Genomic DNA, 112,948 nt, shown 5'->3' on the forward strand with positions numbered 1-112,948 from the left:
CGCGGAAATCCTCGCCCGTGGCCGCATCCCGCGGGCGGACTTTCTCCAGTACTGCACTCATAACGCTTGCCTCCAGATCAGTGGGTGCGTCCCAACCGATAGGCTTCGAATTAAGTCGGAGGCTACATGAGGAAATTAAATCTTACGCTAATACACATACTAAATAAACGATTGATTATTGGCCCATTTTTGCACTCGGAAAATGCCGGATCCTGTACCTAGGCGAGCATTTCCTGCATTTTCTGCCGCGCCGGCAACCGGACGTGGTGGGCCTCGGTCGGCGAAAAGATCGCATCGAGCATAGCGGCGCTGACTTCCTCGATCCGCGCGGGCCGCCAGTTGGGTCGCTCGCCCCGTGCAATGAGGCGGGCGCGCACGCCGGCGTGGATGTCCGGGAGCTCCATCATGCGGCAGGCTACGGCGTGCTCGAGTTCCAGCACTTCGGAGAGTTGCATCGCGGACGCTTCACGGACCAGACGGTGCGTGACGGCGAGCGCCGTCGGCGAGCGCTCGAGAAGGCGCGCACGCGTCGCCTCGGCCCAGGCGGCGTAAGCCCCCCGCTCGCGCTCCAGGCGCGTGATGATTTCGGCAACGGTGCCCGCGCCGAACGTGCGCGTGATGACCTCGCCGAGGGCCAGGATGGGAGCAGGCCCCGGATCCCGGTGGCGCGTATCGAGGAGCGGATCGACGGGCTCGGCATCGACGAGCGCGGCCATGATCGTGTCGTGCTCGGAGGCCGGGATGCAGTGCGTCGCAATCCCGAGGTGATAGGCATCGGCGGCGCCGATGCTCTCCCCCGTCAGCGCCATGTACATGCCGATGTCTTTCGGCATGCGCGAGAATGTGTGGGCAAGGCCGTAGTTGGGAATGAAACCGATGCCGGTCTCGGGCGTGGCGCATTTGTAGTGCTCGCCGGCGACACGATGCGTCCCGAAGCGGCTGATGCCATTGCCGCCCCCCATGACTGGCCCGTTGATCAAGGACACCGTCGGCTTGGTGAAACATTCGGCCAGCCAGACCAGCGAGATCTCGTCGCCGAGTGCCTTCTCCACCGCCTCGATGTCCTGGTCGGCGAGTGTGGCCATCTCGATCACATCGCCGCCCGAACAGAAGATGCCCTCAACGGCCGAGCGGATCACCACGGCATAGACCAGCGGATCGCGCGCATACTTCGGCAGGTTCTCTGCAAGGCGGGCCCGCGCGGCGATGGTCAGCGCATTCCGCTTTTCGGGCCGCGCCAGCGTGATGAGTGCCAGCGCCCCGCGCCGCTCGCACAGGAGCCCATCCGCAACCTCTTCTGCCGCGGTCCCACCGCTCATTCAGGCGTTCCTCGTAGTGATGCTTTGGAACATCACCTTAGCGAACGACCGCGCCCTCCGCCATTGGATGGCCGGATAGGAGGGTCACGATGTAAGCGCAGATGTCCGATGATTCTCGTGCGGCAAAGGCAACCGCACAGGACTGTCGATCGTTGAACGGGACCGATGGCACTCAAAAGCTGCGACCGGATGGGCATTCGTACGATCGGCGGTCCCATGGCCCTGGCGCTTGCGCTACTGCTCGCCACAGGCGCAGCGGCAACCGTGCCCCTGCCCGAGCGCAATCCCGTGCGCGAGGCTGAACTGCCGCTCCCCGAGCGCAATCCGATGCGTGAAGCCGAAATGCCGCTGCCGGAGCGCAATCCAGTGCGGGAGGCCGAGTTGCCTCTACCCGAGCGCAATCCCCTGCGCGTCGCGCCGGAGGCCAGCGCAGAGGCAAGGCGAGACAAGCGCGGGACGTGGCCGAAGCTGCTCCCCGGCGCGCCCGAGATCCTCAAGACATGGAGCGAGGAAGAGATCAGCGCCGAGCGCGCGCGCTGCACCGAACTTCTCAAGGATGTGGATGCGGAAACTGAACCCGCTGATCCCGTCCGCGATGGCGGTTGCGGCTCGCCGGGCCCCGTCAAGCTGATCAGCATCGGCAAAGCCATGAAGGTCAGCGTTTCGCCGCCTGCGACCATGACCTGTGACCTGGCGGCCGCCTTGGCGCAGTGGATGGAGAAGGACGTGCAGCCGGCAGCGCGGCGCCTGCTCGGCAAGCCCGTCACTAAGATCAGCAACATCAGCGACTATTCGTGCCGCAATGCTCCGGGCCGCACGACCACCCGGCTCAGCGAGCACGCGCTCGCCAATGCCCTCGATATCCGGGACTTCATCACCGAGAGCGGCGAGGTCGTCGATCTCAAGCGCGACTGGGGTCCGACCACGCGCGACATCGCTGCCCAGATCGCCGCCGAGAAGGCAGCCGAAGCCGCGCGCAAGGCCGCCGCCGCAGCGGCGGAGGCTGCGGCCAAAGCTGCCAGGGAGGCCGCTGCCAAAGCGGCCGCCGAGAAAGCAGCAAAAGGCAAGGGTGAGACAAAGGCCGAGGCAAAGCCCGAAGTAAAGGCCGACCCTAAGGCGGCCGCCAAGGCAGAGCCCAAAACCGAGGAGAAGGAAGAAGCGGCACCCGAGGATACCGCACAGCTATCGCCGCGCGAGCGTCGTCGTCTCAAGCGTGCCGAGCGGCAGAAGGCTCGCCAAGAGGCCCGCGAAGCGGCAAGAGAGGCCGCCCGCATCGCCCGTGAAAAACCGCCGGCACTGATCCCGACGTCGTCATCTCTCGCGGCGGCCGCGGAGAAGCCCGGCCCGCGCGGACAGTTCTTGCGTGAGATCCACGAGGCGGCGTGTGGCACGTTCGGAACCGTGCTCGGTCCCGAGGCCAACGAGGCCCACCGCGATCACTTCCATCTCGACATGGCCAAGCGCCGCTACAAAAGCTTCTGCGAGTAGCTATCCCGCGGCGCGGCCAAGCGCCTCCATGTCGGCGAGCCACTGAGCGCGCTTCTCGCCGGAAACACCTTCGATGGAGCCGTGAATGGTGCTGCGGATCGGGCCCACGCCGAGAAAGCCGAGGATATTGCGCTTCAGCATCTTCAATGCGTGCGCGCCGAAGTACCAGCGGTAGATGAAGCCCGGCATCCCCATGGTCATGACGATCCGCGCCGACTTGCCTTTCCACGGCGTCGCGAATTTTCCCGTCTTCGCCGGCTCGAAAATATCCGGCTGGATGACGCGCTCGAGAAATCCCTTGAAGATCGCCGGCAGCGTACCGAGCCAAAGCGGAAAAATGATCACCATGTGATCCGCCGCCTGGATGGCGGTACGTGCCGCAGCAAGATCGGGCTCGAGGGCCTGCAACGAGCGGTAGCCGCCGCGCAGAATGGGATCGAATGTCATACTCGCCGTGTTGAAAAGCGATACTTGGTGTCCCGCGCTCTCGGCTCCCCGCATGTAGGCCTCGGCCAGGGCGCCGCAGTAGGTGCCGGGCAGCGCATGGCCGACGATGATGACGATCCGCGCCATGGCGGCAGCTCCTTTCGGCTGGTGCCAAACCTCTGTGCCTGCGCGGAACGCCGTTCGCCTTGATAATGCGCAAGGATCGCCCGCTGGGGTGCCCACAGCGCGCTGTCCTTCGCCGTATTCCTGTTCTAGATGCACCTTGGCCGAATCTCCGGCTACCGACGAGGACCGCCACTTGGGACGACCACCACGACCGCAAACAGCCGCAAGGGCAAAGGACGGCGACAGCGAAGCCGAAACCCGTATCGCACCCGATCCGCTGGCGGTCGTGCTCCCGGCGCTCTCGGCACTCGCCGCGATCGCCTCGATTGCAGCCGTGAACTGGGTCGGTCAGGAGCGCATACCGGACGGCACGCGCGGCCGGCGCAAGGTCGGCCTCGTGCTCCGCGATCTCGAGTCGTGCTGCCTTGGCCTGCAGGAAATCTTCAAGCGCCTGAACCGCAATCCGAGGCTCTTTGCCGGCGAGGGCGCGGCGTCGGCTTCACCGCTGAAATTCGGCGTGCACGGGCCGCGCATCGACGCAGGCCTCGCGCGCATCTATCACCAGCTCATGAACGACGTCGCATCCATGCTGGTGCTCGCCTCGCAGAATGCCTTCGACATCATGGCCGCGGTCGAGGATGGCGAGATCGTCGCGCCGGAGCCGATCTACTTCGGCTTCGGCGAGCAGCAGGACCGGCTCAACAAGCTCATCCAGGAGCGCGCGAGCCTCAAGACATTGGTCGAAACGGGTCTCGAGATCGCCAATGCCCTGCAGGCGCTCGTCACCGACTTCAAGAAGTACAAGGTCGAGGGGACCTAGGATACGCGCTCAAGGCCGGCGGTTGCGCTTCAGGTCCTCGGGATCATCCCACATGAGGAAATCAGGGCCGAGCGAGGCGATGTCGGGCGCACCCATCTGGCCCATGGTGAGATCGAGCTCGTTGCGGACGATCTCGAGCGCCCGCGAGGCCAGTCGCTCGCCGCCCGCTGCAACCGCGTAGAGCGTCATGCGGCCGACGAATACGAACTTGGCCCCGAGGCAGAGCGCCGTCGCGACATCCGAGCCACCGCGCACGCCACTGTCGAGCATGAGGGTCATCTTGTCGCCGACCGCATCGCGGATCGCCGGGAAGACTTCGACGGGCGAAGGTGCCGTATTGAGCTGACGCGCGCCGTGGTTCGAGACCATGATGCCGTCCACGCCCGCTTCCTTCGCCCGCTCCGCATCGCGCGGATGCATGATGCCCTTGAGCACGAAGTTGTGCGGCCACAGATCCCGGAAGCGCTTGACGTCATCCCAGGTCATGGGCGGCGTCGTTTGCGAGGCGACGAACGCGGCGACCTTATCGGCATCGTTCTGCGCGCCAGGCCCCGCATAAGGCGCCCAATTCGGGAACATGGGCGGGCCACCGCTGCGGTAATAGTCAAGCATCCAGCCCGGATGCATGAGCGCTTCGATCTTGGTCTTGAGCGGCATCTTGAGCGGCCGCGACATGCCGTTGCGCTTGTTGCGCAGGCGGTTCGAGTGCACAGGGACGTCGACGGTGAAGACGAGCGTCTTGAGCCCGGCATCCTTCGAGCGCCGGATCATGTCGTCGGAGATCGTCTTGTCCTTGGCGGCATAGAGCTGATACCAGCCGTGGTCGGGCGCTTCCCGTCCGAGATCCTCGATGGAGGCCGTACCCGTTCCCGACATGATGAAGGGCACGTTGGCGTCGCGGGCCGCGCGCGCGAGCATCAGATCGGCGCCGGGGCGGAAGAGCGCCGCAAGACCGGTCGGCGCAATGCCTACGGGGCTCGAGTACCGCCTGCCGAAGAGTTCGGTGCTCAGATCGCGCTTGGATACGTCGACGAGATAGCGCGGCACGAGGCTGTAGCGCGAGAAGCCCTGGAAATTGCGGTCGAGGCCCTCTTCGTCATCCGCGCCGCCCTCGATGAAATCATAGGCGATCTTCGGCAGACGACGCTTGGCCAGGCGGCGCAGTTCGTCATAGTTGTGCACCGAGCCGGGACGTGCGGCATTCATGGGCGGGCCCTTCCCTCGTGGATAGCGTTTGCGCTTGGATTGCAGTTCGAGCGTTTCCCGGCCGAAGAAACTGAAGCCACGCGGCTGCTGGATCAAGCGGAATTAGACCGCGCATGCCAGCCCTGCCGCGAGTCGCCAAAAGACATGCCCGCGCCGCGGGGAATGCCGGGGAAGACGCCATGGCCCTCGAGCCGATCAGCCACCCCGTCGCGGGCCCAGCAGCCTTCGTGCGCGATCTTTCGGCCGAGAACGCCGTCAACGCCCTCGTCGCCTTTGCCTTCGCGATCACGGGACCTGTCGCCATCGTGTTCGCGGTCGCCGCTCGCGGAGGCCTGAGCGAGGCCCAGATCGCGTCCTGGATTTTCGGGGCGTTCTTCATCAACGGCCTGCTCTCGATCGCCTTCTCGGCCGCCTACCGCCAGCCACTCGCCTTTTTCTGGACCATTCCGGGCACCGTCCTCGTCGGCCCCGCCCTCGCGCACGCGAGCTTCAACGAGGTGGTCGGGGCCTTTCTGGTCACGGGGCTGCTCATGCTGATGCTCGGCCTCACAGGCGTCGTGCGCCGCGTGATGGACGCGGTGCCCCTGCCGATCGTCATGGGCATGGTGGCGGGCGTGTTCCTGCCTTTCGGGCTCGACTGGGTGAAGGCCTTCGAGAGCGACCTCGCCATCGCGCTGCCGATGACCGCGACTTTCCTGGTGATTTCCGCGCTGCCGGGCCTGGCGAGGAGGCTACCACCGCTCATCGTCGCCATGGTGGTCGGCCTCGTGGCCATTGCGCTCACGCGGACGGGGGCGCTGCCGTCCATAAGCTCGGAGGCCGTCCTCGCCGCGCCGACACTGGTCGTGCCGCAGTTCAATCCGGCAACGCTGATCGAGCTCGTCGTGCCGCTCGCGATCACGGTGCTCGTTGTGCAGAACGGTCAGGGCATTGCGGTCCTGCGTACTGTTGGGCACGCCCCGCCGGTCAATGCCATCGCCACGGCCTGCGGCCTCTGGTCGATCCTTGCCGGCCTCGTCGGCGCGGTCTCGACCTGCCTCACGGGGCCGTCCAACGCCATTCTCGCGACCGGGCGGGACAAGCGCACGCACTACACCGCCGGCATCCTGCTCGGGCTTCTCGCACTCGTGTTCGGCCTGTTCTCGCCGTTCTTCACGACGCTCCTGCTGGCAACACCCAAGGCCTTCATTGCCACGCTCGCCGGGCTTGCCATGCTGCGCGTGCTGCAGAGTGCCTTCGCCACCGCCTTCCAGGGTCCATTCGGTATCGGCGCTCTGGTCGCCTTCCTGGTGACTGTCAGCGGCATGGCCATTGCCGGCATTGGCGCACCGTTCTGGGGGCTCGTGTTCGGCACGCTCGTCTCGCGCGTCCTCGAGCACGGCGACTTCGCAGCGCGTGCGGCCGAGAAGAATTGAACATCGGGCGCAGTACTCACATCCCGCACAATCCGTAACAAGAGTTATGACTCACGCCCCACAAATCGGAGGTAATCCGTGTGCTATCCGCTGAGCGGGTGCAGCATCAGCGGGGAACCCCCATGAACAAGGCCATCGCAGAATTCATCGGCACTTTCACTCTCGTCTTCCTCGGTTGCGGCGCAGCCGTCGTCGCCGGGAACCTCGTCGGCGTTCTTGGCATCGCCATAGCCTTCGGCCTCGCGCTCATCGGCATGGCGTACGGCATCGGCCCCGTCTCGGGCTGCCACATCAATCCGGCCGTCAGCCTCGGCGTGCTGCTCGCCGGTCGCATGAGCGCCGGTGATTTCGTGAAATACGTGATCGCGCAGTGCCTCGGCGCCATTGCCGCCGCTGCCGTGCTCTACATGGTCGTCTCCGGCAAGCTTGCCGGCTACGACCTCGCCAAGCAGGGTCTCGGCCAGAACGGCTGGGGTGCTGGCTATCAGGGCGAATACGGCCTCGGCGCGGCCTTCCTCTTCGAGGTCGTCGCGACCTTCCTGTTCGTGACCGTCATTCTCGGGTCGACGGGTGCGGGTGCGCCGACAGCCAATGCCGGCCTCGCGATCGGCCTTACGCTCGTCGTCATCCACATTGTCGGCATCCACATCACGGGCACGTCCGTCAATCCGGCGCGCAGCCTCGGCCCGGCCCTGCTCGTGGGCGGCAATGCCCTCTCACAGCTTTGGCTCTTCATCGTCGCGCCGCTGATCGGCGCCGCGGCGGCCGGTATCCTGTCTGCGACCGGCGCGCTCGACGCCAAATCGACGTGATCCTTCTCGACGTGATCCTTCGCTAAAGCGTCGGGCCTCAAATGCGACCCACCGTTTGGATCGGGTTCGAAGTCGCATTTGAGGTCCAAAGACGCTTTAGACTCAATGCGTTCTAAAGCAACTTTGGACTTGAAATTCGCTCCCTACCCGGCATCGAGGTGAGGCGAATTTCAAGTCCGTTGCTTTAACGCAAACGAGGCGGGCTTGCGGGCCCGCCTCGTCGGCTCAGATCATCGAAACTCTACTGACTGGCTCCCAGCGCAGACAGTGCTCACACACCGGCCGGCTTATCGGCTTCTGGTGCCTCGGGACGCGGCGGATTGTTGCGCCGCTCGTTCATGAACTCGTCGAACTCGGCCTTGTCCTTGGCCATGCGCAGGCGGCCGAGAAAGCCCTCGAAGTCCCGGGCCTCCTCCTCGAGACGGCGCAGCGTATCGGCGCGGTACTCGTCGAAGGCCCGGTTGCCGGTCGAATACTGCGGACCCATCGGCCCGGCCCACTTGCCGAATTTCTCGCGGAACTGCTGCCCGCGCCACTCACCTCGCCGCCATCCGCATCCCATCCGACCGCTCCATATGATGTAGGCCAGGATGGCGAGGCCGATCGGCCAGAACACGATGAAGCCGAGTACCATCAAGGCAATCCAGGCCGGCTTGCCAAAGTCATCGATCCTCATGGCCATCTGATGCATCGCGCCCTCCTGGCGTTAGTTGGCAACTTTATGAGGGTCTCCTGAGAGCCATCCCTCGATGTGAATGTAACGAACATTTACATCACTTCAAGGGGCGGCGGCAACTATTTCTTGGTGTCGCCTGCGGAGGCGACCGGGCGGGCTGGCACGGCGCCCCCTCGCCATGCCCTCTCCAGCGGAGAAGGCACGGAGGACCACCCCGCCCTCGGATATGGGAAGGCTGGCGAGGCGAAAGAAGGCCACTGGAGCCTCTCGGCGACGAGATCGGGGGGATGCTGCTCAGCCCTTCGACGCCCCGAGCCCGCGCAGATAGATCAGCACGGCGGCCTCGAGCAGATCCTCGGGGCTCATGGGGATTGGTCGGCGCGCCTGATCCGCGCGACCGAAGAGGCTCGCGATGCCATGCGCCTGCGACCAGATGTGAAGCGTCATCATCAGCACCGGCGGCCGCCCCTCCGCCGGCAATGTCGCCACGACCGCCTCGACGGCCTTGCGAACCGCGCTGAAGGCGGCTTCGGCCGCGACCCTGAGCGCCGGATCGGCACCGATGTTGACGCCGGACTCGAACATGGCCGCGTAGTAGGCGGGTTCCTCACGCGCAAAGCTGAGATATGCCTTGCCGACACGATGCAGCGCCTGCGTCGGCTCGGGACGCGCATCGTTCCACGCCTTGGTCAAGGCCTCCTCGAGCTCGCGAAATCCGCGCTGGGCGACCTCGGCCAGCAGCGCCTCGCGATCGCGGAAATGGCGGTACGGCGCCGCGGGGCTGACACCCGCTGCACGCGCCGCATCGGCGAACGTAAGACCCCCGGCCCCCTTCTCGGCAATGAGCGCGAGCGCGGCTTCGATGAGCGCTTCCTTGAGGTTGCCGTGGTGGTAGCCGCGTCGCAAGGCCGGATCCTGGGTCCCGAGTCGATTGGTGCGCAGGATACTGCAACTGCGCCGCCCCGGCATCGCCATCGATTCCCGCCCCGGCAGGCCGGCATCCGGATTTGAAGCCAGGAAACGGATCGCCCGCACGCGCCGGCCCTGATTTTTCTGCGCCTCCGACGTTCGAGGAGGCCCCCAATGCCCGCCACACCGTCCGACAGCCTGCCGCCCGCCTTTGCGCGGCTCGGCTGGTCCAATCTCTCAGCCCAGCTTTCCGAGCAGATCGCGCTCGCTGCCGCACCTCTTGTCGCGGTGTTGTTGCTCGGCGCCGGCGCAGCCGAGACCGGCCTCCTCCAAACTGTGCAGACCTTGCCCTTTCTCCTGCTGGCGCTCCCTGCAGGCGTGCTGGCCGATCGCATGGCGCGGCGCCGGCTCATGGCCGGCTCGGAGGCCTTGCGCGCAGTCTCGCTGCTGGCGGTGCTCGCCCTGCTCGCCGGCGGAATGCTCGACCTGCCGATGCTGGCTGCGCTCGGCTTCATCGGGGCCATCGGCACAGTCTGCTACAGCGTCGCGGCGCCGGCGCTCCTGCCGTCCATGGTGCCACGTCACCAGCTCGGCGAGGCGAACCGCTGGCTGGAACTCGCCCGCAGCACGGCCTATGCGGGCGGTCCCGCACTCGGTGGTGCCATTGTCGGCTGGGCCGGTGCGCCGACGGCCTACGTGATCGCGACCGTACTCTCGCTCCTCGCGGCCATGCTGCTCGCCAGCCTGCGCGAGGAGCTGCCGGCCTCCCGTCCGCCGCGCCGGCATCTGCTCCGGGAAGTGAGCGAAGGCGCGTACTTCGTCCTCGCGCATCCGCTCCTGCGGCCCATCCTCGTCACGGCCATCTTCTTCAATGCGGCGTGGTTCGTGCTGCAGGCCATCTATGTGGCCTATGCGATCCAGAACCTCGGTCTCACTGCCGCAGGCGTCGGCGTGACGCTCGGCATTTACGGTGCCGGCATGATCATCGGCGCGCTGCTCGCACCGCGCCTCATGCGCCGCTTGTCGCTCGGCACCATGATCGTGCTCGGCCCGCTCGCAGGCCTGCTCGCCGCGCTCATCATGCTCGCGACGCTCTGGCTGCCCTCGGGGATCGTCGCGGGCGCGAGCTTCTTCCTGTTCGGCGCCGGCCCCATTCTCTGGACCATCACGACCACGACGCTCCGCCAAGCCGTGACGCCGATCTCCATGCTCGGGCGCGTCTCCGCACTGGTCCTGACCGCCACCTTCGGCGCGCGCCCGATCGGCGCGGCATTGGGAGCGCTCGTCGCCGCGAGATCAGGCGTGGCAGCGTGCCTGGTTCTCGCGGCGCTCGGCTTTCTCGCGCAGTTCCTCGTGATCATGAGCTCGCAGGTGCCGCGCCTCGACACGCTGCCGGAAGCGGCATGACCTACGCGAAGGCCGACCAGTCCACGGGCCCCGTCACATAGCCATAGCGGAGGTTGGAGCGCGCGGGCCCGCTCTTCTCGTACTCTTCCTTCATGAGCGCAAAGCGGTCGCGGTTCGGCCCGATGTCGCCGCGCTGGCTCGGAATGTCGAAGTCGTAGAGCTTCGCGTTCGTGCCGGCGAAGATCATGTTCTTGATCGGGCCGTCCGCCGCGCCGAGCGGCTTGAAGCCGTACTTTTTCTGCATGTCCTCGCTGATCTCGAGCCGGCGCAGCGCCTCGATCTGCCACTGCGGCGAGCCCGTCCACACGGCATCCGTACCCCACACGACGCGCTCATAGCCCATGCCGCGTCCCATGATGCCCATCATGGCCGCCGCCAGTCGCGGCTCCGCGACGACGCTCTGCGCAAAGAGCTGGCCGACATCGGCGTAGACGTTCGTGACGCCGTACTTCTCCGGGATCTCGGCGAGATCGCTCACCCAGGACACGCGTCCCGTCTGCTCGAACTCGTTCCAGCCATCCCCCGCGCGTCCGCCGGCTGCCCAGCGATAACCCGCGTGGTAGATGACGAAATTAAGCTGCGGCCAGTCCTTGGCCGCCTTCCCGACATCGCCGACCTTGGCGTACTCGAGCAGATGCGGAAAGCGCTTCGCGGTGGACTCGGGGAAGAGCCCCTTGTGCACGCAAATGTTCTTGATGCCGTGCTTCACGGCGAGCTCGTAGGCCTTGTACGTGACCTTCTCGTCGTCCATGCGCCAGGGATGGCGCGCGAGATCCTTGTTCGTGTTGTCGCCGACGGTGTAGCCTTTGATGGACTCGGGTTTGCGCGCCAGCGAGCCTTCGAGATGCTCGAGCCAACCGTCCTGCCCCGGCGTGAAGATCGCGTGCGCGAACATGCGGCGGCTGCCGGCGTCCTTGTTGATCTTGTCGCGCGCCTCGATCATCTGCTCGTTCGTCAGGAACCAATCCTGTGGCTCCTCCGAGGGCGATGACGAGATGAGCGCCACCTTGGTGTCGCTGTCGAGATAGATCTCCTTGAAGAAGTTGTTGAACTTCAGGTCTTCGAGTGTCTGCGGCTTGTCGACGAGCTGCGGATTCCAGCCGGCCTTGCCCACGGCCTCGCGCGCCCGCACGAAATTGGTGAGCCGCGTGTCATCGCGCAGGAAATGCGTGTGCATGTCCATGATGAATTGGTCTTTGAGGCCCTTCGCGCGCTCGTCGGCCATGGCCGGCGTCGAAGCCTCGGCACGGCTCGCATCGAAGACGGCGGAGAAGGTTTCATTCAGCGCGACGAACGCCGCTGCCATGCCTGCGGCGGACTGGAAGAACTGGCGACGGCTCTGCCCCTGCCTGGCGCCGAACTCGTCGGCCATGGCGAGGAGGCGCGCCTCGACCTCCTTCTGCTTCTCGCTCTGAGGCGGCGGCGTGAACTCGTCGCTGGAGACGATCTGGGTCGGGATCGGGGTCGAATGCGGCAGCAGCTCGGAAGGGTTCAGCGCCGCGATCTCGTCCTCGGTCAGGAAGCCACTCATGCGTCAATTCTCCCTTGTCCAGCTCAGCCCATCGCAGCTCATGCTAGTGGCGTGACGCCAGCATGTCAGCAATGGGGAGGGAGAAAGGGGTGGCGCTCACGCGGGCTTGATGTTGCAAGCCCGCGCGATTTTGCGCCTAACGCTGGGGCCGCGATCAGCTCGTGAAGAAGCTCTGCGTGCCGTGCGCTTCGATGGCTTCTGCGAGGCGACCGAGTGCGTGCACATAAGCACCCGTGCGCATGGGAATGCCCCTCTGCCGGGAGAGCTCCCAGATCGTGCGCCCCTCACGCTCCATGATCGACTGAAGGCGCCCGTGAATTTCCTGTTCGGTCCAGTAGTAGCCCTGGCGGTTCTGGACCCACTCGAAGTACGAGACTGTCACGCCGCCGGCATTGGCAAGAATATCCGGCAGCACGACGACATCGGCCTTGGCGAGGATCTCGTCGGCCTCGGGCGTCACCGGCCCGTTCGCCAGCTCCAGAATGAGCTTGGCGCGAACGCTCTTTGCATTCTCGGCGTGGATCATGTTCTCGAGCGCCGCCGGCACCAGCAGCTCGCACTGCACACCGACGATCTTATCAGGATCGAGCGCCTCATGACCGTGCTGGCCGACCGTTGCCATCACTGACTTGCCCCGCGCCTTGGCCGCGAGCAGGGCCTCGACGTTCAGTCCATTGCCCGCATAGACCGCGCCCTGCGAGTCCGAGACCGCGACAATGCGATGACCGTCGCCCGCCAGCAGTTGCGCCACGTACTGTCCCGCATTGCCAAAGCCCTGCACGGCGACGCGCATGACCTTGCCGAGCTTCAGATCATCGGCGAGATGGCGCACGAGATAGTAGCCCCCGCGCGCCGTTGCATCTCCGCGCCCGAGCGAACCGCCAAGAGCAATGGGCTTGCCGGTGATCACCGCAGGCACAGCCTGCCCGACGATCTGGGCGTACTCGTCGGCCATCCAGCCCATGATCATGGAGTTCGTGTAGACGTCCGGCGCCGGAATATCCCGGTCAGGTCCGACCGTGCGGGCAAAGGCCTGCATGTAGGCGCGCGACAGACGCTCCAGCTCGGCCTTGGAGAGCTGGCGCGGATCGACGCGCACTGCCCCTTTGCCGCCGCCGTACGGCAGGTTCATCACGGCGCACTTGAAGGTCATCCAGAAAGCGAGCGTCTCGACTTCTTCGACGTGCGCATCGGGGTGATAGCGGATGCCGCCTTTGGTGGGCCCGCGCGTGTCGTCATAGCGGCAGCGCCAGGCCAGGAAGGACTTCCGCGAGCCGTCGTCCATGCGGATCATGAGGCGGACCTTGGTGGTCTCGCGCGCGTATTTCAGCTTCTCGACGACATCCGGGTCGACATTGAGGTGTCGGGCGGCCTCATCGAGGCGCACGAGGGCATCGTCGAGCAAGCTTCCGTCGGACATCGGGGCTCCTTCGGGGGATGTGAGGTGGCGAGGCTGGTGGGCTGATGCCCGAGTTTTAGGCGCTTACTGCATAATTGAAGGGCAATCGAGCCCTAATAGGCGCGACTCATGGCCTCGGCAGTGCCGGGAAAGGTGGCAGATATGCCGGAATGGGCGAGCCGGGACGAAGCGCGGGCTGAGAATTACGACTTTGGTCTAATGCGGATTTGAGCACTTCGTCCCACTGCCGCACTGTCAGACGTCTGTACAAGCGCGCTGACGTTAACTTAGATTAACCACATTGCTGGTGGGCGTTGGGGGCGTTTTATGGAGTTCTTTGATCTTTATGGTCAGTACATCGGACCATTGTTGCTTTCGCTGTCAAAAATCCAAATCAACGTCACCGCGATCCAGCTGATTCAGATTGGTCTGGCATCTATCGGCGCGTGCGTATCCATCTTCGGCGCCTACAAGGCATGGCGATATGCAGAGAAGAGGCTCGGGAGGCGCCTCGATGAATTCCTCGACCACGAGGAAGAGAAGCTCCTCCAGGCGCGTGAGGCTATCCGCGCCATCCGGGACAAGCGCAACACCCCAGTATCAGGCAGGCCCAAAATATTTACAAACGGCGAGCTTGTGACTGTTCTCAAGCTCATTGGCGGGCAGCGCTACGGAGCTGCCAAGGATGCATTACACGAAACACTAGCTCGTACGCATGAGCGGGCAGAATTGGCGCGACGGAAGGAGGACCTGCATTCACACCAGCGAGCGATGGCGCATCTTCTTTTGGGCGCGATTGCCGACGCCGAGAATGATCATCAGACTGCGCTCATCCATTTTCAGTCGGCACTGGACATTGACGAGGATGATGTCGAGGCGCTCGAGTATGTTGGACTTCAATTTCTAAAGCTCGGAAATGCTCGGCAGGCTCTCGTAGTGTTTTCACAACTAGAAGCCAAAGCACGAGCGCGTGGCACCCACTTGTTAGTTGCGCAGGCTCTCCGCAATTGCGGCTTGGCTTACGAAGCGTTGCCCAACCCGCAGTATCAGAATGCCAACAATTGCTACAAGGCCGCGATCGATGAATTCCCAAAGAGCGGGGCGGCGCTGGAACTCGCCCATCTCCACGAACTTCGCGGGTTCGTGAACGTCAAGCGTTCGAGACCTAGGCGGGCATACGATAGCTTGACCCACGCCCTAACCACGTACTCGGCCCTTGAACACCAGGGTGGTGAGCACTCAGTGAAGGCACGTGAAGGCGTGGCTCGTGTATTGCCTGCGGTGCAGGAACTTCAGTTGCTATTGAACGGAACTAACGACGGGGACGTCGACAACGATGATTTTACTGTCGACGCGAGTGCAGATCGGGCCGCAACCTCCCCTTTAACCGAACAACAGCACATTCCCAATCAGCCATCCAATGGCATAAGTCCCAACTGACGCGATCTGAGCAAATGCGAGACTTTCGCCGACCGAAACGGCCGCGGTCGTGCCGCCGACGGCATGCGCACGCCGCAGCGAAGGCGCGCGTTCGGAAAGCGCAATCAATGCTAGAAGAAGGCCGCAGGCAACAGCCAACCAAATAGTGCCGCCAAACACGCCAGCTACCGTGCTCAGTCCAATGACGGGAAGCGCCACCATGCCGGCTCCTCGCTTTATTCGCTCAATCGCTCGGCCGGACCTTGAGTGATTCCTCATTCAACGCGAAGTGGCGCTTGGGCATTTCCCGCAGGCAATGTACCCACCCCCACCCCCACCCCTTGCACTTGGCGCCCCTCGGGCTTAATGCCTCGGACAGCACGAAAAACCGCCCGAATAGCGCAGGACCGGACCGCCCCATGACCAAGACCCGCACCGAGACCGACACCTTCGGCCCGATCGAGGTGGACGCCACCCGCTACTGGGGCGCGCAGGCCCAGCGCTCGCTCGGCAATTTCAAGATCGGCTGGGAAAAGCAGCCCCTCCCCGTCGTCCGCGCCCTCGGCATCGTCAAGCGCGCCGCCGCCGAGACGAACATGGCCCTCGGCCGCCTCGACAAGAAGATCGGCGAGACCATCGTCGCCGCCGCGCAGGAGGTCATCGACGGCAAGCTCAATGAGCACTTCCCGCTCGTCGTCTGGCAGACGGGCTCGGGCACGCAGTCGAACATGAATGCGAACGAGGTCATCTCGAACCGCGCCATCGAGATGCTCGGCGGCGAGATGGGCTCGAAGAAGCCCGTGCATCCGAACGACCACGTCAACATGAGCCAGTCGTCGAACGACACCTACCCGACGGCCATGCACGTCGCTTGCGCCGAGCAGATCCACCACGACCTGCTGCCCGCGCTGCGCCACCTGCTGAAGGCACTCGACGACAAGGCCGCCGCCTGGACAAAGATCATCAAGATCGGCCGCACGCATACGCAGGACGCGACGCCGCTCACGCTCGGGCAGGAGTTCGGCGGCTACGCGACGCAGGTGCGCAATGGCATTGCGCGCATCGAGCAGACACTGCCGAGCCTCATGGAGCTCGCGCAGGGCGGCACCGCCGTCGGCACGGGCCTCAATGCACCCGTCGGCTTCGCCGAGAAGGTCGCCGAGCGCATTGCCGTCATCACCGGCCTCCCCTTCACGACCGCGCCCAACAAGTTCGAAGCGCTCGCCGCGCACGACGCCATGGTCATGAGCCACGGCGCGATCAACACGGTCGCGGCCTCGCTCTTCAAGATCGCGAACGACATCCGCTTCCTCGGCTCGGGTCCGCGCTCGGGCCTCGGCGAGCTGAGCCTCCCCGAGAACGAGCCGGGCTCGTCCATCATGCCGGGCAAGGTGAACCCGACGCAGTGCGAGGCCCTCACCATGGTCTGCACGCAGGTGTTCGGCAATCAGGCGACGATCACGTTCGCGGGCGCGTCGGGCCACTTCGAGCTCAACGTGTTCAACCCGGTCATGGCGTACAACTTCCTGCAGTCCGTGCGCCTGCTCGCGGATGCGGCCGTGTCCTTTACCGACAACTGCGTCGTCGGCATCGAGGCACGCGAGGACAACATCAAGGCCGGTCTCGACCGCAGCTTGATGCTGGTGACCGCGCTCGCGCCCAAGTACGGCTATGACAAGGCGGCCAAGATCGCCAAGACCGCGCACAAGAATGGCACCACGCTGCGCGAGGAAGCGCTGAAGGAAGGCATTTCCGAAGCCGACTTCGACGCCATCGTGCGCCCCGAGAACATGATCTCCCCGGGTTGAAGATCGCTTCGCGCCTGCGGCGCGAACAGTGCGACGGGAATCCCCTCTCCCCGTCCTTACGGGGAGAGGGTTAGGGTGAGGGGCAGCGTCATGCGAGGCGCCCGACCATGGCGCACTAACCGCGCTCGCGTTCTACGCGCCGACGACACCTCCGCTGAAGCTCGTCTATGGAACGAACTGAGAGATCGCCGGCTCGGTGGTCTCAAGTTTGTAAGGCAAGCCCCGATCGCAGATCACTACGTCGATTTCCTATGTCGTGAGCAGAAGGTCATAGTCGAGGTCGATGGTGGCACGCACAGCACGGATGCCGAGATCGCCAACGACGCGGCACGAGCCGACCAGCTCCGGCAGCTCGGATATCGGTTGTTCCGAGTCTCCAATGCCGACGTGTACGACGATCTCGACAGCGCGCTCGACGCGCTGCTTGCCTACGTGAAGGAGAAGGGGTGATCGGTGCTGCTGTCGCGCAAGCGGCTGCCCCTCACCCTAACCCTCTCCCCGCAAAAGCGGGGAGAGGGGATTCTGGTGCTCGCGCCGCAGCCGCAATCAGCCGGACAAGACTACCTCGCGCTCGAGGAAGGCTGCGACGTCCTCGGGCTCGACTTCGCGCGTGACGAAGGCATCGCCGATCGCGCGCATGAGGATAAAAGTGAGCCTGCCGGACTGCACTTTCTTGTCCTGCTGCATGAGCGCGAAGAGCGCCTTCGGATCGGGGCGATCGGGTCCCGGAATGTGCGCGACGCGTGTCGGCAGACCGACAGCGCGCAGATGCTTCTCCACACGCGCCGCCGTCCCGGCGGGGCACAAGCCGCGTTCTTCAGAGAAGCGCGCCGCCTGCGCCATGCCAATGGCGACCGCCTCGCCATGCAGAAGGCGGCTCGAATAGCCGGCCCAGGCTTCGAGTGCGTGGCCGAAGGTGTGGCCGAGGTTCAAGAGCATGCGATCGCCAGTCTCGGTCTCGTCGCGCTCGACGATGCGCGCCTTGGCGGCGATGGAAACCTCGATGGCTTCCGTGAGCGTCGCGGGATCATTGCCGAAGAGACGCTGCCAGTTCTGCTCGAGCCAGCCGAAGAAGCGGGCATCCCCCAGCAGGCCGTACTTCGCGACCTCGGCGTAGCCGGCGCGCATCTCGCGAACGGGCAGTGTCGAAAGCGCCTTGGTGTCGGCGAGGACGAGGCTCGGCTGGTGGAAGGCGCCGATGAGGTTCTTGCCCTGCGGCGTGTTGATACCGGTCTTGCCGCCGACGCTGCTGTCGACCTGCGCGAGGAGGCTCGTCGGGATCTGCACGAAGCGCACGCCGCGCCGCAGGATTGCTGCCGCGAAGCCGGCGAGGTCGCCGATGACGCCGCCACCCAGCGCCACAATAAGATCACCGCGTTCGAGCTTCAGGGCGAGCAGGCTCTCGCTGAGGCGTGCGAGCTCGGCGAAGCATTTGGTCCCTTCGCCCGGCGGCATGATGATCGTGCCGAGGTGGCGGTCGAACGTGCGAAGCGACGACTCGAGCGTCGCGAGATGGTGCTTCGCGACATTCTCGTCCGTGACGATGGCCGCGCGGGCCTTGCCGAAGCGGGACACCACCATATCGCCCGCCCGCGCGACGAGATCGGGGCCGACGAGCACGTCATAGGCGCGATCGCCGAGATCGACGTGGACCGTGCGGTCGGGAAGGGCCGCTGCCGGCATCTCAGGACTCGCCATGGACGACCCCAGGCAGGGCTTCGGCATCGGTATCAGCGTAGCCGCCGTACGCGATCAGCGCGGTGACGATCTCGTTGACGATCACGTCGTGCATGGTGTCGCGGCTGTCGATCGTGATGTCGGCCTCCGCGTAAACAGGGTAGCGCTGGTCCATCAGGTTCTTCATCACGGCGGTTGGATCATCGGCCCTGAGCAGAGGGCGGTTGTCGCGTTTGGCGACGCGGCGCATGAGGACATCGAGGTCGGCGCGCAGCCATACGCTGATTCCGGCGGCTTTGATGGCGGCGCGGGTCTCCTCGTTCATGAAGGCGCCACCGCCCGTTGCCAGCACCTGCGGCCCGTTGTCGAGCAGCCGCTTGATGACCCGGCGTTCGCCGTCGCGGAAATAGGCCTCGCCGTGATCGGCGAAGATCTCGGGGATGGTCTTGAGGGCGGCGCGCTCGATCTCGTCGTCGGCATCGACAAAAGGCAGGCCCAATGCCGCAGCAAGGCGGCGGCCGATCGAGGACTTGCCGCAGCCCATGAGGCCGATCATGACGATCGAGCGGGTGCCGATCATCTCCCGCACCTGCTGCGCGCGCGCGAGCATCTCGCCCCGATTCCGTTTCTTCCACCCGAATCGCATCATCGCCGGGCTCCGCATGTTTCCCTGGCGGCTGCCGCGGCCGCGTTGACCCGGGCCTGTGGCCGGGCACTCGGTTTGGTCCATCTCATGGTCTGCAATCCATTGAATTGCAACACGCAGGCGCCGTAAACCAAGCGAATAAGTCCGGGTACAGCGATCCGGGTGCCTTGGCAGGGGTGAGCGCGGCGCCATAATAGCGCCAACTCGCCGACCTATCGGCACAATGTACAGGACTTCCAATGCCCAGTCTTTTCAGGTTCCTGATGGTGGTTGCCGTCCTGTCGGCCGTGACGGCGGGGGGCCTCTACGTCCTGTCCGAGTTCTTCGAGCCGAATGCCCGGGAAGTTTCGCAGCCCGTGCCCGGCGTCAAGGTGCGGCGTCAGTAGGTGCACCCATCACAATGGCCAGATCGCCCTCGAGATCATCCGTCCGGGCGCCGGTCTTTTCAGCCCTCGTCATCCTTGCGCTCAGTGCCCTGATTTCCAGCGCCGGAACGGCGGCGGCCCAGGATACCTGGATGCTCTTCCAGAAGGATGAGCGCGCGCGTCGGGCTCCCCCGCCCTCCTCGGACGGCGGAGGCCTGAGGCAGGGCGACCGGCCGCTCGAACCCAAGGGCGGCGGGCGTGATGGCTTTTCGAGGCCGCCTGCAGGTCCGGAACGCGCGTACGAGGCGCCTGCGGATGGGCCGCGTGGTGCTGCCCCGGTCGCCGTCGAGCGTCAGGAGCTCGCGCCCATCGCGGAGCCGCCATCTGCGCCGCCGGCCGCAGCACCGCCGCCGCCCGCGCCGCGGTGGGAGACGCGCACGGCACCATCCGAACGCCAGCCTCTCCCACCGCCCGCTCGCGAGAGCGGGTTTATGCCACCACCGCGCGCGCCGATACAATCCGTCGAGCCGCAGAGAACCCCGGCCTTGCGGCCTCTGCCGCCGCGCGCCGCTTCGCGCCCCTCTCTGGATGGCCTCGCCTCGCTGGCACCGAAGGCGCTGGAAGACATCATCGAGGGCGTGGCGCTGCCATCGAAATCGGCAACCATCGCCGCCATCTGGCCGGAGCCCTGGCGCGCGGCGAGCGGCACTGTATCCCCGGCCTTCGAAGCCATCCGGATCGAGACCCTGCGCCGCGCGGGCGCCATCGATGCGCTCAAGAGCGTGCTCGAACGCGTGCCACCGCCGACGGAGCCCGTGCTCGCGATCGTGGTCCTGCGTGCCCACCTGCTGATTGGCAATCGGGAAGCCGGCTGTGCCCTGGCCGGAGAGGCCATCCGCAATCGCGCGAGCGTGCCAGCGAGCTTCCGGCGGGATGCCGTTCTCGCTGCGGGTTACTGCGCCCTTGCCGGAGGGAACACGGATGCCGGCAAGCTCACGGTCGACCTGATCCGCGGGGAGGGGCTCGATGCGCCGTTTGCGCTCGCCGTGCTCGAGGGCGCCGGCGCTGGCGGCAAGGCGCCGCCAGCGCTCCCTTCATCCATCGGCGTGCTCGATTACCGACTTGGCGAGGCCGCGGGCATCGTTTGGCCGAACGCGCTCGTCGATCGTGCGGAGCCGGCCGTGCTCGCGATTATCGCGACGGCACAGGCAATAGATCCTGGCCTCAGGATCGTCGCTGCCGAACGCGCCGCGCGGTTGCATCTCCTGTCACCCGATACACTCGCCGATCAGTATCGCGGCCTGCCGGTATCGCCCGAGGATCTCGCGAATCCGCTCGCCTCGAAGCACACAGGCGCCCTGCGCCGCGCCGCACTCTTTCAGGCGACCGAAGCAGAGCCCGCGCTGGACAAGAAAGCGCGCCTGATCGGCGCCCTTCTCGATGATGCAGGCAAGGCGGGACTCAGACCAGCGATCGCGCGGATGCTCGGGCCGACTCTCGAACGTATGCGTCCGGGGCCGGAACTCGCATGGTTTGCCGACAGTGCCGCAGGCATTCTCGTGTACGCCGGCCGGGGCCATGGCGTCGACGGCTGGGCCGATCTGGCCCGCGACCTCGATCACTGGCGCGTGCTCGGTGCCCTGGCCAGCGACAGCGCGGTTCCAGGCAGCAGCGGCCTTGCCAGCATCGAGCGGCTCGCGCGCGCCGGCCGCTTCGACGCGCCAAAGCTCCACCGCCTCGTCACCGTTCTCGATGCGCTCGACGTGCAGATGCCGATCCCGCTCTGGGAAGCGGCGAGCCGCACCCCGCAACCGACCGACGGACATCTGCCGGCGACCGGCGTGCTCGCCGAGCTCAAGAGTGCGAGCGACAAAGGAGACGGCGCGCGGGCCATCCTGCGCACGGGTCAAGCCATGGGGCCGGCAACCGCCGACGAGGCCAACCTGCTGACCCTCGGCGACGTCATCCGCGCGCTGAAGAACGTCGGGCTCACGCGCGAAGCGCGTGCCCTCGCCATCGAGGCGCTGATCGAGACCTGGCCGACGACAGCCGGCCGATAGGAAGGCTATTCAGCCGCGAGCAGGCTGCGGTCGGCCACCGCGCCGCCCGTCAGCGGGGCCATTGTGGCAATGCGGCCGAGGGCCTCGACAAAGCCCGCCCGGCCCCCTTCGGGAAGCGCTTCGAGCAGCATCCGATCGACCTCGGCGGCCCGGCTGCGGAAGCTTTCGAGGAGCACCCGACCCTCGTCCGTCAGACGAAGGACGTTCGAGCGAGCATCATGGCGCGCCCGGCGGCGGGCAAGCAGCCCCTTGCGCATGAGGCGACGCACGAGGTCAGCGGTCGTGGAGCGATCGATGCCCGTTGCCTCGACCAGCCCGACCTGATTCGTGCCCTCGCGCTCGCCCACGATGACGAGCACGGCCAACTGGCGCGGCGTGAGGCCAGTATCCGAGAATGCCGCCGCGAAGGCTTCGTCCGCCGCCTGTTGCGCTCGGTGCAGCAGGTGCAGTACGCAGCCATTCAAATCGAATCCGTTCGCCTTTGCCTGGTCCACGGCGCGCATTCCCCCATCAATTGCCAATCGCGACATTTTTACGATCCATAGGGCCTTGATAGCCCCTAATGCTCAATAAGCCGGATGCCGAGATAGCAAGTATCGAGATCATCCGGCGGGGGAGTTTGCCTGTTGATCAACGAACGACAATCCCCTAAAAATCCACTATGGCTGTTAAAAAACGCACAGCCTACCCAGACTGGGAGGATGTGCATTTCTTCCTAGAATTGGTGCGGGTGGGGAGCCTTTCCGCCGCCGCGAGAGCGCTTGGCGTCACGCATGCCACCGTCGGCCGGCGCATCACCTCCCTGGAGCAGGTGCTCCGCGTTCAGCTTTTCGACCGTCATGATGGCCGCTTCACTCTGACGCCCGCCGGCGAGCGTGCAGCCGCGGCTGCAGCGGCCATGTCCGACGGCGCCCAGTCAATCCGGCGGCTGGCGGCTGGTCCCGCGGACGCGGTCGTCGGAAAGGTTCGCATCACGGCGACGGAGGTCTTCGGCTCCTACTTCCTCATGTCGCGCATGCGCGAGCTCATGCAGCAGAACCCCGGCCTCGAGGTCGAGCTGGTGATCAGTAGCCGGAATTTGAGCCTCACCCGCCGCGACGTCGACCTCGCGATCCGGCACTCGCGCCCCGAGAGCGGCAACCTCATTGCGCGGAAGATCGCCGACTACGCGAGCTACTTCTATGCCGACCGGCGATACATTCAATCACGCGGGGATGGCCCCTTGGATTTCATCGGCTTTGCCGATGATGTCGCGCATCTGGAAGCGGCCAAGCACTCCGTGCGCATGGCCGGCAACACGCACCGGGTTGCGCTCAAAGTGAACACGCTGTTCGCGCGCCTCGCCGCCGCGCGCGCCGGTCTCGGCGTCGGGCTCATTCCCAAATTCGTCGCTCACCAGTATCCCGATCTCGTGGTCGTGGACGTCGGTGGCGAAACCCTGATCCGCGAGCTCTGGCTCGTCGCGCACCCTGACGTGCGCGGCGTGGAGCGCCTTCGCGTGGCCTTCGACTACATCGCCAATGCCGTGGTCGGCGCGCGCGAGATTCTCATGTAGGACGCCAGCCAGCCGCCCCATGCCGGCGCGAGCGGCATGGGGGTCCGGCGATTGACCTGCGCCCGATTACTTCGGCTCGAGCCAGACGTCCGAGAGATCCTGGCCGAGATAGTGGCTCGGCATGGCGTACCATCCCTTGAGGCGCGTCGGCTGCACGGTGATCCTCTGGAACCAGAGGAAGGGCACCGCGTAGGACATCGTCAGCACGTGACGATCGAGCTCGTTCACGATCCGCTTGCGCTCGACGGGATCGATGGCGCGCTGCTGGGCCTTGTAGAGATTGTCGACCTTGTCGTCCTGATGATCCGAGTAGCCGACCGGCGAGACGCGCTTCGAAAGCATCTTCGTAAACTGCAACGTCGGGTCGTCGGTGTAGTCCGAGATGAACTCGATCGCGACATCGAAGTTGCCGCCCGTCAGCGCCGCCTGATAAGGCGCCGTCTCGTACTGCTCGTGCTGCGCGGTCACGCCAATGCGGCGCCACTGATCGAGCAGGTAGACGCCCGCCGTGGTGTAGGGATCTGTCGCCGAGCGGTTCAGAAGCTTGAACGAGAGCTTGTCGACGCCAGCTTCCTTGAGCAGCTTCGTTGCCTCGGCGCGCGCGGCAGCCGCATCCTTGCCGAAACCCGGAATCTTGACGAGCTCGTCCTCCGGCAGTGCCATCTCGTAGCCCGGACGCGCGACACCGCCGACATAGCGGATCGCCGAGATCTTGCCGAGCGCCGCGCCGCCGCCCCAGCGATCAACCGCAAGCGAGAGCGCCTGGCGAACCTTCAGGTTGTCGAAGGGCGGACGCTTGGTGTTGAAGATGATGATCAGCGCCGATGTGAGCGGCTGCTCCTTCACCCAAACCTTGTCGCCGAGCTTGGCAACGAGCTGATCGCGCTCACCCGGCGAGCGGAAGCGGAACTCGGCATCGAACTGGCCGCCGAGGAGGCCCGTGAGCACCGTCGGCGACTTCACGAAGAAGGCCTTGTAGCCGTCGAGATAGGGGAGCCCCGGCTTGAAGTACTGATCGAAGCGCTTGCCCGCCCATGAGGCGCCGCGCACATGCTCCACGAACGTGAAGGCGCCCGAACCCATGATCTCGCGCTCGGGATAGCGCGGGTTCTCCTTGAGCTTGGCGGCGCTGTAAATGCAGTTGAAGGGAGAGGCGAGCAACTGCAGCACACCCGCGACCGGCGTCTTCATCTTGAAGATCACCGTCTGCTCGTCCGGCGTCTCGATGTCGCCGAAGTCGGAATAGTAGGAGCGGCGCGCCGAGACGATCCCCTCGGGCGGGCGGATGATGCGCTCGTAGCTGGCCTTCACGTCGGCGGACGTGAGCGGTGAGCCATCGTGGAACTTGATGCCTTTGTGCAGCTTGAAGGTGTAGCTCATGCCGTCCGGCGCGGCCGCCCAGGTCTCAGCCAGATCGCCCGTCACATCCGGATAAGTCTTGCCGTGGAACTTGAGAAGCGTCGAATAGTGCGGCGCGATCGGGTGCGTGTGCCCGAAGGTCGTGTTGGAGTGGCAGTCGTAGTTCGGCGGCTCGGCAACGACCGCGAAATTGAGAGTGCCGCCGCGGACCGGCGTTTCGGCCACAGCAATTCCCGACCACCCAAAGCCGGCAGCAGCGGCCAGCAACCAACGTGCAGTCTTCCTCATCGGACGCTCTCTCCCAGAATTTCTGTGCTGTTGGCGGCATAATGGCAGCCGCGCGCAAAAGAGCCAGCCATTCAGTGCGCTGCCTGCCGCGCGCTGGGAGTAGAGCTTGCGCGATCAGGTGTCGTGATCGGGGTGCTGCCGGCTCGCGAAACGCGGAAGGAGGTCGGCTGGAATGTCGTCCTCGGTGCGCACGCCCGGGAGGTCGAGAAGCTCGTGCACCCAGGGTATCCGGCCTTCCAAGCCGTACTGGCTACTGGGCACAACGCGCGAGGGATCGTCGAGCGAGCCGAGCGAGACGGAAATGCGGTCGTTCCCCAGCACGCGATACGTGAGCGGCGTACCGCAGTCGCGGCAGAAGCCGCGCTCCGCCGCCTGCGATGATCGAAATATGCTGAGGGTTCCCCGCGTCCACTCCAGATCCTCGGGCGGCACGCCCGCCAGCGGCGCGAAGTAGTTGCCGAAGGCTTTCTGGCACATGCGGCAGTGGCAAATCGAAGCTCCCGTCGGCTCCGAGTAGAGCGCGTATCGGACGGCACCGCACTGACAGCCGCCCGTATGGATAGGTGTCCGATCAGGCATGGGGACCTCGCATTTCTGCTGCAACGCTTTTGCGATCATAACGCATGAGCTCAGCAAAAAGAGCCCGGCCGCAAGATGGAGCTCCGCAGCCACCCGCTCCGTGAATGCTCAGACTTTGCCCGCGAACTTGTCCGTCGTCCTGATCAGGCGATCGAGAATGCCCGGCTCTGAATAGGCATGGCCGGCGCCTTCGATGATGTGAAACTCGACATCAGGCCACGCCTTCGCCAGATCCCAGGCCGTCCGCAGTGGACAAGGCATGTCGTAGCGGCCGTGCACGATCAGGCCAGGGATACCTCTGAGCTTGTGAGCATCGCGCAGGAGCTGGCCTTCCTCGAGCCAACCAGCGTGCGTGAAATAGTGGTTCTCGATGCGTGCGAAGGCGAGGGCAAAATCATCATTGCCGTGCTGGCTCGTGAGCGCGGGGTCCGGCAGAAGCGTGATGGTCTCGCCTTCCCAGAGACTCCAGGCTTTCGCGGCCTCGATCTGCGCAGCGCGGTCAGGTCCGGTGAGGCGCTTGCGATAGGCAGCCATCAGGTCGCCGCGCTCCGCCTCCGGAATGGGCGCGAGAAAGCGCTCCCATTTATCGGGAAACATCTCGGACACGCCGAACTGATAGTACCAGTCGAGTTCACTCTTCTGCAGCGTGTAGATGCCGCGCACGATGAGCTCGCTCACGCGCTCGGGATGCGTCTCGGCATAGGCGAGCGCCAGTGTCGAGCCCCACGAGCCACCGAACACTTGCCACTTCTCGACACCAACGAGACGGCGCAGACGCTCGATGTCTTCGACGAGATGCCAAGTCGTGTTCGCTTCAAGCTCTGCGTGCGGCGTCGATCGCCCGCAGCCGCGCTGATCGAAAAGCGTGACGTCGTAGAGCTTGGGATCGAAGAGCCGGCGCTGGTTCGGCGAGATGCCGCCGCCGGGACCTCCGTGCAGGAAGACAGCCGGCTTGGCGCCGCGCGTGCCGACGCGCTCCCAATGAATGACGTGGCCGTCGCCGACGTCGAGTTGGCCCGTCTCGAAGGGCTCGATCTCGAGGTAGTACGTGCGCAGCGCGCTCATCGAGGGCTCCTCCAAAATGCGACCGGCACCCGACAGGTATGCCGGGTGCCGGTAGGCTAGCTCAGATGATGTCGGCGCGAGCCTCAGGCCGGCTCGGTATTGCGGCAGCTTACACTGCCATGGCCTTCTTGAGGTTCTCGTCGATCTTGTCGAGGAAGCCCTGCGTCGACAGCCACTTCTGGTCGGCGCCGACGAGAAGAGCGAGGTCCTTCGTCATGAAGCCCGACTCGACCGTGTCGATGCAGACCTTCTCGAGCGTGGTCGAGAACTTGGCCAGCTCCGGGTTGTTGTCGAGCTTGGCGCGATGGGCGAGGCCACGCGTCCAGGCGAAGATGGAGGCCATGGAGTTCGTCGAGGTCTCGCGGCCCTTCTGGTGCTCGCGGTAGTGACGCGTCACCGTGCCGTGCGCCGCCTCGGCCTCGCAGGTCTTGCCATCGGGCGTCATGAGCACCGACGTCATGAGGCCGAGCGAGCCGAAGCCCTGCGCCGCCGTATCGGACTGCACGTCGCCGTCGTAGTTCTTGCAGGCCCAGACATAGCCGCCCGACCACTTGAGCGCGGCCGCCACCATGTCGTCGATGAGGCGATGCTCGTAGGTGAGCTTGCGCTTGTCGAACTCCGCCTTGAACTCCTTGTCGAACACCTCCTGGAAGATGTCCTTGAAGCGGCCGTCGTAGACCTTGAGGATCGTGTTCTTGGTCGAGAGATAGACGGGGTAGTTGCGCGCGAGGCCATAGTTGAACGAGGCACGCGCGAAGTCGCGAATGGACTCGTCGTAGTTGAACATGGCCATCGTCACGCCGGGGCCCGGCGTCTTGATCACCTCGCGCTCGATGACCTGACCGTCATCGCCGGTGAACTTGAGCGTGATGGTGCCCTTGCCCGGGAAGCGGAAGTCCGTCGCGCGGTACTGATCGCCGAACGCGTGGCGGCCGATCACGAAGGGCTGCGTCCAGCCCGGCACGAGGCGCGGCACGTTCTTGCAGATGATGGGCTCGCGGAAGATGGTGCCACCGAGGATGTTGCGGATGGTCCCGTTCGGGCTCTTCCACATGTCCTTCAGCTTGAACTCCTCGACGCGCGCCTCGTCCGGCGTGATCGTCGCGCACTTCACCGCGACGCCATGCTTCTTGGTCGCGTTCGCAGCGTCAATGGTAATCTGGTCGTTGGTCTTGTCGCGGGCTTCGATGCCGAGGTCGTAGTACTCGAGATTGAGGTCCAGGTAGGGGTGGATCAGCTTGTCTTTGATCAGCTGCCAGATGATGCGGGTCATCTCGTCGCCGTCCATCTCGACGACCGTGCCCGTGACCTTGATCTTCGCCATGACGCGTATCTTCTCCTCTCGGCGCTCACCGGTAAATTCGCGGCGCACCATAGTGCGATGGCGCCCACTAAAGCAACGGACTTGAAATTCACCTCAGTTCGCGACTGGGCGAGGCGTGAATTTCAAGTCCAAAGTTGCTTTAGAAAGGTGATTATTTCAAAGCGTCTCTGGACCTTGAATGCGATTCCGAAACCGGGCTCACGCACGGGTCGCATTCAAGGTCCGACGCTTTGATGGAAGCGCCATGCAACAGAAGTCTGAGCTGTGCGTGAGAGCTAGCTCTTCCCGGCGTCCTTGAGCGTGGCGCGGGCCTTCTCGACGAGCTCGTCCTGGGTCTTGAGCGTCTCCAGCGAGGGCATGGAAACGACGTTATAGCCGCAGTCGACGTAGTGGACCTCGCCCGTGACGCCGCCCGAGAGGTCCGAGAGCAGATAGAGGGCCGATCCGCCGACCTCGGAGAGCGTGGGCGTGCGCTTCAAGGGGGCGCTTTCGCCCTGGAAGTTGAAGATTACGCGGGCATCCGAGATGGCCGCACCCGCGAGCGTGCGCATGGGCCCCGCCGAAAGCGCGTTCACGCGAATACCCTGCGGGCCGAAGTCCGCTGCGAGATAGCGCACCGAGGCTTCCAGTGCCGCCTTGGCGACGCCCATGACATTGTAGGAGGGCACGACGCGCTGCGAGCCGCCATAGGTCAGCGTCAGCAGCGAGCCGCCATCCTTCATCAGCGGCGCCGCCCGCTTGGCGATCTCGGTGAAGGAGAAGCAGGAAATCACCATGGTATTGGTGAAGTTGTCCCGCGTCGTATCCGAGTAACGGCCCATAAGCTCGCGGCGATCGGAGAAGGCAAGCGCGTGCACGATGAAGTCGAGCCCGCCCCATTTCTTCTCAATCTCACTGAACACGTTGTCGACGCTGGCGAGATCGCCGACGTCGCAGGGCACGATGACCTCAGAGCGGACCGACTCCGCAAGCGGAACGGCGCGCCGGCCGAAGGCATCACCCTGGTAGGTGAAGGCGAGCTTGGCGCCGTGCTTGGCGAGCGCGGTGGCGATGCCCCAGGCGATCGAGCGGTCGTTGGCGACGCCCATCACGAGGCCGCGCTTGCCCGCCATCAGCGCACCCGGCGCAAGAATGTCTTTCTCACTCATATGAGCCCCTACGATGCCGAGGCCAGCACGGCGAGCTGCCGACAACCAGCAGCGCTGCGTGACCGTCGCCTTGTCTCGGCGAAAATGCTCCATTGGATCCTGGCACCCTCTGAGGCGCCATGAGCGCCTGACCGGGCCGCCAGCAAGGTGGAGACGGCGCCGACAGGCGCCCTGCCCTTAACCTGAATGGCGGCGGAACACCAGGGTGGCATTCGTTCCGCCGAAACCAAAGCTGTTCGAGAGCACACAGTTAAGGAGCTTTTCCTGCCGCTCCTGCACAATGGGCACGTCGGCGAAGGCCGGGTCCAGCTCATCGATGTTCGCGCTGGCGGCAATGAAACCATTGTTCAGCATGAGGAGCGAGAAGATCGCCTCCTGCACGCCGATGGCGCCAAGCGAGTGTCCTGTCAAGGATTTGGTCGAGGAAATCGCGGGCACGTCGGCCCCGAAGACCTCCCGAATGGCGGAGATTTCCCGTTCGTCGCCGACCGGGGTGCCCGTCCCGTGGGGATTGATGTAGTCGATCCTGGCGCCGACGCCCCGGCCATTGAAGCCTTCCAGCGCCTTGCGCATGCAACGGACCGCCCCCTCGCCCGAGGGCGCCACCATGTCGAAGCCGTCCGACGTGGCACCGTAGCCGACGAGCTCGCCGTAGATCTTGGCGCCGCGAGCAAGCGCGCGCTCGCGTTCCTCGAGGACCAGCATTCCCGCGCCGCCGGCAATGACGAAGCCGTCCCGGTTCACGTCGTAGGCGCGGGAGGCCTTGGCCGGGGTCTCATTGAACTTGGTCGACATGGCGCCCATGGCGTCGAAGAGGACGGAAAGTGTCCAGTCCAGCTCCTCACAGCCGCCCGCGAACATGACGTCCTGCTTGCCCCACTGGATCATCTCGGCGGCATTGCCGATGCAGTGCGCCGATGTCGCGCAGGCCGAGGAGATCGAGTAGTTCACACCCTTGATCTGGAAGCTCGTCGCGAGGACGGCGGACGGCCCCGAGCACATGGCCTTCGGCACCTCGAAGGGGCCGATTTTCTTCGGTCCCTTCTCGCGCGCCACATCGGCCGACTTCACGATCGCATAGGTCGAGGGCCCACCGGAGCCGACGATGATCCCCGTGCGCTCGTTGATGACATCCTTTTCCTCGAGCCCGGCATCGCGGATCGCCTGCTCCATGGCGATGTAGTTCCAGGCGACGCCTGCTTCCATGAAGCGCTTGGGCTTGCGCGGGACGGCCGACTCCCAGTCGATCCTCGGCTCGCCGTGGACCTGGCAGCGGAATCCCAGCTCGGCATACTTCTCGGCGCGCGTGATGCCCGACTTGCCCTCACGGAGCGAGGCGAGAACCTCCTGCGTGTTGTTGCCGATGGATGAGACGATCCCCATCCCGGTAACGACGACCCGCCTCATCCTCCGCCTTCCTTCCGCTGGCATGGCGACCGCTGCACGGCGCGGCCACCGCAACCGACACTCACCCCGATAATCCGGCCGCCCCCAGGGGGCCCGGGGGGGGCCGGGACGGCAACCCCGCCTCAGGCGATGGCGCCGCCCGCTTCCTGCCCACTCTCGAACAAACCCACCTTTAGCTCATTCGCTGTGTAGATAATTTGGCCGTCCGCCACCAGCGTGCCGTCACCGATGCCGAGTTTCAGCTTGCGCAGGATCACGCGCTTGATGTCGACAGTGTACTCCAGCATCCGCACCGACGGCAGGACCATGCCGGTGAATTTGACCTCGCCGACACCGAGCGCGCGGCCACGACCCGGCGCGCCGAGCCAGCCGAGGAAGAAGCCCGTGAGCTGCCAGAGCGCATCGAGACCGAGGCAGCCCGGCATGACGGGATCGTCCTTGAAATGGCAGGAGAAGAACCAGTCGCAATTGGGATTGCCCGCGACGGCAAGCGTGGCCTTGATCTGGCCCTTGCCGTGCGCGCCGCCGCTCTCCGAGACATGCGTGATGCGATCGAACATCAGCATGGGCGGCAACGGGAGCTGGGCGTTGCCGGCGCCGAAAAGCTCGGCCCGTCCGCACGCCAGCAGGTCGTCATAGTCGAAGCTCGTCCGCCGCTCAGCCATCGCGATGTTGCCCTTGCCCCCTCGTTCCCCTGCCCCCGTCGCCGAGCTGCTGACCATGCCGGTCGGCCCGGTGCTGCAAATGTTGCAGCGTTTACCTAACACATTCAATCCGCGGTTCAAACGCTGCAACATTCTGGGCGCTCAGCAAGCGCCGCATCGTCGCAGCCGTGGCCCCGAGGCGCGACACCCTATATAAGGGGCTCAAATCAGACGTGAATGGTTCCAAATCAATGGTCCTGGTCCTCGATTCGACGCCCGCGCCGGAAAATGCGGCCCAAACGGCCGCCCCGGCAGCGCCCCGGCCGACCCTGGCCGGGCTCGACCGCGCTGGCTTGAGCGCCGCGCTGGCGGCCATCGGCGTGCCCGAGCGCCAGCGGCGGATGCGCGTCGGCCAGCTCTGGACCTGGCTCTATGCACACGGCGTCACCTCGTTCGACGCCATGACCGACATCTCCAAGGATCTGCGCGGCCAGCTCGCTGCCGCCTACTCGCTCGACCGGCCGGAGATCGTCACCGAGCAGATCTCGACGGACGGAACGCGGAAATGGCTCCTGCGCCTGCCGCGGCGCGGGCATGAGGCACGCGCCCCGGAGATCGAGACCGTCTACATCCCCGAAAGCGACCGCGGCACGCTCTGCATTTCCTCGCAGGTCGGCTGCACGCTCAACTGCTCGTTCTGCCACACCGGCACCCAGCGCCTCGTGCGCAACCTCGAGGTTTCCGAGATCGTCGGCCAGATCCTGCTCGCGCGCGACCGCATCGGCGATTGGCCTGCCGGTGCGCCCGACGGCGTCGAGATCAAGGACACGCATCTTCTCCCTTCGAGCGAGCGCAAGATCACGAACATCGTGCTCATGGGCATGGGCGAGCCGCTCTACAATTTCGAGAACGTGCGCGATGCCATGCTCGTCGCCTCCGACAGCGGCGGGCTTGCCTTCTCCAAGCGGCGCATCACCCTCTCGACCTCCGGCGTCGTGCCGAACATCGCGCGCTGGGGCGAGGAGGCCGACACCATGCTCGCGATCTCGCTCCACGCGACGCGGGACGATCTGCGCGACGTGCTCGTGCCGATCAACAAGAAGTACCCCATTGCCGAGCTGCTCGACGCCTGCCGCGCCTATCCCGGCCTGTCGAACGCGCGCCGCATCACGTTCGAATACGTCATGCTCAAGGGCATCAACGACAGCCTTGCCGAGGCGCGTGCGCTCGTCCGCCTGCTCGCCGGCATTCCGGCGAAGATCAATCTCATTCCCTTCAATCCCTGGCCCGGCTCACCCTACGAATGCTCGGACTGGGAGCAGATCGAGCGCTTCGCCGAGGTCGTGAACCGCGCCGGCTACGCGAGCCCCGTGCGCACGCCGCGCGGCCGCGACATCCTCGCCGCCTGTGGCCAGCTCAAATCCGAGAGCGTCAAATTGCGGGCGAGCCAGCGGACGGCTGCAGCAGAAGGGCTCTGAACGTGGTCTGGCGCGCGATCGGTCGGATCATCCTGGTGCCGCTCGGCTTCGTTCTTGCGTCGCTCGCGGCGATGTTCATTCTCGTCACGCTCGGCATGGAGCGCGTCACGCACGCCATACACGGGCGCGACTCCGATCCCGACACGTGGTTCGCCATGTTCGATCTCGCGCAGCAGACGATCCTGCTGTTCTCGACCTTCACGGTCGTGCCGGCGATCCTGCTCGTCATCATCGGCGAGGTCGCGCGCATCCGCTCATCGCTCTATTACATCCTCGGCGGGGGTGCGGTGCTCGCGGCGTGGCCTTTCCTGAGCCGGCTCGGCAATATCGCGCAGGATCCATCGCAGCTCGGCATCATCTGGCAGGTGTTCGCGACCGCCGGATTTGCGGGTGGTTTCATCTACTGGCTGATTGCGGGACGGCGAGCGTAGTTTTTTCCGCGGACGCCAACGCCTTCGGCTATTGGCGCCGCGGCTGCAATTTACCCGGTTGGCGATTTTGCCTCGCGGCCTTCGGCCGCCACCTTACTTCCCCTTCTCCCGTGCTTACGGGGGAGAAGGTCGGGATGAGGGGCGGCACACACGCAGACGTTGGCGTTTGCCGCCGCCCCTCACCCTGGCCCTCTCGTCGCGCCAGAGGCGCGCTTCCAGCGCGACAAGAGCGGGGAGAGGGGATAAAAGCGGAAGCCCAGATGTCTCTCGTGCGTTCAAATCCGCCCGACGTGCCGCCACCCCCCGACGGCCCGGGTCCGCTGGTCGATAACCGGCAATCCGACAAAGCCGCCGAGATCTGCCGCGGCGTGATGCGCGTGCTGGCGCAGCATGGCCTCACGGGCTTGATCGAGGTCACGCTCGCTAATGGCCGGCGCGCCGACGTGATGGCGCTCTCCGACAAAGGCTCACTCTGGATCATCGAGATCAAGTCGAGCGTTGCGGATTTCCAGGTCGACCAGAAATGGCCGGAGTACCGCGACTACTGCGATGCGCTGTTCTTCGCGGTCGCGACCGACTTCCCACAGGAGATCCTGCCGGAGGATACCGGCCTCATCGTCGCCGATCGCTTCGGTGGTGAGATCCTGCGGCAGGCGCCCGAGCATCGCCTCGCGCCTGCGCGCCGCAAGGCCCTCACGCTCCACTATGCGCGGCTTGCAGCGGCACGGCTCAGCTCCGCGTTCGATCCGCACGCGCGCTTCGAGCCGCTGCCGCGGGAGTAGCGCCTACTTCGGCGCCCGCTTGGCGAGAATGCGCTGGAGTGTCCTGCGGTGCATGTTGAGCCGCCGCGCGGTCTCGGAAACATTGCGGTTGCACAGCTCATAGACGCGCTGGATGTGCTCCCAGCGCACGCGATCCGCCGACATCGGGTTCTCCGGCGGCGGCGCCCGCTCGCCCGAGGGAGCCAGAAGCGCGTCCGTGACGTCATCGGCGTCGGCGGGCTTGGCGAGATAGTCGACGGCGCCGAGCTTCACGGCGGAGACGGCCGTCGCGAAGTTCCCATAGCCCGTCAGCACGATCGTGCGCGCGTCCGGACGGATGCGCGCCAGCTCGGCGATCACGTCGAGGCCGTTGCCGTCGTCGAGGCGCATGTCGACGACGCAGAACGCCGGTGGCTTCTGGCGGATGAGATCCACCCCTTCAGCCACCGAATGGCCCATGCGGACATCGAACCCGCGCTGCTCCATGGCCCGGCCGAGCCGCTGCAGGAACGCCCTGTCGTCGTCGACGATGACGAGCGTTCGGTCGGCCGGCAGCTCATCTTGTTTGAACGAGAGGTCTTCGGACACGGCTCTGTTCTCCATATGCTCCAGCATACCGAAGGTTGGAGGGCCCGCCAAGTCTGCCGTCCAATCCGGGCAATGACCCCTTAAGGCCGCAAGATCAAAGAGATGCAGCGACCAGAGGGGCGGTGCCCGGAACCGCCTGCGCCGGCAGGTCGAATGCACTTCTTGGCCAAGTGATCTTAACGATGGCACCCGTGGCCGGTTCCGGTCTGTTGGCGAGCGTCACCACGGCGCCCGAGCGCTCGAGGAGCGTTTTGGCAATGAAGAAGCCGAGCCCGAGGCCCGCGCCGACGCGACCGGTATCACTGCCGTTAGACCTGAACCCGGCGGGCCGCGTGGTGATATAGGGGTCGCCGAGCGTATCCATGATCTCGGGCGAGAAGCCCGGCCCGTCATCGGCAATAGCGATCGACACCTCCGTGTCGTCCCAGGCCGCCGAGACCTCCACCCGCTTGCGGGCGAAGTCCACGGCATTCTCGATGATATTGCCGAGGCCGAAGATGACACCTGGCCGCCGTTCGCCAATGGGCTCACGGCCCGCTGCGAATTCCGGACCCGTCCGCCCGGCCGATGGCTGCGCCAAGATCTCGATCTGGACGGTCCGCGACTTGTAGGGCTGGGCCGCCTCCTGGATGAGCTGGGTGAGCGGCAAGCTCACGTGATGAGGATCCTGCTCGCCGGGGCTGCGCGTCAGCTTGCGCAGGATCTCGCGGCACCGTTCGGCCTGGGACCTCAACAGCGCGAGATCCTCGGCAATGTGCGGCGCCATGCCGGATGTACCTGCAGCTTCGCGCTCGAGCTCCTTGGTGACGAGGGCAATGGTTGCGAGCGGCGTGCCGAGCTCGTGTGCGGCAGCGGCCGCAAGCCCATCGAGCGCGTGCAGGCGCTGCTCGCGCGCGAGCACCAGCTCCGAAGCCGCGAGCGCCGCCGTCATCAAGCGTGCCTCACGCGAGAGCCGCGCCGTATAGAGCGCGAGAAAGAGCATACCCGCGACGATCGCCGTCCACACGCCCGCCTTGTAGATCCAGGGAAGCGCGAAAACGGCTGGTGGATACCAGGGCAGCGGTAAATGGTAAGCAATCAGCGTCGTTGCGGCGGCAATGGCGAGGATCCCGAGCCCGATCGTATTGCGGACCGGAAGCGTCGCCGCCGAGACCGTCACGGGCGCGATGAAGAGCAGCGAGAAGGGATTCTCCAGCCCGCCCGTAAGATAGAGAAGCGCAGCGAGAGTGACGATGTCACACGCGAGCACCGCGCTCGCAAAGGCCGGGCTCAAGCGATGACGCGCCGGAAAGAGAACGCGCAGGCCGACATTGACCCATGCCGAGAGCGCGATCAGCAGCAGACACCAGCCGAGCGGGAGATCGAAGCCGAGACCGAAGTGGACGGCGAGCACGGTCCCGAGCTGCCCGAGCACGCCGAACCAGCGCAGGCGCACGATGGTCTGCATCCGCAGGCGGCTTTCGTGAGGGCCGAGAGAATTGAGCTCGATGGGTGGCATGGGTGGCGCCTGCCGCAGATCACTACGCACGTCGTCACAGGGGCTCATCGCCGCAGGGGACAAACCTTGTGGCGAACCGTCCTGTAGACCAGATTGAGTAAAAGAGGAAACAGTCAAGCGGCTCGCGCGTACGATAACTGTTCCGGCGCTGTTCGGGCGCCATTCGGGGGTGCCGCGTGTCCTGCTCGGAGCTTCAATGAATTTCCGCCTTGCCGCCATCGCACTCACCGCCACTCTCCTGGGCGGGCTCGTCGCGCTTGTAGTGCTTCCCGGCCCGCGCGAGCAGGTCACCCGCGCCCTCCCCTCGACCGGCAAAGCGCTGGTCGGCGGTCCCTTCTCGCTCGTCGATCAAACCGGCAAGGCCGTCACGGACAAGGACTTCCGTGGCCGCTTCATGCTTGTCTACTTCGGCTTCACCAACTGCCCGGACATATGTCCCTCGGGACTTCAGGTCATGTCGGCAGCACTCGACAAGCTCGGCCCCAAGGCCGATCAGGTGACCCCGATCCTGATCACTGTCGATCCCGAGCGTGACACGCCTCAGCAGCTCGCCTCGTATGTGCCGAGCTTCCATCCCCGTCTCGTCGGGCTGACCGGATCGCCCGAGCAGATCGCGGCAGCGCTGAAGGCCTACCGCGTCTATGCCAAGAAGGTCGAGGATCCGAAGTCCTCGGCCGGGTTCACCTACGACCACACCTCGATCATCTACCTCATGGACCGCGAGGGGAACTACGTCGCGCACTTCACGCACGCAACGAGCGTCGACCGCATCGCCGAGCGCCTTGCGCAGGTGCTGTAAGGCGCCTTGTGCGCCAGCGAGCATCAGAACCGGCCCGGCCCCGGCGGCAGACCGAGCGCCAACTGTCCGGCGACGATGTAGCTCGAGGGGTTCATCGCGACATGCTTGACGGCCGCGTGCACGTCGCGCACGGCGCGCTCGAGCGGATTGCTCTCGTAGATCGCGCTTGCACCGGCCTCCGCAGCCAGCCTCTCGACAATGCGCACGGCCGCTTCGCCAGCGTGCGCACACGTCGCACGGAAAAGGCCACGGGCCCGCAGCAGGCGCTCTCCGCCGACATCTGTCGCGGCCATCAGCTCGGTCATCGCTTCGACGAGCAGGCCGCGCGCCGCGCGATGCTCGATATCGATCCGGCCGATCATCGATTGGACGATCTCACGATCGCGAATAGCCGCGCCCGTTCCGAGACGGGTCTTCCGGCTCGCTGATTGCGCGAACGCATCGAGGGCGCCGCGCGCGATGCCGAGCGGCACGACAGAGACCGTCCAGGCGAACATGGAAAGCGGCGGCAGGCGGTAGAGAATGCCAGGATCGCTTGGGGCAGGCTCGAGAAACGGGTGCGCCTGATCGGCCGGAATGAAGCCATCCCTGACCTCGAAATCGCAACTGCCCGTGCCGCGCAGGCCCGACACATGCCACGTATCGCGCACGGTCACCTGCTCGCGCGTGAAGTAGCAGCACATCGGCGGTTGACTGTTCCCCGCTGCATCCTTGATCGATGCGAGCCCCATGAAGTGCGAGGCATAGTGCGCGCCACTGCCGAACGGCCAGGTGCCGGACACGCGATAGCCGCCTTCGACCGGCACGGCGGTGCCGATGGCCCCCGTGGCGCTGACGCAGTACATGCTCGGGCTCGCAAACCATGCGCGGGCGACCGACGCCGGCAGATAGCCGCCAATGCGGCACATGCCGCCACCATTGCCGACAATCCAGCCGACGGAGCCATCGAGCGCGGAAGCCGCCTCGACCACCTCCATGAACTCGAATGGCGACAGCTCAGCCCCACCAAGGTTCTTGGGGAGCCACAGGCGAAAGAAGCCGGCGCGCGCGAGCGCAGCGAACAGGCCCTCGGGGAGGCGTCGGTCGCGGTCGAAGCTCGCGCGCTGTTCGGCGATGAGTGGCGCCAGCTCGCGAAGAGCGTCGAGATAGGGAGCGATGCGGTGGCTGTCTCGCAAGTCAGGTCCCTCTCCTCGCAGTGGCCGCACGGCCCGCCGACCGTGGGCGATCGCAAGCTTTTGACGCAAGCTCAAAGATTTTAGCTGCAGATGAATTCCACTCATCTAGGCAAGAGTGATGAACGAGAATCTGCCACGCGTCGTGGCACGCCATCGAGGCGGTCATCGCCCGCCAAGACGTGGCCATCTGCAGCGATGTTCTGATCGCATCGGAGGAGATCGAGAGCGGCGTCGTGGTGCCGATTTCGCGATCATATTGTCCGGCTACGGCATTCACATCCTGCACCGGGCTGGCCACCCCAAAATCAGCGCCATCAGGCTGTTCGCGTCCTGGGCTCGCTCGGTGGCGTAAGATCCCTCGAAGCCCGAACCACATTCGGAACGAAGCCCCCTAAGCCCTTCTCCCCTTTAATTATCTTACGAATCGCGTCAGATTGAATTGTGGGATACCGTGTCAACTGAGTGATCGTTCCGCCGCGACAAGGCGCGCCCAGGGCAGGCAGTGCAGGTGTAACCACCGGAACTGCCGACCGCACTGGCAAGAAGCAAGATGCGCAGCACGTCGGAGCCAACGATCACTCGAGGAAGCACACTGGGGGAGTCCAATGCTCTACCACTGGTACGAGCTCGGCCATGCGGCCGTGCGTCCTGTCCGTGCGGCCGCCGGTTCCTGCCGGCTCCTGCTCTCCAACCCCTTCAATCCGCTGACACACACGAGCGTCGCGCGACACACCGCAGCGGCGCTCGAAGTTTTCGAGCGGACCACGCGACGCTACGACAAGCCGAGCTATCGCATCGACCGAACGACCGTCGACGGCATCGACGTCGGCGTGCGTGAAGAGGTCGTCTGGCAGCATCCCTTCTGCCGCCTCGTCCATTTCAAGCGCAACATTCCGGCAGCACGCGCCGCCCGCGATCCGCGCCTGCTGCTCGTCGCGCCGATGTCGGGCCACTTCGCCACGCTCTTGCGCGGTACGGTCGAAGCGTTCCTGCCGGATCACGAGGTCTACATCACCGACTGGCAGGATGCGCGCGACGTGCCGCAATCGGCCGGCGACTTCCATCTCGCCGACTACATCGACGCGATGGTCGACATGTTCCGCCACTTCGGCGGTGACGTGCACGTGTTCGCCGTATGCCAGCCGGCCGTGCCGGTGCTCGCGGCGATTTCGCTCATGGAAGCCGAAGGCGATCCGGCCGTGCCGCTCAGCATGTCGCTTGCCGGCGGCCCGATCGACACACGGCGCAGCCCGACGATCGTCAACCAGCTTGCCGAGCAGCGCGGCACCGACTGGTTCCGCCGCAATGTCATCACCCAGGTGCCGTGGCCAAATCCGGGATTCGGGCGCTCGGTCTATCCGGGCTTCCTGCAGCTCAGCGGGTTCATGACCATGAACCTCGACCGGCACATGAACGCGCACAAGGATCTCTTCTTCCATCTCGTGCGCGGTGACGGCGACAGCGCGGAGAAGCATCGCGAGTTCTATGATGAATATCTCGCGGTCATGGACCTCACGGCGGAGTTCTATCTCGACACCGTCGATACCGTGTTCGTGCGCCATCTTCTGCCGCGCGGGTTGATGCGCCACCGCGGCCGCCTCGTCGATCCAAGCGCGATCCGCCGCGTCGGCCTCCTCACCATCGAAGGCGAGAAGGACGACATCACCGGCCTCGGCCAGTGCCGCGCGGCGCACGACCTCTGCTCGTCCATTCCCGCCGCCGACAAGATGCACTTCACGTGCCCGCACGTTGGCCACTACGGCATTTTCAATGGCTCGCGCTTCCGTCGCGAAATCGCGCCGCGAATCGCCGCGTTCGCGCGCGCCCGCGATCCGCGCACCAAGGCCGGCATCGCCGCGCCTGCGATTCAGCGCCGCACAGGCGAAGAAAAAGTGGATCAGCAGCCACCCGAAATTTCTTCCTGCGCCTTCACATTTGGATCGCACAACGGCGCAAGTGAACTGCCGCCGAGCCGGCGGCGTGATGTCGCGGTGGTCGCGCATCGCGCTTCACACTCGCTGGCAGCCGACGCGATGTATCTTCCTCAGCTCGCACAGCTTACGATTTGGCAACTCGCCGGCAGCCTCATGCTCGATGGGCTCAGAGCCTGGCATCCGATGGCGGCTTCGCCTCCGCGACTCAGTCCCGATCACCGATGATGTGGCGCTGAAGCGTCGCGTGGCCTGCACGCCACATGCATCTGTCCACGTGCAGCGTGCGGCCGCCGGACGGGTTTGTGTGATCCTTAGAGCCTGCTAGGAATCGTGTGCTCGGCGGCGCATCGGGGCGCGCCGCAGGACTGCCTTAAACGAGTGCGAAGCGCGTCAGTCGAGTGGTGTACCTGACACCGGTCGAAGGGGGAATCTTGCGGATGCGCATTCGGCGCATTCCTTCACGGACAACGGGAGACGAGCGAGGACGCGCATGAAGCGGCGGACCGCGAAAACAACAGGCTCAGTCCAACTGCTGAAGGTCGATGGGATCTCGGCACCAGTGGAGGTGCGTCGACATCCGACGGCACGGCGCTTGACGCTGCGCGTGAGTCGCACTCAGCACGCCGTCATCCTCACCATGCCGCGCAGCTCCGATCTGCGCGAAGCCGACCGCTTCCTGCTGCGCAATCGCGACTGGGTCCGCGAACGCCTCGAGTGCGTGCCGGAGCCGGTGCCGCTCATCGACGGGGCTGTCTTTCCGCTGCGCGGCGTGCCGCACGAGATCGCCTTCGAGCCGGCCATCCGCGGTGCGGGCGTCATTGATATTGCGCCACGGGCCGGACGGCGCGTGCCGGTCGTGAGCGTGCGCGGGAGCTCGGAGCACGGGCCGCGCCGCCTGCGCGACTGGCTCTATGCCGAGGCCGCGCGCGATCTCCACGTCGCTGTTTCGCGCTACGCGAAGGCGCTCGGCGTGAAGCCCCTGCGCATTACCCTTCGCGATCAGAAGACCCGCTGGGGCTCCTGCTCCAGCGCCGGGCAGCTCTCCTTCTCCTGGCGCCTGCTGCTCGCGCCGCCCGTCGTGCTCGACTACGTCGCCGCCCACGAAGTGGCTCACCTCGTGCACATGAACCACGGGCCGCGCTTCTGGCGCCTCGTCGACCGCATCATGCCGCGCTCCGGCGAGGCCAAGGCCTGGCTGCGCATTCACGGCATGGATCTCTACCGCTACGACCTCGACGCCTGAGACGTCGGACGCTCGCCGTACCACCCCTGATTGCGCTGTTCCGTCACGGGCGAAAAGGCGCTAAGCCAATGCCTGTAAGCGCGCATTGAGCGCGCAGCATTCGGGGAAGCGCCGCATGAGCCAAGTCATCACCTGCATCGAGGACCTGCGCGTGCTCGCCAAGCAGCGCGTGCCGCGGATGTTTTACGACTATGCCGACTCGGGCGGCTGGACCGAGAGCACGTACCGCGCCAACGAGGAAGACTTCCAGCGCATCAAGCTGCGCCAGCGCGTCGCCGTCGACATGACCAACCGGACGCTCGAGACCACCATGGTCGGCATTCCGGTCGCGATGCCTCTCGCACTCGCCCCCGTCGGCATGACGGGCATGCAGCACGCCGATGGCGAGATCCTCGCAGCGCGTGCGGCCAACAAGGCGGGCGTGCCCTTCACGCTCTCGACGATGAGCATCTGCTCCATCGAGGACGTGGCCGAGAACACCGACAAGCCTTTCTGGTTCCAGCTCTACGTGATGCGCGACAAGGACTTCGTGAGCCGGCTCCTCAAGCGCGCCAAGGCCGCCGGCGTCTCCGCGCTCGTGCTGACGCTCGACCTGCAGATCCTCGCCCAGCGCCACAAGGACCTGAAGAATGGGCTTACGGCGCCGCCGCGCCTCACGCTCCCGAACCTCATCGACATCGGCATGAAGCCGCGCTGGTGGACGGGGATGCTCGGCACCAAGCGGCGCACGTTCCGCAACATCGTCGGCCATGCGAAGGGCGTGAGCGACATGAGCGCGCTCGGCGCCTGGACGGCCGAGCAGTTCGACCCGCGCCTCTCCTGGGATGAAGTGAAGCGCATCCGCGGCGAGTGGGGCGGCAAGCTCATTCTCAAGGGCATTCTCGACCTCGAGGATGCCGAGATGGCGGCGCAGACGGGCGCCGATGCGCTGATCGTCTCGAACCACGGCGGGCGCCAGCTCGACGGTGCGATCTCCTCGATCGCAGCGCTGCCGGCAATCGCTCAAGCGGTCGGCAACCGCATCGAAGTGCACATGGACGGCGGCATTCGCTCTGGCCAGGACGTGATCAAGGCGATCGCGCTTGGTGCCAAGGGCGTCTACATCGGCCGCGCTTTCACCTACGGCCTCGGCGCCATGGGCGAAGAGGGCGTGGCCAAGGCGCTGGAGATCATCCGCAAGGAGCTCGATCTCACCATGGCGCTCTGCGGCCACCGCGACATCAAGAACATCTCAGCCGACATTCTGGTCGGTGGCGCACCGGCCCCCACGAGCGCCCCGGCCAGCCACCTGCGCGCTATCGGCTGACAATCAGAGCTATGGGCGCGCGGGGGGGCTGGGAGCATCCCCGGACGAGGCGTGGGCCGCGGACGCGGCAGAGGACCGCGCCAATGGGCCTTGCTTTCGGCCCGCACGCCAAGAAACGGGCGCCCAGACGCACCAAAGGCGCGACGATCCCGCCGCGCCCTCATGCGCACAGCCCGGAGGATGCCCTCCAGGCCTATTCCTTCACTCAGGACTGCTCAGGTCCGGGGCGGTCCGCCCGCGCCTGCACCGGCGCCAGGGCCGCGACCGCCGCCACGACCGGGCGTCTTGCTCGCGGCCGGCTTGCTCGGCAGGAGACCCTCGCGCTGCAGCTTCTTGCGCGCGAGCTTGCGGGCCCGACGAACGGCTTCGGCCTTCTCGCGCACGCGGCGCTCGGAGGGCTTCTCGTAATAATTGCGGAGCTTCATCTCGCGAAAAATGCCCTCGCGCTGCATCTTCTTCTTGAGCGCCTTGAGGGCCTGGTCGACGTTGTTGTCGCGAACGAGAACTTGCAAGCGTACCACTCCTCGTGGGGTTGATTTTGCCGCATTGAATGCCGAATACGCGAATGCCCCCGGTGCCCGTGGCAGCGGCGGCGATCAGCGTTATGGCGCGCCTTCTACCAGAACCGCAGCGGGAAGTCCATCGGGGGCGGGCAGGGGCGGCGGACGTCCCGGCCTCCCCCCACCAAGCGAGCCAAACCCGAATCGGCCGCCCAGGGGTGGCGCGGCGGGCCTCGCCCCTGGCCGTGCACCGCAACAGCCGGAGCCGGCCCCGCGGTCCTGCCGGCCAGCTTTCCGGCCCGGGCTAACTCTATGGCGCTATTCGCTTGACTGTGAAACCGGCTGGCCTATTACGTGGCGCACTTTTCCTACGACCGAAGTTGTAGCTGGGGGTCGGTCGTTCGGGTTTGCATGATGGGTGGCAACGCATGACAAAATCCGGAAAGCTCGAGAACGGCAACGGCTCGCGAAAAGGAGGTCGTACCTCCGGCAAGCCCGATGCCCGCCACAGCGAGATCACGCTCAGTCCCGGCTACAAGCCCAGCGACGACGAGCCGTTCATGAACGAGCGGCAGCGCATCTACTTCAGAAACAAGCTCCTCGCCTGGAAAGAGGACATTCTCCGCCAGACCCGCGAGACGCTCATGGGCCTGCACAACGACACCTCCCAGCACGCCGACCTCGCCGACCGCGCCACATCGGAGACCGACAAGGCCCTCGAGCTCCGGGCCCGCGACCGCCAGCGCAAGCTGATCGGAAAGATCGATGCCGCGATTGCCCGCATCGACGACGGGAGCTACGGCTACTGCGAGGAGACGGGGGAGCCGATCAGCCTGAAACGGCTCGATGCGCGGCCGATCGCCACGCTGTCGATTGAGGCTCAGGAACGCCATGAGCGCCGCGAGCGGGTGTTCCGCGAGGATTGAGGCCGGGAGGGGGCGCTCATAACGCCTTATCTCTCAAGCCGCTTTGTATTTGAAATCCCGTCGTCTTGACCCGTCCTCAAAAGACTGTAAGAACGGCGCGTTTTTTCGCACACACCAATCCCTAGGGGGTTACCTTGGCGCGCCAGTCGTACCTGTTCACGAGTGAGTCGGTTTCCGAAGGCCACCCTGACAAGGTGTGCGACCGCATCTCGGACGAGATCGTCGACCTCTTCTACCGCGAGGGGCCGAAGGCGGGCATCGACCCCTGGGTGATCCGCGCCGCCTGCGAGACCCTCGCAACCACCAACCAGGTCGTGATCGCCGGCGAGACGCGCGGCCCCGACACCGTCACCCACGACTGGATCAGCCACGTGGCGCGCATGGCCATCCGCGACATCGGCTATGAGCAGGACGGCTTCCACTGGCAGAACGCCGACATCAAGGTCCTCCTCCATCCCCAGTCCGCCGACATCGCGCAGGGCGTCGACTCGGGCGGCAACAAGGAGGAAGGCGCGGGCGACCAGGGCATCATGTTCGGCTACGCGACGCGTGACACACCGGAGCTCATGCCGGCCCCGATCTACTACGCCCACAAGATCCTCGAGGACCTCGCCACGGCGCGCAAGAGCGGCAAGGGTGAAGCCGCGAAGCTCGGCCCCGACAGCAAGAGCCAGGTCACGGTCCGCTACGAAGGCGGCAAGCCCGTTGGCGTGACGCAGATCGTCGTCTCCCACCAGCACATCGACGAGAAGCTCACCTCGAAGGACGTGCGCGCGATCATCGAGCCGTATGTGCGGAAGGCCCTTCCCGATGGCTGGATCGGCAAGGATACGATCTGGCACATCAATCCGACCGGTAAGTTCTTCATCGGCGGCCCCGATGGCGACACGGGCCTCACCGGCCGCAAGATCATCGTCGACACCTACGGCGGCGCGGCGCCGCACGGTGGCGGCGCCTTCTCGGGCAAGGATCCGACCAAGGTCGACCGCTCTGCGGCTTACGCGGCGCGCTATCTGGCGAAGAACGTCGTTGCCGCCGGTCTGGCCGATCGCTGCTGCATTCAGCTCTCGTATGCGATCGGCGTCGCGCAGCCGCTTTCGATCTATGTCGATACCTACGGCACGGGCAAGGTGGACGAGGCGAAGCTCGAGCGCGCGCTCGCCGAGGTCATGGACCTCTCGCCGCGCGGCATCCGCAAGCACCTCGATCTCAATAAGCCCATCTACGCGCGCACCTCGGCCTATGGCCACTTCGGCCGCAAGCCGGACGGCGAGGGTGGTTTCTCCTGGGAGAACACCGATCTCGCCGAGGCGCTGAAGAAGGCTGCGGGCTGAGCTCGTTCTCAAAGCCACGAACGCACGAAGGCCCGGGAGGCAGAACCTCCCGGGCCTTCTTCATTTCTGCGCCGATGTCAGGCGGCCTTCTTGTGCGCGCGCATGAGCTCGACGAAGCGATCGAAGAGATAGTGGCTGTCCTCGGGACCGGGCGAGGCTTCCGGGTGGTGCTGCACGGAGAAGACCGGCTTGTCCTTGAGGCGAATGCCGCAGTTCGTGCCATCGAAGAGCGAGACGTGCGTCTCCTCGACACCCGCAGGCAGCGTCTCGCGATCGACGGCAAAGCCGTGGTTCATGGAGACGATCTCGACCTTGTTGGTCGTGTAGTCCTTCACGGGATGGTTCGCGCCGTGATGACCCTGATGCATCTTGTGCGTCTTGGCGCCGACGGCGAGGCCGAGCATCTGATGGCCGAGGCAGATGCCGAAGGTCGGCAGGCCCGAGGCCACGAGCTTCTTGATCTCGGGAACAGCGTACTTTCCCGTCGCCGCCGGATCGCCCGGCCCATTGGAGAGGAACACGCCGTCGGGCTTCCGCGCGAGAATGTCCTCGGCCGAGGTCTGCGCTGGCACGACCGTCACGCGGCAGCCGGCGTTCGCAAGGCAGCGCAGGATGTTGCGCTTGAGGCCATAGTCGATGGCGACGACGTGGAACTCCGGGTTCTCCTGGCGCGGATAGCCCTTGCCCCAGACCCAGCGCATCTCATCCCAGCCGTAGCTCTGGCCGCTCGTCACTTCGGGCACGAGATCCATGCCATCGAGGCCGGGCCATGCGGCCGCCTCGGCCTTGAGCGCCTCGATGTCGAACTTGCCCTCCGGGTTGTGGGCAATCACGGCATTCGGCATACCCTGCTCACGGATGCGGGCCGTCAGCGCGCGCGTGTCCACCTCGGCGATCGCGATGATGCCGCGCGCCTTCAGCCACTGGTCGAGCGTTTCCGCCGAACGGTAGTTCGAGGGCGCCGAGATGCCGGCGCGCAGCACGGCGCCGCGCGCGCCGGTCCGCGCTGCGAGGTTGGAGGTCTCCGTGTCCTCGGCGTTGGCGCCGACATTGCCGATGTGGGGGAAGGTGAAGGTGATGATCTGGCCGGCATAGGAGGGGTCCGTCAGGATCTCCTGGTAGCCCGTAATGGCCGTGTTGAAGCAGACCTCGCCGACCGCGCTGCCGACCGCGCCGAGCCCTCGGCCCGAGATGACCGTGCCATCGGCAAGCACGAGGCGGGCCGTCGCCGGCGGGCGGGCCCAGGCGTCAGTGGTCGCAGCCTTGCTGGCAGTGCTCATTGGCGTCACCTGCAGTTGTATGCGCGCGGGCGCGCAGCTCCCGCTATTTAGTGCGCGTAGAGGCGGCCTGCCAGCGCAAGCCGCCCCTGCGTCTCTCTGAACGGTCGGCTCCAGCTCGCTGAACGCGAGCCTTCGGCCCTCTAGTAGACGCGAGCCTTCGGCTCGACGTACTTCATCTCGTTGGTCAGCGTGTAGGTGTGCACCGGACGGTAGTCGATGAGCACCTCGCACTTCGCGTCGTTGGCCCAGGTGAGCGTGTGCTTCATCCAGTCCTTGTCGTCGCGATCGGGATAGTCCTCGCGGGCATGAGCACCGCGGCTTTCCTTGCGGTTCTCGGCGCTGATCATCGTGACCGCCGCCTGCGCGATCAGGTTGTCGTATTCCAGCGTCTCGATGAGATCCGAGTTCCAGACCAGCGAGCGGTCGCTGACGGCGATGTCACCCGTCTGCTTCCAGATCTCGACGATCTTCTCCGCGCCTTCCTTGAGCACGGGGCCATCGCGGAACACGGCGCAGTTCGACTGCATGAGGCGCTGCATCTTGTTGCGCAGCTCCGACGTGCGCTGGCCGCCCTTGGCATAGCGGAAGCGATCGAGGCGCGAGAGCGCAAGCTCGCCCGCATCCTTCGGCAGATCCTGCTGGGCGCTGCCGACTTCGGTCGTCTCGGCCGCCTTGAGGCCGGCCGCGCGGCCGAACACCACGAGGTCGATCAGCGAGTTCGAGCCGAGGCGGTTGGCGCCGTGCACCGAGACGCACGCCGCCTCGCCGATGGCCATGAGGCCCGGGACGATCTGGTCGGGGTTGCCGCCCTTCAGCGTGACGACCTCGCCGTGGTAGTTCGTCGGGATGCCGCCCATGTTGTAGTGGACGGTCGGGATGACCGGGATCGGCTCGCGATGCAGGTCGACGCCGGCGAAGACCTTGGCGCTCTCCGTGATGCCCGGCAGGCGCTCGGCCAGGATCTTCGGATCGAGATGGTCGAGGTGCAGGAAGATGTGGTCCTTGTGCGGGCCGACACCACGCCCCTCGCGGATCTCGACGGTCATCGAGCGCGAGACGACGTCACGCGACGCAAGATCCTTCACGTGCGGCGCATAGCGCTCCATGAAGCGCTCGCCATTCGCGTTGGTGAGATAGCCGCCCTCGCCGCGCGAGCCCTCGGTGATGAGGACGCCGGCGCCGTAGATGCCGGTCGGATGGAACTGCACGAACTCCATGTCCTGCAGCGGCAGGCCGGCGCGCAGCACCATGGCATTGCCATCGCCCGTGCAGGTGTGTGCCGAGGTGCAGGAGAAGTACGCGCGGCCGTAGCCGCCCGTCGCCAGGATGGTCTTCTTGGCGCGGAAGCGGTGCACCGTGCCATCCTCGAGGCACAGCGCGACCACGCCGCGGCAGGCGCCGTCCGCATCCATGATCAGGTCGATGGCGAAGTACTCGATGAAGAACTCCGCCGAGTAGCGCAGCGACTGGCCATAAAGCGTGTGCAGCATGGCGTGGCCGGTACGGTCGGCGGCGGCGCACGTGCGCTGTGCGGGCGGGCCTTCGCCGAACTCGGTGGTCATGCCGCCGAAGGGACGCTGGTAGATGCGGCCGTCCTCGGTACGGCTGAAGGGCACGCCGTAGTGCTCCATCTCGTACACGGCCTGCGGGGCATTGCGGCAGAGGTACTCGATGGCGTCCTGGTCGCCGAGCCAGTCGGCGCCCTTGACGGTGTCGTACATGTGCCAGCGCCAGTCGTCCTTGCCCATATTGCCGAGCGCGGCGGCGACGCCACCCTGCGCCGCAACCGTGTGCGAGCGGGTCGGGAAGACCTTCGTGATGCACGCCGTCTTGAGGCCCGCCTGCGCGCAGCCGAGCGTGGCACGCAGCCCCGCGCCGCCGGCGCCGACGACGATGACGTCATAGGTGTGATCGGTGGTCGGATAGGCCTTGCCGTTGAGCGCAGGCTTGGCGACACCGTTGGCTTGAGCATTCATGACCGTTAGCTCCCGAATGCGAGCTGCAGCACCGCCACGAGACATGTCGCGCCGACGGCAATGGCGAAGAAGGTGTTGAGCATGAGGAGCACGACCTTGAGCCCCTCGCTGTGGATGTAGTCCTCGATGATGGTCTGCATGCCGAGGCGCATGTGGATCACGCCCGACAGGATCAGCATCGTGAGAGCCACCGTGACGAATGGCCCCGAGAGCGTCTCGCGCACCTCGGCGTAGTCGGCGCCGACGAGACGAAGTACCAGGATCACCGCGAAGATGACGAGGAAGAGATTGGCGACCGCGGTCACGCGCTGGCGCCAGAAATGTTCCGTGCCGTCCTTTGCCGAGCCGAGGCCGCGCACGCGCGCGAGCGGCGTGCGGATCTGCGCTTCATTGGGCGAGGGGGTCGGGCGTAGCGTCGTTGTCATGGCAGCGCCCTCTCAGAGCAGGATGGCAATGGCCCAGACGAGGATCGTCAGGGAGATCGAACCGACGAGCGAACCCCAGCAGAGCTTGTCGACGGTCGCGAGATCGAAGCCGCGCCCGGTGTCCCAGATCATGTGGCGCACGCCGCCGAGCATGTGGTGGAGGAGCACCCAGGTGTAGCCGAAGAGGATGAGGAGGCCGATCGGCGTGCTGAACAGCCAGCTCGCGTACGCGAAGGCCTCAGGACCGCTGGCCGCCGAGACGAGGTAGAAGGCGAGCAACAGCGTTCCGAAATAGAGTGCCCCGCCCGTGATGCGATGAACGATCGACATCATCATGTTGACGAGCGGGCTATAGATCTGCAGGTGCGGCGAGACCGGGCGCGACCCGGCGGATGGCTTGGCGCTGGCCATGCTTTCGGCTCTCGTTAGAAGGGCGTCGGCTCGCAGCGCCGACAGACGCCGGCAAACCGAGAAACTGTCCCTATGCCTCTCATTTCCTGGGCGTCCGCCGTCCGTTGCCGGTCGGCCGCGCTTCGGCGTGGCGGCAAGGCCCCTTACCGCCCTTGGCCGCCAAAGCGGCTTTTAACGCGGTGCAGCAACCGGGGCAATTGCTGTGTTGGTTCTAAAGTGGATTTGTTCTCTGCCGAATCGGGCGGCGCATCAATAGGCGATGGCAGCCCGCATGGCAGCCATCGCCCATCGGCAGCTTCCGCCCGAGCGTCTCAGCTCAGTGGATTTCTTCCTGCTTGCGCAGGGCGGCCTTCAAAATCTCGATGTTGAAGCCCGGCGCGCGGGCCTGATCGAGGATGACAGCCTCTTTGCGCGAGAGAAGATCGCAGGCCGCCTGGATCTTGTCGGCGACGGCGTGCGGGATGATCACGGCGCCGTGGCGGTCGGCGTGGATAAGGTCATTGTGCTTCACCACCATGCCATGGACGCGCACTTCCTTGCCGTAGTCGTGGAGATGCGTCCAGGCGTGGCTCGGCGCCAGCGAGCCGGCCAGCGCGAAGAAGCCCGGCGCCCACTGCGGGATATCGCGGATGCAGCCGTCGGTGATCACGCCGAGCGAGCCGAGGCCCTTGTGCACCGTGCTCTGCACCTCACCCCAGAAAGCGCCATACCCGACCTCGGCCCCGTCGAGGTCCTGCAGCACGGTGATCGTCGGGCCGGGCCCCGAAGCGATGTACTCGTAGTAGCCGATGCGCTGATTGCGCGCGGCTTCGCCGGTCAGCTCGTTCTGGTGCGTGGCGCGGACGCAGCCCGTGCGCGCATAGCCGACGACCGCGACGACATCCGGGAACGGGCACACGAACGGCTTGACCGTGTAGCCGTGCAAACGGCGCTCGGGCGCCACGATCTCGAGGGCATTGCAGATCGTCGGCGTATCGACGGTGCGGAGGAAAGCGAGCGTCTTCTCGGAGATGGTGGTCATGGGGTTTCCTCGGATCTGGTTGGTCGGGTCTAGGGGCCGCGCCGTCGGCATAGCACCACGAAAGGGATGCGACAGCACCTCTTCCCAGCAGCCGGCGGCAAAGCAAAATTACTGCGCCGCGAGCTGGATGCGGCGCTCGTCGACGCCGACCTTGCGTGCGGCTTCCACGATCGCGCCCCAGGTATCCTCGGGCAATGGCACGCCGTTGGCGAGACGCTCGGCCTTGGTCCGCTCCTCGGGCTCGCCGGGAATGAGCACTTCCCCGCCCGGCGCCGCGGGCTTCGCGCCCTTCACGAAATCGATGTAGCGCTGCACGTCCTTGGGGAAGAAGCCCGATGTGTCGAGCTTCGCCGGATCGACGTAGAAGGAGAGCATGCCGTTCGAGAACTTGCGGCCAGGTTCGGTAGCGCCCGTGCCGGTGAGGGAGCCGCCGAGCAGCTCGCACATGAGCGCAAGGCCCGAGCCCTTGTGATCGCCGAACGCGCGGATCGCGCCCGTTCCCTGGCTGTGGTTGCGCAGGCCCGTCGGCGTGTAGTTGCCATAGAGCACGTGCGGGTCGTTGCTGACCTTGCCATCCGGGCCAATGAGCGCGTCCTCGGGGAGCGCCTTGCCGCCGAACGATGCATTGAGCACCTTGCCCTCGGCCACGACCGACGTCGCAAAATCGAGGATCACGGGCGTCTGGCCCGGGCGCGGCACGCCCACGCAGTAGGGCGCCGTCGAGAAGCGGCGTTCCGTAGCGCCAAACGGCGCGACGAGGATGCTGCCGGCGGCATTGACGAAATGCACGGAGACGAGCCCCTCCGCCGCCGCCATCTCGGCCCAGTCGCCGACGCGGCCGATATGGCCCACATCGCGCAACGCCACGCAGGAAAGGCCCATTTCCTTGCACTTTTTGATGCCGATCGCGACGGCCTGCGGCGTGATCGTCTGGCCGAAACCGTACTGGCCATCCAGCACCGCAATCACCGGCGTCTCGGAGACAACTTTCACTTCGCGATCGGCGATGAAGGCACCATCGGCCTTCCACTGCAGATAGCGCGGCACGCGCTGCACCCCGTGACTGTCGTGCCCAGTGAGGTTGGCGATCACGAGATACTTGCCGATGCGCTTGCCCTCGGCCTCGGAGCAGCCCGCCTTGACGAAGATATCGCGCACGAGATCCTCGAGCGCCTGGGCCTTGATACGGATCATATGTCCTCCCGGAAGTGTCGGCTTGGATGGGAAATTTCCCACTCCATCGCACGGCGCGCAGGGGAGGTCCACTGCGCGAGCACCGCGGCCGGCAGGGAGGGGGTGTGCGCCAGGAGCTTCCCTGGCCGCAAGGTCAGGATTTGCTCCGAAGCTTCGCGATCGCCGTCTCGCAGGACCGGCGCAGCGGTGGCAGATGCTCCGTGATGGTCTGCCAGATGGTTTGTTTCACGATGTTCGGGTAGTCGTGACGCAGCCAATTGCCGATACCGCGAATGTCACTCCACGGCTGGTCAGGGGCGAGTTCCTCTGCCAGCAGGCCGAGCTTAACGGCGGCCTCGCTGATGCGAGACAGGCAGCGCTCACTCGCGTCATAGACCAGACGATTGGCGAAGAAGTCCTCTTCGCTCATACCCTGCGTGTAACTGGCGATGGCGTCGATGTTGTCGACAATGTCGCCAAAGCGCTTCTGAGGGTCGCTAGAAGGCAAACTGCCGGTCCTTGTCGATCGCGGTCTTGAGAGGACCCGGCTCGCTGGGCTCGGGGATCACGTCCACGTTCACCTTGAGCAGCTCGGTAAGGCGGAGCTTGATGCGGTCGAGCGCACCGAAGGCATAGAAACCGCGGAAGCGCTCGTCGAGGCGCACCGCCACGTCGACGTCCGAATTGGGGCCAGCCTCGCCGCGGGCGGTCGAGCCGAACAGCGCCACGCTCACGGCGCCGAGCTCCTTCAGCTCGGCCTCGTGGCTGCGGATGACAGCAATGGCGGTTTCGCGCTGCATGGCCGCACAATATCACAAGGAAGCAAACGGATGTAGAAGCTCCGCCAGCACGCGAGGGTCAGAGAAAGGCCGCCCCCCGCGTCGCCGAGGTCTCCCGGTCAGCCCCTTGGCCAGCCCTTTCCCGGGCTCCCACGCACTCGCGCCCCCAACGCGCATCATTGCGCCGGCTCTCGGGGCCTCGAACACCCATTTTTCCAAGGGAGCGTTGGAGGCGACGGCCGGAATCGAACCGGCGTTTACGGATTTGCAGTCCGCTGCGTCACCACTCCGCCACGTCGCCGCCGATCGGCAGCCCGAAGCCGGGAGGCCGATGGAAGTGCACCCGGTGATGCCCCCGTTGCTTCTTGCAGCGAGGCGCGGCGCACGGCCGTCGCATAGCACAGCCCCATCGCAATGCAAATGGGTGCGCGATCGGGCTCGTGCCCGATCACGAAGTTCGTCCCCATCTGCCGCGAAGGGGTGGCGGACTTCGGAAACACCACACTAGGCGAGAACGCCGGGCTTCCGTCTCGCGACGACGTGATCTGACCCCCGCCTCAATCGTGCGCTATAGTGCACGAATGCTGCAGTCCCGGTCCGATATCGTGGTCCGCAAGCCGAACACGCGCGACGCGGAAGCGCTGGCGGAGCTTTTTGGCGCGTCCTGGCGGCTCGCCTACACCGGCATCATCCCGCACGCCCACCTCGAAGGCATCATCCGTCGGCGCACCGTCGAGTGGTGGCGTGGCGTGACGAGCCGCGGCGAAGGTATGCTCGTGCTCGAAGTGAGCGGCACCGTCGCTGGCTATACGACGTTCGGCCGCGCCCGCTCGAAAGGCCGTTTCCAGGGCGAAATCTACGAGCTCTATGTCACGCCGACCCACCAGGGTCTCGGCTTTGGCGAGCACCTCTTCGAGGCGGCGCGCCACGCGCTCGATGTGCGGCGTTTATCGGGTCTCATCGTCTGGGCGCTCGCCGAGAACGACCAGGCCTGCCACTTCTACTGGCGGCGCGGCGGCCGGCCCATTGCCCGCCTTTTCGATGCCCTCGGCGAGAGCAAGGTCGAGCGGATCGCATTTGCGTGGCGCTGAACGCTCCACATCGGGATTTTTGAAACAGTTAAGGGGCCGGACGTGGGTCCGACCCCCTGAATTCTTCCCCGTCTGGGTCGAAATCAACCCTTCGAGAGGCACTTCTTCTGCTTGGTGCTCCAGTACTTGGTGGCGCCACAGCGGCCCGGACCAACCTTCGCGACCTTCTTCTTGGACGACTTGGCAGCCTTCTTCTTCGCGACCTTCTTCTTGGCGGCCTTCTTCTTCACGACCTTCTTGGGCGCGGCCTTCTTATTGGTGGCCTTCTTCGTCTTGCCCTGCGTCAGTTCGATCACGCTGTCCGTCGTGATCTTCGAGGCAGGGGCGACCGCGGGCGCGGCCTGCGCCGAGGTGAACAAGAACGCGCCGAGCGCCCCGGCGAGGGCCAGCTTCGCGAGCTTCATGGTAAGTCCTCCACAGTTCAGCTTCATGCATGCAAGCTGGCACCGGTGCGGTGTAGGTGTAAACCTGCAGCAGCGCCGGTGCCTAATGCACTCTTACATTTTATTCTGGTCGCAGGAAGCAATACTGACTATATGCACAATATAAACCACGTTCGTGACGCGATAGTCACACATCTTCAGTGCTCGTCTACTTGAATGGTTGTTAATCTGTCACATGAACGCTTGTTAATCTTGGGCCGCGACGACAGATAGACAGGTGTGCTATAGGGACTGTTGCTGCACTGCCGCAAATACCGGATAGCCCATGTCGCACAACACTTTCGGCCATCTCTTCCGCGTCACGACCTGGGGCGAGAGCCATGGCCCGGCGCTCGGCTGCGTGATCGACGGCTGCCCGCCGAACGTCCCTCTCAAGGCCGAGGACATTCAGGCCTATCTCGACCGCAGAAGGCCGGGGCAGTCGCGCTACACGACCCAGCGCCGCGAGCCCGACGCGGTGCGGATCCTCTCCGGGGTGTTCGATGATGATGCCGGCCGGCAGGTCACGACCGGCACGCCGATCTCGCTCATGATCGAGAATACCGACCAGCGTTCCAAGGACTACGGCGAGATCGCCGAGAAATTCCGTCCCGGCCACGCCGACTACACCTACCTCGCAAAGTACGGCATCCGCGACTACCGCGGCGGCGGCCGCTCATCTGCCCGCGAGACGGCGGCGCGGGTTGCAGCAGGTGCCGTCGCCCGCGCGGTGATCGACGGCGTGACGATCCGCGGCGCTCTCGTCCAGATCGGCAGCCGTGCCATCGACCGCGCGCGCTGGGACTGGGCCGAGATCGACAACAACCCGTTCTTCTGCCCGGATGCCGTGACCGCCGCGCAGTGGGCCGAGGATCTCGATGCCGTGCGCAAGGCCGGCTCCTCGCTCGGCGCCATCATCGAAGTCATTGCCGAGGGCGTGCCGGCCGGCTGGGGCGCGCCGATCTATGGCAAGCTCGACCAGGATCTGGCCTCGGCGCTCATGAGCATCAATGCGGTGAAGGGCGTCGAGATCGGCGATGGTTTTGCAGCGGCAACGCTGACCGGCGAGGCGAACGCCGACGAGATGCAGGCCGGGAACGACGGAAAACCCGTGTTCCTGTCGAACCATGCGGGCGGCATCCTGGGCGGGATCTCGACCGGCCAGCCGGTCGTTGCACGCTTTGCGGTCAAGCCGACCTCGTCGATCCTCCAGCCGCGCCGGACGATCGACAAGCATGGCAACAATACCGAGATCATCACCAAGGGCCGCCACGACCCCTGTGTCGGCATCCGCGCGGTGCCGGTCGGCGAGGCCATGATGGCGCTGGTGCTGGCCGACCACTTCCTGCGCCACCGCGGGCAGAACGGCTAGCAGGTTAAGCTCTGCCCGGAACCTCTCCGAGCGAGCGCAGGAAGAGGCCGAAGGTGAGCAGCCCCTCCGGCCACGGGCCGTGACCGGATGCCGTATTGATGTGCCCGGCATTGGCGATGATCGACACGTCCGCGCCCCAGGCTGCACCGAATTCCTGCGCGCGCTCGATCGTGCAGTGCGGATCATCCGAGCTGCCGATCAGGCGTGCCGGAAAAGGGAGCGGCACCATGGGCACGGGCGCAAATCCGCCCCCCTTGGCCGGCCACGTGTCCGTGCCTTCGAGATCGGCCGGCGCGACGAGGAACGCCCCCATGAGGCGGCTCGGCACCAGCCGCGGTGCTGCGTGCACAACCGCGGAAACGCCGCAGCTATGCGCCACCAGCACCACCGGACGCGTCGCCCTGGCGACTTCGTCGACGATCCGCTCGGCCCAGTCGGCGAGGCGCGGTGTCTCCCAGTCCGCCTGCTCGATGCGCCGCGCGGTCTTGAAATGGCGCTGCCAGCGCGATTGCCAGTGATCCGGGCCGGAATTCGTCCAGCCCGGCACGATCAGCATGTCGATGTCTGAGGTTCGCATGATGAAACTATAGAGTACTTGTCAAGACTGCTGCCATACCGCTGGCCACAGCTTCCCATATGCACGGGCCGAGAATTGGCTGACCTCGACAATCGCGCCTTCTATACTCCGCCGCCATGAGCACAGCGACCATGACAGCAAATGAAACCGCGCCGAACGGGCGCATCACCGTGCCCGAGGGCGAGCCCGTGCCCGTCGGCAAGGGCAGCCACGTCTATCTCGTGGACGGCTCGGGCTACATCTTCCGCGCCTTTCACGCCCTGCCGCCGCTGACGCGCCCCTCCGACGGCCTTCCCGTGGGTGCCGTTCACGGCTTCTGCGCGATGCTGTGGAAGCTCATCCAGGATGCCAAGGCGGGCCGCGGGCCGACGCACATCGCGGTCATCTTCGATGCCTCGCGTACGAACTACAGGAATGACATCTACCCGGACTACAAGGCCAACCGCCCGCCTGCGCCCGAGGAGCTCGTCCCGCAGTTCCCGCTCATCCGCGCGGCCGTGAAGGCGTTCAACATCGCCTCCATCGAGCAGGAAGGCTTCGAGGCCGACGACCTCATCGCGACCTACGCGCGCAAGGCCGTCGAAGCCGGCGGCGATGTCACGATCGTCTCGTCCGACAAGGACCTCATGCAGCTCATCAAGCCGGGCATCCTCATGCTCGACACGATGAAGGGCAAAACGATCGGGCACGATGAAGTCATCGAGAAGTTCGGTCTGGAGCCTGCGTGCGTCGTCGACATCCAGGCACTCGCGGGCGACTCGACCGACAACGTGCCAGGCGTTCCCGGCATCGGCATCAAGACGGCGGCGGAGCTGATCCGCGAGTACGGCGATCTCGACTCGCTGCTCGCCCGCGCCGGCGAGATCAAGCAGCCCAAGCGCCGCGAGAAGCTCATCGAGTTCGCCGAGCAGGCGCGCATGAGCCGCGAGCTCGTGCGCCTCAAGGACGACGTGCCCATCGAGGTGTCGGTGGAGCAACTCGGTCTGCAGGAGCAGCTCTCCGATCCCCTGCTGACCTTCATGCGCACCATGGAGTTCAACACGCTGACGAAGCGTGTCGCGGAAGCGCTCGGCGTCGAAGCCCCACCCCCGCTCGAGCGTTCGGTCGGATCGAGCGTGAGGCCATCCACGGCCTCGAGCAAGGAGGCGGATGACGCGAGCGCCGCAAAGGCAGGCGCGGAAACGCCTGCCGCTGCCGTGGAGTTTGGCCGCGCGGCCGCACGCGAGCCGAAGATCGATCGCTCTTCCTACGACACCGTGCGCGATCTCGCGCGGCTCGAAGCCTGGGTTGCAGAGGCGCGCGAAGCCGGCCACGTCGCCTTCGACACCGAGACCACCGGTCTCGATGCCATGACGGCCGATCTCGTCGGCTTCTCGCTGGCGACCGAGCCCGGCAAGGCCTGCTACGTGCCGCTCGGTCATACGACCGGCAACGCCGATCTCTTCGGTGATGGTGGCCTCGTGGAAGGGCAGATGGACAAGCGCGCGGCGCTCGAAGTCCTGAAGCCGCTGCTCGAAGACCCGGGCATTCTCAAGATCGGGCAGAACCTCAAGTACGACTGCCTCGTCATGCGCCGGCACGGCATCCGCATCACGTCCATCGACGACACGATGCTGATCTCGTACGCACTCGATGCCGGCAAGGGCCTGCAGGGCATGGATGCGCTCTCCGAGCGCCATCTGGGGCACACGCCGCTCGCCTTCACGCAGGTCATCGAGCACGCACCACCCGCCAAGAAGAAGTCCGACCGCACGTTCGCCGGCGTGCCCATCGACAAGGCGACGGAATACGCTGCCGAGGACGCGGATGTAACGCTGCGGCTTTGGCTTGCGCTCAAGCCGCGCCTCGCCGCCGAGCGCATGGCTACCGTCTACGAAACGCTGGAGCGGCCGCTGCTGCCTGTGCTCGCCGACATGGAAGCGGCCGGCGTGAAGGTCGACCGCAATATCCTCTCGCGCCTCTCGTCGAGTTTTGCCCAGGGCATTGCGCGTCTCGAGGAGGAAGTGCAGGCGCTTGCCGGCCGGCCCTTCAATCTCGGCAGTCCGAAGCAGCTCGGCGAGCTGCTCTTCGACCAGCTCAAGCTTCCCGGCGGCAAGCGCACGAAGTCCGGCCAGTGGGAGACGCGTGCCGGCCTGCTCGATGATCTCGCGGCCAACGAGGAGCTGCCGCCCGACGCGCGCAAGCTCATCAATACCATGCTCGAATGGCGCCAGCTCTCGAAGCTCAAGAGCACGTACACCGACGCCCTTCCCCTGCACATCGATCCGGCGACGGGCCGCATTCACACGAGCTACGCGCTCGCCGCGACGACAACGGGCCGCCTCGCCTCGACAGATCCGAACCTGCAGAACATTCCGGCGCGGACGCGTGAGGGACGCGAGATCCGCACGGCCTTCATTGCCGAGCAGGGCGCCAAGCTCATCTCGGCCGACTACAGCCAGATCGAGCTGCGCGTGCTCGCGCACATCGCCGACATTCCGCAGCTCAAGAAGGCTTTTGCTGACGGCCTCGACATTCACGCCATGACGGCATCGGAGATGTTCGGCGTGCCGGTGAAGGACATGCCGGCCGAGACGCGGCGACGCGCGAAGGCAATCAACTTCGGCATCATCTACGGCATTTCGGCTTTCGGTCTCGCCAACCAGCTCGGCATTTCGCGGCAGGAAGCCGGTGACTACATCACCACCTACTTCCAGCGCTTTCCCGGCATCCGCGACTACATGGAGCGCACGAAACAGTTCGCGCGCGATCGCGGCTATGTCGAGACGGTGTTCGGCCGGCGCATCCACTATCCCGAGATCAATACGAGGAACCCGTCCATGCGCGGCTTCCTCGAGCGCGCGGCGATCAACGCGCCCATTCAGGGCTCGGCCGCCGACATCATCCGCCGCGCCATGATCCGCATGCCGGCGGCGCTGGAGGCGGCCAGCCTCGACCATACGACCATGCTGCTGCAGGTGCACGACGAGCTGATCTTCGAAGCGCGCGAGGGCGAGGTCGAGAAGGCATTGCCGGTCGTGCGGCAGGTCATGGAGGGCGCGGCCGAGCCGGCGGTCAAATTCTCGGTCCCCATCCACGTCGATGCCAAGGCGGCCGCCAACTGGGAAGCGGCGCATTGAGCGAGGCCTTCGATCCCGCGATCTTCGACTTCTACGCCGAGCTGCCGCAGCAGGGTCCGGGGCGGAACAGTGAGACGCTGCGCGTTCTCAGTTGTATTTCGGATCGCCTACCTCCGCGGCCGACCATTGCCGACCTCGGCTGCGGCACAGGCCGCGCGACGCTCGCTCTGGCCTCCGCGCTGCCCGATGCCGCCATCACCGCGGTCGATTTCTCGGAGGTCTTCTGCCGGCGCTTGCGCAATGAGGTCGCGCGACGCGGCCTTGCAGACCGCGTCCAGGTTGTCGAAGCCGACATGGCGGCACCGCCGACCGCACGCGGCAGCCTGGATCTCCTCTGGAGCGAGGGCGCTGCCTACAACATCGGTTTTGAGAATGCCCTGAGCCTCTGGCGCCCTCTGCTGAGATCGGAGGGCTTGGCCGTCATCTCGGAGTGCACGTGGCTGAGCGAGAAACGGCCGGCCGAGGTGGCTACATTCTGGGCCACCGCCTACCCCGCCATGGGTACGCGCGATGAGAATGTCAGCCGCGCGACATCCGCCGGCTATGAGATCATCGATACTCACACGCTGCCGGCCGCGGCCTGGGACGACTACTACGACCCGATCACGGAGGCCATCGAGGCCGGCAGGGTTGCGCAACTCGGCCCGGCATTCATCGCAGAGCTCGAGCAGGAGCGCGCTATTTTCGCGGCGAGCGAGGGCAGCTATGGCTACGTCTTCTACATCCTGAAACCACGCCGGGCCGGCTGATATGGCGCTCGGCACCCCAACGCTCTAAAAGGCCCCAAAGGATCCTGCCCCGGCCGATCGCCCCTCCGAGCGCCTGCGGCCGCAACAAGACGGAAACGACCCGATGCTCGAACGCCTGAAGTGCGACATTCTCGTCCTGGGTTCCGGCGGCGCCGGCCTCTTTGCCGCGCTCCACGCCTTCCAGGCGAACCCCGATCTCGACATCGTCGTCGCCACCAAGGGCCTCGTCGGCAAGTCCGGCTGCACGCGCATGGTGCAGGGCGGCTACAACGTCTCGCTCATCCCGGGCGACAGCGTCGAGCGCCACTTCATGGACACCATCGAGGGCGGCAAGTGGCTCCCCAATCAGGAGCTGGCGTGGCGCCTCGTCGAGACAGCCGTCGAGCGCGTGCGCGAGCTCGAGAACGAGGTCGGCTGCTTCTTCGACCGCAACCCGGACGGCTCGCTCCACGGCAAGGCCTTCGCCGGCCAGACGTTCGACCGCACGGTCCACAAGGGCGACCTCACCGGCATCGAGATCATCAACCGGCTCATGGAGCAGGTCTGGAAGCGGCCCATCCGGCGGCTCGAAGAGCATCGCGCCATCGCGCTCATCCCCACGAAGGACCGCTCGGCTCTCTCGGGCGTGCTCATGATCGACGTGCGCACGGGCAACTTCCGCTTCGTCGAGGCCAAGGCCGTGCTGCTCGGCACGGGCGGCGGGCCGACCATGTACCTCTATCACACGCCCTCCGGCGACAAGAGCATGGACGGCATTGCCATGGGCCTGCGCCTCGGCCTGTCCTTGCGCGACATGGAGATGGTGCAGTTCCACCCGACGGGCGTGCTCGCGGGCAAGGAAACCCGCATGACCGGCACGATCATCGAGGAAGGTCTGCGCGGCGCCGGTGGCTATCTGCTCGACGGCAACGAGCAGCGCTTCATGTTCAACTACGACCCGCGCGGCGAGCGCGCGACGCGCGATCTCGTCTCGCAGTCCATGTACCGCGAGATGCAGGCCGGCCGCACGACGCCGAACGGCGGGTTGTACATCTCCATGGGCCATCTCGGGCGCGAGAAGGTCGCGAAGCAGTTCAAGGGCATGGTCGAGCGCTGCGCGGATTGTGGTTTCGACCTCGCCGGCGGCCTCGTCGAGGTCGTGCCAACCGCGCACTACCTCATGGGCGGCATTCTCTGCGACGTCGAGACCAAGACTGAGCTTCCCGGCCTCTTCGTCGCGGGCGAGGATGCGGGCGGCATTCACGGCGCGAACCGCCTCGGCGGCAACGGCGTCGCGAACTCCACCGTCTTCGGCGGCATTGCCGGCGACGTCATGCCGGGCTGGATCGCCAAGAACCCCGGCCATCGTCCGCCGGACGAGGCCCTCATCGAAGCCGAGATGGCGCGCGCGCTGCACCCCTTCTCGAAGCCGCGCGGCGACCTCAACAGCATCCGCGAGGACCTGCTCAATCTCATGTGGGACGACGTCGGCATCATCCGCGATGCCGCGGGCCTGAAGCGCGGCCTTGCACATCTCGAGACCATGGAAGTCGAGCTGCTTGCCTCGGGCATTGCCGATCGCAATCGCGACTTCAATCTCACCTGGCACGACTGGCTGAACCTGCAGAGCCAGATCGAGGTCTCTAAGGTCATCGCGCTCGCTTCCCTCCAGCGCGAGAACAGCCGCGGCGCCCACTATCGCGACGACTTCAAGGACGCCGGCGACCTCGCGACCTCCGCCTATACGGTCGTGCGCCAGCAGGGCGGCAAGTTGAACGTCACGAACGAGCCCGTGAAGTTCACGCACGTGCGCCCCGGCGAGACGCTCCTCAAGGAGACGCAGGCGGCGGAATAACCGAGCCCTCCACATCCTGGCGCGGGCGGTCTACACTCGCCCGCATTGCCAACAAGAGCCGTGGAGGACGCCATGACCGAGAGCAAGCCGCTCAGCGGCAAAGCCTGGGATTTCGTTCACAACATCGCCAGCGAGGCGAAGTGGACGCCGGGCCTGCGCGAGATCTTCGAGTACCGCGATCTCGGCATCAAGGACGGCACGAAGGGCGATTTCGTCGCGCACCTCATCCGCCACAACGGCAAGAAGATGGCGGACCAGGTTCAGCAGTGGCACGTCCACGACTGCCACTTCCAACTCGTCTATGTCATGAACGGCTGGGCGACCTTCGAGTACGAAGGCCAGGGCCAGCACACTATCCGCAAGGGCGACTGCATCCTCCAGACGCCGGGCATCAAGCACCGCGAGATCGCCTGCTCAGAGGACTTCGAGGTGCTCGAGATCGTCTCGCCGTCCGATTTCGCGACGCGCATCGTCGATGGACCCAAGGCCGCGGCGGCGGAGTAGCGCACGCGCCATCCCCGCCGGACGACCTACTCCTTAAAAATCACGGTCTGGCCGTCCGGCTTGTCGGCCTCGATGCGCACCACATCGCGATAGGCGGTGCACTTTCCTTGTGCGGCCCCTTGCCCCGTGCCTGCCGCGGCAGGCGTGAAGGCAGCCGCCGTGCAGAGCGATGTATTCATGCACATGAGCAGGCAGCCGAGCGGGGCATCTGCGGGCGCTGTCTTGACCTCCTCGCCGACGACACGCGCGTACGTGCGCGCCTGATAGCCAAACCGCAGCGGGGCAATGACAGACTTCACGGCGGCCGGAGCTGGCGTCGGCGGATTGACGGCGCGCTTGGGCTGCGCCTCGGGTGCGCCGGCCGCTTGCTGGGACACCGGAAGCGAGAGCGCGAGATTGCTGTGAATGCCCGAGCGCCACTGCGTATCGATCGTACGCTTGTTGACCGCGCTGAAGATCTGACACGTGCTCGTGAGCGGCGGTACGCCACCGAACTGATAGCCGACGCAGCCGGTCGTCTCGTCACAGGACTTGCGGCACGTCTCGACATCGGCCCTCGGCGCCGTCGAGATCACATCGCCGTCGAGACGCGTATGCACGCGGAAGGCGTAGTTCGCCGGCGTGGGTGGCGTCGTCACAGCCGGCTTTGCTACGGCCGGCGCCGGGGGGGACGTGCGCGACGCCGCCAAGGGGACGGTAGCGGCGAGATCCTCGCGCAGACCCGACCGCCAGTTGGTATCCAGAGCCCGTGCCGTAACCTGGTCGAAGAGCTGGCACGCCGCGGACTGGGGCTGTGCATTGCCGAGCTGGTATCCGATGCAGCGTGCCCGCTCCGCGCAGGCATTACGACAGGCATCGGGCTCGGGCTGCCGCACGCTCTCCATCACGTTGCCCTCGAGGCGGCTGCCGACCCGATAGTCGAACTTGATGCGCGAGGGCCGCGTCGCCGGATCTGCCGCCGCAGCCCTCGGCGCCGGCGCGGAACCTTGGGCGGGTGGTGTCGGCTGCGGCACCGCGAAGGCCGGCGCACTGGTCCGCGGGGCGGGCTGCGCCTGTGGCGACGGTAGCTCTGCCCGCGCCCGTTGCGGGCCGACACCGTCATTCCAGCCGAGCGAGACGATCTGCACGCGCTGATCGCGCGGCGGATGGGTATCCGTTCCGGCCCCCGCGCCGATGGCCCCTACGGCCGCAATGGCCTCATCGTGGCTTGCGCCCATGCGGCCGAGGATGAACCCGGCATAGCGGTCCGCCTCGAGCTCGACGCGGTGGTTCTGCCCTGCGAAATCCAGATGGCCAGCGATGTGGTGGCCGACCTCGTGCGCGATGACGAAGACGAGCGCCCAGTACTGGCGCGTCTTGGCGCCAAGCTCGCGCATGAAGGTCGAGTTGTAGAAGATATAGCGCTGGCCATCCTCGCCGATCTGGGCCTCGGCATTGGCCGTCTCGGCGCTCGCGCGCACCTGGATCCGGTCGGCGACGCCCGGGATGCCCGTCGCGGCGAGGATCTCGCGGAAGGTGGAGGCCGCCTCGCGGTCGGACTCGAAGCTGCGCTTGATGCGCGGCGCGGTCGGCCCGTGCAGGCCCCTCAGCTTCTTGCCGCTCGTCTCATGGTCGATGATGAACTGCGCATTTGCCGGGCCGGTGACGACGCTCAACGTCAAACCGACTGCCAGTGCGCTCCAGAAGCGCGATCGCATGGCACCCCCAACTGTACAGACCCCGACTTGGTTGCCGAATTTATCCAATCCGAGCCCGTCTGACTACCCGCGTACGCGTGCCAAAGGGACGCTCACTGCGCTATTGTCGAGCCACAACTCGCCCCTTAGGGTGCGACGGACCAACAAGAAATTCCAGGAAACGCCGACCGCGCGCCGTAAGCCGCGCTTTATGACGGCCGCGCCGCCCGACGGACCGCCGCCTACTTCAGCCAGACCATCACCAGAGAGGAAGACATGGCATACGACGCAACCCGCAAAGACATGATCATCGGCGTCGTCGGCACGGGCACCATGGGCCGCGGCATCGTGCAGGTCTCGGCCCAGGGCGGGATGCAGGTCATCGCCTATGACGAGAAGCCGGGCGCCGCCGAGGCCGCCAAGGAGTTCATCGCCAAGCTGCTGGCCTCCCAGGTCGAGAAGGGCCGCCTTCCGGCCGAGCACATGCAGGCCGCGCTCGACCGCATCACGGTCTCGAGCGACCTCAAGGACATGGCCAAGGCGCACTGCGTCGTCGAAGCCATCTTCGAGCGCCTCGACATCAAGCAGGAGATGTTCGCCCGCCTCGACGAGATCTGCGGCCCCGAGACCATCATCGCGACGAACACCTCGTCGCTGCCCGTGACCGCGATCGCGGCCAAGTCCAAGCACGCCGGCCGCATCGGCGGGATGCACTTCTTCAATCCCGTGCCGCTCATGAAGCTCGTCGAGATCATCCCCGGTCTCAAGACCGAGCAGTGGGTGACCGATGCGCTCATGACGATCGGCCGGCGCATGACGCGCGAGCCGGTGCTCTGCGTCGACAGCCCAGGCTTCCTCGTCAATCACATCGGCCGCGGCATGGGGCCGGAGTGCCAGCGCATTCTCATCGAGGATGTTGCGACCTTCTACGAGATCGATCGCATCATGACCGGCGCGCCGGGCTTCCGCATGGGCCCCTTCACGCTCGCCGATCTCGTCGGCATCGACATCGGCTCGGCGGCCATGGAGTCCATGTACCAGCAGTTCTACCAGGAGCCGGCGTACGCCCCCTCGCCGCTGACGACGCTGCGCGCCGTCGGCGGTCTGCTCGGCCAGAAGACCGGCCAGGGCTGGTACAAGTACGAGGGCGGCAAGAAGATCGAGCCGGATGCGCGTCCGACGCCCACCGTGCGGCCGAAGTCTGTTTGGCTGCGCACGAGCGAGCACAATCAGGATCTGCAGGCGCCCTTCATCGAGTACCTGAAGAGCACGGGCGTCGAGATCGAGGTCGGCCCTGCACCGAGCAAGGATGCGCTGATCATCATCACGCCGGTCGGCTATGATGTGACCACCGCGGTCGCCGAGCTGAAGTTGGACGCGGCGCGGACCGTTGCAGTGGATCTCCTGTTCGGCCTCAAGGGCCCGCGCACGGTCATGGTCTCGCCGGCGACCGATCCCAAGTTCCGCGACCAGGCGCAGGGCCTCATGGGCCACGATGGACAGGCGGCGATCGTGATCAACGACAGCCCCGGCTTCGTCGCCCAGCGCGCGGTCGCCGCGCTCGTCAATGTCGGCTGCAACATCGCCCAGCGCGCGATCGGCGTGCCGGCCGACATCGACAAGGGTGCCAAGCTCGGCCTCGGCTATCCCTTCGGACCCATCGAGTGGGGCGACCGCATCGGGCCGAAGCGCGTGCTCTTCATCCTGGAGCGTCTGTTCGAGTTTTACCGCGACCCGCGCTACAAGCCCTCGCCCTGGCTCAAGCGCCGCGTCATGCTCGGCCTGCCGCTCTCGGCACCAGAAGGCCTCGTGCGCGGCTGAGGCACGTCGCACTTACGACAATGATCGGGATCGCGGCTCCGGCCGCGGTCCTTTCAGCAAATAAGCCCCGCCCCTACGCAGGAATCCCCGCAGATGTCGTTCGAGCGACTTTTCAATCCCAATGCCATTGCCATCATCGGCGCCTCGAGCGACCTCTCGCGCATCAGCGGCCAGCCCATTGTCGCGCTCAAGGGCGCGGGCTTTGCGCGACCAATCCATCTGGTCAACCCGAAGTACAACGAGTTGCATGGCCTGAAGTGCTATCCGAGTGCCGCTGCCATCGGCTCGCCTGTCGACCTCGCGCTGATCGCGGTGCCGGCCAAGGGCGTCGCGGACGCGATCCGCGACTGCGGCAAGGCCGGCATTCCTTTCGCCATCGTGCTGACGGCAGGCTTTCGCGAAGGAGGTCCCGAGGGCCGCAAGCTCGAGGATGATCTTCTCAGCGCCGCGCGCGAGAGCGGCGTGCGCGTGATCGGGCCGAACTGCCAGGGCGCGCTGTCGGTCCCCTCGCGCATGTGGTGCGTGTTCGGCAGCGTGAGCCAGGAAACGCAGCTCCGCGAGGGCCCCGTCTCGTGCGCCTTCCAGTCGGGCGGCTTCGGCTATGCCGTCGTGAACATGGCCGAGGCGCAGGGCCTCGGCTTCCGCCATGTGGTCTCGACGGGCAATGAGACCGACATCACCATGCCGGAACTGCTCGGCGAATTCCTCGACGATCCCGGCACGAAGCTCGCCTTTGCCTACATGGAAGGCACGCCGAATGCGAGGAGCCTGCTCGATCTCGGACGGAAGTCGCTGGAAACCGGAAAGCCCGTCTTCATCTGGAAGGGCGCGCAGACCGAGAGCGGCACCAAGGCCGCCGCCTCGCACACCGCGAACATGACCGGCAACTACGATCTCTATCGCGCGGCGTTCCGCCAGTCGGGCCTCATCGAGGTGCAGGACGTCGAGGAGATCGTCGACGTCGCCAAGCTCGCGCTTCAGGGACGTTTGCCCAAGGGCCGCAACATCGGCGTGCTCTCGATCTCCGGCGGCTCCGGCATCGTCTTCGCCGATCGCGCGGTGAAGGACGGCCTCGCCTTGCCGAGCTTCTCGCAGCGCTCCGTCGATGCGCTGAAGGCGATCATTCCGAGCTTCGGCGCCGCCGATAATCCCGCGGACACGACAGCGGGCGTATTCAATGATCCGGGCCTCTTCACCAAGGCCCTCGACATCATTCTCGAAGACCCGGCCATCGACCAGCTCTCGATCCTCCTCGCCTCGGCCGGTGGCAAGGCCATCGCACTCGCGGCTGAGGCCATCGTCGCGGCATCTGCCAAGACCGACAAGCCCGTGCACGTCGCCTGGTCGGGACGCCGCGACAAGTCCGAGGACGCCTGGCAGATGTTCCACAAGGCCGGCATCCCGCACATGGCCTCGCCGATCCGCCTCGCGCATGCGGCGGCCGTGCTCGCGCGCTATGCGGAGGACCGCCGGCGTCTCCTGCCGCGCGTCACACCCACAGCCGAGGCCCCGGCTGGGCTCGAGCTTCCGAGCAGCGCCGTGACGCTCTCCGAGATCGAGAGCAAGTCCATTCTCCAACGCTTCGGCGTGCCCGTGACGCGCGAGGTCGTGGTGCCGCCGAACGGCGATTTTGCACGCCTCACGGCCAATCTCACTGGCCCCTTCGCCGTAAAAATCGTCTCGCGCGACATTGCGCACAAGACCGAGGCCGGCGGCGTCAGGCTGAAGGTCGCTGCCGACGATCTGCCGCGCGTTGCGAGCGAGATCATCGCAAGTGCCCAGAGCTACAAGCCCGACGCACTCATCGATGGCGTGCTGGTGAGCGAGATGGCATCGGGTGTCGAAGCGCTCATCGGCGTCGTGAACGACGAGGGCTTCGGACCGACCGTTGCCCTCGGCCTCGGCGGCGTGCTCACGGAGGTGCTGAAGGACGTCACCTTCCGCATTGCGCCCTTCGACATCGAGACGGCGCACGACATGATCGCGGAACTGCGCGGCGCCAAGCTCTTCGACGGCTATCGCGGCAGTCCTCCCGCCGACAAGGACGCGCTCGCAGCCATGCTCGTCGAGGTCTCGCGCATGGCGGCAGCACTCGGTGATCGTCTCAAGGAAATGGACATCAATCCGGTGTTCGTCCGTGCGAAGGGTGAAGGCTGCGTCGCCGCCGACGCACTGATCATCCTCAAGTAAGAAGAAGGAGAAACGCCATGGATCTGGGCATTTCAAGCAAGTCGGCACTCGTCACGGGCGCCAGCATGGGCATCGGCCGCGGCATCGCCAAAGCACTTGCCGCCGAGGGCGTGCGCCTCGCGCTCGTCGCGCGGCGCATGAACCTCCTCGAGGAAGTGGCGGGCGAGATCACGGCCGCCGGCGGTACGGCACCCGTCCTCATTCAGCAGGACTTCATGGCCGAGGATGCTGTCGAGCAAATCGCGAGTAAAGCGCTCGCCGGGCTCGGCTCCGTCGACATCCTGATCAACAATGCGGGTGGCAGCCGCCACTTCGGCAAGGACGCTGCCGAAGAGCAGTGGACCGAAGCGATCACGCTGAACTTCACGCGACAGCGCCAGCTCGCGCACCGCCTGCTCGATCAGATGATCGCCAACAAGTGGGGCCGCATCGTCAACATCACCGGCAAGTCAGAGCCCGATGGCGTGAACGGCGCGTTCGCCGCCAAGGCTGCCATGCACGCCTGGGCGAAGGGCCTCTCGCGCGAGGTCGGCAAGGCCGGCATCACGGTGAACTGCATCCCGCCCGGGCGCATCATGAGCGAGCAGATCCGCCGCAACTACACGCCCGAGTACCGCCAGTGGCAGTCCGACAACGAGATCCCTGTCGGCCGCTATGGCGAGCCCGAGGACATCGCGAACCTCGTCACGTTCCTCGTCTCGCCGCGCGCGGCCTACATCACCGGCGCTGTCATCCCGGTCGACGGCGGCCTCAGGCGCTATCAGTTTTAGCTGTCGCTCAAAAAGTGCCCGCCATATCCCCCTCCCCCTTGTGGGGAGGGATTAGGGGTGGGGGGAACCCCTACCGCCGGCGTTCTGCAATCCCCCCCTCCTAACCTCCCCCACAAGGGGGGAGGGACCGAGTTTGTATTTGGGGCAAACGGTCAGCCAACCGAGCCCTCAAAACGGATCCTTCGGATCGAACTTCGGCCGCCGCTTCTCCATGAGCGCGGTCATGCCTTCCTTCGCCTCGGGGCCGGAGAAGCCCATGAACTCCATGGCGAGCGAAGCATCGAACGTGGGCCCCGCCATGCGCAGCCAGTTGTTGAGCGCGTGCTTCGTCCAGCGCACGGCGCCGGGCGGCATCGCGACGAGACGCTCGGCAACATTGAGCGCCGTCTCGACGACCTTGTCGTCATCGGCGACGAGCGAGACGAGGCCAATGCGCTCGGCTTCCTCGCCCGTCAGCGGATCGTTCAGCAGGAGGTAGTACTTCGCCTTGGCCATGCCGACGAGCAGCGGCCAGATGATCGCGGCATGATCGCCCGCGGCAACGCCGAGCCGCGCGTGGCCATCGATGATGCGCGCCTTGCGCCCTGCGACCGTGACATCCGACAGCATGGCGGCCGCGAGCCCCGCGCCGACGCACGGTCCTTCGATCGCAGCAACCACCGGCTTCATGCAATTGATGACGTTGTAGACGAGATCGCTCGCTTCGCGCCAAACGCGCGTGCGCACGTCCCAGCTCTCGTGCATGTCCTTGATCATGGAGAGATCGCCGCCGGCCGAGAACACGCCGCCTTCGCCGCGCAGCACCGCGACGGACGTTTCGGGATCGCGATCGATGTCGCGCCAGACCTCCGCGATCTCGCGGTGCCCCGTAGCATCGAGCGCGTTCAGCTTGCCGGGGTTGGACATGATGACCTCCAGCACGCGCGGGCGCGGGCGGGCGAACTTCAGGGCCTTGTAGTGGGCATAGCGCTCTGTCATGTGGCGTTTCCTCGGGTGCAGGGCTCTGCCCAAGGTGTAGGCCCCGGGTGCCAAACGCGCAACCTGACGGGCGAGCCACGAAATACGGTTGGCCGGACCACTGGAAAGTCCCACAATGCCCCCAAAGGGCGGGCCGACCATCGATGGCGGGCCCCAAGGAATGGACATCCCACATGAAGCCTGAAAAGCCGCAGCCGATCCTGCTCAAGAATTACACACCGCCGCCCTATCTCATCGACACGGTGGACCTCGATGTCGTGCTGCACCCGACGAGTACGCGCGTGCGTGCCACGCTGAGCCTCAGGCCCAATCCGGCCGCGCGCAAGGCCGGCGGTCCGCTCGTCCTCGACGGTGAGTTGCTGGAGCTTGGCGCAATCGCCCTCGATGGCAAGGCACTCGATCCGGCCGCCTACAAGGTGAGCCCGCACGCGCTCACCATTCCGCACGTTCCTGACAAGCCCTTCAAGCTCGACATCGAGACGTTCTGCGATCCAGAGGCGAACACGGCGCTGAGCGGCCTCTATCGCTCACGGCAGATTTACTGCACGCAGTGCGAGGCCGAGGGCTTCCGCCGCATCACGTACTACCTCGATCGGCCGGACGTGCTCGCGACCTACACGACGCGCATAGAAGCCGATCGCGAGACCGCGCCGGTGCTGCTCTCGAACGGCAATCTCATCAAGGAGGGTCGCCTCGCCAGCGGACGCCACTTCGCCATCTGGCACGACCCGCATCCTAAGCCCGCCTATCTCTTCGCGCTCGTCGGCGGCAAGCTCGCTGCGCACAAGGACACCTTCAAGACCATGTCCGGGCGCAAGGTCGATCTCGCGATCTACGTCGAGCCCGGCAAGGAAGATCGTTGCGCCTGGGCCATGGATGCGCTCAAGCGCTCCATGACGTGGGACGAGGAGCGCTTCGGCCGCGAGTACGATCTCGATGTCTTCAACATCGTCGCGGTGTCGGACTTCAACATGGGCGCGATGGAGAACAAGGGCCTCAACATCTTCAATGACCGGCTCGTGCTCGCGAAACCCGAGACGACGACGGACGGCGCCTATGCCGACATCGAACGCGTCATCGCGCACGAGTACTTCCACAACTGGACGGGCAACCGCATTACCTGCCGCGACTGGTTCCAGCTCTGCTTGAAAGAGGGCCTGACCGTCTACCGCGACCAGGAATTCTCCGCCGACACGCGCTCGCGCACCGTGCAGCGCATTCACGACGTGCGCCAGCTCAAGGCACGCCAGTTCCCCGAGGATGCAGGCCCGCTCGCGCATCCCGTGCGCCCGGCGAGCTATATCGAGATCAACAACTTCTACACGGCGACCGTGTACGAGAAGGGTGCCGAGCTCGTACGCATGATCGCGACCATGCTGGGGCGCGAGACCTTCCGGCGCGGCATGGACCTATACTTCGAGCGCCACGACGGCGAAGCGGCGACCGTCGAGCAGTTCCTGCAGTGCTTCGCCGACGTGAGCGGGCGCAATCTCGATCAGTTCATGAACTGGTACAACCAGCCGGGCACGCCGGAGCTCGTCGCGAGCCTCAAGTACGACGCGCGCGCGAAGACGGCGACGCTCGAGGTCGAGCAGGTGCACGGGCCCTCGCCCGGTGCGCCAAAGAAGAAGCCGGTGCCGTTGCCGCTGAAGATCGGCCTCATTGGCGCGAATGGGCAGGAGTTGCCGCTCAAGCTCGCGAATGGGCGCGATGCCCCCGACGGCGTGCTCGAAATGAGCAAGCGCGTCGAGCGCTGGACGTTCCGTGATGTGCCCTCGAAGCCGACCGCATCGCTGCTTCGCGAGTTCTCCGCGCCGGTCAATCTCACGGTCAGCCATAACGAGCGCCAGCTCGAGTTCCTGATGACGCACGACAGCGATGGCTTCAATCGCTGGCAGGCGACGCAGGACTACGCCATGCGGCTCCTCATCGGCGCTGTCAAAACGCTCCGCAAGGGAGAGCGCCCGACGCGCCCGAGCGCCTACTGCGGCGCGCTTGCGGCCGTCCTCGCCGACAAGAGCCTCGAGCCCGCCTACGTCGCGCAGGTGCTTGCCGTGCCGAGCGAGAGCGACATTGCCCGCGTGCTTGCGCGTGATGTCGACCCGGCCCTCATCCATCGCGCGCGCCGCTGGCTGCGCAAGGCCATCGGCGCCGAGCTTGGCGAGCACCTTGCCGCGATCTACGAGGCGAGCGACGACGCGCGGCGCTACTCGCCTGATGCCAAGAGTGCGGGCCAGCGCGCCTTGCGGCTCGGCGCGCTCGGACTTCTTGCCGCGCGTGGCCAGTCGGCCGACATCGCGCGCGTCACGCGCCACTTCAAGGACGCGCGCAACGCGACCGACGAGATCGGCGCGCTCGCGATCCTCTCGGCCTTGAACGTGCCGGAACGTGCGGAAGCCTTCGACCGCTTCTATCAGCGCTGGAAGGGTGACCATCTCGTCATCGCGAGCTGGTTCGGCCTGCAGGCGACGTCACCACTCTCCTCGACGCTGCGCACGGTGAAGCAGCTCATGACGCACGCCCAGTTCTCCATGCGCACGCCGAATAATGTCTACGCGCTGATCGGCTCGTTCGCCGGCGGCAATCCACTGCAGTTCAATCGCCCGGACGGCAAAGGATATGCTTTCGTTGCTGAACGCGTTGTTGAACTTGACAAGATCAACCCGCAGGTTGCTGCGCGCATTCTTGGAGCATTCCGTAGCTGGCGTGCTCTCGAAAGCGCAAGAAAACGCTTGGCCTTGCGTGCCCTGGAGAAGATTGCATCTACGCCCGAGCTCTCAAATGATGCGCGCGAGATCGTCACCAAAATGCTCGACTAATACTATGCGGAGATCTTAGATACCTGCGATCTGCAAGTATTACCAAAACATTAAACTCGACAGCTCGCGAATCTTGCAGCGATAATGTCCATGTGATTCGGGCGCTTGGGGGCCCCGGCTCATGGGCAATGCAAGACGACGGGGGCTAAGATGGTGCGGGCGATTTCAATGGTCCGGCAGGAAGTATTCGCCGGTGCCAGGGAACAGATCAGGGACCTCACCGTCCTCCTCCACCGCATCGATCTCCGCCGCATTCTCCTCGACCGCAATCTTCATGCGGTGCTCGCCCTTGCCCACCTCGCTCTCGCCGTGGCCTTCACCATGGCTATGGGTGAGACGATCGGCCCCTTTGCCGGTGCCGGCCTCTGCCTCAGTGCCGCTGCCGTCGCCCTCATGCTCATGCTGCGCGCCGCCGAGAGCCCCGCCCCGCTCACGCGCCCCGCACGCCCCGAGCCCCGTACGGCCCAGACCCAGGCCAGCAGCGTGCGCGCGGCCGACACCCTCACGATCGATGGCGCCCGCCGCGAGGTCTCGGGCCTCCTCGCGCTCATGAGCCACGAGTTGCGTACGCCCCTCAATGCCATCCTCGGCAATGCCGAAGCCATCCGCCACGAGATCCTCGGCCCGGTTGGCGCGCCCCGCTACCGCGACAGCGCCATCCACATTCTCGAAGGCGGCCAGAACCTGCTCCGCGCTACGGAGGACATGCTGACGCTCACGGGCGCCGTCGCCGCCGCGGCCTTCGCGCCCCATCAGCCCGTCGACCTCGAAAGCTCCGTGCGGGACGTCCTCCGCCAAGCCGCGCCCGAGGCCAAGACCAAGGGCGTGTCGCTGAGCTGGCAGTCGGGCACGGATCGCGCCGTGCTCTCCGAGGAGACCGCCCTCCGCCACGCCATTGCCCGCATTATCGATGGCGCGCTTGTCACGGCCGATCCGGGCGCCGGCATCCACGTCGAGCTGACGCCCTGCGCCGGCGCGATCGAGCTGATGGTCACGCTGACCCATGGCGATGCCGAGGTCGGCGCTTCGGCCGCCGGCCGCGTCGACTGCGGTGCCGACCGCGGCCCGGCCGCCCTCCAGATTGCCGTTGCCCGCACGCTGGTCACCCTTCTCGGCACGCACCTGCACACCGCCCACGGCATTGATGGCCGCTGGCGCGCCATTCTCGAGCTGCCGGCCGCGCCCGCCCACTGAACAAAGCAACCCCGCCAGCCCACGGGCGGGGTTGGCACGGCTTTCCTTGCGCGCTAACTTCGCGATTGTCCGGACGTGCGCACCCGCCGTCCGGTCCGGGCGTTTCCGCTCATTTGCCGTTCATCACGCAGACCGGTACGCGCCCCCAGCGCACCGTCCCAGAAGCTGCGTCCCAGGAGTTCGACGAGGAGATCGACCGACCCATGCCTCAGATCACGCTCACCGTGAACGGGACGCCACAGAAGCTCGACGTGCCGGCCAATGCCCTGCTCGTCGACGTGCTGAGGGATACCCTCGCCCTCACCGGCACGCACATCGGCTGCGATACCAGCCAGTGCGGCGCCTGCACCGTCCACATCGACGGCCGTTCGGCGAAGAGTTGCACCGTCCTTGCCGTGCAGGCGGACGGCGCGCAGATCACCACGATCGAGGGGCTCCAGAGCGGCGCGACGCTCCATCCCATGCAGGAGGCTTTCCGCAATCATCATGGCCTCCAGTGCGGCTTCTGCACGCCCGGCATGATCATGGCCGCGGTGGCGCTCGTCGCCGACAAGCCGGATATCGACGAGGCGGGCGTCCGCCACGGTCTCGAAGGCAATCTCTGTCGCTGCACGGGCTATCAGAACATCGTCGCCGCCGTCCTCGATGGCGCGCGCGCCATGCAGACGTCCAAGGCAGGAGGCTGATCCATGGGCATCCAGGCTTTCGACTACGTTCGCCCCACGGACCTCGCCGAAGCGCGCAAGGCCTACGAAGCGACCGGTGACGCGCGCTATATCGCCGGTGGCCAGACCCTGCTGCCGGTCATGAAGCAGCGCCTTGCGCAGCCTGCGGCCGTCATCGATCTCGGCGGCATTGCCGGGCTCTCCGGCATCCGCGTCGAAGGCAACGCGCTCATCGTCGGCGCCATGACGCGCCACGCTGATGTGGCCGCTTCGGCAGATGTGCGCCGCCTGATCCCGGCGCTCGCCCACCTCGCCGGCCTCATCGGCGATCCGCAGGTGCGCAATCGCGGCACCATGGGTGGCTCGCTCGCCAACAACGACCCTTCGGCCGACTATCCCGCCGCTGTCCTCGGCCTCGGTGCGACGGTGCTGACGGACAGCCGCAGCATTACTGCTGATGACTTCTTCGATGGGCTCTTCGCGACCACGCTCGAGGAAGGCGAGATCATTCGCGCCATCTCCTTCCCGGTGCCGGAGCGGGCAGCTTACGAGAAGTTCCCCCATCCGGCCTCACGCTTCGCGCTCGTCGGCGTGATGGTGAGCAAGGGCGCCGGCGTGCGCGTGGCGGCGACGGGCGCCGGTCAGGCTGGCGTCTTCCGCGTCTCCGAAATGGAAGCGGCGCTCGCGAAGGACTTCAGCGCCAAGGCCATCGAGGGTCTCAGCGTCTCGCCCGACGATATGATCGCCGACATGCACGCCCCCGGCGCCTATCGCGCCCAGCTCGTGGGTGTGCTCGCGCGTCGCGCGGTTGCGGCATTGCAGTAGAGGCGACCGCCCAAAGCTGTCGGAGTTTGTGTCCGCGCCGCACGCATGAGGCGGCGCGGCCCCACCACCTACTTCTTGTAGCGCCAGTATGCGCCGTGCTCGCTCTGCACGAGCTCAAACTCGGGCCCGCGCGTGCTCGGCGGGCGCATACCGCTGCTGATGAGGCGGCGGATATCGCCGAGCAGCGCCTCGCGATCGGCGAACGTCGAGTGGTTCACGCCGAAGAAGCTCGTATCGAGGCTGGATATGTCGATCGTGTCGGCGGCGCCCGGCACGACGACGGGACCTCCGTTCGGCACATAGCCCGCGGGGCTCTCACCAAGCCGCGTCCAGCGCGATGCGGCAAGCGCACGGTCGTTGGATGAGGCATAGAGCGTCATGCCGCGCCTGAGGCCGGTGATCTGGGAGGCAATCAGCTCGAAGCTCTCACGCGTGACGTCGGGCGCAGCGAGGATGATCTCGCCAAAGCGAGGCCGACCGCTCGTCGCGACCTGCGGCTCGCTGCGCTGGATGTCGCGCAAGACTTCGAGAAGAGGATCGGCGCCCATGCTGTGCGCGATGAGGTGCACCTCCGTCGCGCCGCTCTCCTTGGCGATGATGTCGACGAACGCGCGGAGCTGGTCGCGTGCATCGCGCGCCCGGCCGCGGTCGAGCACGTAGCCCGTGAGGCCCGCGACGGACGGCCAGCTATAGACGAACGGCACGCCGTCGAACTCGAGATCGTGTGCGATCTGCGCGGCCCGGAAGAGCGCATCGTCGAACGTGACGAAGTAGCCGTGCACGAACACGAAGGCCTGACCTGGGAAGCGGCGCGCGCCGGCAAGCTTCTGGCGCGCCTCGCGCACGAAGTCGCGCTGCGTCATCACATCGACGGCGAACACGGTGAAGTCGCGCGAAAGATCCTCGTCACGCAGCGAGAAGCGGGCAACGATCAGATCCCACTCGGGGCGCGGGATGGAGCCCTTCTCGCGCCCTTCCTTCGGCACGGTGACGACGGCCTTGCCGAGCGCCAGCTCGTTGGAACGGCCGGTCCCGAACGCCGCAACCGCGCGTCCGAACTTGGTGCGATCCGCCTCGCGCTTGCGGTCCGTGCCGAAATAGACGTCGACCTCGGTGTACGGCTTGTTGGGATCCGTCGCAGCAGGCGCCAGCGAACGCGTGGCAGCCTTGGGCGCAGTCCCCGGCGACATCGCCACGGGCGGCGGCGCGGGGGCAGCTTCGGGTGCGCGCGCAGCCGGTGCGGGCGGCTGCATGCTCCGCGAGCGCGGCACGGCATCAGATGGCGGCGCCGAACGCGATGCGTCCATCGATTCGCGCGCCGGCGGAGCGGTCTGCATACGCGGCTGCGGGGCCGGTGGCGGCGGTGGCTGAACCTCCATGCGCCGCGCCATGGGCGGCGGCGCGGAGCCGCCCGAAGGCTGCTCGCGCTCCATCCGGAACCCGCGATTCTGAGCCGTGGGCGGCGGCGCACTGAGTGTCGGACGGGCGGGCTGAAGGCCCCAGACTTCGATTGTCGCGGGCCTCGCCGTGCGATCGAGGCGCGAGAAACGCAGCGTGATGAGGCGGATCTGGCGCGCGTCATTCGTCGCCGCGAACACACGGCTCTGCGCGCCGGGCCCGATACGGACGGGCGGCGACACATTCTCGGCGTGCACGCGGCCGGTCGTGTAGACGATGGAGATGTGCTCGATTGCGATGTTTGCATCGAGCACGGCGAACCGAATGCCCTTGCAGCCGGCCGTCCAGCCGGAGGCATCGACGATCACCTGCTGCGTGCCGATGCCCGCCGTCACGGTGTTGATACGTGCCCAGCGATCCTGGGCGCTGGCGGGTCCGGAGATCCCCACGATCGCCAGAAGGAATGCAATAAGCCACTTGGTCATGACCGATGCCCCGCCCGCGCCGACGCGCCAACCGCCACAGCCGGCGCCCGCGCGGAAAGTCACTGATTTCAAACCCGCCCCGTATGTCATGCGATTGCGTCAACTTGCAGACAGCGCGATGAACTGCGGTCTATCCACAGGCGCGAGAAATGCCCGCGCCCCCGCTCTTTTAGGCCATCCCGAGCTTCTTCGCCATGTCGAGATCCCAGAACGCGGCTTCGATCTTGTGACCATCGGGATCGCGCAGAAAACAGCCGTAGTACGGCGCGCCGTACTCGACCCGCGGACCGGGCTTGCCGTCGTCCGTGGCGCCGGCCGCGACGCCAGCGGCATGGAAGGCATCCACTTCTGATTTGGAGCTCGCGAAGAAGCCGAAATGCGTGCCGTTGCCGACGCTTGCAGGCTTGCCATCGATCGGGATCTGCACCCAGAACTCGGGATACGCGCGACCGTAGGCGACAGCACCCGGGTGCTCCATGATGCGGCGACAGCCGAGGGTTGCAAGCACGGCGTCGTAGAAACGCGTCGCGCGTTCGAAGTCGCCTGTGCCGATCGAGATGTGTGAAAGGACCGAAGGATTGGGGGCGGCGTCGGCATCCGACATGGCTCAGTGCTCCTGCTCAGGGCTGCAGCGTGCAGCCGACTGGAAAGGGTGGCGTTCTCGCGACGCGCGGGCCGCTCTCTGCAGCCTCACTCTAAAGCCCACTAGATGGACTTCTTGAGGCGTGGCCCCACCTCCACGAAGCCTTCACGCTGGTAGAAGGCCAAAGTGCGCTCCCACGCGGGCTGTTTCGGCGCCCCCACTTCGAGCCGCCCCCAGCCACGGTCGCGCCCGAGAGCGATCGCGGCCTGCATGAGTTCTGGAGCGACCCGCTTGGAGCGGTAGTCCGGCACGACGTAGAGCTCGGTTATCGTGCCAATGCGCCCACCCGCGTAGATCGTGGCGCTCTCGTTCAACATCATGAGACCGACCGGCGTGTCCTCACTGCTCGCCAGAAGGCCAAAGGCCGTGTCCATCGCAAGGACATCACGCGCGGCCTGCTCGAGGGCGACACGCTCGGTGCGAGCCTCGGGCGACAACTCCGCGAGCAGGGCATGGACCATGCGGGCAGCCAGCTCGGCATCGGCCTCCGTCAGTCGGCGCAAGACAATTGCCATGCGTCCTCCATGGTCAGCCGCAGACCGGCCGCCGCTCGCACCTCACAGTGCGAGCGCGATCCCGCGCCGCGCGGCGGCGGCCGTCAGCGTGTTGCGCAGCAGACACGCGATGGTCATCGGCCCGACGCCGCCGGGCACCGGCGTGATGGCGCCGGCAACGTGGCGGGCATCCTCGAAGTGGACATCGCCCACCAGCCGGTGCTTGCCGCCCTCGCCCGGCACGCGGTTGATACCGACGTCGATCACGATGGCGCCGGGCTTGATCCAGTCGGCGCGGACGAACTCGGGCTGGCCGATTGCCGCAATGAGCAGATCGGCACGCGCGGCGATCTCGGGGAGCGCGCGGCTCTTGGAATGGGCGACGGTGACCGTGCAGTTCTCGCCGAGCAGGAGGCGCGCGACGGGCTTGCCGACGATGTTGGAGCGGCCGATGACTACGGCGTCCAATCCTGTCAAATCCGGCTGCACGGATTTTGCCAGGATGATGCATCCGAGCGGCGTGCACGGCACGAGCGCGGGCTGGCCCGTTGCCAGCCGCCCGGCATTGATCGGATGGAAGCCGTCCACGTCCTTGGCGGGGTCGATCGCCTCAATGACACGACCCGAGTCGATGTGCGGCGGCAGCGGAAGCTGCACGAGAATGCCGTCCACGTCCTCGCGCCGATTGAGCTCATGGACGAGCGCCAGCAATTCACGCTCGCTCGTGGTGGCCGGAAGCTTCATCTCGATCGAGGTCATGCCGGCCGCGCGCGTCTGGCGGTCCTTGTTGCGGACATAGACCTCGCTCGCTGGATTGTCGCCGACCAGAACAACGGCGAGACCCGGCGTCACACCATGATCCCGGGACATGCGCGCGACCGCGGCTGCGACATCCTCCCGGAGCCCCTCCGCAATCAGCTTACCGTCAATGATCCTCGCGGTGGACATCGCGCCCCCTCTCGTTTCTTCACGCGTGCTCGCCGATCCGGCGCTCGAGATTTGCCGAGAGCGCATCCGCATCGCCGGCAATGGCGAGGCCCTTCACCCGCGCGGTGCTTCCGCTCACCAGCACGACCGAGCTTTTCGGCACGCCGAGCCAGCGGGCGACGGTCTCCGCGACAGCGGCATTGGCCGCGCCCTTGTCCGGCACCGCGCGCACGCGGACCTTAAGTGCCGGACCTTGCGGGGTTGCTTCAAGTCCCTCGACGACATCCTTGGAGGATTTTGGCGTCACCCGCACCCTGAGGACCACACCCTCCGAGGAGCGCGTCCAGGGAAGGGTGGCGCCCGGCTTCATCGTACGAGATCGATCAGCGTTGGGATGATCACGCTCTGCACGAAGTAGCATCCGAGCAGCAGGATGACCGGCGAGATGTCGATGCCGCCAAGATCCGGCAGCACGCGTCGGATGGGGCGCAGCAGCGGCTCGGTGACGGCATTGAGCCCGTTCCACAGCGAGCGGACGAAGGGATTGTAGGCGTTGACGACGTTGAAGGCCATCAGCCAGCTCAGCACGACGCTGGCGATGATCACCCAGGTGTACAGAGAGACGAGATAGCTTGTGAATTCGAGCAGTCGGATGAGCAGCACGGGCGCCGTCCCCTTTTGAGTCTCGCCAACACATCTAGTGTGACACTAGTCGGGCGCCGCCGGCGGTTTCACCGTGGCTGCCCGCGTTATCCCCGATAATGCGAATACTGACCCTTCGCCCGGTACGACTCGAGGTAGCTCGGCACGATGGTATCGATCGCATGAGGGCCCTGAACGCCGAGGCCCTGCAGCGTGCGACCCTCTTTGGCGGCAGCCTCGCTGACGACATTGTCGCTTTGAAGCATCCGCACCTGGTCGACGGTGAGCGGCCTGATGGCATTCGGCAGCGGTGCGGTCAGGGCTGCGAGCAGCTTGGCGAGCCAGAAGGGCAGCGGAAAGTACGGGCGGGCGCGGCCGGCGTGCTCCTGCACGCGGTCGAGGAGCGCGCGGAAGGTCAGCACCTCGGGACCGCCGAGCTCGTAGATCGTGCCGGGCTTGCCGGCGCCTTCACAGATATTGGCGATCGCCGTCGCAACATCACCGACATAGACGGGCTGGAAGCGCGTGCGCCCGCCGACGAGCGGCAGCACGGGCGCAGCCCGCGCCATGGCCGCAAAACGATTGAAGAGGCTGTCCTCGGGTCCGAAGATCACCGAAGGACGCAGGATGATGGCCTCGGGAAAGGCTTCGAGCACGGCGGCCTCGCCCTGCGCCTTGGTCCGCCCGTACTGCCCCGCCGAATTGGTGCTCGCACCGATCGCGGACACGTGCACGAGGCGGCGGGCGCCGGCTTCGCGCGCCGCCCGGGCCACCGTGCGCGCCCCGGCTACGTGAATGGAATCGAACGTCTGCGCGCCGGACTTGGCGAGGACGCCGACCAGGTTGACCACGCCATCGACCCCTTCGAGCGCGCGCGCGATCGAATCGGGATAGCGGACATTGCCCTGGACGGCGTGAATCTGGCCGACGCTGCCCATGGGTTGCAGGTGACCGGCGAGATCCGGCCGGCGCACCACGGCCCGAACGCGAAAACCGCGCCGCGCCAGTGCCCTGACCGTATGCCGGCCGACGAAGCCGGAGCCGCCCACCACCGCAATGAGCCGCCCTTCTTCCCGAGTCACCATGCCCGTATCCCCATTGATTGTCCGCGCGAGCAATACATGGCCGGGCCTTCCGCCTCAAGGGCGCGCCTGGCACACCTCCTCGGCAGGCTCGTCGCAGGGTCAAAAAAGGCTTTCATCGGGCATGGTTAACGGGGCGCAAACGACGCTCCTGCCACTCAGCCAACGCCTGTGCCGAAATTGGGCGGAGTGTGCAGCCCGGAAGCGATCGTAGAGATTTCGGAAAGGAAGCCGGTCCGAAGTCATTAGTTCAAATCCGGATCGAATTTACACCTTCTCAGCCAGAGCCCTGACATCGTGGGCTTATGCCCGCACCGAACTAAGCGTGGCAGTTTTCAAGGCTCAGTGTCGGGATAGGAGTTGAGTTCCCCATGGCCAGATTTGATGTTGCGTTCCAGGAAATGCCGGCCCTCGCCGTCCAGGGCGGCGCTGCCGATGCGCTCTTCGAGCTCGGCCTCGCCTACTGCAGCGGCCGGGATGTCGACGTCGACCTCATCGAGGCGCACAAGTGGTTCAACCTTGCAGCGCTGCGCGGGAACAGCGAGGCCAAGCGCTATCGCAGCGAGCTCGCGAGCGAAATGAGCCGCGCCGAGATCGGCCAGGCCCAGCGCCGCGCCCGCGAGTGGCTCGCCGTCCACTAAGGCGTGCCGTTCCGTCCATGGATACGGTACGCCGGCCGCGTGCTGAGCTGCTCATAGTAGCGCGCCACCGCCGGCAGCTCGGGCTTCTCGAAGTCGAGCGAAAGCCAGCGGTTCACGATCATCCCGACCGGGATGTCGGCCAGCGTGAAGTCCGCCCCGCACACATAGGGGCCGCCTGACTTGCCCAAATCGGCATCGAGCCGCTGGAGCTGACGGTTCCAGTGCCAGATGCCCCAGTTGATCAGCTCGCTCTTGCCGACGAACTCCGGCGTCTTGGCGTGCAGCCCCAGGAATACGGGCCTTAGTCCCGCGAAGCCATCGCTCACACCCCAATCCATCCAGGCTTCCACCGTCGCCCGCGCGCGCAGATCCTCGGGCAGAAGATCCTGCCGGCCGTGCTTGCGGGCCAGATAGCGCAGGATCGAATTGCTCTCCCTCAGAATGAAGCCGTCGTCCTCGATCACCGGGACGAGACCGAAGTGGCTGACCCGCTGAAACTCGGGATCGCTGGTCGGGCGATAGCCGCGCCCCCAGTCCTCGCGCTCGTACGTCAGCGCCATCTCCTCGCACAGCCAAAGCACCTTGCGGACGTTGATGCCGTCGGCACGACCGTAGATCTTGAGCATTGGAGCCCCCTGGACAGATTGGGCCGAGCTTAGCCGCGCGCCATGCATCCGCCAATCGTGCGCCTGCAAAGCAGAGGCTTTGTGCGGGCGCTGAGCAACTGCTATCGAGAAACGAAGGAGCCTTCCAATGAAGCTCCGCGAACGCGATCGGTGGAAATGCCCAATGACCTATGACTACATCATCGTCGGCGGCGGCTCGGCGGGGTCGGTGCTCGCCAACCGTCTCTCGGCGAAAAGCTCGAACAAGATCCTCCTCCTCGAAGCCGGACCGGATACGCCGCACGGCGCCGTCCCGAAAGAGATCCTCGACAGCTACCCGGGCACGGCCTACTTCGATCCGCGCTTTCATTGGACGAAGCTGCGCGTGCGCACCGAGGTCGTCTCGCACAACAATCCGACCGAGGCTCCGCCGCCTTTCCGCAAGTACGAGCAGGCACGCGTGCTCGGCGGCGGCTCATCCATCAACGGCCAGCTCGCCAATCGTGGCGCTCCGACGGACTACGCCGAGTGGGAAGCACGCGGCGCACGCGGTTGGAATTGGGATGGCGTGCTCCCCTATTTCCGCAAGGTCGAGCGCGATCTGGATTTCGACGGCCCGTATCATGGCAAGGACGGCCACATCCCCGTCCGCCGCATCTTCCCGGAGCATTGGACCGGGTTCGCCAAGGCAGCAGCCAAGGCCTTCGAGGCTCAGGGTTGGAACTACGTCGAGGACCAGAACGGCGAGTTCGTCGACGGCTATCTCCCGCTCACGCATTCGAATGCCAACGAGCAGCGCGTCTCCGCCGCGATCGGCTATCTCGCCCCCGAGACGCGCCTCAGGAAAAACCTGACGATCTCCACGGGCACCGAGGTGAGCAGCCTCATCTTCGAAGGCAACCGCTGCGTCGGCGTGCGCGCCAATGTCAAAGGCCGCGCGCAGGAGTTCCGCGCCAACGAGATCGTCCTGTGCAGCGGCGCGATCCATTCGCCAGCGCACCTCATGCGCGCCGGCATCGGACCGGTCGGGCATCTCAAGGATCTCGGCATCGACGTGCGGGCCGCCCTCCCCGGTGTCGGCCAACGCCTTACCGATCATCCCGCCATCTCGGTCTCCGCCTACTTGCGCGCGCAAGGCCGCCAAAACCAGCACACGCGGCGTCATATGACGCTCGGCCTGCGCTACTCGTCGGGGATCGGCGACCTGCCGCCGGGCGACATGTTCGTCAGCGTCGTCTCCAAATCCGCCTGGCACGATGTCGGCAAGCGCATTGCCTCCATGCTCATCTGGGTGAACCGCACCTGCTCGGAGCGCGGCGAAGTCAAGCTCGTGTCGCGCGATGCCCGCGACGAGCCGCTCGTCGAGTTCAATCTGCTCTCCGATCGGCGCGATCTCGAGCGACTGATGGATGGTTTCAAGCGCATGGGCCAGGCCTATGCGCACCCGGAAGTGCAGAAGATCACGACGAACCCGTTTCCGGCAGCCTACTCCGACCGCGTACGCGCACTCGGCGTCGTATGCACGAAGAACAAGATCATCACCGGCGTCGCCGCGCGCCTGCTCGATGGACCGCAGTTCCTGCGCAATTATCTGTTCGACAACGTCATTGTCGAAGGATTCAAATTCAATCAGGTCATGCAGGACGACGAGGCGCTCGAAGCCTTCGTGCGCAAGGCGACGATCGGCGTGTGGCACGCCTCATGTACTTGCCGCATGGGCGCCGACAACGATCCCATGGCTGTCACGGACAACCAGGGCCGCGTGCGCGGGGTCGGCGGTCTGCGCGTCGTCGATGCCTCGATCTTCCCCATGGTGCCGAGCGCGAACACGAACTTCCCCGTGCTCATGTCGGCGGAGAAGATCGCGGACGCGATGCTGGCGGCGTAGACAACGGGCGGGCCCGGGAGGGTGTCCCTCCTATGGGCGCGAAACTTGGCCATGTACTCGTAGTCGTCGGTATGAGCGAACAAACATGACCCAGCGTGTTCTCGTGACCGGATCTGCCGGACGCATCGGAAGAGCTGCCGTCGCGGCCATTGCCGCGCGCGGGCACACCGTCGTCGGCCTCGACATCCGGCCGTCGGTCGGCCTGCCGCCAGCGCAGGTTTTTGAGGCGTCGTTGCTTGAGCAGGACAAACTTTCGGCCGCAATTGCAGGCGCCGACTGCCTCGTGCATCTCGGCGCGACGCCAGACGATGCCGTCTACCCACGCCCAGGCCCACCCGCGGACGTCGACAACTTCGAAGACGAGCTCGTCCCGAATAACATCGTCGGCGCCTATCGGGTGATGGAGGCCGCGCGCAAGACTGGTGTGAAGAAGATCGTTCTCGCCAGTAGCGGGCAGGTGATCGTCGGGCACCGCAAGGCCGGTAACATTCCGGTTCGCGCCGAGGCGTCATACGCGCCCCGCTATCTCTACGCCTGCACCAAGGTGTTCCTCGAGCAACTCGGCCAAGTCTATGCCGCCCATCACGGCATGAAAGTGATCGCGGTGCGTCTCGGTTGGTGTCCGCGCAATCAAGATCAGATCGCGGAGCTGACCGCCAACCCCGACGATCAAGACGTGTATCTGAGCCCCGCCGACGCCGGCCGCTTTTTCGCTTGTGCTGTCGACGCGGCACTCGATCGCCTGCCGCAGTTCGCGCCGGTCTATGTCACGAGCCGGCCGCTCGCCTGCGAGCGCTACGATCTCGGGCCCGCGCGCGACCTCGTCGGTTATGAGCCCCAGGACTGCTGGCCGACTGACGCCAGCGCGTTTTGAGCCTGAATTGGCGGCGCGATGCTGGCGGCGTAGCTTCGTGGCTGCGCCACGAGTGGGGCCGCATGCCTCCGGCATGACCCCACACCCCAATCGGGGGACACCCCGAACCCCCGTCTTTTATGGATTTGGAGCCCGCCGCTGACGCCCATGTCCCTTCTCCCCGTTCTTTACGGGGAGAAGGTTAGGATGAGGGGCGGCGGCATACGCAAAGGTCGGCATGTGTGCCGCCCCTCATCCCGACCCTCTCCCCATTGAAAACAATGGGGAGAGGGGGGGGAAGTGGGGCGCGTTATACACTGCGCTGTCGCTCTGACCGCCGCGGGCATAGCACCACGACCGGAAGCGATAGCACCTCTTCCCAGCAGCCCGCGGCACTAAAGCAACGCGCAACCCATGGCGTCAGCGACGCCGTTGAAGCTGTCCGTCGAGATGTCCCAGTTGGTGTTGTCGGCGACATCCGCCTTCTTCTTCGGACCGTACTCGTTCGGGCGCGCAACGAAGGCCGTTCGGAAGCCGGTCTTTGCCGCAGCGGCGAGATCGCTGTTGTGGGCGGCGACGAGCATGACCTCGTGCGGCTCGAGATTGAGCGCCGCGGCCGTACCGAGATACGCCTGCGCCGTCGGCTTGTAGGCGCGCGCGACCTCGGCGCCGACGATGGTGTCCCATGGAAGGCCCGAGTGCTTCGCCATGCGCACGGCGAGGCCGATGTTGGCGTTCGAGCACGTCCCGATGATGTAGCGACGCTTGAGGCGCGTCAGGCCTTCGACAACATCGGGCCAGGGCGCGAGACGATGCCAGATGGTGACGAGATGCTGGATGTCCTGCTCGGGCAGGCCCTTGATCTCGTACTTCTCGAGCAGCGTCTCCAAGCTCTCGCGATGGAGAACGTCCAGGATCGTGTACGGGCGGCGTCCCGAGCGGACTTCCTCCATGCCCGGCTGATAGAGACCGCGCCAGTCATCGGCGAACTGATCCCAGTCGCGCTTGATCCCGCGCGCATTGCCGAACGACGTCAGCTCGCGAATGGAGCTCCCCCGCCAGTCGACGACCGTGCCGAACACGTCGAACACGAGGGCCTTCACCTGATCCTTCGCTGCCATGCGGTGCACTCCTTCGTTCCCGTGAATTTTCTTGTCGTCTTATGCGGCGGGCAGCTCGCGCGCCGCCGTTGCCTGCCAATCCTCCGCGATCATGGCCGCGGCCTTCTCTGCGATCATCAGCGTCGGCGAGTTCGTGTTGCCCGACGTGATCGTCGGCATGACCGAAGCATCGGCAATGCGCAGACCTTCGAGGCCATGCGCCTTGAGACGGGGTGACACAACGGCAAGATCATCGGTGCCCATCCGGCACGTCGAAACAGGATGGAAGATGGTCGTCGAGATCTCGCCGGCGGCGCGCGCGAGATCCTCGTCGCTCTTGATGTCGAGGCCGGGGCGGAATTCCTCGGGCCTGTACTTGGCGAGCGCCGGCATGGAGACAATGCGGCGCGTAACACGCACGCTGTCGGCCGCGACACGCCGATCGTCCTCGGTCGAGAGGTAGTTCGGGCGGATCTCCGGATGCGCGTTCGGATCGGACGAGACGATACGCACATGCCCGCGGCTCGTCGGGCGGACATTGCACACGCTCGCCGTGAAGGCCGGGAAAGGATCGAGCGGCTCACCGAACTTCGGCAGCGTCAGCGGTTGCACGTGGTACTGGATGTTCGGCGTGTCGCGCGAGGGATCGGAGCGTGTGAAGGCGCCGAGCTGCGAGGGCGCCATGGTCATCGGCCCGCGCCTGAAGAGCGCGTACTCGAGCGCGAAGCTCGCGCGCTGCACGAGGCTCTGGTAGCGCTCGTTCATGGTCTTCACGCCATGCACCTTGTAGGCACAGCGGATCTGCAGATGGTCCTGCAGGTTCTCGCCGACGCCCTTGATCTCGTGGCGCACGCCAATGCCGTGCTGCTGCAGCAGCGCGCCGGGACCGATGCCCGAGAGCTGGAGGATCTGCGGCGTGCCGATCGCGCCTGCGGCCATGATCACCTCGCGGCGCGCGGTCGCCTGGCGCATGGCGCCGTGCTGATTGAAGGCGACGCCCGTGACGCGATGGCCCGACATCTCCAGGCGGTGCACGGTCGCATGTGTCGCGATCGTCAGGTTCGGCCGGCTCTTGGCGGGACGCAGGAAACCCTTCGCCGTATTCCAGCGGATGCCGGAGCGCTGGTTGACGTGGAAGTAGCCACAGCCATCGTTGTCGCCGCGATTGAAGTCATCGGTCTTCGGAATGCCCGCCTCGGCCGCCGCTTCGCGGAACGCGTCGAGGATCTCCCAGGAAATGCGCGGGCTCTCGATGCGCCACTCGCCGCCGCGTTCGTGCAGCCCCTCGAAGGCATCGGGCTCGAGCGCCCACTGGTCCTCATGCCGGCGGAAGTACGGGAGCACGTCATCCCAGCCCCAGCCGGGATTGCCCATCTGGCGCCAGCCGTCGTAGTCGCGGGCCTGGCCGCGCATGTAGATCATGCCGTTGATGGAGGAGCAGCCGCCGAGGACCTTGCCGCGCGGATAATTGAGCGACCGTCCATTGAGACCCGGCTCTGCGGCTGTTGCATAGCCCCAGTCGGCGCGGGGGTTGCCCATCAGGTAGAGATAACCGACCGGAATGTGGATCCAGTGATAGTTGTCGCTTCCGCCTGCCTCGAGCAGGAGCACGCGCTGGCTCGGATCTGCTGAGAGCCGGTTGGCGAGCAGACAGCCTGCCGTTCCCGCACCGACAATGATGTAGTCGTAGGTGCCTTCCGCGCCCATGCGTCGCCTCCCCGCCCGAGATTTGCCAGAGCGCGCTACGCCCGCTCTAAGCCTGCTTTTTTAAGCAGATCATGTTCATAGCGCGCGCGCAGGGGCAGGCAATGCGGAAAATGAACCATCGCGCCAAGCGGCGAGCACGGCGCGCGTTAACCATCTGCCGGCGAGCGCCCCTGCCCGCGCGCGACCATGCTGGCGGGAACCGAATCCCCAGCACAGCGGTTCAATTGGCAGGACGAGTTGAAGATACGAATCAAGTGCGGACGCCCGGCAATTGCAGGACAATCCGAGCGCACCCTATGGTTGATCGACTCGCTGCCTCAAAATTCATCTCTTGTAAACAATTTTTCGTGCTGCCTCTTGCAGTTTTTCCCCAGATGAGTGCATATGGACACAGTGAATTCGTGGCGCCGTCCCACCTATCCCCCCCATAGAGGCGTCACGTGATAGCCCGCGGTCTCCCCCCGACCGCGGGCTTTTTTCTTTTCAACGCACGCATTTCCGAAGCTTCGACCCCACGCGGCTTGACATCGGTGCGCGCGGCCCCAAGTCCCATGCAGATGGAAAGGCCGCAAGATGCGTACACTCATCGTAAGTGCTGCGATCACCGCGATCGCAATGATGAATTTTTCTGCGCCCGCCGAAGCGCAGCTCTTCAACGGCTATCGGCGTCTCGATCCCATGGGCGTCGACAGGCCTCCCGGACCGGAGCCGAACGCGCGCAAAGGTTCGCGCCAAGTCTACAAGCCGCTCAGAGGCAACTACCCATCATGCACGGGCTTCCTCTGGATCGGCGCACGCTGTCGTCTCCCGACGGGACAAGTCTGCATGGTGTACGAGCACGGACTCGACGCGTGCGTCTGATGCGTGCCGACAATCCGGATCCAAAAAGAAATCGGGCACGCACGGATGAAACCGTGCGTGCCCAATTCGTACGTGTGCGCTCTCGCATTGCGAACTAGCTGTTCGACGCCGTCTTCATGACGAACGGATTGCCGCCGCCGCCAACCGCGTTGTTGATCCAAACGCTCTTCGTTTGCAGATAGCCCTCGATGGCCTCGGCGCCGTTCTCGCGCCCGAGACCGGAAGCCTTGTAGCCGCCGAACGGCATCGTGAATGACACCGCGCGATAGGTATTAACCCACACGGTCCCGGCCTTGATCTTCTGCGCCATCATGGTCGCGCGGCGCACGGACTGCGTCCACACGCCGGAGCCGAGCCCGTAAGCGATATCGTTCGCGATCTGGATGGCCTCCGCCTCGTCCTTGAACTTGATCACGGAGAGGACGGGCCCGAAGACCTCCTCCTGCGCGATGCGCATCTTGTTGTTCACGCCGGTGAAGATCGTCGGCTTGACGAAATACTTGCCGCCGCCTTCGGCTGCCGTCGCCGGCCCGCCGCCGAGCACGCACTTGGCGCCCTCGCCCTTGGCGATATCGATGTAGCCGAGGATCTTCTGGTACTGCGGCGGCGTCGTCACCGGGCCAACCTGGGTCTCGAAGAGCTGCGGGTTGCCGAGCTTCGCCGACGCGGCGACCTCGACGAGCTTCTCGACGAACTTGTCGTGGATCGACTCCTGAACGAGGAGGCGCGATCCGGCGATGCACGTCTGGCCGGTCGCGGCGAAGATGCCGGAGATCGCGCCGTTGACGGCCTCATCGAGAATGCAGTCGTCGAACATGATGTTCGGCGACTTGCCGCCGAGCTCGAGCGACACTTTCTTGAACGTGCGCGCGGCCAGCTCGTTGACGCGTGCCCCGGTCGCGGTGCCGCCTGTGAAGGCAACCTTGGCAATCTTGGGATGCGTGACGAGCGGCTCGCCCACGACGGCGCCAAAGCCCGTCACGACGTTGATGACGCCCGGCGGCACGCCCGCTTCCTCGACGACGAGCTTCATGAACTCGAGGAGCGATGCGGATGTGAACTCGCTCGGCTTGATCACCACCGTGCAGCCCGCTGCGAGCGCCGGCGCGAGCTTCCAGCCGACCAGCATGAGCGGCGAGTTCCACGGCGTGATGAACACACACGGGCCGACCGGCTCTTTCAGCGTGTAGCAGAAGTGATCGGGCTTATCGACGGGGATGGTCTGGCCGGTGATCTTGTCGGCGAGACCGCCATAATAATAGTACCACTCGGGCAGGTACTGCGTCTGCGCGTACATCTCCGAGATGAGCTTGCCGTTGTCGCGCACCTCGATCTCGGCGAGATGCTTGGCGTGCTTGGCAATCAGATCGCCCATCTTGCGGAGCAGCCGGCCGCGCGCCGTCGCCGTCATGGCCGGCCAGGGACCGCTCTCGAAGGCTCGCGCCGCGGCGTTACAGGCAAGCTCGGCATCGCGCGCATCGCACTCAGGAACAAGCGCCCAGGGCTCACCCGTGTAGGGATCGCTCGTCTCGAACACTTTGCCCGAAGCGGCATCCGTCCACTTGCCGTCGATGTAGGTCTGGTAGCGCTTCAGCGTCGTCGGTCTATCCTGCATGTTTCTCTCCCGAAATCGGCGCGCGACATCGATCTCGCCGCACGCGCGGTTGGAATTCGGAAGCCAAGCTAGACCCGACGGACACAGCCAGCAAGCTGCGACGCCGCATGGCGGCCCTCGGCAGATCAGGGCGCGACGAGGGGAGCGACGCCCTACGAGGCCTCGGCCATCAGCGCATGAAGATCCAGGCGGCGTGTGAACATCTCGAGCGCGCCGGTCTCGGTGCGGGGCCATTCCGTCGCCGGCTTGTCCCGATAGAGCTCAACGCCGTTGCCGTCGGGATCGCGCAAATATAGCGCCTCGCTGACCCCATGATCGCTGGCGCCATCGATATTGATGCCGGCCGACACGATGCGGCGCAGCGCGTCGGCGAGAGACTTGCGATCGGGATAGAGCACGGCGACGTGAAAGAGGCCTGTCGTCCCGGGCGCCGGCGGCGAGCCGCCCTTGCTCTCCCACGTGTTGAGCGCGATGTGATGATGATAGCCGCCGGCGGAGAGGAACACCGCGCCGTCGCGCCGCTGGGTCACTTCGAAACCGAGCACGTCGCGCCAGAAGCGCAGCGCGCGATCCAGGTCGGCCACCTTGAGATGTACATGCCCGATCCGCGTGGCGGGATGGATGGGCTTCGCGGGTGAACTCATGGAGAAGCCTCGTGCGAGCGGCCGCGGAACCGGACGCGGCGCGCCTCGGCTGCGGCATGATGACTCCCGAGCCTACCTCAGCACATCCTCGGTTTAACGCCTCCGCCCCTGCGGGAACGCGACGTCCCGAAAGCGGGGGTGCGCTGGGCGCCCGAATAGTGTTACATTATTCCTCAAACTCCCCGTTGGCCAGCAGCGAGAACGTAATGCGACGTGCCCAGGCCGCACCGGCCTTTCCGACCCCAGGTCACGACCATGCCCCCTGCCTCAAAGAGACCCTGCAACGCGCAGCCGACGCTTTTGAGGCGCGCGGACTGAAGCTCACGCCGCTGAGGCAGCGCGTGCTCGAGGAAGTTGCCGGCTCGCATCACGCCATTGGCGCCTACGAGATCCTCGAACGGCTCTCGCAAAAAGAGCGCGCGCGCATGGCGCCCATTTCCGTCTACCGCGCGCTCGACGCCCTCCTCGAGATGGGCGTCGTCCATCGCCTCGAGAGCCGGAATGCCTACTTCGCCTGTCATGCACCGCACGGCAAGCACGGCACGCGCCAGATCATCCTCGCGTGCGAGCGCTGCGCCACGGTCGCCGAAGTCGCCACGCCGGCTGCCTTCGATGAGATCGACGCGGCGGCCCGCGGCGCCGGCTTCGGGCCGACGCGCGTCATGGTCGAGGTGACGGGTTTGTGCGCGAGCTGTGCGGCGGCGCCTGCATGAACGCACACACGCACGCGCACGGCGCCCATGACCATCACGACCATGGGCATGGGCATCACCATCACGATCATGGCGCCCACCACGATCACCATCATCACCCACACGCCGGGACGCTTCCCGGCCGCGCGGACGTCCTGCTCACCGCGCGCGACATCCACTTCGCGCGTGCGGGCCGCACGATCCTCGAAGGCATCGACCTCGATCTCGCGCCAGGCGAGATCGTCACGCTGATCGGTCCGAACGGCGCCGGCAAGACGACGCTCGTGCGCATCCTGCTCGGCCTTGAGCGGCCCGACCGCGGCACCATCACGCGGCGCCCGGGCCTCTCGGTCGGCTATGCGCCCCAGCGCTTCGACCGCGATCCTGCAATCCCCATGACGGTCGCCCGCTTTCTCGCACTCGGCAGCCGGCACACGCCCGCCGAGGCGGAGACCGCGCTTCAGGAAGTGGGCGCAGCACGCGTCATCGGCCAGCAGCTCTCGCAGCTCTCCGGGGGCGAGCTGCAGCGCGTGGTGCTCGCGCGCGCGCTGCTCCGGCGGCCCAACCTCCTCGTGCTCGACGAGCCCGTACGCGGCGTCGACTACACGGGCGAGGCGGAGTTGTACGACCTCATCGGCCGCATCCGCGACGCGCGCGGTGTCGGCATTCTGCTCGTGAGCCATGATCTTCATGTCGTCATGGCGCAAAGCGACCGCGTGATCTGCGTCAATCGTCACATCTGCTGCTCGGGCCAGCCCGAGGCCGTGGCCCAGCATCCCGAATACGTGCGCCTTTTCGGTGCCGAAGCCGCGCGCTCCTTCGCCGTCTACCAGCACCAGCACGATCACAGCCACGACCTCACGGGCGCGGCGCTGCCGGCGAAAGAGGACGGCGGCGAGCGCTAGTTCGCGCCTGCGGCGCGACGGGGCCTTCGCCCCGCACCCCAACCGGGGAGACCCCGGACCCCCTTCTTTTTGTGACTTGGAGTTCGCCGCAAGCGCACCCCAATCCCCTCTCCCCGCACTTGCGGGGAGAGGGTTAGGGTGAGGGGCAGCGGCAAACGCAAACGGCAGCCAAGCGGCCGCCCCTCATCCTAACCTTCTCCCCGTGAAGAACGGGGAGAAGGGACCTGTCGCGCTCGCGGCTTGCTCCAAGTCCATAGAGGGCGGGGGCTCCGGGGGGTGTCCCCCGGTCGGGTTACAGGGTCATGCCGGAGGCGCGCCAGAGGCCGCGGCCTCGCTCGCGCCAAAGGCGCGACCAGCTCAATCAATCCGCATCCTTCTGCGACTTCCCTGCGATGAGGCGTCGGCAGAGCCACGCGCCGAAAAGAGCGAAGACGCTGGCGCCGGCGAGATTAGCGCCGATCACGCCAGTCGGGCCATAGAGCATGCCCGCGACCGTGACGACGGGCACGGTGCCGAGCGTCGCGCGGCCCCAGTTGAGCACGGTCGGCCAGTGCGGATGGCCGAGGGCGTTGAGCGCGGCGTTGGCAACGAAGAGAATGCCGAGGAAGGCGAACATCGGCGAAAGATAAATGCAGTACGTGCGCAGGATGTCCGCCGTCTCGCCGCTCGCATGGAAGACGGCGATCAGCGGCTCGACCGCCAGCGCGAGCGCGAGCCACGCAACGGCGGTGAACCCCACCGCCGCGAGGATCGAGACGTCGAAAGCCTCGCGCACGCGCGCCCACTGCCGCGCGCCGAGGTTCTGGCCGAGCACGGGCCCGACCGCTCCCGACAACGCGAAGATCGAGCCGAAGGCCACTGGCGCAATGCGGCCGATCAAGGCCCAGGCGGCGACGGCCGCAGTGCCGTGCCGCGCGATGGCGTAGGTCACGTAGGCGTTGGCGATCGGCGTCGCGAGGTTGGTGAGGATGGCCGGCACGGCAAAGCGCATGATGGTGCGCGCGTCGTCGATCACCTCTCTGAGATGCGGGCGGCCGAGAAGATCATGCTCGCGAATGAGCCAGTAGACGCCGAAGCCCGCGACGGCAATGCGCGAGAGGTTCGTCGCCCAGGCCGCGCCCTGGATGCCGAGGCCGAGCACGAAGATGAAAAGCGGATCGAGCACCACGTTCACGAACGCGCCGACCAGCGTGACGTTCATCGAGCGGCGCGCGTCGCCCTGCGAGCGCAGCACGGCCGAGGCGCACATGCCGAGCGACATGAGCGTCATGAACGGGATCAGAATGCGCAGGTAGCTCGTCGCAAGCGTGAGCGTGCGGCCTTCCGCGCCGATCAGCCGGATCAGCTCGGGCACATAGATCCACACGATGATACCCGCGAAGGCAGCGAAGATCACCGCGAACACATGCGAGCTCGCGCTGAGGCGCTTGGCACGCGCGAGATCGCCGGCACCGATGGCCGGCGCGATGAGTGCGCTCGCCGCGATCGCCGTGCCGATGCCGACCGACAGCAGCAGGAACAGGATCGTCGAGGCATAGCCGACCGCCGCGATGATCTCGACATCGCCGAGCATGCTGAGGAACAGCACGTTGGCGAGCTCGCCGACGAAAATCGCCATCAGCCCGAACGCGGCAGCGCCGGTCATGCGCAGAACGTGTGCGGGTATGGAGCCCGTTACGAAACGGGCCCTGCTTGCGTTCGCCATTTCGGCTCCCCCCTAGAGAGTGCGGCGCGCGCGGATCGCGGCGGCAAGGGTGCCTTCGTCGAGATAGTCGAGCTCGCCCCCCACTGGAACACCGTGCTGGAGACCGGATACCTTCACGTCGGCACCGGCGAGCTGCTCCCGCACGTAGTGCGCCGTCGACTGCCCTTCAACCGTGGCATTGAGCGCCAGCAGGACCTCGCGAACCTCGCTCGTGTGGGCTCGTTCGACGAGGCGCGCGATATTGAGCTGGTCGGGACCGATGCCGTCGAGCGGCGACAAGTGGCCGCCGAGCACGTGATAGAGACCATTGACGACGCCCGCGCGCTCGAGCGCCCAAAGGTCACCGATCTCCTCGACGACGACGATGAGCGAGCGATCGCGCCGCGGGTCACTACAGATGGTGCATGGCGAGACTGTGTCGAGATTGGCGCAAACCTCGCACGCGACGAGATTGCGCGCCGCCTCCTGCATGGCGGCCGCGAGCGGCTCGAGCAGCTCGTGGCGCCGCTTCAGGAGCGCGAGCGCCGCCTTGCGCGCCGAGCGTGAGCCGAGCCCCGGCAGGCGCGCCAGGAGCTGAATCAGGCGCTCGATCTCGGGCCCTGCGATCCTGCCTTTCATGACACGAATGCTTTCCTTGCGTGCAGGGCGCTCAGCGCCGCCCGCGTCCGCGCGCCTCGCCGGCAGCCTCGCGCGCAGGGGCAAGACCATGCAGGGCCTTGGCGAGATCCGCAGCGAAGCGATCGACCGTATCGGGCGAGGTATCCCACGCGCACATGAGGCGGCAGCCGCCCGCGCCGATGAACGTATAGAAGCGCCAGCCCTTCTCGCGCAGCTTGGCTTGCGCCGGCGGCGGGATCTCCGCGAAGACCGCGTTCGACTCGACCGGGAACATCAGGTTGACGCCCTCGAGGCCGCCGATGTGGTCGGCGAGGCGCTTCGCCATGGCATTGGCGTGGCGCCCATTGCGCAGCCAGACATCATTCTCGAGAAGCCCGAGCCAGGGTGCCGAAACAAAGCGCATCTTGGACGCGAGCTGGCCCGCCTGCTTGACGCGCCAGGCGAAGTCCTCGGCCAGCTCCTTCTTGAAGAAGATGACGGCCTCGCCGACGGGGAGACCGTTCTTGGTGCCGCCGAAACAGAGCACGTCGATGCCGGCCCGCCACGTGATCTCGGAAGGATGGCAGCCAAGCGTCGCCACGGCATTGGCAAAGCGCGCGCCGTCCATGTGGATGTTGAGGCCGCGCCGCTTGGCGATGGCCGCAATCGCGCGCAGCTCCTCGACGGTGTAGACCGTGCCGACCTCGGTCGATTGCGTGAGCGAGACCGCCTTCGGCTTCGGAAAGTGCATGTCCGAGCGCTTCGTGGCCGTGTACTCGATGATGTCAGGCGTAAGCTTGCCGAGCGGCCCTTCGACCGCAAGCAGCTTGGAGCCCGCCGAGAAGAATTCCGGCGCCCCGCACTCGTCGGTCTCGATGTGGCTCAGCTCATGGCAGATCACGGCATGAAAGGGCTGGCACATGGCCGAAAGCGCCACCGAGTTCGCCGCCGTACCGTTGAAGACGAAATAGACCTCGCAGTCGGTCTGGAAGAGAGCTCTGAGCCCGTCGCAGACGGCCGCCGTCCAGCGATCCTCGCCATAGGAAAGCTCGTGGCCGGTCGCGTTGGCCCGCTTGAGCGCCGCCATGGCCTCGGGACAGATGCCGGCATTGTTGTCGGAGGCGAAGTGCTGCGTCATGATCGCTATCCTCACGGGCGCACCGGGCGGGCCGCACAGCCACCTGCGCTCAGGGTCGCGACCATAGCGGCCCCCGCTGCCGCGGTCATCTCAATCGTGCAGAACCACCAGGCCCAATGGGTCAGCCCGGCCCCGGCTCAGAGGCTGCCGTCAATTCGAGGGGGGCTTGTCCGCTGGCTTGGGCCTGTCCTTGTGGAAAAGCCCCGTCGCGATCGCTCGAGCCAGGTACTCGGCGCTGCACTCATAGGCCGCTTCGGTCAGCCGCGAGCGCCCCGCCGGCGTCCCCTGCTCGCCGCGCAGGCGCGAGATGGTCTCCATGGCCTCGTAGCGGCCGACCCGCAGCACGCCGAGCTCGGTCGCGACCTTCTTGATGGACTTGCGGATCGCCTGATAGTGCGGGTCCTTGGTCAGGGCCTTGATGTAGTGGAGGCCGATCAGCGCCACATCCACGTCGTGCGCTTTCAGCCAGACCAGCGTCTTGCCGAGACTGCGCTCGAAATCCTCGGTCGGCAGGCGCGCGAGAGCATCGGCCGTCCCGACCTGCCACAGCACGAGATCAGGCTTGACGAGCGCCACTTCCATCTTGATGCGCGCGCCCGCGTCCCTGACGAGTTCACCCGACACACCACGATGAACGATTTCGACCTCGAGCCCCTTGAAGGTCTGCTCGAGAAGCTGCTCGACGAGATCGTAGTAGCCGCCGGCGCTCGCATCCCGACGGACGATCGGCGCTGCACCTATTGCCAGGATCACGATCTTCTGGCGCTCGCGCCATGCCTTGAGCACATTCGGCAAGGGCGATTGCGTGACGACCTCGATCGTGCCGACCTGGCACTCGCGCGTCACCGGCGGCAGGCTCTCTTCCTGTTTCTGCTCGGTCTGGGCCGGCTGCGCGGGGGCGGTTGCGGTAGGCGCACCCTGCTGTCCGGAGGCATGGGCCGGAAGGCCTGCCACAAGTGCGGACATGAGCAGCAGCCACTTCAGGCTGCCGTTCCGGCCCGCGCGCGCCACTCCGCTAGCCATGCCACAATTCCCATGAAAGACACGCCGGCTGCGACCAGGAGCGTGTCAAGCCATACGCCATCCGGCAATGCATACCGCAGAATCTGGCAAACCAGACTGAGGATCGATGCCGCACAAAACACCTCGAGCGAGTTTCGGCCCAACATCGCAAGAAAACCGACAACAGTAGGCACGACCTTCGCAATATATGGATAGACGATCGACATCACCGAGACTAGTGCCAGGAACTGGATAAGCCTGATCGGGGTTGCAAAGGTCTTGCCGTTAATGAACAGCAACTTCGGCTGCGGAACGGCCGTCGGATCTATCCAAGTGCCGCCCGTCAGAACAAAGATTGTCCCAATTATGACGATTGGCAGCGCCACCCAGCGGATAGCCACGATATGGCGGCGCGCCCACCCTCCGATCCCCGAATCACGCCCCAGCACCAGCCCCAGGACGAAGACGAGCTGCCAGCAGAGAGGATTGAAGAACCATTGGCCCTCGATCGGCCACGACGGGATGGTCAGCGGGACGACGAGGGCCGTCAGGTAGAGCAGCAACGACCCTGGCAGCAGAAAGTTCGGCGCCAGCCGGTCGATAGCGGCCAGGAGCGGCGCGATCAGCATCAGCATGACGTAGAGCGGCAGGATGTCGAAGTAGCCGAGCTGGTGCGTGAGCAGCACGATGCCGATATGCGTCTCGACCGGGCGATAGAAGACCGCGGCCGCATTGTGCCACTCGAGCAGCAGGGGGTTGTCCAGGAGCCGCGACGACATCGCGAGGATGGCAATGGCCAGCATCACGATCATCATGTGGGCGGCATAGAGGGTCACCGCCCGCCCGCCGAGGCGGAAGAAGACCTGGTTCATGGGCGCCGGCCGCGCCGCATCGCCGATGATGTAGCGGAGCGACCAGCCAGCAAGAAACACGAACAGCTCTGCCGAGTCCGAGATCGACACCGCGCGGTGCGTGAACTGGTCGAAGAAGATGCCGGGGACATGATTGATGAAGATCGTGACGAGGGCAAAGCCGCGCCAGAAGTCGACGGCATTCGGGGCTCGTGGCATCGGTTGGATCCGACGTTGATCATTCAAATGACGACGGAGAACGCGGCGAAGGCCTCCGCCGACCTTAGCAGCCGAACCAGCCCAAGGTCACGCAGCGGCTGCCGGCGTGCGCCGCGGCCAGTGGCGGCGATAGAGGGCCACGGTTGCCGGCAGGATGATGAGCTGGCCGATCAATGAGGCAAAAAGGCAGATGCCTGCCAATCTTCCGAACAGCCGGAGAGATGGGAGGTGCGAGAGGATTGTAACACCGAGCCCGAGGGCCAGCACGATGGTCGTCAGCACGATCACGGGGCCGATATGGTGCATGGTGCGCACGAGCGCATCGTTGACGTCACGCGTGCCGGGCCGGCTCTCCTCGAGCTGGAAGCGGTTGAGGAAATGGATGGTGCTGTCGATAGCGAGCGCAAACGCCACCGTGATCGCGACGATCGATGCGAACTGCAGCCCCTCGCCGCCGATCCAGAGCACGGTCCCCGTAGCAAAGATGGGAAAGAGCGAAGGCAGGATGCTCGTCACTCCCGACAGGACCGAGCGCAGCGCGATCCCGAGGAAGATGAAGATCACGAACATGTCACCGATCAGGCCCCAGTTCAGCTCGCCGATCAGGCGCGCCGAGTTGCGCGCCGCGATCGCCGGGAGACCGGTCACGGAGATCTCGTAGCCGGCATGGGTCGTACGCACGGGCTCGAGCGCGCGGTCGATCTTCTCGACGATCGGCAGGATCTCGCTCGCGTCGATGTCCGGGAGGCGCCCAGTCACCAGTACGGCGTTCTGCTCGTTGGTGATGAATCGCTGAACCAGATGCTCAGGCAGGATGCTGATATACTTCTTCACTGTCTCGATGCTGGCGTCGCCGGCCTCGGCGAGCCAGCGCCTCAAACTCTCCACGGACCAGACATTGCCGAGCCCGGCCTCTTTCTCGAGGACGGTATGAGCGGCAGCAATCGCGGCGAGCGTCTTGTCCTCGAAGAGGGACTGGCCGCCATTCCAGCGGATCATGACGTGCACGGGATTGGCGCCCGTGAGCTTCTGGTCGAGCCGCTCGGTGGCAGCCAGCGCGTGCTCCTTGTCCGGCACCTGATCGGCGAGCCGGTACTGCGGCACGAGCTGGACATAGGCTGCGCCCGTCAGCAGGACAGCGAAAAGTCCGGCAAGGCTGAAAGCCAGCGGGGCCGCGATCACGCGCCGGACGATCCACTCCGTAATGGCGCCGAGCACACCGAAGCCGCCGTCCTGATTGGGCGCGACATCCTTGACAGGTGTCTTCTCGCGCGGAATGAGGAGGGCCGCGAGCGTCGGCACCACGACCGCGACCGCGATGTAGGAGATCGCGACCGCCATGATCGCGACCATGCCGAACGTGCGGATCAACGCCGACTCGGCAAACGAGAACGAGAGCAGCGCGAGCACCGCATTCATGGCCGTGAGCAGGCACGCGGGCGCCACATCGAGCACGGCCTCGCGCGCGGCCGTCAGCCGGTCGACACCCGCCATGATATCGCGGCGGATGGCGAACACGAGATGCATGCTGTCCGAGAACCCCGAGACGAGGATCAGCGGCGTAATGACGTTGATGAAGAGGTTCAGGCGGTAATCGAGGCCGCCGACGACGCCGAGCGTCCACAGGATCGCGACCATCGGGCCGATCACGGCGAGCAGTGTCAGCGATATGCGCCGGAAGAACAGGTAGGCGATGATCGTGCCGAGAACAAAGCCGAGGCCGTTATAGACGAGGCGGTCACGCTCGACGGCATTGCGGATCTCAAGCTGCATGACCGGGGCGCCAGTGAGCTGCACTCGGAGACCCGTGCCTTGAAGCCCGCGCTCGGCTTCCTTGAGAATGCCGCCGATGACTTCCTTGGCGCCGCGTTCCTCGACAAGCTTGCGATCGAGCGCAATGACGGCGAGCGCGAGCGTGCCGTCGGCCGAAAGGAATTTGCCGGCGACGATCTCGTTGCTCTTGAGCCGCGCAACCATGGCGTCGAAGTCAGCGCCCTCCGGCAGCTCGTCGGACACGACCGGCGCGGCATAGCCATTCGCATCCAGCTTCTCACGCGCCGAGAGCATGGAAACGAGCCCGTTCACGCCGTCCGTCAACTGGAGATCCACGATCGTGTCGTGGACGGCTTTGAGCTTTTCGCGCTCGAGGAGGCCCGGCCCTTCGATCACCACGAGCACGTCGTACTCGCTCGATGGGAAGCGGCGGTCGATCTCCTCGTACTGGCGGAACTCGGGCGTGTTGGTGCGGAAGAGCTCGGAGAGGCTGTCGTCCACCTTGAGGCGCATCACGCCGAAGATCGCGAGCACGGTCAGCACGACGATCAGGCCGAACGTGACCCATGGCGCCCTGAGCGCGACGAGGCCGAGCCGTTCCAGCCCGAACGTGAAGGCGAACGTTCGCCTCGGCTCGCCGCTGCCTGTCATTGAGGTTCCTCCCCCACGTGTGCCGATGCCTGTCACATCGGCCACGCCGACGCCGCGCGCGCCAGCGCGGGAGACCGAGGACGAGCCCCGGTGTGCTCCCGAATCCCTTTTGCGGGCCGGATGCTGCAACGGCGCCGGGCCAACTTCAAGGCGAATGGGCCACACTCGCTCGCCCATGCGACGCGCCAGTCAGTCTCCGCGATAATTCATTGACATGAACGGGCTGGGCGCGATCGAATCCAAGCCGGGCGGGCGCGCCAGAGCACCGTGATATGGCAGCGGGGCACCGGGGGAAGGGGCAGCATGATCACGTTCAAGGACCTCTGGCTGCAGCATCCGGCCAATCACAGCATGCCGCACCCGTGCATCGCGCCGCACGACCTCACCAACATCGAGAGCAAGCACATTGCGCGGGGCCTGCCGGTCTTCGGCAATCAGTGCGCGATCCGCATGGGCGTGTGCCTGAAGCATGCCGGCGTGACGCAGGGTCAGCTCGGGCGCGTCTCGACCTGCTATGTCCACCCCGCCGAGGACATGCATTTCATCCGCGCCTCGGAGCTTGCCGGTGCGCTCGCGAGCACAAAACTGCCGGGCGTCGCCCCCGTCCAGCGCATTACGGGCACGGATGCCGCGCAGTTCTACCCCAAGCTCTTCGGTCGCACGGGCATCATCTATATCCAGGACTATTGGATGCGGACCGGCGACCGGCCCGGCAATCCGACGGGCGACCACATCGACGTATGGAACGGGTTCCGCCCCTCCACGAAGTGGCTCATGGAGTGGTTTTCCTGGCTCGGCTATTACTCGAACTATGCACAGGCCAAGGAAGTTTGGTTCTGGGAAGTGAAGTAGAGACACCATTATCCCCTCTCCCCGCGCTTGCGGGGAGAGGGGGAAGAAGCGCCGCGACGGACGCGACCACGATCTCCGCGGCAGATGTGAGCAAGAAAGAAAACAACCTCATGCGCTACGTGATCTCGATGGTGGTGGCGATCGCGTTCGCGCTCATCGCGACGATCTTTATCAGCGGCCCGCTGGCGACGTGGTTGGTCTCGGACATGACCTTCGAGAGCCCCGACGACGTCGCCAATATGCACGCCCTGATCTTCATGACAGGGAACTTCGTGGCCCTCATTCTCGGCTGGATTGCCGGCTGGATGCTGGCCTCCCGCTACCGGGACTGACCCCGGCGCGGCCTCCGGACCGCCGCACCTTGACAAGCCGGGGCGTGCGTGCGCTGTTCCGGCCCGATTTGGAACCCATTTGCCGCGCCGCACAAACGCTGGCGCGTGCACTCGAAGGACCACGCCCCCGGGCGTGAGGGAGCCCCGCCATGGCAGACGCCAGCACGCACCGCTACCGCTCGCACACCTGCGGCGCGCTGAGAGAGAGCGACATCGGCGCGACCGCGCGCCTTTCGGGCTGGGTGCACCGGGTGCGCGATCACGGCGGCCTGCTCTTCGTCGATCTGCGCGACCACTATGGCCTCACCCAGATCGTCGTCGACCCCGACACGGCCGCCTTCAAGACGGCCGAGCGCCTGCGCTCGGAATGGGTCGTGCGCATCGACGGCCGCGTGCGGGCGCGCCCCGAGGGCACGCTGAACCCCGAGCTCGCGACGGGTGGCGTCGAAGTCTATGCGACCGAGATCGAGGTGCTCTCCGAGGCAAAGGAGCTGCCCGTCCCCGTATTCGGCGAGCCGGACTATCCCGAGGACCTGCGCCTCACGTACCGCTTCCTGGACCTGCGCCGCGAGACGCTGCACGGCATCATCATGAAGCGGCTCGCGATCACGGGCTCGATCCGTCGGCGCATGCATGAAGCGAGCTTCAACGAGTTCCCGACGCCGATCCTGACAGCATCGAGCCCCGAGGGCGCGCGCGACTTCCTCGTGCCCTCGCGCGTGCATGCCGGCAAGTTCTACGCGCTGCCGCAGGCGCCGCAGCAGTACAAGCAGCTCCTGATGATTTCAGGGTTCGACCGCTACTTCCAGATCGCGCCCTGCTTCCGCGACGAGGACCCGCGCGCCGACCGGCTGCCCGGCGAATTCTACCAGCTCGATGTGGAGATGAGCTTCGTCGAGCAGAACGACGTGCTCGGCACCATGGAGCCGATCATTCGCGGCGTGTTCGAGGAGTTCGCCGAAGGCAAGGCCGTGACGCCGTCCTTCCCGCGTATTCCCTATGACACCGCGATCGCGAAGTACGGCTCGGACAAGCCGGACCTGCGCAACCCCATCGAGATGCAGGACGTGACCGAATATTTCCGCGATTCGGACTTCAAGATTTTCGCGCAGATGATCGAAAGGGATCCGAAGGTGCGCGTCTGGGCTATCCCTGCGAAAAAGGGCGGCTCTCGCGCCTTCTGCGATCGCATGAATACCTGGGCGCAGAGGGAAGGCCAGCCCGGCCTGGGTTACATAATTTGCGAGGAAAGTAGAGGCCCTCGTCCGGATGAAACGCTTGATATTGAGTTTATTAAGCGACTAAAGGCGATTGGAGAGACCAAAATCTCTTCCGCGATGGAATTCGATTTCCGTAGAATCGGAAAAGGGCCAATCGCGAAGAACCTCGGCGAGCTGCGCACAGAGTACCTACTGCACGATCTTGATCTTAAGCATGGCGATGCAGCGTTCTTCGTCGCCGGCGATCCTGCGCGATTCTACAAGTTCGCTGGCCTCGCGCGCGACCAGATCGGCCGCGAGCTGAAGCTCATCGACGAGAACAAGTTCGCCTTCTGCTGGATCGTCGACTTTCCCTTCTACGAGTGGAACGAGGACGAGAAGCAGATCGACTTCTCGCACAACCCCTTCTCCATGCCGCAGGGCGGCTCGGCGGCGCTGGAAGCGGCCAAGACGACCGAGGACTACCTCGCGATCAAGGCCTACCAGTACGATCTCGTCTGCAACGGCTACGAGCTCGCCTCGGGCGGCATCCGCAATCACCGTCCCGATACGATGGTGAAAGCCTTCGGCGTTGCCGGTCTCGGACCCGAGGTGGTGGAAGCCCGCTTTGGCGCGCTCTATCGCGCCTTCCAGTACGGCGCACCGCCGCACGGCGGCATGGCCGCCGGCATCGAACGCATTGTCATGCTGCTCACGGGCTGCTCGACCGTTCGCGACGTCGCTCTCTTCCCGATGAACCAGCAGGCGAGCGACCTGCTGATGGGCGCGCCGTCCGAAGCCTCGAACAAGCAGCTCAACGAGTTGCACATTCGCCTGAACCTGCCTCAGAAGAAGAGCTGAGGCAGGCTCTCAGACCTCAATGCGCGCTTACCGCTCGCCTTCGCGCTCGTTGAGCGTCTCCCAGTAGTCGATCACGTCTTCGCGGAAGGCGTCCTTGCAGCTCTGCTTGCACGGCATCCACGTGCCGTTCGGCAGGCGGTACTCGTAGTCGAACTGCCCGCGACGGACTGGCGCCGTCTGACAGCCGTGACCATAGCGGCTGCACGCCGTCACAGATCCCGCGCCATCCCGCGCCTTGCGCACCTGCGCCTCAGCCGCGCCCATGACGCCCACAAGCACTGAGCCAGCAAGCGCCGCACCCAGGACGGTTCTCAGAAACATTCAGCGGTCCCCCACGACTTCCCCTAAGAAAATTCCCGCATCAGCGACGTCCGCTGCCCGCGCGCTCGTTGAGCGTCTCCCAGTAGTCGATCACGTCCTCGCGGATGGCATCCTTGCAGCTCTGCTTGCAAGGCATCCACGTCCCATTCGGAAGACGATACTCGGCGTCGAAACGCCCCTGCCGAAGCGGCACCGTCATGCAGCCATGGCCATAGCGGCTGCACGCCGTGACTTGACCGCCGGAGCGGTCCCGTTTGCGTTGAGCATCGGCCGGCGCCGCGAGAACCACCGCTGACAGCCCCACCAGGGCCGCGAGCAAGACTTTCGGCGACATGGCGCCCTCCTGATTGTACCGTCCGAACGTCGCAGCCATGCAACGTCGGGCTCTTTGGGCCCGAGGCTACACTATGCACCTTTCACTTGTCACAACGCGCAAAACAGCGCGTTCCGTCGCCGGAAAGTCCCGAATGGCTATCACAACGTCTTGAACCGTTTCGTGGCGCTGGAATGATGCCGCGATGCTTAAACTTGAATGAATTCGTGACCGGCCTCAGCCAAGCGGAGAACGAGCATGGCCCGGAAACTCGACCCTGCCGAACGCGAAACCGTCCGCGCCGAGCTGCCGCTCTGGCACATGGTCGACGGACGCGATGCTCTCACGCGCACGATCAAGTTCAAGGATTTCAACGCCGCCTTCGGCTTCATGACCCAGGTCGCGCTGGCGGCGGAGAAGCTCGATCATCATCCCGAGTGGTCGAACGTCTGGAACCGCGTCGAGATCACGCTTTCGACGCATGATGCCGGCGGCCTCACCGAGCGCGATATCAAGCTCGCCAGGATCATCGACAAACTGGCCGAGAAGAGCTGATGCCCCCACTTCCCCCTCTCCCCATTCCTTCAATGGGGAGAGGGGCGGGAGCTTGTGCGACGTTCGCGTATGCCGCCGCCCCTCATCCTGACCTTCTCCCCGTAAAGACGGGAGAAGGGACAGCCTCAACCCTTTTTCTTGCCCGCAGCCGCCGCGGGTCCGGCAAACATGTCGGCGGTGATGCCCGAATACCAACCGATGGACTCCTGGTAGTTCTGCGCCCGCGTCGCAGCGTCCTCACCGGGCTTCGACACGAACGAGCCCGACGGCTCGAGCTTTCCGCCCTTGGCCGTGTAGTTCGCGCCGACCTTGACGTTGTCATCGGGCGCAAGCAGCGACCAGCACGTATTGCGGAAGCGCGCCGGGAAACGCTCGCCCTTGGCAAGCTCCGCAAGGATGTCGTTGGCGGCAACCTTGGCCTGGCTGTTCGCCGAGAAGGCCGACTTCGGCATCTCGGCCGCGATCGTCGCATCCCCGAGCACGTAGACGTCCTTCACGAGCGCGGAAGAGAAATTCTCCGGGTTGACCGGGCACCAGTCGCCCTTGGCGAGCCCGGTCCTCAGCGCAATCTGGCCCGCGCTCTGCTGGGGGATGACGTTGGCGACATCGAACTTGACCTTCTTGCCGGCCTTGGTCGTGATCTCGCGCGATTTGGCATCGAAGGCCGTGACGCTGAATTCATCGATATCGTTCGAGAGATTCAGCTCGAGATTGTCCTTGTAGTACTTGTTGAACGCCTCGACGAACACCGGCTGCTTCGAGAACGCCTTCTTCGGATCGATGATGACGAGGCGCGACTTCGGTTTCCGCGTCTTCAGGAAGTGCGCGATCATGGCCGCGCGCTCGTAGGGTCCGGGCGGGCAGCGATAGGGATTGTTCGGCATGACCATGGCGACCGTGCCGCCATTCGGCATCTGCTCGAGCAGGCGCTTCAGGTGCTGCTTGCCGGGGCCGTCGGTCGTGTAGGCGTGCGGCGCGCGACCGCTCGCGGCGGCGGCCGAGTAGCCGGGAATGGAGTCGTACTTCACCTCGATGCCCGGCGAGACGACGAGCTTGTCATAGGCAAACGTCTGTCCGCCGCTGGTGCGCACGGTCTTCTTGGCCGTATCCACTGCCGTCGCGCGCTGATGGACGACATTGATGCCGAGGCGGCGCAGGCCATCGTAGTTGTGGTTGAGCGAGCCGTAGGTGCGGAAGCCGCCGAGATAGAGGTTCGAGAAGAAGGAGGACGAATAGATCCTGTTCGGCTCGATCAGCGTCACCTGGAGCGCCGGCGCACCGAGCTTCAATGCGCGCGCAGCGCTCGCGCCACCAGCGCCGCCGCCAATGATGACAACGCGGCCGGCCCGGACTCCCTGGGCGATGGCGAACGTCCCGAAATTCGCCGCAGCAACCGCGCCGGCGCCGGCGCCAATAATCAGATTCCGCCGTGAAATATCAGTCATTTACACCTCCCGTGAGATCGATTGCTCGAATCCAGCGCACGTTCTTTGCAGCCTTTCCGGCGCTCTTTCTTATATTTTCTTTTGATAAGCTTTCAGTGGTCCGCGCAAGTACTGATTGAACGCGGACCGTCGTCATCTTCTTTCGACCTGCTTCTCCGCGAAGTTGGGCGCCGCGGCTCCGCTGCGCTGCAGCGCGACGCGCACGTCCTCCATCAATGCGGCGAGCTGCATCCAGAAGAGATCCGCGCCCCCGTAGCCGACGATGCGTCCGACCTCGCGGCCGCGCACGAGCATCACGAATGTCGGCGAGTAAACAACGCGCTGGATGAAGGCGATATCGGGCGCGTGCCGGAAGCGGCGCACGAGCGGCGCGATCTTGCCGTCCTCGCTCGCCTCATAGCCGGGGGCGACCTCGCGCTCCCAGCGCGCGCAATAGGGACAGCCGGGATCGCTGATCATAACCAGCGCGGCGGGTGCAGTTGCGAGATCGATTTCGGGAGCGGCGCCGGCGTTCTGAGCGCGCGCAATGCTGGCGCCGAGAAAGAGCACGAGGAGAGCTGCAAGCAATGAAAGGGGCCGGCGCGCGAACTGCTGCATGATCGTCAAAACCACGCCTTCTCAGCGCCCCTGCGGTTGCATACAAACATTCTAATATGCTACTGGAAATCTGCAAGTACCGACGCCGTCGGAGCAACCGACGCGCCGCGGTGCACCGCCAAAATCGAGGAGGGCTCGGCCCCAAATGCCGGGTGTGCGAAAGGCATGACGCAGAGGTTGGAGATCGAAGTTGTTGGCCGTCGGACATTCCTGATCGGCGCGGGCGCCAGCTTGGCAATGGCCGCATTCCTCGCGGATCTGCCGGCGCTTGCCCAGGAGCCTGTTCGCAGTATCGACGAGGCCCTGAAGAAGGTGCTCGGCGATACCAAGCCGACCGAGAGCGGCATCACGCTCGAGATCCCCGAGATCGCCGAGAACGGCAACACGGTGCCCTTCACGCTCGCGGTCGACAGCCCGATGACGGACGCCAGCCACGTCAAGGCGGTGCACGTCTTCGCCTCCGGCAATCCGCAGGTGGGCGTCGCGAGCTACAATTTCACGCCCGCGTCGGGCAAGGCCTCGGTCTCGAGCCGTATGCGCCTCGCGCGGACGCAGGACGTCGTTGTGGTGGCGGAGCTGAGCGACGGCAAGTTCCTGCTCGGCAAGCGCAATGTCAAAGTCACGATCGGCGGCTGCGGCGGCTGAGGCAGGGATAGGGAGCGAGAACGATGTCAGCAGCAAAACCCCGCATCCGTATTCCGGAAAAGGCCAAGGTCGGCGAGGTCATCGAGATCAAGACGCTCGTCCAGCACGTCATGGAGACCGGGAACCGCAAGACCGCCGACGGCAAGGTCGTCCCGCGCAACATCATCAACACGTTCACGGCGAAGTTCAACGGCGTCGAGTTCTTCAAAGCCGACGTGTCGCCGGGCATCTCGGCGAACCCCTACCTCGCCTTCTTCATGAAGGTGCCGGGGCCGGGTGAGTTCGAATTCACCTGGATCGACGACGCCGGCGTAAAGATCGACCAGAAGATGCCGCTGGCAATCGGCTGATCGCCACGACCGATCTCCAAGAAGCGAAAAGCCCTCTCCCAGATCGGGAGAGGGCTTTTGCTTTTAGAACCAGAAGTCGAAGGTGAAGTAGTTGGGGCCCCCGTCAGGCGGGTTGCGTCCCTGCGTCTCCCAGAAATCCACGGTCGCGAGGCGCAGCGACTCCGAGCAGCTCCGCTTGCATTCGATCCACGTCCCACCCGGCATCCGTACTTCCCAGCCATTGGGACCGCGGCGCACGGGGCCTGAAATCGTGCCATGCCCCCAGCGGCTTTCGGCTACGACATAGGCAGGGGCTTTCCTGGGGCGCTCGCCATCGCGCACCCGCTGCTGTGCCGCCGCATCGCCGAGAACGGCCGCGTCCATGCTCAGCGCCAACCCACTCGCGACAGCCAGTGCGGCGAGCGACGTCCAAATCCTTCTCATGATCCTTCTCCCTGCTCACGCCCCGCGACGTGGCGCCTTCTGCGCCAGAGCGGCCGCTCGGGCCGCTCACCGCCGCCCCACCGGGCGGATACCCCCACCCCAAAGCCAACCTAACTGCGCGACAGGCTGATGTTCACAGCCCTGAGGCCGATGCCGTTCGTCTCGATCGACACCGAATGGCGCGCGCCCGTAATTGCCACGTTCATGGAGCCGGAGAACGTCCCGCCCGTGATCGCTAGATTGATCCGACCCGAGCTGACCTTGCCGGTCACCGTTCCGGTTGCATTGAACGTGCGCTCTTCCCAGCTCCCTTCAACCTGGCTTCCGCTCTGATTGAGATTGGCGCGCAGCTCGATCTTGTTGCTGGCCGAGGCGCAACGCAGCGCAATGCCGAGCGCCGCCGTCTCCTTCTGCGTGTAGAAGGCACGGCACTTCAACGCTTCCGTCTTGCCATTGTCGAGCCTGATCTGCCCCGAGCCACCCCATGTGCCGACGAGCGTCTGGAAGGGTGTCTCAGCCCGTGCCCCGGAGAAACCGGCCGTCATCATCAGCACGGCGAGGACGAAGCCACGCCCCCCGGCACGTGCCCACGACGCGTTCATTGCTTTGCTCCCTGGTTGAACTCACATCCCTGCCCCCGCACGCGCAACGATGCGCGGCACCCGATTGCAGGTGTCGGCCTACATGGTGATGCGGCCACATTATCGCAAGAAGTTATCATGTTACGTGCCATTCGTCAGCGGAATGACGTGTCGCCGGCGCACCCCGTTTCCGGCGCGGCACATCGGCAACACTCAGCGCCAGGAACACTCGCATCGACTTGCGCCTAAAAATCAGGCATATCGCGCAGGCTCAATTCGCGTAGCGCCACGCGCTCCCCAGGCCGAGACCGCTGATCCCATGAACAATACCTATGGTACGGCCGCCGACGTCGACTCGGCCTATGCTTGGCTTCGGCTTCTCGCCGCAGCCCTCATCGGCACGATCGGCAACGTCGGCATGTGGTCGGTGGTCGTTGTTCTTCCTGCCGTGCAGGCCGAATTCGGCGTCGACCGCGGAGCGGCCTCGCTTCCCTACACGCTCACGCTGCTCGGCTTCGGCTTTGGCGGCGTCATCGCCGGCCGCTTTGCCGATCGCCACGGCGTCATGTTTCCCGTGCTCTTCGGCGCCATCGCCCTCGGCCTCGGCTATATCGCCACCGGCTACACGCAAAACCTCTGGCAGTTTGCCATCGCGCATGGCGTCCTGATCGGCCTTTGCGGCACCGCCACGATGTTTGCGCCCCTCCTCGCCGACATCACCCACTGGTTCAACAAGCGGCGCGGCATTGCCCTCGCCATCTGCGCCAGTGGCAACTACCTCTCGGGCACGGTCTGGCCGCCGATCCTGCAGGCCTCGATCGACACCTATGGCTGGCGCTTCACGCATATTGCCCTCGGCCTCTTCTGCACGGTGACGCTGCTGCTGCTGGCGCCGCTCCTCCAGCGCCGGCCGCCACACGAGGCACCGGTCGCCACCGGAAGCCTCGCGCACGAGCCCTCGCCGGCGCTTCTGCGCTTGCGGCCCGCCACGCTTCAGACGCTGCTCATTGTCGCCGGCCTCGCCTGCTGCGTCGCCATGTCGATGCCGCAGGTCCACATCGTTGCCTATTGCGCCGACCTCGGTTTCGGTGCCCAGCGCGGTGCCGAAATGCTCTCGCTCATGCTCGGGTTCGGCATCGTGAGCCGGCTCATCTCGGGCTTCATCTCCGACAAGATCGGCGGCTTGTACACGTTGCTGCTCGGCTCGACGCTGCAGGGGATCGCGCTCTTCCTCTACCTCCCTTTCGACGGGCTCGCGTCGCTCTATGTGGTGTCGGCGCTGTTCGGGCTCTTCCAGGGCGGCATCGTGCCGAGCTATGCGCTCATCGTGCGCGAGTACTTCTCGCCCAAGGAAGCGGGCGCGCGTGTCGGCGTCGTGCTCATGGCGACGCTCTTCGGCATGGCCCTCGGCGGCTGGCTCTCGGGCGTGATCTACGACCTCACGGGCTCCTACCAGGCCGCCTTCCTGAACGGCATTGCCTGGAACCTGCTGAACGTGTCGATCGTGCTCTTCCTGCTCTGGCGGCGGCGCACAGGGCGCCGCCAGCCGGTGGCCCGCGAGGCCGTACCAAGAGACGGACGTCTGGCACGTGCCTGAGACTCGGGACCGCCCTACCAGGCGATCTCGAGGATCTCCATGACGTCGCCAGGGCCGTTGATCTTCTTCGGGTTGCGCCGCACCGGGGCATAGGTCATGGCCCGCTCGGCGATCGTCGGCAGATCCTCGCGCTTGATACCGACGGCACGCAGGTTTCCCGGCTGGCCAATGCGCTGGACGAGCTCGGCGATCAGATCCCCGGCGGGCCGATCCGGCGCCCCCATCGCGGCGCTCAGAGCCTTCTGCCGCTCGCCATTGAAGGACGCATTCCAGCGCAGGACGGCCGGCAGCATGACGCAGCTCGTGTGGCCATGCGGCACGCCATAGCCGGAGCCGAGCACATAGCCAATGCCGTGGCTGGCACCGCTCCCCGCGCCCGCGATCGATGCCGAAATCGCCTGCCACATGCCGAACTGGCCATCGAGCCGCGCCGCGAGATCGTCCGGGCGCTCCACCATGGCTGGCAGCGAGCGATGCAGCAGCCGCAGACCCTGCAGCGAAAGCGGCTCCGTCGCCGGGTTGGCGGTCGGCGAACAGTAGGATTCGACCGAGTGATCGACCGAGCGGATGCCGGTCGAAACAAGCAGCCACTCGGGTGTCGCCATTGTCATGACCGGATCGAGGATCACCGTCATCGGCACGAACAGGCGGTGGCTGAAGGACTGCTTGAAGTGCGTCTCGCTGTTCGTGACGCCGGCATTGGGCGTGAACTCGGCCGCGGAGAGGGTCGTCGGGATCGCGACCATGCGGATCGCATCAGGCGGCGGCACCATAGGTGTCGGAATGCGACCATCGTCGCGGCCGGAGCGATAGGGCTCCATGGCCGCGGGGCTGTCGAGATTGTGCCAGAGGCACATGAGCATGGCCTTGGTCGCATCCACGACCGAGCCGCCACCGACGGCCACAATGAGATCGGCCTTGGCTGCGCGTGCCGCTCCTGCACCTGCGATCACATCTTCGCGCGGGCTATGTGAGGCAATGGCACTGAACGTGCCGACATGCAGGCTGCCGAGCGCCTTCTCGATAGCCTGCAGGGGGCCGTCCGAAAGCTTTGCGAGCGACCGCGTCGAGGTGACGAACACGCGGCGCGCGCCGCGCTGCTTGATTTCCGCGAGCAGTGCCTCGCCTGCCGGCTCGCCGAAAACGATGCGCTCCTGGGCCTGCATGGTGAAGACGCCGCGTGGCAGCGCGCTCGATGGGCTGGTCATTGTTTTTCTCCTTGGACGTTTCGGGCGCACTGTGCAGCAAGGCAGACGGCGCTGTAAACGCACCTTGATCACCCAGAGGCGGGTTCGGGGTGCCCTGAGCAGCTCCGCACCAGGAGCTACCATTTTAGAAGCGCTCCACACGTCGTCGGACGATTAGCGCTTCCTCGGCCTGGCGCTGACGAGCCATGCGGCAACGATACATCTGCACACAAGCGTGCCCGCTTGAGCTAGTATGCGCCCGCACCCGACGTCGCCTGTCGCGCGGCCCTCGTGGCGAGCTCTCAGCTCCGTCGGACCTGCAGCGAACCAGAAGACCAAGCCAGGAGACCAAGAACGTGCTGGCCAAAGACCTCTTCAATGTCGACGCGATGCTCGAGCGCCTTTTGCCCTGGGTGCGCGAGGAAAGCCCGACCTATCACATCGCCGGTGTGAACCGGATGATGGACCTCGTCAGCGCCGATCTCGCCAAGCTCGGCGGAACCATCGAGCGCGTACCGGGCACAGGCGGCCTTGCCGACATCGTGCTTGCGCGCTTTGCCGGTCGCGAGGGCACGAACAGCCCGGGCATCCTCATCCTCTCTCATCTCGACACCATCCATCCCGTCGGCACACTCGCCGGGCGCCTGCCGCTCCGGCGCGACAGCGACCGCTACTTCGGCCCCGGCATCTACGACATGAAGGGCGGTGTCGCGATCGCCATCGAGGCACTCAAGATCGTGCGCGAGAACGGCGGCGCGCAGCTTCCCGTCACCTACATGCTGATCCCCGACGAGGAGATCGGCAGCCCCTCCTCGCGCGAGCGCATCGAGCAGGAAGCACGCGCGCACCGCTACGTGCTCGTCACGGAACCCTGCAAGAATGGCGTCATCGTCACCGGGCGCTTTGCCTTCCAGCGCTTCTGGATCGATGTCGAGGGGCGGCCCGCCCATGCCGGCGCGACGAACCGCCAGGGCCGCAGCGCGATCCGCGCCATGGCCGGCCTCATCGAGCGCATCGAGAACATGACCGACTTCGAGCGCGGCATGACCTTCTCGGTCGGCACGATCGAGGGCGGCACGTTCGTCAATGTCATGCCCATCCGCTGCCGCGCGCAGGTGCTGACGGTCGCACCGACGCAGGCGATCTTCGATGAGGTTGCCGCCCGCATGGCGGCACTCGAGTCCGAGAACGACGGCATCACGGTGAAGGTCGAGCGCGGTCCTGTGCGCCCGCTCTGGCAGCCGCACCGCCAGACAATGGCGCTCTACGAGAAGGCACACGAGATCGCCGCCAACATCGGCTTCAGGCTCGATCATGGCTCGTTCGGTGGCGGCAGCGACGGCAATTTCACCGGTGCCCTCGGCGTCGCAACGCTGGATGGCCTCGGTGTTGATGGGGCGAGCGCGCACACTTTCGAGGAGCACATGCTCGTGTCGTCGATGGTGCCGCGCTGCCGGCTCTTCGCCGAGCTGTTGCGCACGCTGGACTAGAAGACGCCCCGCAAGCGAGGTCTGACCCATGAAGCAGGTGCGCATCCCGGCCGTGTTCATGCGCGGCGGCACATCCAAGGCCGTCATGTTCCATACGCGCGATCTGCCCGCGGACCGCGAAGCCTGGGCGCCCATCTTCCGCTCCGCGATCGGCGCCAATGATCCGAGCGCGCGCCAGCTCGATGGCATGGGCGGCGGCGTCTCCTCACTCTCCAAAATCTGCATCATCGGACCGCCGAGCCGTCCCGATGCCGACGTCGACTACACCTTCGCGCAAATCGGCGTGATCGACGATACCGTCGACTATGGCGGCAACTGCGGAAACATGTCCTCGGCCATCGGCCCATTCGCGATCGACGAGGGCCTCGTGCCGGTCCCTGCCGACGGTCAGGCCGTCGTGCGCATTCACAATACGAACACGTCGAAGATCATCGTCTCGCGCTTCCCCGTCGAGGGCGGGCAGGCCGCGGTCGATGGCACCATGGCGCTCGACGGCGTTGCCGGCACGGGCGCGCCTATTCGCCTCGAGTTCATGGCGCCCGGTGGCGCACGCACGGGCA

General features: G+C 65.7%; 104 protein-coding genes, 1 tRNA gene and 3 pseudogenes (2 of these 108 only partly in view). 48 read left to right on the forward strand and 60 right to left on the reverse strand.

From position 1 onward, the window contains the following. Positions 1–61, reverse strand: the beginning of a protein-coding gene (locus tag CS1BSM3_RS21665; RefSeq protein WP_072390790.1) for a transcriptional regulator LdtR. It extends 449 nt beyond the left edge of the window; only the first 61 of its 510 coding nucleotides appear in the window; its start codon is at positions 59–61; its stop codon lies beyond the left edge, outside the window. A 157-nt stretch (positions 62–218) separates the two neighbouring features. Beyond that, the gene (locus tag CS1BSM3_RS21670; protein WP_072390793.1) at positions 219–1,319 is read right to left on the reverse strand and encodes an enoyl-CoA hydratase/isomerase family protein; all 1,101 of its coding nucleotides are present in this window, start codon (positions 1,317–1,319) and stop codon (positions 219–221) included. A gap of 165 nt (positions 1,320–1,484) precedes the next feature. On the opposite strand from CS1BSM3_RS21670, the gene CS1BSM3_RS28720 reads away from it, so the two are divergent. Continuing rightward, positions 1,485–2,807: an extensin-like domain-containing protein gene (locus tag CS1BSM3_RS28720; RefSeq protein ID WP_072390796.1), complete on the forward strand. Its 1,323-nt coding sequence runs from the start codon at positions 1,485–1,487 to the stop codon at positions 2,805–2,807. Here CS1BSM3_RS28720 and CS1BSM3_RS21680 read toward each other — a convergent pair whose 3' ends face one another. Further along, positions 2,808–3,380, reverse strand: a complete 573-nt coding sequence (locus CS1BSM3_RS21680) for an NAD(P)H-dependent oxidoreductase (RefSeq protein ID WP_072390799.1) — start codon at positions 3,378–3,380, stop codon at positions 2,808–2,810. A 172-nt stretch (positions 3,381–3,552) separates the two neighbouring features. On the opposite strand from CS1BSM3_RS21680, the gene CS1BSM3_RS21685 reads away from it, so the two are divergent. Next, positions 3,553–4,179: a hypothetical protein gene (locus CS1BSM3_RS21685; protein ID WP_072390802.1), complete on the forward strand. Its 627-nt coding sequence runs from the start codon at positions 3,553–3,555 to the stop codon at positions 4,177–4,179. Between the two features lie 9 nt (positions 4,180–4,188). On the opposite strand, the gene CS1BSM3_RS21690 is transcribed toward CS1BSM3_RS21685, so the two are convergent. Next, positions 4,189–5,385 carry an alpha-hydroxy acid oxidase gene (locus CS1BSM3_RS21690; RefSeq protein WP_072394267.1) on the reverse strand — a complete coding sequence of 399 codons (1,197 nt, stop codon included), beginning with the start codon at positions 5,383–5,385 and terminating at the stop codon, positions 4,189–4,191. 179 nt (positions 5,386–5,564) lie between these two features. On the opposite strand from CS1BSM3_RS21690, the gene CS1BSM3_RS21695 reads away from it, so the two are divergent. Together CS1BSM3_RS21695 and CS1BSM3_RS21700 are read left to right on the forward strand one after the other, a co-directional pair. Beyond that, on the forward strand, positions 5,565–6,800 hold the full coding sequence (locus tag CS1BSM3_RS21695; RefSeq protein ID WP_072390805.1) for a benzoate/H(+) symporter BenE family transporter: 1,236 nt from the start codon (positions 5,565–5,567) through the stop codon (positions 6,798–6,800). A 122-nt stretch (positions 6,801–6,922) separates the two neighbouring features. Further along, the gene (locus CS1BSM3_RS21700; protein WP_072390808.1) at positions 6,923–7,612 is read left to right on the forward strand and encodes an aquaporin; all 690 of its coding nucleotides are present in this window, start codon (positions 6,923–6,925) and stop codon (positions 7,610–7,612) included. A 271-nt stretch (positions 7,613–7,883) separates the two neighbouring features. On the opposite strand, the gene CS1BSM3_RS21705 is transcribed toward CS1BSM3_RS21700, so the two are convergent. Then, positions 7,884–8,303, reverse strand: a complete 420-nt coding sequence (locus tag CS1BSM3_RS21705) for a DUF2852 domain-containing protein (RefSeq protein ID WP_072390811.1) — start codon at positions 8,301–8,303, stop codon at positions 7,884–7,886. Between the two features lie 279 nt (positions 8,304–8,582). Further along, positions 8,583–9,194 carry a TetR/AcrR family transcriptional regulator gene (locus CS1BSM3_RS21710; protein WP_244540585.1) on the reverse strand — a complete coding sequence of 204 codons (612 nt, stop codon included), beginning with the start codon at positions 9,192–9,194 and terminating at the stop codon, positions 8,583–8,585. A 177-nt stretch (positions 9,195–9,371) separates the two neighbouring features. Between CS1BSM3_RS21710 and CS1BSM3_RS21715 the strand changes: the two genes are divergently transcribed. Continuing rightward, positions 9,372–10,604, forward strand: a complete 1,233-nt coding sequence (locus CS1BSM3_RS21715; protein WP_072390814.1) for an MFS transporter — start codon at positions 9,372–9,374, stop codon at positions 10,602–10,604. Position 10,605: 1 nt separating this feature from the next. Here the strand turns inward: CS1BSM3_RS21715 and CS1BSM3_RS21720 are convergent, their stop codons facing one another. Beyond that, complete coding sequence (locus CS1BSM3_RS21720; protein WP_072390817.1) at positions 10,606–12,135, reverse strand: amidohydrolase family protein; 1,530 nt, start codon at positions 12,133–12,135, stop codon at positions 10,606–10,608. A 154-nt stretch (positions 12,136–12,289) separates the two neighbouring features. Continuing rightward, entirely contained in the window at positions 12,290–13,555 is a 1,266-nt protein-coding gene (locus CS1BSM3_RS21725) for a Glu/Leu/Phe/Val family dehydrogenase (RefSeq protein WP_072390820.1), read from the reverse strand. 306 nt (positions 13,556–13,861) lie between these two features. Here CS1BSM3_RS21725 and CS1BSM3_RS21730 point away from each other — a divergent pair, with 306 nt between their 5' ends. The 3 genes from CS1BSM3_RS21730 to CS1BSM3_RS21740 all read left to right on the forward strand — a co-directional run bounded on the left by CS1BSM3_RS21730 (position 13,862) and on the right by CS1BSM3_RS21740 (position 17,211). Further along, a complete protein-coding gene (locus CS1BSM3_RS21730; protein ID WP_072390823.1) occupies positions 13,862–14,974 on the forward strand; it encodes a tetratricopeptide repeat protein in 1,113 nt (370 codons plus the stop codon). Positions 14,975–15,372: 398 nt separating this feature from the next. After that, entirely contained in the window at positions 15,373–16,761 is a 1,389-nt protein-coding gene (gene fumC / locus CS1BSM3_RS21735; RefSeq protein WP_072390826.1) for a class II fumarate hydratase, read from the forward strand. 90 nt (positions 16,762–16,851) lie between these two features. Next, the gene (locus tag CS1BSM3_RS21740) at positions 16,852–17,211 is read left to right on the forward strand and encodes an endonuclease domain-containing protein (RefSeq protein WP_072390828.1); all 360 of its coding nucleotides are present in this window, start codon (positions 16,852–16,854) and stop codon (positions 17,209–17,211) included. A 96-nt stretch (positions 17,212–17,307) separates the two neighbouring features. Here the strand turns inward: CS1BSM3_RS21740 and aroB are convergent, their stop codons facing one another. Continuing rightward, the gene (gene aroB / locus CS1BSM3_RS21745; protein WP_072390831.1) at positions 17,308–18,459 is read right to left on the reverse strand and encodes a 3-dehydroquinate synthase; all 1,152 of its coding nucleotides are present in this window, start codon (positions 18,457–18,459) and stop codon (positions 17,308–17,310) included. Continuing rightward, positions 18,446–19,087, reverse strand: coding sequence for a shikimate kinase (locus CS1BSM3_RS21750; protein WP_244540586.1), 642 nt, complete (start codon positions 19,085–19,087; stop codon positions 18,446–18,448). The genes aroB and CS1BSM3_RS21750 overlap by 14 nt, the downstream gene beginning before the upstream one ends. A 236-nt stretch (positions 19,088–19,323) precedes the next feature. Here CS1BSM3_RS21750 and CS1BSM3_RS28365 point away from each other — a divergent pair, with 236 nt between their 5' ends. Beyond that, a complete protein-coding gene (locus tag CS1BSM3_RS28365) occupies positions 19,324–19,470 on the forward strand; it encodes a hypothetical protein (protein ID WP_174263749.1) in 147 nt (48 codons plus the stop codon). Positions 19,471–19,484: 14 nt separating this feature from the next. After that, complete coding sequence (locus CS1BSM3_RS21755) at positions 19,485–21,509, forward strand: hypothetical protein (RefSeq protein WP_143149312.1); 2,025 nt, start codon at positions 19,485–19,487, stop codon at positions 21,507–21,509. Between the two features lie 5 nt (positions 21,510–21,514). On the opposite strand, the gene CS1BSM3_RS21760 is transcribed toward CS1BSM3_RS21755, so the two are convergent. Further along, positions 21,515–22,039, reverse strand: coding sequence for a MarR family winged helix-turn-helix transcriptional regulator (locus tag CS1BSM3_RS21760; protein WP_083528799.1), 525 nt, complete (start codon positions 22,037–22,039; stop codon positions 21,515–21,517). Positions 22,040–22,170: 131 nt separating this feature from the next. Between CS1BSM3_RS21760 and CS1BSM3_RS21765 the strand changes: the two genes are divergently transcribed. After that, the gene (locus CS1BSM3_RS21765) at positions 22,171–23,064 is read left to right on the forward strand and encodes a LysR family transcriptional regulator (RefSeq protein WP_072390840.1); all 894 of its coding nucleotides are present in this window, start codon (positions 22,171–22,173) and stop codon (positions 23,062–23,064) included. Positions 23,065–23,130: 66 nt separating this feature from the next. Here the strand turns inward: CS1BSM3_RS21765 and CS1BSM3_RS21770 are convergent, their stop codons facing one another. The 7 genes from CS1BSM3_RS21770 to fabA form a co-directional block, all read right to left on the reverse strand. Continuing rightward, complete coding sequence (locus CS1BSM3_RS21770; protein WP_072390843.1) at positions 23,131–24,711, reverse strand: ABC transporter substrate-binding protein; 1,581 nt, start codon at positions 24,709–24,711, stop codon at positions 23,131–23,133. A 114-nt stretch (positions 24,712–24,825) separates the two neighbouring features. Continuing rightward, the gene (locus CS1BSM3_RS21775) at positions 24,826–25,290 is read right to left on the reverse strand and encodes a GFA family protein (protein WP_072394273.1); all 465 of its coding nucleotides are present in this window, start codon (positions 25,288–25,290) and stop codon (positions 24,826–24,828) included. A gap of 108 nt (positions 25,291–25,398) precedes the next feature. After that, a complete protein-coding gene (gene pip, locus CS1BSM3_RS21780; RefSeq protein WP_072390845.1) occupies positions 25,399–26,355 on the reverse strand; it encodes a prolyl aminopeptidase in 957 nt (318 codons plus the stop codon). Between the two features lie 109 nt (positions 26,356–26,464). Continuing rightward, positions 26,465–27,679 (reverse strand): NADP-dependent isocitrate dehydrogenase, encoded by a 1,215-nt coding sequence (locus CS1BSM3_RS21785; RefSeq protein ID WP_072390848.1) that lies wholly within the window; start codon positions 27,677–27,679, stop codon positions 26,465–26,467. A gap of 275 nt (positions 27,680–27,954) precedes the next feature. After that, entirely contained in the window at positions 27,955–28,827 is an 873-nt protein-coding gene (gene fabI / locus CS1BSM3_RS21790; RefSeq protein ID WP_072394276.1) for an enoyl-ACP reductase FabI, read from the reverse strand. Between the two features lie 177 nt (positions 28,828–29,004). Beyond that, positions 29,005–30,234, reverse strand: coding sequence for a beta-ketoacyl-ACP synthase I (gene fabB, locus CS1BSM3_RS21795; protein WP_072390852.1), 1,230 nt, complete (start codon positions 30,232–30,234; stop codon positions 29,005–29,007). Between the two features lie 122 nt (positions 30,235–30,356). Further along, positions 30,357–30,899, reverse strand: a complete 543-nt coding sequence (gene fabA / locus CS1BSM3_RS21800; protein ID WP_072390855.1) for a bifunctional 3-hydroxydecanoyl-ACP dehydratase/trans-2-decenoyl-ACP isomerase — start codon at positions 30,897–30,899, stop codon at positions 30,357–30,359. Between the two features lie 230 nt (positions 30,900–31,129). Between fabA and rlmN the strand changes: the two genes are divergently transcribed. The 3 genes from rlmN to CS1BSM3_RS21815 all read left to right on the forward strand — a co-directional run bounded on the left by rlmN (position 31,130) and on the right by CS1BSM3_RS21815 (position 33,569). Further along, entirely contained in the window at positions 31,130–32,356 is a 1,227-nt protein-coding gene (rlmN, locus tag CS1BSM3_RS21805; RefSeq protein WP_072390858.1) for a dual-specificity RNA methyltransferase RlmN, read from the forward strand. 2 nt (positions 32,357–32,358) lie between these two features. Next, on the forward strand, positions 32,359–32,787 hold the full coding sequence (locus CS1BSM3_RS21810; RefSeq protein WP_072390861.1) for a hypothetical protein: 429 nt from the start codon (positions 32,359–32,361) through the stop codon (positions 32,785–32,787). Positions 32,788–33,047: 260 nt separating this feature from the next. Further along, positions 33,048–33,569: an MmcB family DNA repair protein gene (locus CS1BSM3_RS21815; protein ID WP_072390864.1), complete on the forward strand. Its 522-nt coding sequence runs from the start codon at positions 33,048–33,050 to the stop codon at positions 33,567–33,569. A gap of 3 nt (positions 33,570–33,572) precedes the next feature. On the opposite strand, the gene CS1BSM3_RS21820 is transcribed toward CS1BSM3_RS21815, so the two are convergent. Both CS1BSM3_RS21820 and CS1BSM3_RS21825 read right to left on the reverse strand, forming a co-directional pair. Beyond that, positions 33,573–34,151 (reverse strand): ActR/PrrA/RegA family redox response regulator transcription factor, encoded by a 579-nt coding sequence (locus CS1BSM3_RS21820; RefSeq protein WP_244540644.1) that lies wholly within the window; start codon positions 34,149–34,151, stop codon positions 33,573–33,575. Positions 34,152–34,230: 79 nt separating this feature from the next. Next, a complete protein-coding gene (locus tag CS1BSM3_RS21825; RefSeq protein WP_072390870.1) occupies positions 34,231–35,634 on the reverse strand; it encodes an ActS/PrrB/RegB family redox-sensitive histidine kinase in 1,404 nt (467 codons plus the stop codon). A 196-nt stretch (positions 35,635–35,830) separates the two neighbouring features. On the opposite strand from CS1BSM3_RS21825, the gene CS1BSM3_RS21830 reads away from it, so the two are divergent. After that, a complete protein-coding gene (locus CS1BSM3_RS21830) occupies positions 35,831–36,433 on the forward strand; it encodes an SCO family protein (RefSeq protein ID WP_072390873.1) in 603 nt (200 codons plus the stop codon). A 23-nt stretch (positions 36,434–36,456) separates the two neighbouring features. Here the strand turns inward: CS1BSM3_RS21830 and CS1BSM3_RS21835 are convergent, their stop codons facing one another. Beyond that, positions 36,457–37,608 (reverse strand): acyl-CoA dehydrogenase family protein, encoded by a 1,152-nt coding sequence (locus tag CS1BSM3_RS21835; protein ID WP_072390876.1) that lies wholly within the window; start codon positions 37,606–37,608, stop codon positions 36,457–36,459. Positions 37,609–38,213: 605 nt separating this feature from the next. On the opposite strand from CS1BSM3_RS21835, the pseudogene phaZ reads away from it, so the two are divergent. The 3 genes and pseudogenes from phaZ to CS1BSM3_RS21850 form a co-directional block, all read left to right on the forward strand. After that, positions 38,214–39,425, forward strand: a pseudogene (gene phaZ / locus CS1BSM3_RS21840) (polyhydroxyalkanoate depolymerase); the annotation flags it as partial. A 607-nt stretch (positions 39,426–40,032) separates the two neighbouring features. Then, on the forward strand, positions 40,033–40,785 hold the full coding sequence (locus tag CS1BSM3_RS21845) for a M48 family metallopeptidase (protein ID WP_072390880.1): 753 nt from the start codon (positions 40,033–40,035) through the stop codon (positions 40,783–40,785). A gap of 115 nt (positions 40,786–40,900) precedes the next feature. Further along, positions 40,901–42,091, forward strand: a complete 1,191-nt coding sequence (locus CS1BSM3_RS21850; RefSeq protein ID WP_072390883.1) for an alpha-hydroxy acid oxidase — start codon at positions 40,901–40,903, stop codon at positions 42,089–42,091. A 215-nt stretch (positions 42,092–42,306) separates the two neighbouring features. Here CS1BSM3_RS21850 and rpsU read toward each other — a convergent pair whose 3' ends face one another. After that, positions 42,307–42,603, reverse strand: coding sequence for a 30S ribosomal protein S21 (gene rpsU / locus CS1BSM3_RS21855; RefSeq protein ID WP_072390885.1), 297 nt, complete (start codon positions 42,601–42,603; stop codon positions 42,307–42,309). Positions 42,604–43,151: 548 nt separating this feature from the next. On the opposite strand from rpsU, the gene dksA reads away from it, so the two are divergent. Beyond that, entirely contained in the window at positions 43,152–43,517 is a 366-nt protein-coding gene (dksA, locus tag CS1BSM3_RS21860) for an RNA polymerase-binding protein DksA (RefSeq protein ID WP_072394278.1), read from the forward strand. A gap of 134 nt (positions 43,518–43,651) precedes the next feature. Continuing rightward, a complete protein-coding gene (metK, locus tag CS1BSM3_RS21865; protein ID WP_072390887.1) occupies positions 43,652–44,851 on the forward strand; it encodes a methionine adenosyltransferase in 1,200 nt (399 codons plus the stop codon). Between the two features lie 77 nt (positions 44,852–44,928). Here metK and carA read toward each other — a convergent pair whose 3' ends face one another. The 9 genes from carA to CS1BSM3_RS21910 all read right to left on the reverse strand — a co-directional run bounded on the left by carA (position 44,929) and on the right by CS1BSM3_RS21910 (position 52,217). Continuing rightward, complete coding sequence (gene carA / locus CS1BSM3_RS21870; RefSeq protein WP_072390889.1) at positions 44,929–46,131, reverse strand: glutamine-hydrolyzing carbamoyl-phosphate synthase small subunit; 1,203 nt, start codon at positions 46,129–46,131, stop codon at positions 44,929–44,931. A 140-nt stretch (positions 46,132–46,271) separates the two neighbouring features. Then, complete coding sequence (gene sdhA / locus CS1BSM3_RS21875) at positions 46,272–48,107, reverse strand: succinate dehydrogenase flavoprotein subunit (RefSeq protein ID WP_072390891.1); 1,836 nt, start codon at positions 48,105–48,107, stop codon at positions 46,272–46,274. A 5-nt stretch (positions 48,108–48,112) separates the two neighbouring features. Further along, positions 48,113–48,532, reverse strand: a complete 420-nt coding sequence (gene sdhD, locus CS1BSM3_RS21880; RefSeq protein ID WP_072390893.1) for a succinate dehydrogenase, hydrophobic membrane anchor protein — start codon at positions 48,530–48,532, stop codon at positions 48,113–48,115. 12 nt (positions 48,533–48,544) lie between these two features. Beyond that, positions 48,545–48,943: a succinate dehydrogenase, cytochrome b556 subunit gene (gene sdhC / locus CS1BSM3_RS21885; RefSeq protein ID WP_072390896.1), complete on the reverse strand. Its 399-nt coding sequence runs from the start codon at positions 48,941–48,943 to the stop codon at positions 48,545–48,547. A 316-nt stretch (positions 48,944–49,259) separates the two neighbouring features. Further along, positions 49,260–49,964, reverse strand: coding sequence for an RraA family protein (locus tag CS1BSM3_RS21890; protein ID WP_072390898.1), 705 nt, complete (start codon positions 49,962–49,964; stop codon positions 49,260–49,262). Positions 49,965–50,072: 108 nt separating this feature from the next. Next, positions 50,073–51,158, reverse strand: a complete 1,086-nt coding sequence (locus tag CS1BSM3_RS21895; protein WP_072390901.1) for a malate/lactate/ureidoglycolate dehydrogenase — start codon at positions 51,156–51,158, stop codon at positions 50,073–50,075. Between the two features lie 133 nt (positions 51,159–51,291). Beyond that, positions 51,292–51,645 (reverse strand): HepT-like ribonuclease domain-containing protein, encoded by a 354-nt coding sequence (locus CS1BSM3_RS21900; protein ID WP_072390904.1) that lies wholly within the window; start codon positions 51,643–51,645, stop codon positions 51,292–51,294. Continuing rightward, positions 51,635–51,937, reverse strand: a complete 303-nt coding sequence (locus CS1BSM3_RS21905) for a nucleotidyltransferase family protein (RefSeq protein ID WP_072390907.1) — start codon at positions 51,935–51,937, stop codon at positions 51,635–51,637. Before CS1BSM3_RS21905 ends, CS1BSM3_RS21900 begins: the two co-directional genes overlap by 11 nt. A 206-nt stretch (positions 51,938–52,143) precedes the next feature. Next, positions 52,144–52,217 (reverse strand) — tRNA-Cys (locus tag CS1BSM3_RS21910). Between the two features lie 280 nt (positions 52,218–52,497). Between CS1BSM3_RS21910 and CS1BSM3_RS21915 the strand changes: the two genes are divergently transcribed. Further along, the gene (locus CS1BSM3_RS21915) at positions 52,498–53,007 is read left to right on the forward strand and encodes a GNAT family N-acetyltransferase (RefSeq protein ID WP_072390910.1); all 510 of its coding nucleotides are present in this window, start codon (positions 52,498–52,500) and stop codon (positions 53,005–53,007) included. A gap of 83 nt (positions 53,008–53,090) precedes the next feature. On the opposite strand, the gene CS1BSM3_RS21920 is transcribed toward CS1BSM3_RS21915, so the two are convergent. After that, on the reverse strand, positions 53,091–53,411 hold the full coding sequence (locus CS1BSM3_RS21920; RefSeq protein ID WP_072390913.1) for a hypothetical protein: 321 nt from the start codon (positions 53,409–53,411) through the stop codon (positions 53,091–53,093). Positions 53,412–53,715: 304 nt separating this feature from the next. Here CS1BSM3_RS21920 and aroC point away from each other — a divergent pair, with 304 nt between their 5' ends. Continuing rightward, a complete protein-coding gene (aroC, locus tag CS1BSM3_RS21925; RefSeq protein ID WP_072390916.1) occupies positions 53,716–54,801 on the forward strand; it encodes a chorismate synthase in 1,086 nt (361 codons plus the stop codon). A gap of 4 nt (positions 54,802–54,805) precedes the next feature. Here aroC and CS1BSM3_RS21930 read toward each other — a convergent pair whose 3' ends face one another. Continuing rightward, entirely contained in the window at positions 54,806–55,378 is a 573-nt protein-coding gene (locus CS1BSM3_RS21930) for an RBBP9/YdeN family alpha/beta hydrolase (RefSeq protein WP_072390919.1), read from the reverse strand. 131 nt (positions 55,379–55,509) lie between these two features. Here CS1BSM3_RS21930 and polA point away from each other — a divergent pair, with 131 nt between their 5' ends. From polA to CS1BSM3_RS21950, 4 genes are all read left to right on the forward strand, one after another. Further along, positions 55,510–58,497 (forward strand): DNA polymerase I, encoded by a 2,988-nt coding sequence (gene polA, locus CS1BSM3_RS21935; protein ID WP_072390922.1) that lies wholly within the window; start codon positions 55,510–55,512, stop codon positions 58,495–58,497. Next, a complete protein-coding gene (locus CS1BSM3_RS21940; protein WP_072390925.1) occupies positions 58,494–59,246 on the forward strand; it encodes an SAM-dependent methyltransferase in 753 nt (250 codons plus the stop codon). Before polA ends, CS1BSM3_RS21940 begins: the two co-directional genes overlap by 4 nt. Positions 59,247–59,349: 103 nt before the next feature. Then, positions 59,350–61,080 (forward strand): L-aspartate oxidase, encoded by a 1,731-nt coding sequence (locus CS1BSM3_RS21945; protein ID WP_072390928.1) that lies wholly within the window; start codon positions 59,350–59,352, stop codon positions 61,078–61,080. A 72-nt stretch (positions 61,081–61,152) separates the two neighbouring features. Beyond that, positions 61,153–61,584 (forward strand): cupin domain-containing protein, encoded by a 432-nt coding sequence (locus CS1BSM3_RS21950; RefSeq protein WP_083528804.1) that lies wholly within the window; start codon positions 61,153–61,155, stop codon positions 61,582–61,584. Positions 61,585–61,610: 26 nt separating this feature from the next. Here CS1BSM3_RS21950 and CS1BSM3_RS21955 read toward each other — a convergent pair whose 3' ends face one another. Continuing rightward, a complete protein-coding gene (locus CS1BSM3_RS21955) occupies positions 61,611–63,281 on the reverse strand; it encodes a PAN domain-containing protein (protein WP_143149313.1) in 1,671 nt (556 codons plus the stop codon). Positions 63,282–63,536: 255 nt separating this feature from the next. Here CS1BSM3_RS21955 and CS1BSM3_RS21960 point away from each other — a divergent pair, with 255 nt between their 5' ends. From CS1BSM3_RS21960 to CS1BSM3_RS21970, 3 genes are all read left to right on the forward strand, one after another. Continuing rightward, the gene (locus CS1BSM3_RS21960) at positions 63,537–65,081 is read left to right on the forward strand and encodes a 3-hydroxyacyl-CoA dehydrogenase (protein WP_072390934.1); all 1,545 of its coding nucleotides are present in this window, start codon (positions 63,537–63,539) and stop codon (positions 65,079–65,081) included. Between the two features lie 93 nt (positions 65,082–65,174). After that, complete coding sequence (locus CS1BSM3_RS21965) at positions 65,175–67,271, forward strand: acetate--CoA ligase family protein (RefSeq protein ID WP_072390937.1); 2,097 nt, start codon at positions 65,175–65,177, stop codon at positions 67,269–67,271. A 17-nt stretch (positions 67,272–67,288) separates the two neighbouring features. Then, complete coding sequence (locus CS1BSM3_RS21970; RefSeq protein ID WP_072390940.1) at positions 67,289–68,041, forward strand: SDR family oxidoreductase; 753 nt, start codon at positions 67,289–67,291, stop codon at positions 68,039–68,041. 168 nt (positions 68,042–68,209) lie between these two features. On the opposite strand, the gene CS1BSM3_RS21975 is transcribed toward CS1BSM3_RS21970, so the two are convergent. Continuing rightward, the gene (locus CS1BSM3_RS21975) at positions 68,210–69,019 is read right to left on the reverse strand and encodes an enoyl-CoA hydratase/isomerase family protein (protein WP_072390943.1); all 810 of its coding nucleotides are present in this window, start codon (positions 69,017–69,019) and stop codon (positions 68,210–68,212) included. A 173-nt stretch (positions 69,020–69,192) separates the two neighbouring features. Here CS1BSM3_RS21975 and pepN point away from each other — a divergent pair, with 173 nt between their 5' ends. From pepN to CS1BSM3_RS21995, 4 genes are all read left to right on the forward strand, one after another. Further along, positions 69,193–71,838: an aminopeptidase N gene (gene pepN / locus CS1BSM3_RS21980; RefSeq protein ID WP_072390946.1), complete on the forward strand. Its 2,646-nt coding sequence runs from the start codon at positions 69,193–69,195 to the stop codon at positions 71,836–71,838. A 168-nt stretch (positions 71,839–72,006) separates the two neighbouring features. Further along, a complete protein-coding gene (locus tag CS1BSM3_RS21985) occupies positions 72,007–73,032 on the forward strand; it encodes a sensor histidine kinase (protein ID WP_072390949.1) in 1,026 nt (341 codons plus the stop codon). Positions 73,033–73,235: 203 nt separating this feature from the next. Beyond that, positions 73,236–73,718 (forward strand): (2Fe-2S)-binding protein, encoded by a 483-nt coding sequence (locus CS1BSM3_RS21990; protein ID WP_072390952.1) that lies wholly within the window; start codon positions 73,236–73,238, stop codon positions 73,716–73,718. Positions 73,719–73,727: 9 nt separating this feature from the next. Next, on the forward strand, positions 73,728–74,522 hold the full coding sequence (locus CS1BSM3_RS21995) for an FAD binding domain-containing protein (protein ID WP_143149406.1): 795 nt from the start codon (positions 73,728–73,730) through the stop codon (positions 74,520–74,522). Positions 74,523–74,590: 68 nt separating this feature from the next. Here CS1BSM3_RS21995 and CS1BSM3_RS22000 read toward each other — a convergent pair whose 3' ends face one another. The 7 genes from CS1BSM3_RS22000 to CS1BSM3_RS22030 all read right to left on the reverse strand — a co-directional run bounded on the left by CS1BSM3_RS22000 (position 74,591) and on the right by CS1BSM3_RS22030 (position 80,196). After that, positions 74,591–76,405: an alpha/beta hydrolase gene (locus CS1BSM3_RS22000; protein ID WP_143149314.1), complete on the reverse strand. Its 1,815-nt coding sequence runs from the start codon at positions 76,403–76,405 to the stop codon at positions 74,591–74,593. 169 nt (positions 76,406–76,574) lie between these two features. Beyond that, positions 76,575–77,009, reverse strand: coding sequence for a VOC family protein (locus tag CS1BSM3_RS22005; protein WP_072390958.1), 435 nt, complete (start codon positions 77,007–77,009; stop codon positions 76,575–76,577). Positions 77,010–77,110: 101 nt separating this feature from the next. After that, a complete protein-coding gene (locus CS1BSM3_RS22010; RefSeq protein ID WP_072390961.1) occupies positions 77,111–77,563 on the reverse strand; it encodes a GNAT family N-acetyltransferase in 453 nt (150 codons plus the stop codon). 42 nt (positions 77,564–77,605) lie between these two features. Continuing rightward, complete coding sequence (gene folD, locus CS1BSM3_RS22015; RefSeq protein WP_072390964.1) at positions 77,606–78,490, reverse strand: bifunctional methylenetetrahydrofolate dehydrogenase/methenyltetrahydrofolate cyclohydrolase FolD; 885 nt, start codon at positions 78,488–78,490, stop codon at positions 77,606–77,608. Positions 78,491–78,509: 19 nt separating this feature from the next. Next, entirely contained in the window at positions 78,510–78,839 is a 330-nt protein-coding gene (locus tag CS1BSM3_RS22020) for a DUF167 family protein (RefSeq protein WP_072390966.1), read from the reverse strand. Then, on the reverse strand, positions 78,836–79,132 hold the full coding sequence (locus CS1BSM3_RS22025; RefSeq protein WP_244540587.1) for a YggT family protein: 297 nt from the start codon (positions 79,130–79,132) through the stop codon (positions 78,836–78,838). The genes CS1BSM3_RS22020 and CS1BSM3_RS22025 overlap by 4 nt, the downstream gene beginning before the upstream one ends. 86 nt (positions 79,133–79,218) lie before the next feature. Then, positions 79,219–80,196: a complex I NDUFA9 subunit family protein gene (locus CS1BSM3_RS22030; RefSeq protein ID WP_072390969.1), complete on the reverse strand. Its 978-nt coding sequence runs from the start codon at positions 80,194–80,196 to the stop codon at positions 79,219–79,221. 368 nt (positions 80,197–80,564) lie between these two features. Between CS1BSM3_RS22030 and CS1BSM3_RS22035 the strand changes: the two genes are divergently transcribed. Next, positions 80,565–80,834 (forward strand): SEL1-like repeat protein, encoded by a 270-nt coding sequence (locus tag CS1BSM3_RS22035; protein WP_072390971.1) that lies wholly within the window; start codon positions 80,565–80,567, stop codon positions 80,832–80,834. Here CS1BSM3_RS22035 and CS1BSM3_RS22040 read toward each other — a convergent pair. After that, positions 80,831–81,460 carry a glutathione S-transferase family protein gene (locus CS1BSM3_RS22040; RefSeq protein WP_072390974.1) on the reverse strand — a complete coding sequence of 210 codons (630 nt, stop codon included), beginning with the start codon at positions 81,458–81,460 and terminating at the stop codon, positions 80,831–80,833. The genes CS1BSM3_RS22035 and CS1BSM3_RS22040 overlap by 4 nt on opposite strands. A gap of 163 nt (positions 81,461–81,623) precedes the next feature. Between CS1BSM3_RS22040 and CS1BSM3_RS22045 the strand changes: the two genes are divergently transcribed. Together CS1BSM3_RS22045 and CS1BSM3_RS22050 are read left to right on the forward strand one after the other, a co-directional pair. Continuing rightward, complete coding sequence (locus tag CS1BSM3_RS22045) at positions 81,624–83,327, forward strand: GMC family oxidoreductase (protein WP_072390977.1); 1,704 nt, start codon at positions 81,624–81,626, stop codon at positions 83,325–83,327. 85 nt (positions 83,328–83,412) lie between these two features. Further along, positions 83,413–84,201 carry an NAD-dependent epimerase/dehydratase family protein gene (locus tag CS1BSM3_RS22050; RefSeq protein WP_072390980.1) on the forward strand — a complete coding sequence of 263 codons (789 nt, stop codon included), beginning with the start codon at positions 83,413–83,415 and terminating at the stop codon, positions 84,199–84,201. 374 nt (positions 84,202–84,575) lie between these two features. Here the strand turns inward: CS1BSM3_RS22050 and CS1BSM3_RS22055 are convergent, their stop codons facing one another. Together CS1BSM3_RS22055 and CS1BSM3_RS22060 are read right to left on the reverse strand one after the other, a co-directional pair. Beyond that, the gene (locus CS1BSM3_RS22055) at positions 84,576–85,301 is read right to left on the reverse strand and encodes a haloacid dehalogenase type II (RefSeq protein ID WP_072390983.1); all 726 of its coding nucleotides are present in this window, start codon (positions 85,299–85,301) and stop codon (positions 84,576–84,578) included. Positions 85,302–85,340: 39 nt separating this feature from the next. Next, complete coding sequence (locus CS1BSM3_RS22060) at positions 85,341–86,987, reverse strand: GMC family oxidoreductase (RefSeq protein WP_072390986.1); 1,647 nt, start codon at positions 86,985–86,987, stop codon at positions 85,341–85,343. Positions 86,988–87,560: 573 nt separating this feature from the next. On the opposite strand from CS1BSM3_RS22060, the gene CS1BSM3_RS22065 reads away from it, so the two are divergent. Further along, positions 87,561–87,848, forward strand: a complete 288-nt coding sequence (locus CS1BSM3_RS22065) for a hypothetical protein (protein WP_072390989.1) — start codon at positions 87,561–87,563, stop codon at positions 87,846–87,848. Positions 87,849–87,942: 94 nt separating this feature from the next. On the opposite strand, the gene CS1BSM3_RS22070 is transcribed toward CS1BSM3_RS22065, so the two are convergent. Together CS1BSM3_RS22070 and CS1BSM3_RS22075 are read right to left on the reverse strand one after the other, a co-directional pair. Then, the gene (locus tag CS1BSM3_RS22070; RefSeq protein ID WP_072394290.1) at positions 87,943–89,442 is read right to left on the reverse strand and encodes an aldehyde dehydrogenase; all 1,500 of its coding nucleotides are present in this window, start codon (positions 89,440–89,442) and stop codon (positions 87,943–87,945) included. 173 nt (positions 89,443–89,615) lie between these two features. Beyond that, the gene (locus tag CS1BSM3_RS22075; RefSeq protein ID WP_072390992.1) at positions 89,616–90,107 is read right to left on the reverse strand and encodes a VOC family protein; all 492 of its coding nucleotides are present in this window, start codon (positions 90,105–90,107) and stop codon (positions 89,616–89,618) included. Between the two features lie 206 nt (positions 90,108–90,313). On the opposite strand from CS1BSM3_RS22075, the gene CS1BSM3_RS22080 reads away from it, so the two are divergent. Both CS1BSM3_RS22080 and CS1BSM3_RS22085 read left to right on the forward strand, forming a co-directional pair. After that, a complete protein-coding gene (locus CS1BSM3_RS22080) occupies positions 90,314–90,820 on the forward strand; it encodes a Fur family transcriptional regulator (RefSeq protein ID WP_072390995.1) in 507 nt (168 codons plus the stop codon). Then, positions 90,817–91,704: an ATP-binding cassette domain-containing protein gene (locus CS1BSM3_RS22085; protein WP_083528976.1), complete on the forward strand. Its 888-nt coding sequence runs from the start codon at positions 90,817–90,819 to the stop codon at positions 91,702–91,704. The genes CS1BSM3_RS22080 and CS1BSM3_RS22085 overlap by 4 nt, the downstream gene beginning before the upstream one ends. 361 nt (positions 91,705–92,065) lie before the next feature. Here CS1BSM3_RS22085 and CS1BSM3_RS22090 read toward each other — a convergent pair whose 3' ends face one another. The 6 genes from CS1BSM3_RS22090 to CS1BSM3_RS22115 all read right to left on the reverse strand — a co-directional run bounded on the left by CS1BSM3_RS22090 (position 92,066) and on the right by CS1BSM3_RS22115 (position 99,640). Then, positions 92,066–93,409 (reverse strand): MATE family efflux transporter, encoded by a 1,344-nt coding sequence (locus tag CS1BSM3_RS22090; protein ID WP_072390998.1) that lies wholly within the window; start codon positions 93,407–93,409, stop codon positions 92,066–92,068. A gap of 12 nt (positions 93,410–93,421) precedes the next feature. Beyond that, positions 93,422–94,027, reverse strand: coding sequence for a recombination mediator RecR (gene recR / locus CS1BSM3_RS22095; protein WP_072394296.1), 606 nt, complete (start codon positions 94,025–94,027; stop codon positions 93,422–93,424). Between the two features lie 31 nt (positions 94,028–94,058). Continuing rightward, positions 94,059–95,147 carry a threonine aldolase family protein gene (locus CS1BSM3_RS22100; RefSeq protein WP_210188851.1) on the reverse strand — a complete coding sequence of 363 codons (1,089 nt, stop codon included), beginning with the start codon at positions 95,145–95,147 and terminating at the stop codon, positions 94,059–94,061. 147 nt (positions 95,148–95,294) lie between these two features. Next, complete coding sequence (locus tag CS1BSM3_RS22105; RefSeq protein WP_143149315.1) at positions 95,295–96,167, reverse strand: SGNH/GDSL hydrolase family protein; 873 nt, start codon at positions 96,165–96,167, stop codon at positions 95,295–95,297. Beyond that, positions 96,125–97,216, reverse strand: a complete 1,092-nt coding sequence (gene opgC, locus CS1BSM3_RS22110; protein WP_072391007.1) for an OpgC family protein — start codon at positions 97,214–97,216, stop codon at positions 96,125–96,127. The genes CS1BSM3_RS22105 and opgC overlap by 43 nt, the downstream gene beginning before the upstream one ends. Positions 97,217–97,303: 87 nt before the next feature. Continuing rightward, positions 97,304–99,640 carry an efflux RND transporter permease subunit gene (locus CS1BSM3_RS22115; RefSeq protein WP_072391009.1) on the reverse strand — a complete coding sequence of 779 codons (2,337 nt, stop codon included), beginning with the start codon at positions 99,638–99,640 and terminating at the stop codon, positions 97,304–97,306. Between the two features lie 303 nt (positions 99,641–99,943). On the opposite strand from CS1BSM3_RS22115, the gene CS1BSM3_RS22120 reads away from it, so the two are divergent. The 3 genes and pseudogenes from CS1BSM3_RS22120 to aspS all read left to right on the forward strand — a co-directional run. Continuing rightward, complete coding sequence (locus tag CS1BSM3_RS22120; protein ID WP_072391012.1) at positions 99,944–100,492, forward strand: type VI secretion system amidase effector protein Tae4; 549 nt, start codon at positions 99,944–99,946, stop codon at positions 100,490–100,492. Between the two features lie 86 nt (positions 100,493–100,578). Beyond that, a complete protein-coding gene (locus tag CS1BSM3_RS22125) occupies positions 100,579–100,824 on the forward strand; it encodes a hypothetical protein (protein ID WP_072391014.1) in 246 nt (81 codons plus the stop codon). 167 nt (positions 100,825–100,991) lie between these two features. After that, a pseudogene (gene aspS, locus CS1BSM3_RS22130) lies at positions 100,992–102,884 on the forward strand (aspartate--tRNA ligase); the annotation flags it as partial. Positions 102,885–102,911: 27 nt separating this feature from the next. Here the strand turns inward: aspS and CS1BSM3_RS22135 are convergent. Next, positions 102,912–103,205, reverse strand: coding sequence for a hypothetical protein (locus CS1BSM3_RS22135; RefSeq protein ID WP_072391020.1), 294 nt, complete (start codon positions 103,203–103,205; stop codon positions 102,912–102,914). 40 nt (positions 103,206–103,245) lie between these two features. Beyond that, a complete protein-coding gene (locus tag CS1BSM3_RS22140; protein ID WP_072391023.1) occupies positions 103,246–103,539 on the reverse strand; it encodes a hypothetical protein in 294 nt (97 codons plus the stop codon). A 234-nt stretch (positions 103,540–103,773) separates the two neighbouring features. Here CS1BSM3_RS22140 and CS1BSM3_RS22145 point away from each other — a divergent pair. Beyond that, a pseudogene (locus CS1BSM3_RS22145) lies at positions 103,774–104,073 on the forward strand (4a-hydroxytetrahydrobiopterin dehydratase); the annotation flags it as partial. Positions 104,074–104,198: 125 nt separating this feature from the next. Here CS1BSM3_RS22145 and CS1BSM3_RS22150 read toward each other — a convergent pair. Together CS1BSM3_RS22150 and CS1BSM3_RS22155 are read right to left on the reverse strand one after the other, a co-directional pair. Beyond that, the gene (locus CS1BSM3_RS22150; protein ID WP_072391029.1) at positions 104,199–105,518 is read right to left on the reverse strand and encodes an NAD(P)/FAD-dependent oxidoreductase; all 1,320 of its coding nucleotides are present in this window, start codon (positions 105,516–105,518) and stop codon (positions 104,199–104,201) included. A gap of 132 nt (positions 105,519–105,650) precedes the next feature. Beyond that, positions 105,651–106,130 (reverse strand): thioredoxin domain-containing protein, encoded by a 480-nt coding sequence (locus tag CS1BSM3_RS22155; protein WP_143149316.1) that lies wholly within the window; start codon positions 106,128–106,130, stop codon positions 105,651–105,653. Positions 106,131–106,280: 150 nt separating this feature from the next. On the opposite strand from CS1BSM3_RS22155, the gene soxY reads away from it, so the two are divergent. Together soxY and soxZ are read left to right on the forward strand one after the other, a co-directional pair. After that, positions 106,281–106,760: a thiosulfate oxidation carrier protein SoxY gene (soxY, locus tag CS1BSM3_RS22160; protein WP_072391032.1), complete on the forward strand. Its 480-nt coding sequence runs from the start codon at positions 106,281–106,283 to the stop codon at positions 106,758–106,760. Between the two features lie 23 nt (positions 106,761–106,783). Beyond that, positions 106,784–107,110, forward strand: coding sequence for a thiosulfate oxidation carrier complex protein SoxZ (soxZ, locus tag CS1BSM3_RS22165; protein WP_072391035.1), 327 nt, complete (start codon positions 106,784–106,786; stop codon positions 107,108–107,110). Between the two features lie 63 nt (positions 107,111–107,173). Here the strand turns inward: soxZ and CS1BSM3_RS22170 are convergent, their stop codons facing one another. Both CS1BSM3_RS22170 and CS1BSM3_RS22175 read right to left on the reverse strand, forming a co-directional pair. Continuing rightward, positions 107,174–107,533 (reverse strand): hypothetical protein, encoded by a 360-nt coding sequence (locus CS1BSM3_RS22170; RefSeq protein ID WP_072391037.1) that lies wholly within the window; start codon positions 107,531–107,533, stop codon positions 107,174–107,176. Positions 107,534–107,643: 110 nt separating this feature from the next. Then, positions 107,644–108,135: a hypothetical protein gene (locus tag CS1BSM3_RS22175; RefSeq protein WP_072391040.1), complete on the reverse strand. Its 492-nt coding sequence runs from the start codon at positions 108,133–108,135 to the stop codon at positions 107,644–107,646. Between the two features lie 298 nt (positions 108,136–108,433). Here CS1BSM3_RS22175 and CS1BSM3_RS22180 point away from each other — a divergent pair, with 298 nt between their 5' ends. After that, positions 108,434–109,711, forward strand: a complete 1,278-nt coding sequence (locus CS1BSM3_RS22180) for an MFS transporter (RefSeq protein ID WP_072391043.1) — start codon at positions 108,434–108,436, stop codon at positions 109,709–109,711. Between the two features lie 14 nt (positions 109,712–109,725). Here CS1BSM3_RS22180 and CS1BSM3_RS22185 read toward each other — a convergent pair whose 3' ends face one another. Continuing rightward, positions 109,726–110,919: an iron-containing alcohol dehydrogenase gene (locus tag CS1BSM3_RS22185; protein WP_174263751.1), complete on the reverse strand. Its 1,194-nt coding sequence runs from the start codon at positions 110,917–110,919 to the stop codon at positions 109,726–109,728. Positions 110,920–111,254: 335 nt separating this feature from the next. Between CS1BSM3_RS22185 and CS1BSM3_RS22190 the strand changes: the two genes are divergently transcribed. Together CS1BSM3_RS22190 and CS1BSM3_RS22195 are read left to right on the forward strand one after the other, a co-directional pair. After that, complete coding sequence (locus CS1BSM3_RS22190; protein ID WP_210188819.1) at positions 111,255–112,388, forward strand: M20/M25/M40 family metallo-hydrolase; 1,134 nt, start codon at positions 111,255–111,257, stop codon at positions 112,386–112,388. A 28-nt stretch (positions 112,389–112,416) separates the two neighbouring features. Next, on the forward strand, positions 112,417–112,948 hold the start of the coding sequence (locus tag CS1BSM3_RS22195) for a 2-methylaconitate cis-trans isomerase PrpF family protein (RefSeq protein ID WP_072391046.1). Its footprint extends 638 nt past the window's final position; only the first 532 of its 1,170 coding nucleotides appear in the window; it begins with the start codon at positions 112,417–112,419; its stop codon lies beyond the right edge, outside the window.

Origin of the sequence: Hyphomicrobium sp. CS1BSMeth3 (assembly GCF_900117415.1) — a bacterium.
Lineage (GTDB): Bacteria > Pseudomonadota > Alphaproteobacteria > Rhizobiales > Hyphomicrobiaceae.

Coding starts and splice junctions, on each gene's coding strand:
- CS1BSM3_RS21670 (WP_072390793.1), bottom strand. CDS start 1,319: ATGAGCGGTGGGACCGCGGCAGAAGAGGTTGCGGATGGGCTCCTGTGC.
- CS1BSM3_RS28720 (WP_072390796.1), top strand. CDS start 1,485: ATGGCACTCAAAAGCTGCGACCGGATGGGCATTCGTACGATCGGCGGT.
- CS1BSM3_RS21680 (WP_072390799.1), bottom strand. CDS start 3,380: ATGGCGCGGATCGTCATCATCGTCGGCCATGCGCTGCCCGGCACCTAC.
- CS1BSM3_RS21690 (WP_072394267.1), bottom strand. CDS start 5,385: ATGAATGCCGCACGTCCCGGCTCGGTGCACAACTATGACGAACTGCGC.
- CS1BSM3_RS21695 (WP_072390805.1), top strand. CDS start 5,565: ATGGCCCTCGAGCCGATCAGCCACCCCGTCGCGGGCCCAGCAGCCTTC.
- CS1BSM3_RS21700 (WP_072390808.1), top strand. CDS start 6,923: ATGAACAAGGCCATCGCAGAATTCATCGGCACTTTCACTCTCGTCTTC.
- CS1BSM3_RS21705 (WP_072390811.1), bottom strand. CDS start 8,303: ATGCATCAGATGGCCATGAGGATCGATGACTTTGGCAAGCCGGCCTGG.
- CS1BSM3_RS21715 (WP_072390814.1), top strand. CDS start 9,372: ATGCCCGCCACACCGTCCGACAGCCTGCCGCCCGCCTTTGCGCGGCTC.
- CS1BSM3_RS21720 (WP_072390817.1), bottom strand. CDS start 12,135: ATGAGTGGCTTCCTGACCGAGGACGAGATCGCGGCGCTGAACCCTTCC.
- CS1BSM3_RS21725 (WP_072390820.1), bottom strand. CDS start 13,555: ATGTCCGACGGAAGCTTGCTCGACGATGCCCTCGTGCGCCTCGATGAG.
- CS1BSM3_RS21730 (WP_072390823.1), top strand. CDS start 13,862: ATGGAGTTCTTTGATCTTTATGGTCAGTACATCGGACCATTGTTGCTT.
- fumC (WP_072390826.1), top strand. CDS start 15,373: ATGACCAAGACCCGCACCGAGACCGACACCTTCGGCCCGATCGAGGTG.
- CS1BSM3_RS21740 (WP_072390828.1), top strand. CDS start 16,852: ATGCGAGGCGCCCGACCATGGCGCACTAACCGCGCTCGCGTTCTACGC.
- aroB (WP_072390831.1), bottom strand. CDS start 18,459: ATGGCGAGTCCTGAGATGCCGGCAGCGGCCCTTCCCGACCGCACGGTC.
- CS1BSM3_RS21750 (WP_244540586.1), bottom strand. CDS start 19,087: ATGATGCGATTCGGGTGGAAGAAACGGAATCGGGGCGAGATGCTCGCG.
- CS1BSM3_RS28365 (WP_174263749.1), top strand. CDS start 19,324: ATGCCCAGTCTTTTCAGGTTCCTGATGGTGGTTGCCGTCCTGTCGGCC.
- CS1BSM3_RS21755 (WP_143149312.1), top strand. CDS start 19,485: ATGGCCAGATCGCCCTCGAGATCATCCGTCCGGGCGCCGGTCTTTTCA.
- CS1BSM3_RS21760 (WP_083528799.1), bottom strand. CDS start 22,039: ATGTCGCGATTGGCAATTGATGGGGGAATGCGCGCCGTGGACCAGGCA.
- CS1BSM3_RS21765 (WP_072390840.1), top strand. CDS start 22,171: ATGGCTGTTAAAAAACGCACAGCCTACCCAGACTGGGAGGATGTGCAT.
- CS1BSM3_RS21770 (WP_072390843.1), bottom strand. CDS start 24,711: ATGAGGAAGACTGCACGTTGGTTGCTGGCCGCTGCTGCCGGCTTTGGG.
- CS1BSM3_RS21775 (WP_072394273.1), bottom strand. CDS start 25,290: ATGCCTGATCGGACACCTATCCATACGGGCGGCTGTCAGTGCGGTGCC.
- pip (WP_072390845.1), bottom strand. CDS start 26,355: ATGAGCGCGCTGCGCACGTACTACCTCGAGATCGAGCCCTTCGAGACG.
- CS1BSM3_RS21785 (WP_072390848.1), bottom strand. CDS start 27,679: ATGGCGAAGATCAAGGTCACGGGCACGGTCGTCGAGATGGACGGCGAC.
- fabI (WP_072394276.1), bottom strand. CDS start 28,827: ATGAGTGAGAAAGACATTCTTGCGCCGGGTGCGCTGATGGCGGGCAAG.
- fabB (WP_072390852.1), bottom strand. CDS start 30,234: ATGAGGCGGGTCGTCGTTACCGGGATGGGGATCGTCTCATCCATCGGC.
- fabA (WP_072390855.1), bottom strand. CDS start 30,899: ATGGCTGAGCGGCGGACGAGCTTCGACTATGACGACCTGCTGGCGTGC.
- rlmN (WP_072390858.1), top strand. CDS start 31,130: ATGGTCCTGGTCCTCGATTCGACGCCCGCGCCGGAAAATGCGGCCCAA.
- CS1BSM3_RS21815 (WP_072390864.1), top strand. CDS start 33,048: ATGTCTCTCGTGCGTTCAAATCCGCCCGACGTGCCGCCACCCCCCGAC.
- CS1BSM3_RS21820 (WP_244540644.1), bottom strand. CDS start 34,151: ATGGAGAACAGAGCCGTGTCCGAAGACCTCTCGTTCAAACAAGATGAG.
- CS1BSM3_RS21825 (WP_072390870.1), bottom strand. CDS start 35,634: ATGCCACCCATCGAGCTCAATTCTCTCGGCCCTCACGAAAGCCGCCTG.
- CS1BSM3_RS21830 (WP_072390873.1), top strand. CDS start 35,831: ATGAATTTCCGCCTTGCCGCCATCGCACTCACCGCCACTCTCCTGGGC.
- CS1BSM3_RS21845 (WP_072390880.1), top strand. CDS start 40,033: ATGAAGCGGCGGACCGCGAAAACAACAGGCTCAGTCCAACTGCTGAAG.
- CS1BSM3_RS21850 (WP_072390883.1), top strand. CDS start 40,901: ATGAGCCAAGTCATCACCTGCATCGAGGACCTGCGCGTGCTCGCCAAG.
- dksA (WP_072394278.1), top strand. CDS start 43,152: ATGAACGAGCGGCAGCGCATCTACTTCAGAAACAAGCTCCTCGCCTGG.
- carA (WP_072390889.1), bottom strand. CDS start 46,131: ATGAGCACTGCCAGCAAGGCTGCGACCACTGACGCCTGGGCCCGCCCG.
- sdhA (WP_072390891.1), bottom strand. CDS start 48,107: ATGAATGCTCAAGCCAACGGTGTCGCCAAGCCTGCGCTCAACGGCAAG.
- sdhD (WP_072390893.1), bottom strand. CDS start 48,532: ATGACAACGACGCTACGCCCGACCCCCTCGCCCAATGAAGCGCAGATC.
- sdhC (WP_072390896.1), bottom strand. CDS start 48,943: ATGGCCAGCGCCAAGCCATCCGCCGGGTCGCGCCCGGTCTCGCCGCAC.
- CS1BSM3_RS21890 (WP_072390898.1), bottom strand. CDS start 49,964: ATGACCACCATCTCCGAGAAGACGCTCGCTTTCCTCCGCACCGTCGAT.
- CS1BSM3_RS21895 (WP_072390901.1), bottom strand. CDS start 51,158: ATGATCCGTATCAAGGCCCAGGCGCTCGAGGATCTCGTGCGCGATATC.
- CS1BSM3_RS21905 (WP_072390907.1), bottom strand. CDS start 51,937: ATGCAGCGCGAAACCGCCATTGCTGTCATCCGCAGCCACGAGGCCGAG.
- CS1BSM3_RS21915 (WP_072390910.1), top strand. CDS start 52,498: ATGCTGCAGTCCCGGTCCGATATCGTGGTCCGCAAGCCGAACACGCGC.
- CS1BSM3_RS21920 (WP_072390913.1), bottom strand. CDS start 53,411: ATGAAGCTCGCGAAGCTGGCCCTCGCCGGGGCGCTCGGCGCGTTCTTG.
- aroC (WP_072390916.1), top strand. CDS start 53,716: ATGTCGCACAACACTTTCGGCCATCTCTTCCGCGTCACGACCTGGGGC.
- CS1BSM3_RS21930 (WP_072390919.1), bottom strand. CDS start 55,378: ATGCGAACCTCAGACATCGACATGCTGATCGTGCCGGGCTGGACGAAT.
- polA (WP_072390922.1), top strand. CDS start 55,510: ATGACAGCAAATGAAACCGCGCCGAACGGGCGCATCACCGTGCCCGAG.
- CS1BSM3_RS21945 (WP_072390928.1), top strand. CDS start 59,350: ATGCTCGAACGCCTGAAGTGCGACATTCTCGTCCTGGGTTCCGGCGGC.
- CS1BSM3_RS21950 (WP_083528804.1), top strand. CDS start 61,153: ATGACCGAGAGCAAGCCGCTCAGCGGCAAAGCCTGGGATTTCGTTCAC.
- CS1BSM3_RS21955 (WP_143149313.1), bottom strand. CDS start 63,281: ATGCGATCGCGCTTCTGGAGCGCACTGGCAGTCGGTTTGACGTTGAGC.
- CS1BSM3_RS21960 (WP_072390934.1), top strand. CDS start 63,537: ATGGCATACGACGCAACCCGCAAAGACATGATCATCGGCGTCGTCGGC.
- CS1BSM3_RS21965 (WP_072390937.1), top strand. CDS start 65,175: ATGTCGTTCGAGCGACTTTTCAATCCCAATGCCATTGCCATCATCGGC.
- CS1BSM3_RS21970 (WP_072390940.1), top strand. CDS start 67,289: ATGGATCTGGGCATTTCAAGCAAGTCGGCACTCGTCACGGGCGCCAGC.
- CS1BSM3_RS21975 (WP_072390943.1), bottom strand. CDS start 69,019: ATGACAGAGCGCTATGCCCACTACAAGGCCCTGAAGTTCGCCCGCCCG.
- pepN (WP_072390946.1), top strand. CDS start 69,193: ATGAAGCCTGAAAAGCCGCAGCCGATCCTGCTCAAGAATTACACACCG.
- CS1BSM3_RS21985 (WP_072390949.1), top strand. CDS start 72,007: ATGGTCCGGCAGGAAGTATTCGCCGGTGCCAGGGAACAGATCAGGGAC.
- CS1BSM3_RS21990 (WP_072390952.1), top strand. CDS start 73,236: ATGCCTCAGATCACGCTCACCGTGAACGGGACGCCACAGAAGCTCGAC.
- CS1BSM3_RS22000 (WP_143149314.1), bottom strand. CDS start 76,405: ATGACCAAGTGGCTTATTGCATTCCTTCTGGCGATCGTGGGGATCTCC.
- CS1BSM3_RS22005 (WP_072390958.1), bottom strand. CDS start 77,009: ATGTCGGATGCCGACGCCGCCCCCAATCCTTCGGTCCTTTCACACATC.
- CS1BSM3_RS22010 (WP_072390961.1), bottom strand. CDS start 77,563: ATGGCAATTGTCTTGCGCCGACTGACGGAGGCCGATGCCGAGCTGGCT.
- folD (WP_072390964.1), bottom strand. CDS start 78,490: ATGTCCACCGCGAGGATCATTGACGGTAAGCTGATTGCGGAGGGGCTC.
- CS1BSM3_RS22020 (WP_072390966.1), bottom strand. CDS start 78,839: ATGAAGCCGGGCGCCACCCTTCCCTGGACGCGCTCCTCGGAGGGTGTG.
- CS1BSM3_RS22030 (WP_072390969.1), bottom strand. CDS start 80,196: ATGGTGACTCGGGAAGAAGGGCGGCTCATTGCGGTGGTGGGCGGCTCC.
- CS1BSM3_RS22035 (WP_072390971.1), top strand. CDS start 80,565: ATGGCCAGATTTGATGTTGCGTTCCAGGAAATGCCGGCCCTCGCCGTC.
- CS1BSM3_RS22040 (WP_072390974.1), bottom strand. CDS start 81,460: ATGCTCAAGATCTACGGTCGTGCCGACGGCATCAACGTCCGCAAGGTG.
- CS1BSM3_RS22045 (WP_072390977.1), top strand. CDS start 81,624: ATGACCTATGACTACATCATCGTCGGCGGCGGCTCGGCGGGGTCGGTG.
- CS1BSM3_RS22050 (WP_072390980.1), top strand. CDS start 83,413: ATGACCCAGCGTGTTCTCGTGACCGGATCTGCCGGACGCATCGGAAGA.
- CS1BSM3_RS22055 (WP_072390983.1), bottom strand. CDS start 85,301: ATGGCAGCGAAGGATCAGGTGAAGGCCCTCGTGTTCGACGTGTTCGGC.
- CS1BSM3_RS22060 (WP_072390986.1), bottom strand. CDS start 86,987: ATGGGCGCGGAAGGCACCTACGACTACATCATTGTCGGTGCGGGAACG.
- CS1BSM3_RS22065 (WP_072390989.1), top strand. CDS start 87,561: ATGCGTACACTCATCGTAAGTGCTGCGATCACCGCGATCGCAATGATG.
- CS1BSM3_RS22075 (WP_072390992.1), bottom strand. CDS start 90,107: ATGAGTTCACCCGCGAAGCCCATCCATCCCGCCACGCGGATCGGGCAT.
- CS1BSM3_RS22080 (WP_072390995.1), top strand. CDS start 90,314: ATGCGACGTGCCCAGGCCGCACCGGCCTTTCCGACCCCAGGTCACGAC.
- CS1BSM3_RS22085 (WP_083528976.1), top strand. CDS start 90,817: ATGAACGCACACACGCACGCGCACGGCGCCCATGACCATCACGACCAT.
- CS1BSM3_RS22090 (WP_072390998.1), bottom strand. CDS start 93,409: ATGGCGAACGCAAGCAGGGCCCGTTTCGTAACGGGCTCCATACCCGCA.
- recR (WP_072394296.1), bottom strand. CDS start 94,027: ATGAAAGGCAGGATCGCAGGGCCCGAGATCGAGCGCCTGATTCAGCTC.
- CS1BSM3_RS22105 (WP_143149315.1), bottom strand. CDS start 96,167: ATGGCTAGCGGAGTGGCGCGCGCGGGCCGGAACGGCAGCCTGAAGTGG.
- opgC (WP_072391007.1), bottom strand. CDS start 97,216: ATGCCACGAGCCCCGAATGCCGTCGACTTCTGGCGCGGCTTTGCCCTC.
- CS1BSM3_RS22115 (WP_072391009.1), bottom strand. CDS start 99,640: ATGACAGGCAGCGGCGAGCCGAGGCGAACGTTCGCCTTCACGTTCGGG.
- CS1BSM3_RS22120 (WP_072391012.1), top strand. CDS start 99,944: ATGATCACGTTCAAGGACCTCTGGCTGCAGCATCCGGCCAATCACAGC.
- CS1BSM3_RS22135 (WP_072391020.1), bottom strand. CDS start 103,205: ATGTTTCTGAGAACCGTCCTGGGTGCGGCGCTTGCTGGCTCAGTGCTT.
- CS1BSM3_RS22140 (WP_072391023.1), bottom strand. CDS start 103,539: ATGTCGCCGAAAGTCTTGCTCGCGGCCCTGGTGGGGCTGTCAGCGGTG.
- CS1BSM3_RS22150 (WP_072391029.1), bottom strand. CDS start 105,518: ATGACTGATATTTCACGGCGGAATCTGATTATTGGCGCCGGCGCCGGC.
- soxY (WP_072391032.1), top strand. CDS start 106,281: ATGACGCAGAGGTTGGAGATCGAAGTTGTTGGCCGTCGGACATTCCTG.
- soxZ (WP_072391035.1), top strand. CDS start 106,784: ATGTCAGCAGCAAAACCCCGCATCCGTATTCCGGAAAAGGCCAAGGTC.
- CS1BSM3_RS22170 (WP_072391037.1), bottom strand. CDS start 107,533: ATGAGAAGGATTTGGACGTCGCTCGCCGCACTGGCTGTCGCGAGTGGG.
- CS1BSM3_RS22175 (WP_072391040.1), bottom strand. CDS start 108,135: ATGAACGCGTCGTGGGCACGTGCCGGGGGGCGTGGCTTCGTCCTCGCC.
- CS1BSM3_RS22180 (WP_072391043.1), top strand. CDS start 108,434: ATGAACAATACCTATGGTACGGCCGCCGACGTCGACTCGGCCTATGCT.
- CS1BSM3_RS22185 (WP_174263751.1), bottom strand. CDS start 110,919: ATGACCAGCCCATCGAGCGCGCTGCCACGCGGCGTCTTCACCATGCAG.